An 87560-nucleotide genomic window follows, 5' to 3' on the forward strand; every position below is an offset into this window, starting at 1 on the left:
AGGGTGTTCGTTCTCCATATCGCGTTGCAGGGGTGTCTGCGCGCAATCGATGTCGAATATGGCATCACTGCAGATACCGGTGGTCATATCCGCTATCTGCTGGATCTCGTCACGGCCAGCGGGCGGCATCCGGCGATCGACCGGATGGAGATCGTCACGCGCGCCTTCCATCACGCGGTGTATGCGGAATGCTATGCCGAGCCGGTTGAGCGGATCGATGCGAAGACGCGGATCGTGCGGCTGTCGACCGCATCCGACGCATATCTGGTGAAGGAAGATCTGTGGACTGAGCATGACAGCCTGGTCGATGCGCTGGTCGACCATATCGACGCGCTGGACCGCCGGCCCGACGTGATGCACGCGCATTATGCCGATGCCGGGCTGGTTGCCGCGCGGGTGTCGGCGCGGACCGGGATCCCGTACGTGTTCACCGCGCATTCGCTGGGGCGGGTGAAGCGCGCCGCGTTCGATCGCGACTGTGCGGAGACCGCCGGGCTGGATCGACGCATCGCCATCGAGGAGGAAGCGATCGGCGCGGCGGCAGCGATCATCGCCTCGTCGCGCGACGAGGCCGAGGTGCAATATGCCGATTACGATGCCTATGATCCGGGCCGGATCCGCGTGTTCGCGCCGGGCAGCGACCTGAAGCAATTCGCGAACTGCCCGACCGATCCGAAGGTCGATGCGCTGTTCGACCGCTTCCTGACCGAGCCCGGCAAGCCGGTGATCCTGGCGATCGCACGACCGGTCACGAAGAAGAACCTGGCGGCTCTGGTCCACGCCTATGGCAATTCGCCGGCGTTGCAGGCGGCAGCGAACCTTGTGATCCTGGCGGGGACGCGCGACGATCTGACCGCGCTCGAGCCGGAGATCCGCGACAACCTCGCCGAGTTGCTGCAGCTGATCGACCGGTACGACCTGTACGGGAAGGTGGCGTATCCCAAGCAGCATCATCCCGACGACATCGCTGCGGTCTATGCCCATGCACGCGAGAGGCGGGGGGTGTTCGTCAACCCGGCGCTCAACGAACCGTTCGGGCTGACCCTGCTGGAAGCGGCGGCGAGCGGGTTGCCGGTGGTCGCGACCGACAGCGGCGGGCCGAACGACATCGTCGAGACGTGCGGCAACGGCATCCTGATCGATCCGCGATCGCCAACCGCGATCGCCGACGGGCTGCTTAAGATCCTGTCCGATCCGGCACTGTGGACCCGCTATTCCGCGGCGGGATCAGTAGCGATCCGCGCGTATGACTGGGACCGGCACGTCGCGCTCTACGCCGAACTGTTGGGCGAGGTGATCGGCGCGGCGACACCGGCGGCGACGCGTACGCCGGAACTGCTGTTGGTATCGGACATCGACGGGACGCTGATCGGCTGTGCGGACGGGGTCGGCGATTTTGCGAAATGGCACGGCGCGCAGACCGACGTGGCGTTCGCGATCGCGACCGGGCGCAGCTTCCACAGCGCGATGGCGGTGCTCGGCCAGCATGATGCGCCGAGGCCGGAGATCCTGATCACGTCGGTCGGGTCGGAGATCTACTACCGGACGCTCGGCGGCGCGGTGTACGACCGCGATACCGAATGGGACGGGATCATCGCCGCGGGCTGGGACCGCGAGGCGGTGGCCGACCTGATCGCGCGCCATGCCGCGCTGACGCCGCAAAGTCCGCTCGAGCAACGCCGGTTCAAGCTCAGCTATTTCGCTGACGGCGACATGGCGGCGGCGGAACGCGTCCGCGCGCTGCTGGCGGAGCACGGCCATAGCTGTTCGATCATCCAGAGCCATGGGCGCTATCTCGACATCCTGCCGCATGCCGCGTCGAAGGGCACGGCGGTCGAGCACGTCCGGCGGCGACTGGGGCTCGGCGCCCGGCAGGTGATCGTCGCGGGCGACAGCGGCAACGATATCGAGATGCTGCGATCGTCGCGCCATGCGATCATCGTCGGCAATTATTCGGACGGGCTGGGTTCGCGTGCCGATCTCGCGCACGGCTATGTGTCGGTCGGGCATCATGCGCGCGGGGTGATCGAGGGAGTGTCGTATTTCCGCGGCGTCGGGGCGGGGATCCGGAAGGCGTCGTGAGTGTCAGCGTCCTGACGTTGGTACGGGGCCGGCGCGAGCATCTCGTCAACCTGATCGCCGGGCTGAACGCGTCGACGCGCGCGCCCGACGAGCTGGTGATCGCGTATATGCAGGACGCGCCGCATGACGGCTTGCCGGAAACGCGGTTTCCGATCCGGTCGGTGTTCGTCGCGGGGGACGAGATGCCGCTGGCGGCGGCGCGGAACCGGGCGGCGGAGGCGGCGAGAGGCGAGCAGCTGATCTTCCTCGACGTCGACTGCGTGCCGTCGCCTACCCTGGTCGAATGCTATACAGAGACGTCGGCATGGCCCGGCGGGATACGCTTGGGTGATGTGCTGTATCTGCCTGCGGGGGCACTCGATGACGGGCTCGATTTCGCTATGCTCGATGCAGTCGGTCAGCGCCATCCGGCCAAGCCGCCGATCGCGCTGGACGAGATACGGCCGACACCCGATCACGGCGAATTATGGGGCCTGTCGTTCGCGATCTCGGCCGAGGACTGGGATCGCGCCGGCGGCATGGACGAGCGCTATGTCGGTTACGGCGGCGAGGAGACCGACTTCGCCGCGCGGCTGGAGCGGGCGGACATCGCGATGTGGTGGGTCGGGGGGGCGCGGGCGTATCACCAGCATCATGTCGTCCACACGCCGGCCTATCAGCATTTCGATGCGATCGTGCGCAACGCCCGCCTGTTCCGCGCGACCTGGGGGCGGTGGTGCATGGACTATTGGTTGGGACAGTTCGCCGAGCGCGGGTTGATTGGGTGGGATGCGGACACGATCACGGTGTTGCGCCGGCCCGGGGTGGAAGAGGTTGCGGCGTCGCGGATGCCCGCGGGGGTCTTGTTTAGCTGAGGTTGGGCGCGTTGGCATCAACCCGGATGGGGCGAAGATTGCCGGTCGCTCCCCGCAAGCATTTCTGCAGCCCGCCCGCTCTAAACGCCTCCGCGATGAGCCCGTCACCCCAGCGAAAGCTGGGATCTCATCGTGGGGCGGCCGCCACCTGCCCCGCGGGAGACCCCAGCTTTCGCTGGGGTGACGGGAGGCGGTGTAGGGCGGGCGGCGGGGCGAGGTAATGGGAATGCTGGACCGTCAGAAAGAACGAGTGATCACATTACGCCGGCGCCCATAACGACACCGCCAGCCCTTCCAGATAGTCGGCCGCGACCTTCGCCGCGTCCGCGTCGTACAGGTCCGCCAGCGCGGTCGGGTCGAGCGCCTTCGCCGCATCCAGGATGCCGCGCCACGGCGCCAGCGCGCCGGGCCATGCGGGCAGTGCGACCGCGGCGCCGAGTTCCGCGAGCCGCTCCGCCTTGCGGGTCTGTTCGCCAAAATACCGCCATTCCGGCGCGCATACATAAGGTCGGCCAACGCGTGCGATCTCGTGCACCGTGTTGTCGCCGGCGGACGCGATGACGACGTCGGCGGCGGCGATGTGATCGGTGACGCCGGGGACCCAGCCCCGCTCGACCAGATTGCCGAAATCGGTCTCGTGACCCTCGCGGTGGACCGGGCCCAACACCAGCCACAGCGCGTCTGGCACCGCCCGCGCCGCCATCGTCAGCGGCGCGTACGGCGTGCCCGCGCCGCCGCCGCCGGTGAGGACGACGATGATCTCCTGGTCGGGATCGAGCCCGAGTTTCGCGCGCGCTTCCGCCTTGGTCGGGACGGCGTCGACCGTCGTGCACAGGCCGCCCGCGTAACACGTCTTCGTGCGCACCCAGTCGGGCGTGTCGGCCTGCTCGAGAGGTTCGCCGAACGGTGCGAGCAGGCCGACGCTCGCCTGGTACGCGCCGAGATGGCCGGGATCGAGCCGGTCGCCGTGCATGCGGATACTGATCGCGGGCACGCTGGCGATCCGCGCGAGCAGTGCGATCTCCGCCGAGACGTCGACCACGAACAGCGCCGGGTCGACATCGTCGAGATGGTCGACGATCGTCCGCATCGTCGACCGCGTCTTGGTCACGCCGAGCGGGACGCAGTGCATCACCTCGGGCGTCGCTTGCGCGAACAGCTCCGGGGTCGGCACCGGCGCGCCGATCATGTCGGGCAGCGCGGCGATCGCAATCGATCGCTCGAACCCGTCGAACAGCGACGGCTTGGCAGTCAGGATCGTCACCGCGCGGTCGGCGGGGAGTTCGCGGATGATCGCCATCGCGCGATTGGCGTGGCCGCGGCCCTGATGATGGATGAAGAACGTGATCGGCTTGCTCATGCGCGTCGTTCTATCGGCGGGTTGCCGAAATGCGACTGATATCGATCAAGACTTTCCCGCAATGATCGATTTCGGCAGTAGGCGCGGGGGTTGACCTGCACCGCCCTGATGCCATGAGCGATGCCGTCCGTTGCATAAAACAGAGTGGTTCATGCCCGCCTTTTCGCGTTTCCTGCGCTACTTCGTCGCGGTCGGGCGGCTCGGCTCGATCCGCAAGGCTGCCGACGTGCTCAACGTGTCGGCCTCGGCGATCGACCGGCAGATCCTGAACGTTGAGGCGGACCTGGGGATGCCGCTGTTTGAGCGCCTGCCGACCGGACTGCGGCTAACCGCGGCGGGCGAGATGCTGATGGCGTCCGGGCTGAAATGGCAGAAAGAGCTAGCCGACGTCCGGACCCAGATCGAGGATCTGCGCGGGCTGAAGCGCGGCCATGTCGACATCGCGATCATCGATGCGCTGGCCAAGGGATATATCCCGAGCATCGTCCATGCGATCCAGACCCAGTATCCGGGCATCACGATCGGCATCAAGGTGCTGAACAACGACGCGGTGCGCAGCGCGATTTTGAGCGGCGAGGTGGATTTCGGCATCTTCTTCGAGCCGCAGTCCTTTCGCGGCATCACCGTGCGCGCGTTCGTCGAGGTTGTGCTCGGGCTGTTGACACCGGCCGGGCATCCACTCGGTCAGCAGCGCGAGGCGCGGTTCTCGGCCTGTGCGGGTTCCGCGTTGATCGTGCCCGCCGAGCCGCTCGCGGTGTGCCAGCAGATCGCGGCGCTCGAAGGGCATACCGGCGTCGTGGTCGACAAGACGGTGCGGTCGGACAATATCCAGATGATTACGTCGCTGGTACTGCAGAGCGTCGGGATCGGCATCCTGACCTCGATCGACGTGACGACCGAGGTGCGACGCGGGCTGTTGCAGTTCACCAGGATTTCCGACGCGATCCTGCGGCCGATGATCCTGGCGCTGTGCACCGCGTCGGCGCGGACGCCGTCCTATGCGGCGGGCCTGGTCCTGCGCGAGATCGAGAACGGCTTTGCGCAACTGAGCTATCCGGCGTCGATGGAAGCCGGTCAGGAGGAGTGATCAGCACTGCGGCGGGCGAAACCTTGGGCTCTGTCCCACGCGACTTCGCCGAGCACGTAAGTCCGGTGGATCGCCCGGTCGTCGGCAAGGATCTGTAGCGCGAATAGGCGTTCGGCGAGACTGGCGCCGCGTGTCCGGCGCGCGAGCAGCGGCGTAGCGGTATCGTCGAGGACGGCGAAATCGGCTTCCTGGCCGGGTTCCAGACTGCCGACCCGGTCGTCGATGTGCAGCAGCGCCGCGCTGCCCGCGGTGGCGAGGTAGAGCGCGCGGAACGGGTCGAGCGAAACTTCGCGGGCGAGTGCGGCTTGGTAGGCGAGCCCTGCGGTGTGCAGCATCGAGAAGCTGGTGCCCGCGCCGATATCGGTGCCGAGACCGAGGCGAACGCCGTGCGCGTCGGCCTGGCCGAAATCGAAGAAGCCGGAGCCCAGGAACAGGTTCGAGCTCGGGCACACGGCGATACCGGCGCCGCTCTTTGCGAGGCGATTGCAGGCGCGATCGGACAGATGCACGCCGTGCGCGAACACCGAGCGCGCGCCGACCAAGCCGAACCGGTCGTAGACGTCGAGATAGTCGCGTGCATCGCTGAACCGTGCGGCGACGGCGGCGCATTCGTGGACGTTCTCGGACAGATGCGTGTGCAGCAAGACATCGGGATGCGCGGCTACGAGGTCGCCGGCGACGCGGAGTTGGTCGTCGGAAGAGGTGAGCGCGAACCTTGGCGTGATCGCGTAGCCGAGCCGTCCTTTGCCCTGCCAGCGGCGGATCAAGTCTTCGGTCTCGCTGCGGGCTAGGTCGGGGGAGTCGGCAAGGCCGTCGGGGCCGAGGTCCATGAGCACCTTGCCGGAGATGATGCGCATGTCGCGGCCGAGTGCGGCCCCGAACAGGGCGTCGACCGAATGCGCGTGGACGGTCGGGAAGACGAGCGCGCTGGTCGTGCCGTTGCGGAGCAGTTCGTCGAGGAACGCGCTCGCCACAGCGTCGGCATGCGCGCGCTCTGCGAAGGCGCGTTCGGCGGGGAAGATGTGGCGGTCGAGCCAGTCGAGCAACTGCGCGCCGTGCGAGGCGATGCGGTCCATCTGCGGGTAATGGACGTGCGCGTCGACGAAGCCGGGGACAACGAGGCCCGGCAGCGTCTCGGTCGGGACGTCGGCGAAGCGCTCGGCGAGGTCGGCGTGGTGGCCGCGGGCGACGACGATGCCGTCCTCGATGACGAGGAGGCCGTCGCCTTCGTGGCGGACCGCGTCCGGATCGTCGCGGGGATCATGGGCGACGGACAGGATCTCGCCGCGGAAGGCTTTGCGCATCAGGGGCTCGTGAGTTGCAGGAGTTGGGCTAGGGCGGAGATGGCGATGACGTCGGGTTCCTTGCCGGCCACGCGGGCGATGCCGATCGGGGAGGTCAGGCGCGCTCTAGCCTCGGCGGGGATGCCTTCTCGGTCGAGCCTTGCGTCGAACCGGGCGCGCTTGGTGGCCGATCCGATGAGGCCGACGAACGCGACGGGCGTGCGTTCGAGCGCAGCCTTGGTCAGTTGGTAATCGATGGCGTGGTCGTGGGTGAGGATCAGGATTGCGCTATCGACCGGCGCGTCCGCGATACACGCGGCGATCGAGGCTTCGGGCACTATTGCGATGCCGTCGATCGCTTCGAACACCGGACGGGTGTCGAACCACGCCAAGCGGAACGGCAGGTTGGTGGCGTGGCGGGCGATGGCCTGGCCGACATGGCCGGCGCCGAAGAGATAGACCGGGCGCCGCCGTCGGCCGACGATCTCGGCGAATGTCGTTCCGGCGAGCGGGATGGGTCCTCGGGCGGAAAGCGCGTTAGGGAGGGTGTCGGCACTCACGTGGCGGTCGATTCTGGCGGCAGTGAGCGTCGAGACGAGAACGCGTTCCTCGGCAGTGTCGGCGATCCAGCCGAGCGTGTCGGCGTCGATATGCTCGACCAGCAACCGCACGCGGCCGCCGCAGCATTGGCCTAGCAACGGCCCGAGCGGGTAGTCCTGGATGCGCCAGCTTCCGGCGGGGTGAGCGAGAATGGCGCGCGCTTGCTCGACCGCGCGGTATTCGAGCTGCCCGCCACCGATCGTGCCGTGAAGCGCCCATGGCGTCACCAGCATGCGCGTGCCGGCACCGCGTGGGGCCGAGCCTTCGCTGGCGAGGACGCTGATCATCGCCGTGGGTTCGTGAGGCGCGATGTCGCGGAGCCAGGTCAGCCAGTCGGTCATGCGTGGTGGCCGGCGATCGCGCGGAGGATCGCTTCGGGGGTGGCGGGCGCGTTCAACGGGGGGAGGGTGCGCCTGTCGGGGGCGGTTGCGGCGATGGCCTGGGTCAGCGCGGAGAAGACGGCGATGGCGAGCATGAACGGCGGCTCGCCAACCGCTTTCGACCGGCCGATCGTCGCCTCGACATTCTCGCCGTCCCACAGCGCGATGTTGAGATGGCGCGGACGATCGGACGCAGTCGGGATCTTATAGGTGGCGGGCGAATGCGTGAGCAGCCGGCCTTTGGCGTCGAACACGATTTCCTCGGTGGTCAGCCAGCCCTGGCCCTGGAGGAAGCCGCCTTCGATCTGACCGATGTCGATCGCCGGGTTGAGCGAGCGGCCGACGTCGTGGAGGATGTCGACGGCCAGGACCTTGTGCTCCCCGGTGAGCGTGTCGATCGCGACTTCGGCGAGCGCTGCGCCGTATGCGAAGTAGAAGAACGGACGGCCTTTGTGTGCGGCGCGATCGTACGCGATGCCGGGGGTCGCGTAATAGCCCGTCGCGGACAGCGAGATGCGGCCCATATTCGCTTTTCGGGCGACTTCGCGGAAGGTTAGGGTTTCGGTGCCGGCGGTCACGCCTTCCGGGGTGAACCGCACGTCGGCGCACTCGAAGGTCCGCGCCAGAAAATCGGTCAGGCGGTCGCGGATCGTCATGGCCGCGTTGTAGGCGGCCATGCCGTTGAGGTCCGCGCCGGACGAGGCCGCGGTGGCCGAGGTGTTCGGGACCTTGTCGGTGCGCGTGGCCGTTATGCGGACTTGCGATACCGGCACCGCGAAGACGTCCGCGACGATCTGCGCGATCTTGATGTAGAGGCCCTGGCCCATCTCGGTGCCGCCGTGATTGATCTGGATGCTGCCGTCCGCATAGACGTGCACCAGCGCGCCGGCCTGGTTGAGATGCGTCGTGGTGAAGCTGATCCCGAATTTTACGGGAGTGAGCGCGATGCCCTTCTTGATGATGGGGCTATGTGCATTGAAGGCGTCCACCGCCTGCCGTCTCGCATCGTAGGACGCGTCTTCTCGAAGTTTGGCAATCAGTTGCGGGGCGATATTGTCGGCAACTGTCATGCCGTAGGGCGTGACGTTGCGATCTGGCGCGTAGAGGTTGGCGAGCCTGACCTCCAACGGATCGCGGCCGAGATGCGCGGCGATGTCGTCGATCACCCGCTCGATCGCCAACATGCCCTGCGGCCCGCCGAATCCGCGAAAGGCCGTGGCGGAGACGGTGTTGGTCTTCAGCCGTTCGGACAGGATCTCGACGTCGGGGAGCCAGTAGCAATTGTCGCAGTGGAACATCGCGCGGTCGTTGATCGCGGGGGAGAGGTCGACGGTGGCCCCGCAGCGCGAGGCGAGGTGGAGTCGCAGCGCGAGGATGCGGCCTTCGTCGTCGTAGCCGACGTCGTAAGCAATCTCGAAGTCGTGCCGCTTGCCGGTCATGATCATGTCGTCGTCACGGTCGCAGCGGAATTTGGCGGGGCGGCCGGTCGTGTCGGCGACCAGCGCGGCGGCGGCGGCGAAGGCGGCGGCCTGCGTCTCCTTGCCGCCGAACGCGCCACCCATCCGGCGGACTTCGACGGTGACGTCGGCCGAGTTGCGGTGGAGCAGGTGCCCGACGAGGTGCTGGATCTCGCTCGGATGCTGGGTCGAGCTGAGGATATGGACTTGCCCGTCTTCACCCGGGGTGGCGACCGCGACTTGCCCTTCGAGGTAGAAATGATCCTGTCCGCCCATTGCGAAACCGCCTGCGATTTTGTGAGGGGCGGTGTCGAGTGCGGCGCGCGCATCGCCCCGGGCCATGCGCTGGGTCGGCTCGATCAGCGATCGTGCGTCACGGGCCGCGTCGATCGTCAGGCGGGCGAGGCGCGGTTCATAGTTGATGGTACCGAGCTGGGCGGCGGCGCGGGCGGCGCGCTGGCTGGTCGCGGCGACGAGGAATATGGGCTGGCCTACGTACAGGACTTCGCCGTCGGCGAGCAGGAGGTCGTCCTTGGCGACGGGGCTGACGTTGTTCGCGCCGGGGATGTCGGCCGCGGTGAAGACCGCGACGACCCCAGGCGCGGCGCGGACTGCGGTGAGATCGATCGCGGCGATCCCGGCATGCGCTTCGCTGCTCTGGCCGAATGCGAGGTGGAGCATGTCGCCGGGTTCGGCGACGTCGTCGACGTACAGCGCGGCGCCGCTGACGTGGAGGCGGGCGCTGTCGTGCGGGTTGCTTGGCTTGGGATTGCGGTCAGGCACCGGCGGATTCCAGGTCGAGCACGGAGACGGTTTCGCCCTGCGCCTTGTACCAGAGGCGGAGGAGCAGGTTGGCGGCGGCGTCGATGCGGTAGGCCGCGGACCCGCGGACGTCGGTGAGCGGGGCGTAATCGGTGCGAAGCGCGTCCATGGCGGTCTGGATCGTGGCGAGGGTGAAGGGCTGGCCGGTGAGGGCTGCCTCGCATCCGACGGCGCGCTTCGGGGTTGCGGCCATGCCACCGAAGGCGACGCGGGCGGTGGTGATCTCGCGGTCGCGGACGGTCAGGTTGAACGCGCCGCAGACCGCGGTGATGTCGCTGTCGAAGCGCCGCGCGAGTTTCGAGATGTGGATCACGGCGTCCGCATCGGGGCGAGGGATGTGGAGGCTCTCGACGAACTCGCCGGGGCGGAGATCCTGGTGTCCGTATTCGACGAAATAGCTTTCGAGCGGCATCGTTCGGCGGCCTTCGGCGCTGCGCACCGTGAGCGTCGCGCCGAGTGCGATGAAAGCCGGCGGGCCGTCGCCGATCGGGGAGCCGTTGGCGATGTTGCCGCCGATCGTGCCGGCGTTGCGGACCTGGAGACCGCCGAGGCGTCGGGTCAGTTCGCCGAGGTCGGGGTGGAGACGGGTGAAGGCGTCATGTGCGTCGGCGTAGCGAACGACGGCGCCGATCGTCAGGCCCTGGGGGGTGTCTTCGATCCGGGCCAGTTCGGGGATGTCGCCGACGAAGATCAGCGTGTCGATCGTTCGCAGGCCCTTGGTGACCCAGAGGCCGATATCGGTTGCGCCTGCGACGATGCGTGCGTCGGGGTATTGCGTGAGCAGGTCGGCGAGCACGGTCGCGGTGCGCGGGATGAACCATCGGCGGTCGCCGAGGCGCCCCGCGACGGTGTCCGTTTCGCCGAGCGCCTTCAGTCTGGCGACCAACGGAGCGTCATCGCGGGAATATGGTGCGCCGGTATCGCCCGCCGCGAGGATTGGGCCATAACCGGTGCAGCGGCAGAGGTTGCCGGCGATCACGTCGGCGACCGGGAGCGTGTGGCCGGTCGCGCCGATGCTGCGGCCGTGGAGCGACATGACGAAGCCGGGCGTACAGAAGCCGCATTGCGAGCTCCCGTTTTCCGCCATGCAGGTCTGGAGGGGGTTGAGCGCGCCGTCCTTCGCGAGGCTTTCGACCGTCAGCAGCGCCTTGCCGTGGAGCATCGGCAGGAACAGGATGCAGGCGTTTACCGCGCGCCACGTTACCGTGTCCTGCGATGCGTCGAGGTCGCCGACGAGGACGGTGCAGGCGCCGCAATCGCCCTCCGCGCAGCCTTCCTTGGTGCCGGTCCGGCGCATCCGGTAGCGGAGATGGTCGAGCAGCGTGGCGGTCGGATCGACCTCGCTGAGTTCGACCACCTGATCGTCGAGCAGGAAGCGGACGGTCATGTCAGCTGCCGCGATAGGTCGAGTAGGCGAACGGGGAGACGAGCAGCGGCACGTGGTAATGGCCGGCTTCGTCGGCGATGCCGAAGTCGATCGCGACGATATCGAGGAACGGCGGGTCGGGCAGGGCGACGTCGAGGCTCCGGAAATACTCGGCGACGGAGAATTCGAGGCGGTAGCGGCCGGGCTTGATGGCGGGCAGGCCGGGGCAGCGGCCGTCTGCGTTGGTGACGGCGGAGAACAGCCAGACGCCCGCCGCGGTCGACAGCCGGACGGCGACATGGGCGGCGGGCCGGCCATGTGCGGTGTCGAGGACGTGGGTGGAGAGGGTCGTCATGCTGCGGTGTCCTGAAGACGGGGCCATTCGCCGACGAATTCGGCTTCGTCATAGGCGAGCAGGTCGGCGACGAGCGCTTCGCGGTCGTCGAGGAAGAGCTGGTCGGTGATGCCTTTCGTCACGCGGGGCAGCGCGGTGCGAAGCCCGGACAGCGCCGACGCGGATAGGCCGAGGCTCACCAGTGCCGCGTAATTGAACGCGAACAGTCCGTGCAGCGCAGGAGCGTCGGCGGGGTCGCGGGGGAGCAGTTCGAAGCCGGTGCCGAGATAGGGATGCGCATCGATCAGCGCATTCGCCTGGCCGGCTGCAGGAGTGTAACGGTCGGCCCAGCGCGCGATCTTGCCGGCGACCAGTTTGAGTTCGGCACGCAGACCGGAATCGCTGACGAGACCGGTCGAGAGCACGACGAAATCCAGAATATGCTCGCCTTGCGGGGTAGCCACCCGGACCTTGCCGTCTTCGGCTGCGACCGACAGCCAGGGTGCGCCGAGGTGGAGCGCGAAGCCCGGTTTCGCGGAAGCGCGCGCGAACGTGTCGTTAGTGGGCGGCTGGTTGTGGCCGAGGAACGCCGTTATCACCGCATATTTGTCGGCGTCGGCGAGAGCTGGGTAGCGGCCGGTGAAACCGACGCGCTCCATGTGGCGGATGGGGTTGATACGCGGCAGGACTTTGCGTCGGATGAAGACCTCGCAGGCGCCGATGCCCGCTTCCAGCGCGGCGTTGGCGTTGTCGAATGCGGACGCGCCGCCGCCGAGGATACCGATCCGCTTGCCCGCGAGCGCGGCATAGTCGATCGGTTCGCTGGTGTGGGCGTAGAGCGTGCGGGGTAGCGCGTCGGCGATCATTGCGGGCACGTGCCATTCGCCGCCGCCCTGGATACCGGTGGCGAGGACGACTTTGCGCGCGAGCAGAGGTGCTTGGCCGGCGATGTGGAGGCGGTAGAAATTGTCTTCGAGCGGTTCTATCAGTTCTAGCTTCGCGTCGTTCCGGACCGGGAGGGCGAGCACGCGGCGATACCATCGGAGGTACGCCATCCAGTCGCCGCGGGGGATCTTGTCGAGGGCGTCCCAGCCTTCGGTGCCGTGTTGGGCTTCGAACCATGCGCGGAAGCTGAGCGCGGGGATGCCGAAGTCGATCGGGTTGAGGCCCTTCGGCGTGCGGAGCGTGATCATCCGCGCATAGGTGTCCCACGGGCCTTCATAGCCTGCTGGGTTCTCGTCGATGACGAGGATGTTCGAGACGCGCTCGCGCAGCAGGCCGAACGCCACGGCGAGTCCGCTCTGGCCGCCGCCGACGATGATGACGTCGTGGACATGACCTTCGAGGTACACGCGGCGGCGGGTCCAGTCTGGGCCGCCGTGGCCGATCAGCGCGAGTTGGCGGGCCAGGTCCGTTTCGAGGGCTTGAAGGCCGATCACGGGAGGTCCTCCAGCCGCAGCCGGACGATCTCGCCGATCTGGTCGAGCGCGGTGGCGACCTCGATGTCGCGCGGGTTGCCGAGACGCTGCTTCATCGCGGCGAGGATGCCGGCCTTGTCGGTGAGGCGTACGCAGATGATGAACGGGAAGTCGAACCGGTCTCTATAGGCCGCGTTGAGGGCGTGGAAACGGTCGAACTCGGCGGGCGTCAGGCGGTTGAGGCCGGCGGAGGCTTGTTCGGCGGCGGAGGCCTCCGTGAGGGTCCGGTCGATCGCGGCCTTACCGGCGAGTTCGGGGTGCGCGCGGATCAGGGCGAGCTGTTCCTCGGGGCTTGCAGCGTGGACCGCGGCCGTCAGTCCGGCGTGGACGTCGGTGATGGGCAGCGCCTCGGCGGCGCGCTCGACCACCCACGGCGAATGCTCGAACAGCGCGGCGTGGCGTGCGACGAACGCGTCGTTGTCGGCGCCGGTCAATGCGTCGTCCCTTCGAGGCTGACATGTGCGGAGACCACTTTCCAGCCGTCGGCGAACTTCACCCAGGCTTGCGTCTGGCGGCCGCGACGATCGCTGCCTTCGCGGTGAAACTCGGCTTCCGCGGTGGCGAACGCGTCGCCGTAGACGGTGATCGCGACGCGGCCGAGCGTGCGCTGGGGGGAGCCGCCGCGGCCTTTGCGGAAGTCCCGGATCGCGTCGATGCCGTACAGGACTTCGCCGACGCCGTAGCGGTTGGTGGTGGGCGCGGCGTGGAACAGCGCGTCAAGCGCGGCAATGTCGTCCGCCATCAGCGCGCGCTCATACGCCTCGAACGCGTGAGTCACTTCGGCGAGCAGGGTTGGATCGTCGATCGTCATGCCGGATGCACCTCCATCCAGTGGCGGGCGATATCGATGCGGCGCGCGACCCAGGCTTCGCCGCTGGCGATGACGTGGTCGAGGAACTGGGCGAGCGCGAGTGCGCGGGCGGGGCGGCCGGCGATGCGCGCGTGGAGGCCGACCGACATCATCCGGCCGCCTTCGCTGCGCAATTGCTCGAACGTGTCGCGGAGGTAGCGGAAGAACTGGTCGCCCTCGGTGAAGCCATTTTGCGCCACGAACTTCATGTCGTTGGCGTCGAGCGTGTAGGGGACGATCAGTTGTGCGGCCGTGTGGCGGCGGTCCCAATAGGGCAAATCGTCGGCGTAGCTGTCGGCGTCGTAGGTGAAACCGCCTTCTTCCGCGATCAGCCGCGCAGTGTTGGGCGAGGTGCGGCCCTGGTACCAGCCGAGCGGGCGGGTGCCGGTGAGGCGGGTGTGGAGCGCGATGGCCTCGGCGATGTGCGCGCGTTCGACGGCTTCGGGGACGGTCTGGTAGTCGATCCAGCGCAGGCCGTGGCTGGCGATCTCCCAATCAGCGGCGATCATGGCGTCGACTGCGGCGGGGTTCATTTCGAGCGCGCGGGCGACGCCGAACACCGTGACGGGGAGGGCGCGTTCGGTGAAGAGGCGGTGGAGGCGCCAGAACCCAGCTCGAGCGCCATATTCGTAAAGGCTTTCCATTGCCATCGCGCGGTCGGGGTGGCTCGCGGCGCCGACCATTTCGGAAAGGAACGCCTCCGAGCCGGCATCGCCGTTGAGGACGCTGTTCTCGGCGCCCTCCTCGTAGTTGATGACGAACTGCAGCGCGACGCGGGCATCGCCGGGCCATCGAGGGTCGAGAGGTGAGGCGCCGTAGCCGATCAGGTCTCGCGCGAGCGTCATGCGTGCCATGCCTCAAGCGCGGCCTTAACCGCTTCGCCGTCGGGGAGGAGGTAACCCTCTGCCTTCAGGCACGCCTCGAGCGCGGCGAGGGTGAGCAGCACCTTATGCTTCATGGCGTTGTAGCCCATCGCACCTAGCCGCCAGACCTTGCCCTGGAGCGGACCGAAGGCGGTGCCGATCTCGATCTCGAAATGCTCGCGCATCGCGGTGCGGACGCTCTCGCCGTCGACGCCGGCGGGGATGTGGACGCCGGTGACGTTGGTCATCCGGTACGCGTCGTCGCCGAAGACGCGAAGGCCCATCGCGCGAAAGCCGGCGGTCATCGCGCGGCCTGCCGAGGCGTGGCGTGCGAAGCGGGCTTCGAGGCCTTCGCCGAGTGCCAGCCGCGCGCATTCCCTTGCGGCGTAGAGCATCGAGGTAGCTTCGGTGTGGTGGTTGAGGCGCTTGTCGGACCAGTAGTCCATGATCATCGCGAGGTCGAAATAGTTTGAGCCGATCCGCGGGCCGGCGCCGTCCGAAATATCGTCGCGTCGGATGCCGCGCTCGACATGGCGGCGTGCGGCGATGTGCTCGGCGGCGGTGTCGGAGATTGTGATCGGGGCGGAGCCGGACGGGCCGCCGAGGCATTTCTGGAGGCCGCCGGTGACGACGTCGATGCCCCAGCGATCGGTCGCGATCTCCATGCCGCCGATCGTTGCGGTGGCATCGACATAGCTGAGCGCGCCGGCTGCTCGGCATAGCGCGCCGAGCCCTTCGAGCGGTTGCGCCATCGTCGTGGAGGTGTCGCCGTGGACGGAGGCGACGACCTTGGGGGCAGTGCGTTCGATGGCGTGGGCGATCGCGTCGAGCGCGACGGTCTCGCCCCATGGTGCCTCGACCGTTTCGACGACGGCGCCGATGCGGGCGAGGATCTCCGTCAGCAACAGTCCGAAGCGACCGAAATTGATCACCAGCACCGTGTCGCCGGGCGCGACGAGGCTGACGAGAGCCGCCTCGATCCCTGCTCGCGCGGTGCCGTCGATCAGCATCGTCCAGGGGTTGGCCGTGCCGAAGACCGGGCGGTAGAGTGCCATGACCTGGTTCATGTACGCGGTCATCTCGGGGTCGAACTGGCCGAGCAGGTCGGCCGCCATCGCACGCAGCACGCGCGGGTGCGCGTTGATCGGGCCGGGACCCATCAGCAGGCGCTGCGGCGGATCGATTTCCCCGAACAACAAGGGATCAAGCAGGGTCAAGAGTTGCTCCCAATCTATCGATGAAGCCGGACATGACCCGTCGCGCGATCTCGGCATCGGCAGGGTCGACATGTTCGGCGGGATTGTGGCTGATCCCGCCACGGCAGCGGATGAAGAGCATCGCGGTCGGGCATAGCGCGGCCATCACCATGGCGTCATGGCCTGCGCCGGAGACCAGGCGGCGGACGGGGTGGCCGGCGGCGGTGGTTGCTGCGTCCAGCAGGTCCATGAGGGCTGGGTCGCAGGGGCTGGCTGGGAGGTCGTGGATGAGAGTTATCGTGATGTCGAGGTTGCGGCTTGCTACGCCATTCTCTGCAAAACCCCTGTTCCCTCGCGAAGGAGGGGGGCCAGAAGCCGCGATCGATATCGTTTGTGATCCTGGGCCCTCCCCTTCGCGGGGGAACAAAGAAGTCTGGCATGGCTTCCTGCCTGCGATCGTACGGATGGCTTCGAGGATTTCCGCAGCGGCTTCGCCGCAGCGGACTTCGTCACCCGATCGAACGTCTAGCGTGAAGGTGACGCTACCGGGAATGACGTTGGCCGCACACGGCGAGGCCTCGATGCGGCCGACAGTCGCGACGAGGTCTGAGGCTGCAGCTCGGGCGATCGTTTCCACCGCGAGGATCATCTCCGCAGCGCCGGCGAGCGCGTCGCGGCGGAGCGGCATGGAGGTGGTGCCGGCGTGGCCCGCGGTACCGGTGACGATGATTTCGTAGCGGAGTTGCGCGGCGATGCCGGTCACGGTGCCGACAGCGAGCCCTTCGGCTTCGAGTAGCGGGCCTTGTTCGATGTGCGCTTCGAGATAGGCGAGGGTAGTGCCGGGCGCGCGGGCGGCCGTCAGGTAGGTGGCGACGTCCAGGCCTATTTCCGCGAGCGCGTTGGGAACGGAAATGCCCTGCGCGTCGATCATATCGAGAGCGGCTGCGTCGAGCGTGCCGGCGACCGCGCGGCTGGTCAGCATTGCAGCAGGGAAGCGCGAGCCTTCTTCGTCGCCGAACGCGATGACTTCGATCGCGAACGGAAGGCGGCGACCTTGCAATGCGGCGACGGCTTCGATGCCGAGCATAACGCCGAGCGGGCCGTCGTAACGCCCACCGTCGCGGACGCTGTCGATGTGGCTGCCGATGATCAGCGCTGGGGCATCGGGCGCGGTAGCTTCGTAGCGGCCGATCAGGTTGGCGGCGGGGTCAATGCGGATCTGCATGCCGGCTTCGACCATCCACCTTACGACGCGGTCGATCGCGGCGCGGTGCGCTGGCGTTAGGTAACCACGGTAAAGGCTGTCAGGCAGGTCGCTGTAGGGCGCAACGCCGAGTTCGTCGCAGCGGGCGACCGCGCGGGCACCGCCGGGAGGGAGGGCGTTCACCATGCCGCTACACCGCCGTCGCTCCGAGGGTCGGTTGCGCCCTCCAGCCGGCCATCGACATGGCGGACTATCGCACCGGCGTGGCCCATCATTGCCGTCAGCGGGCCGACGCGCTCGACGTCGTGACCGGCTTCGGCGAGCGCAACGTAGAGCTCCTCCGGCAGGCCGTCCTCGATCTTCAGCGTTGTACTTTGCTCGCCCCAGGTGCGGCCCAGCAACCACCGTGGTGCGCTGATCGCCGCCTGGAGATCGCTGCCATAGCGGGCGTAGCGCGTGAACAGCGCGGCCTGCGTCTGCGGCTGGCCTTCGCCGCCCATCGTGCCGTACGCCATCGTGCGGGCGTCGTTGAAACGGGCGAGTGTGGGGTTGAGCGTGTGGAACGGCTGGCGGCCGGGTTTGAGCGCGTTCCAGCCGGTCTCGGCGAGGCGGAACGAACTGCCGCGGTTCTGCCAGGTGATGCCGGTGCCGGGCAGGACGATCCCGGAGCCGAACTCGAAATAGGTCGACTGGATCGCGCTGACCACGCGGCCCTCGGCATCGGCGGCACCGAACCAGCAGGTGTCGCCCCATTGTGGCGGCTGTGGCCAAGGGAGCGCGCGGGTCGGGTCGATCTTTGCGGCTAGCGCGTCGAGCGCGGCGGAATCGTCGAGCAAGGCCTGCGGTTCGTCGGTCATGAAGCCGGGATCGCCGCAATGCCGATCGCGCCACAGGAACGCCTGCTTGGTCGCCTCGATCAGCCCGTGGACATGGTCGAAGCCATCGCCTTCCTCGGCCGCGAGCCGGTCGAACAGGGCCAGGATCAGCAGGGAGGCGATGCCCTGGGTCGGCGGCGCCGTGTTGAAGAGGCGTGCGCCCTTGATGCGGACGGTCAGCGGCGCAGGTCGGGTTGCGCGGTGCTTGGCGAGATCGCCGAGCGAAACCGGGCTTCCGAGCGCCTCGAGATCTGCGGCGATTCGTTCGGCAAGCTCGCCGCGGTAGAAGTCGTCGAAACCGTTCGAGGCAAGCGTGCGGAGGGTCTGCGCCAGAAGCGGTTGCCGAAGCCGATCGCCGATCCGCAACGGGCGGCCCTCGGGTTCGAAGATCGCGGCATAGGCGCCGGGCTGCCGGCGGAGTTCGTCGCCCTTCGCGGAGGCGATCGCCGCGCCGCCGGCGGTGACGGCGACGCCGGACTCGGCATGGCCGATCGCGTCGCGCATCAGGCGGTCGAGCGGAAGGGCGCCGCCAGTCCGCTCCAGCGCCGCCGCCCAGCCGGAGATCGTCCCCGCGACGGTGTTCGCCGCCAGAGGCCCGCGCGTCGGTACGGCGTCGAGGCCGGCGTAGAGCGCCAGGTCGGCCTTTGCCGCTGCGGCGCCACATCCATGCACCGCGTGGACCTCGCCGTCAGGCTCACAGATCAGCCAGAAACCGTCGCCGCCGATCCCGGTCATGTGCGGATACACCACGGCCAGCGTCGCCGCGACGGCGACCGCCGCCTCGATCGCGTTGCCACCGTCGCGCAGCACGCCGAGACCCGCCTTCGCCGCAAGGTGATGCGGCGCGGTTACCATTCCCTTCGCGCCGGTGACGGTTGCGAGTGTCATCTCAGTTCGGCAACGCTGCGACGAATGCGCGGACGACATCGGCGGAATTCGAGGCGGCCAGCGTCATGAACACCGTCATCTGGTTTGCGCCTGCGTCGCCGCCGGCGAGGTCCGAGAGACTTCGGAAGACGATCACCGGAACGGCGTTGGCATAGGCGACCTGGGCAACGGCGGCGCTCTCCATATCGAGAACGTCCGCCTTGTACGCGGTCGTGAGGTAGGTGCGGAACTCGGCGTTGTCGGCGTAGACGCTGGCGCTGACGCCCATGCCGCCGACGACGATCTTGGGTGTCTCGGCAAGGCAACTCTGCTCGGTCACGCATCGGCGCAGCGTCACGCCGGTGGCGACCGTACGCGCCAGGGCCAGCAAGCTCGCGTCGATGGGGAAGTCGTAGTGGCGCTTGGCGGGCTCCGCGGCATTGCCGACGTTGACGCCGCGTGGAAACATCATCCCGTAACTCGTTGGTGCAGCTGGATCGAGCGGCTCGGGCGGCGTCCAGCCTTCGCCGGCTTTCCGTGCAAACGAGACTTCGAGGTACTGCGCCCAATGCTCGGGCACGACGACGTCGCCGATCGACAAGGCTGGATCGACACCGCCGGCGATGCCCGAGAACACGATCCGCCGCACCGTAAAGCGATCGAGCACGAGCTGCGTATTCATCGCCGCATTCACCATGCTGACGCCGCTCTGCATGAGCAGCACCGGCTTGCCCGCCATAGTGCCGGTCAGGAACGTCAGGCCGTTGATCCTGTACGTCTTCGGCCGCTCGATCGAATGCGCGAGCGACTCCCATTCGGGCGCAAACGCGGTCATCACGACGGTGCGCGGCGTCCGGTCGAGCGGCTGCGCAACCGCGGGCGTGGCGATGATCGCGAGCAGGGCGAGGCAGAGTATCTTCATGCGCCGGCACTCATCCAGACGAAGCGGACTACGAACAGGCCGGCGAGCAGGAACAGGAACCAGTCCTTGCGCTCCGCCTGTCCGCGCAGCAGTTTCAGCGCCGCATGGGCGGTAATCCCGAAGGCGAGGCCGTTGGCGATCGAGAAGGTCAGCGGGATCAGCGCCACGGTCAGGAACGCGGGGATCGCGGCCTGCGGATCCTCCCACTGGACCTCGGTCAGCGGCAACAGCATCAGCCCGCCGACGATGATCAGCGCGGGCGCGGTCGCCGCCAGCGGCACGATCTGCGCATAGGGCGCGACGAACATCGTCAGCAGGAACAGCACGCCCGTGACGATCGCCGTCAGCCCGGTGCGCCCGCCCTCCTGCACGCCTGCCGCGCTCTCGACATAGCTGGTGACGGTGCTGGTGCCCGCGATCGAGCCGACGATCGTCGCTGCGGCATCCGCCATCAGGATGCGGTTCAGGCCGGGGATGCGTCCTGCGGCATCCATGAGTCCGGCGCGCTTGGTGACCGCGACCAGCGTGCCGATATTGTCGAACAGGTCGACGAACAGGAACACGAACAGGATTTCGAGCAGGCCGAGCCCGTGTTTGCCGCTCAGGCCGAACACACCGGGCAGGTCGAGCGCGAACGCGGTGCCGGTCAGGGCGGACAGGCTGTAGGGCGCTGGCGTCACCGTGACCTGACCGAAGACCCAGGCGACCAAGGTCGTCGCGACGATCCCGATCAGCATCGCGCCGCGCACCTTCCAGACGCTGAGCGTCGCGATCAGGAGCAGGCCGAACAGCGCGAGGGCGGCGCCGGGCGCCTTGAGGTCGCCGAGCGCCACGAAGGTGGCAGGGTTGGCGACGACGATACCGGCGTTCTTCAAGCCGATGAAGCCAATGAACAGGCCGATCCCGCCCGCTACAGCTGCGAACAGGTGCATCGGGATCACCGCGACGATCAACTGCCGCACGCCGGTGAGCGTCAGGATCAGGAACGCGACGCCGGAGATGAAGACGCAGCCGAGCGCGACCGGCCACGGTACGCCCATCTGCTGGACGACCGTGAAGCTGAAATACGCGTTCAGTCCCATGCCCGGCGCGAGCGCGAGCGGCGTGTTGGCGACGAAGCCCATCAGGATCGACCCGAACGCGGCGGCAAAGCAGGTCGCGGCGGCAACGGAGGCGATCGGCATCCCGGCCTGGCCGAGGATCGCCGGGTTGACGAGTACGATGTACGCCATCGTCAGGAAGGTGGTGAAGCCCGCGAGCACTTCGGTTCGCGCCGAGGTGCCGCGTTCGGTGAGCGCGAAATATCGGTCGAGCCGGCTTGCCGTCGTCATGTCTCTATCCCCCGATAGTCAGGTGGCGGAGACGTTCCGATCAAACCCTGGTCCTCCAGCATGGCCGCGAATGCGAACAGCGTCGACTCCCCGTTCGGTCGCCCGATCAGTTGAAGCCCGAGTGGCAGGCGGCCGGGCCTCTTCAAGGGCACGGACAGCGAGGGCAGGCCGGTGAAGCTGATCGGCTGCGTATGGATGCCGAGATCCGAGCGTGCGGGCTTGAGCATGCCGTCGATCATGATGCGCGAATCCGCGATCGGTGGCGCTACGCACGGCGTCGCGGGCGCAAGCAGTACGTCATACTCGGCGACAAGATCGATGATCCTGGCCTTGAAATCGTGGCGAAATTCCTGGGCGGCTTCGTAGAGCGCGCGGGGAATCAGGGCGCCGGCGATCAACCGATCGCGCGTTGCCGGATCGAACGTCATCGCGGCCTCGGCCAGCGCGGCGCGGTGCAGCGTGCCGCCTTCGTACGCGGTAATCAGGAACGCTGCGGACCGGGCTCGGGCGATGTCGGGCAGGTCGAGGATAGGCGCATCGGGTGCGATCGTGGCGATGGCCGCAAGCTGATCGGGATCGGCATTTTCCAGAAAGCGACCGCCGAGTTGGGCGACGCGGCATGATCGGTCCTGGCTGTCCTGGGGAACTGCACCGCGCAACACGTGCCAGATGCAGTGCAGGTCCGCGATCGACGTAGCGAACGGGCCGATGTCGTCGAAGCTCTCGGCGAATGGGAAGACGCCGGCCATCGGCAGGGCGTCGTGCGTGGGTTTCAGGCCGTAGATACCGGTCAGGCTGGCGGGTACGCGGATCGAACCGTTGGTATCGGATCCGAGCGCGAACGGCAGCACGCCCGCCGCGACGATCGCTGCCGAGCCGCCCGACGACCCTCCCGCCAGCCGATCCAGGTCATGCGGATTGCGGGTCGTGCCGTGACGCGCGTTGATCGTCGCGAAACCATAGGCGAACTCGTCCATGTTGAGCGGCGCAACGAGAATGGCTCCCGCCTCGCGAAGGCGCCGGATGGCTTCGGCATCGGCCGGCGCGGGCGGCGCATCGGCGTAGATCGTCGAGCCGGCCGTGGTCGACAGGCCGACGATGTCGAACAGATCCTTCACCCCGTATGGCACGCCCGCTAGCGGCCCGGGATCACGTCCTTGCGCAACCACGGCATCGACGAGCCTTGCCTCGAGACGGGCGCGATCGGCCAGGACGCGCGTAACCGCGCACAAGGGTTTGGCGGCATCCAGTGCGATCAGGCAGCGTTCGATGACCTCGGTCGCGGTGACGCGTCCTGATCGAACATCGCCTGCGATCGCCAGCGCCTGGATCACGCGTCGTCTCGCGGCTGTCGGCCGAGCAGGATGTCGGCATGGCCGTCGAGCAGCGCGAGGTTCGCGACGACGCCGGGCATGCAAGCGTCGGGAATGCCGAGCCCGAGCGTGCTAGCGGAAGCAACGATCTCGCCCTCAAGACGCGGAATAGCGGGGGCGGTACGATCGACTGGAGACAGACTCATCGAACCCTCACATTTTCGGAACGTTCGCCGTGGGGTCTGGAAATCATGTCTACCAAGAAATGAGGGCTTCGGCGCGCTACGAACCGGATCATGCCCTGACGTTAGTGACCGATCCAATGCAATGATACGCATCACGCGTTGCAGAAAACTGCACACTCGGGATGCCAACGCTGATCGATATCGAGCAGTTATCGGGCGTCGGGGCTCGAAAATCGCGCCGTTAACTCGACATGCTTCGATCGTATCGCCGGATCGAATGCGGATGGCATCAATATCTGGACCCATATCCGATGATGATCGTTTCGGTCCCGGAGCATCCATGGCGGGTGCGTAATTGGAGTAGGCGCAGTGAACACGACGACATTGAAGGGCGAAGGCCAGGACATCGGTGGAAATCTGAAGGAAGCCGTCGGCAACGTGACCGGCAACACGTCGTTGCAGAGCGAAGGCGTCGCCGACCAGATCGCCGGCAATGCCAAGCAGCTCGCCGGTGCAGCAAAGGACGTCCTGGCCAATCCCGGACCGACGATCGAGAAGGCCAAGGGTTTCGCGCAGGCGCGTCCGTGGGCGACCGCAGCCTTGGCCGGCGTGATCGGTCTCGCGGTGCTCAACACGCTGCGCGGCAAGTAAGCTCTTGCGGTCTGCTCCACCAATCGACTGGTGGAGCAGACCGGCACTGCTTTCAGACGCACGGATTACCGTGGCTGAATGGCGGTAGTAGCGTCGGTAGATGGCTGAACGGTTTTGACGTGTGAGGCACCGACGACCAGCGGCAGCAGCGCGATCAACTGCGCTTCTTCGGCAGTACGCGGTGGGCGACGGTTGGTTGGACCTTCATCGATCGCGGTGTCCGGCCCAGTCAGACCTCCCGTTTCGAACAGATGACTTCCCCAACCATCGGCAAGTGCCATCAGCCGGTTCATGAACGGATAGCCTGCGCTGGCGACGATCGACGGAAACGGCAACCGTGTCGACGGCCCCAACCGGGCGGCGGCAGCAATAGCATCCTGGCCGAACCCGATATTGAGCGGCGACAGAAATGCTGCGCCGCGGATCGATTGGAGATAGCTGCGGGGCGATAGTTGCGCCCACCACGCGACCGCGAGGCATGCCACGCCTTGTGCGACGATGACTGCGGGCTCCCGTCGACGCGCGAAGACAGAATCCAGCTGCAACGCCCAGCGACCGCTTTGGAATTTTGAGAGGTCCAGCGCGACCTGCGGTCCCGTCGGGACGAGCGGCGGATCGCCGTCGACCGTGATGATCACGGCATGCTGCGGGTCGATCGAGGCGTAACCGTCGGTCATGGCAACTCTCCCAGCGTCGATGCGCAGATCGGACAGCCCGGTGGACTGGCCGAATCGATACCGCGGATCGATTGGGACGAGGATATTCCTACTCTCACGATAGGCAATGGGGTTGCGTTCGATCACCGATCGGACGCGGCGAACGGTCTATCGGTCGAACAGCAGCGGCCGGGTGTCCGGCACAGCCGTCGCCAATCCCCGTGCGACCATCGTCGCGAAATAGTCCGCGCCCTTGCGACCCAGATGCGTGCGGTCGAACGCGAGCTTACGATGCGCGAAGGGCTGATCGTCGGTTTCCCTGGATGGTGCGGTCGGGGGCGCGCCGGTCGGGGGCGCGCCTTTCGGCAACTGTGCGAGCGTGTCCGCCTCGACCTCGCCCATCGCCTCGATGGCCGCGCTACTGGTGGCGTTCAGATCGACCAGCGGGACGTTCATCGCCCGTGCCACTCCGCGGATCGATGCTGCCCAGGGTTCGAGATCGCGCACCAGCTTGCCGGCGACGAACATGCGTCGGGTGAGCGGCGTCAGCAGCACGGGAATCGCGCCAGCCGCACGAGCCTCGACGATATAGCGACGCAGGTTGGCGGGAAACTCGGTCGCGAGATCGGTCGACCGCCCCGGCTTTCCCGGCTGGTCGTTATGCCCGAACTGGATCAGCACCCAGGTCCTGACGAACCCGGGCGTCCGCATCTCGGCGAGCGCGAGCGGCCAGGATCCCTCGGCGATGTAGCTGCCCGAACTACGACCGCCGCGGGCCAGGTTCACGCAGGCGACGAACGAGGTGACATGGTCCGCGCAGAACGCGCCGCCCCAACCGCCGGCGACTGCGGTGGTGGAATCGCCGACCAGGACGATCTTCGACGCCTGGATCGGCTTCACCTCGGGCGTGGTCGCGGGTGGGGCTGGGGGCGAAACCGCCTGGAGCGCGACGCCGGCGAGCATTGCGATGGCCGGGTTCATCGTCGCAAGGCCTTGAACTGAAAATCGCGGAAGCGCGCTTCGCCGGTGCCGGCCGAGTACAGGCCGGGACGCAACATCAGGAAACCGCCGCGGACATTGTGGTGATAGCCCGACACCTCCATGCCGCGGTCGAAGCGTTGCCAGGTCTTACCGTCATCGGTGCTGGTGTGGATCGCGACGATATGACGCGTGTTGGTGATCCGGATCCGCATGCGCCGGCCATGAGGATTGGCGGGGCGCCCACGCTCGTTGCCATATTGATGCGTGACGAAGCGCTTCTCGTCGAAGCCCAATCCGCAATAGAGCTTGTCGTCGTAGAACAGCACGATCCCCGCGGTGCCGCCGGCCGTAATCTCGATATCGCACTCGAACCGGTAGGACTGGTCACCCGCGATCAGCATCAGCGGCGAGGAGTCGACGGGTGCCGTGCCGCTCGCCTTCATGATCAACGTGCCGTTCTCGACCCGTACACGGCGGTTTTCGGTCGGGCTCGGCCGGAAGAAATTCCATTTGCTGCCGAGTTGCAGCGTGCGAAAATCGTCCGAGAGCGGTTGGCCATGCGGAAGCTTCGTGCCGCCGCGCGGTTTTGCGAGCGGTTTGGACAGGTCGCCGCCGGTCATTGCGAACCAGCCGTCCGCGGTCCAGCGGATCGGATCGAGCAGCGCCTGGCGACCGAGCGTCCAATAGCCGTTCTCGAAGCCGTGATAGACCGACCACCAGCTGCCGTCGGGTGCTTCAACGAGGCTGGCGTGGCCGCGCGACCACCATTTCTCGTCGGTGCTGACCGTCCTGACCACCGGGTTTGCGGGATCGTTCGTCCAGGGGCCGTGAATCGAGCGCGATCGAGCGACGATCACCATGTGCCCGGTCGGCGGCCCCGCGGTGCCACCGACCGCGGTGATCATGTAGAACCAGCCGCCGTGGCGGACGATCTTGGGCCCCTCCGGGCTGAACCCCTCGACGTCCCAAGTGTCGGGATAGCGCCACGGATCATAGACATGCTCGATCTTGCCCACCGTCGACAGCCCGTCATCGGCAAGCCGGATCCGGTCGCCGCCCGACAGGAACAGCCAGCGCGATCCGTCTTCGCCGATCGCATGGCAGGGATCGATATGATCGGGCAGCTTGAGATCGACCGGGTCGGACCATGGTCCGTCGATATGGTCGGCCCAGATGACGTAGGTGGTGTTCGGGCTGGCCTTGACGGGGATGTAGAGGAAATAGCGGCCTTTGTACTTTTCGAGGCTGACCGCCCAGACCGAGCCGATATTGCGCGTCAGCGCCGCCCTGCGCGGTTGCCAGTTCACGAGATCGCGGCTGTGCCAGATCGTCAGCCCCGGATAGGAATCAAAGCTGGAGAAGGTCATGTAATAGTCCGCGCCGTCCTTCAGGATGGCGGGATCGGGATGGTCGCCGGCGATCAGCGGGTTGAGGAACGTGCCGTCTCCCAGATCGGCCATGCGCTGGCCGTCGAAGCCGGGTTTCCAGTCGTCGGCGAAGGGTTGCACGCAGGAGGCAGGGGCAGGGGCAGGGGCAGGGGCGGCGGCCGCCACCGGCGGTACCAGCGCGGCGGCGCTGCCGACAAGAGCAAACCCGAAGGCGTCGCGACGCGTATAGTCCATACTGGTCCTGCTCCCGATCCGTGGCCTATCGCCATCACTTCAGATTGGTAGCGATACCATTGACACCGGTTACCCTGCAAGTCTCCAGCGCGTTTTGTTTGCCAGTGCCGCGACTATTCAGGTGTTATCGGCGCCTTCCAGCGTGTCGAGCGGTTGCAGCATCGCGCCCAGAATCCGTTCCATCTTGGTAAGTCCGGCGTGCGTGAACTGCACGGCATCCGCACCATCTGCGACCGTCTGGATCAGGCCGCGCTGTTCGAGCACCTTCACCCAGCGCATCGCGGTCGACGCGTTCAGATCCGTCGATTCCGACAGTTGGTCGACGGCAACGATCCGACCCTCGGCTTCGGCGAGGTAGATGTGGATCATGATTTCGCTGACATAATCCGAGCAGATATCGATCCCGAGTTCCAGTTTCCGGATGCCCGCGACATGCTTCACGTGCAGCGCCGCCTGCCACAGGCGACCCGGCGAACATTCGGTTTCGCGGCGCCGGCCCCAGGACAGGGTGCTGATCAGCCGGTTGGCATTCGAGAACAGCGACACGAGCAGATGAACGTGGACAGTTTCCCCATCGGTGCGACGATACCGCTTTTCCAGGCTGATCGGCGGTGCACGATCTTCCAACGCGTTCAACATGGCGACACTTTTCGCAATATCGTCAGGATGCGTGATAGATCGAAACGACTCTCCGACGAGATTGGCCTCATCTATCTGCAATAGCTCGCAAAAGCTCTTGTCGACAGCGATAATGATGCCGTCGGTCGTCGAAACGCAATGGGCCGTCGGCATAGCGCCCCTATCAAATGACTATTACCAGAGAATAATCTATGTTTTGTCTATAATGAAGTCGGTATGAGGTCTATGTCCATCTAATTCGACGAAATCTTATCGCAGGGGGCAAGCACGCCGGGCGAGACGGGACGTCGGGCCAACCGCGCACAGGCGGCGTCTACAGATTTGGCGTCGGGGATAAGAGATGACCATGGCGGGCGGGGCGCGCCTCGGGAGCGATCGGTCGGCCGAACACACGGCGCCCCTCGATGGCTTTGCCCATCCGAACTGCCTTTCGATATCGTCAGACTTTGGCGGTGTTCTCGTCGGCAACGGAGTCGTTGAACAGGTTCGCGACCTGCGTCAGATATTCGGCGAGTTCGGCGCGTGTCGTATCGGTCAGCGCCACGGTGCTACCAGTCTCGCGGATCAGTTTCTCGGACGACAGGTGCATCAGCCAGCGGATGCCGACATTGGCCGGCGCGCCACATTGTTCCACGACCTCCTTGCCCGTCAACGATCGGCCCTGTGCCTCTGCGATGAACAGGATGAGCAACGCGTTCCAGCCATGCTCGTCGAATATATCGCCCCGAAAATACTCCCATCGCAAGGCACGCATCTTCAAAAGACGCTGCGCAGTGTTGGCTTGCTCTTTGAGGTCCACTCTAACGCTCCAGGAAAACGGGTGGTGCCACGACGCCGGGCATCGACCGCAAATGGATCATCAATCTCTCGACAGCGCAAGCAGACGCTGCTCTGCCCAATGCACCGCCAGCGCGATGTGCGCGGCAAGATTATGCTCACCCGCGCCATCGGCCGCCGACAAGGCGACGTGCAACGTATCCAGTATCGCCGTCAGATTTTCCACGTCCGATCGACCGCGAGGAAGATTATGAGTCATGGCCTCAATGTAATTGGTCGATTATCGATGCAATAGTGACATTTCAGTCATTTCGCGCGGCACGTCATGAATTTCTACCAATTTCGCGATCGCTGATCGGAACGCAAGGCGCAAATCTTGACCTCATTCCGAGCCGCTTGGGTGCAATATGCGTCGCAAATCACATATGTGCCGTCAGGGCTTTGAATTGGGGGACACGATAATGCTCGACGATTTCGCCATCGAGGTGGCGCGTGACGGGGATAGCGAGGAGTTGCGGCGTATCTTGCAGGATGCGGCGGATTTGACGGGGATGGGGTTCGTCGCAGTTGCCCGCGTGACCGATACCCGCTGGGTCGCGTGCCAAGTGCTCGACCGGATCGACTTCGGTCTGTCGCCCGGGGACGAACTCGCGATCGCGACGACGATCTGCAACGACATCCGTCAATATGGCGAAGCGGTGGTGGTCGACGACGTTTCTGCGAACCCGGAATGGGTCACGCATCCGGCGCCTATCCTGTACGGCTTCAAGAGTTACGCGTCGTTCCCGATCATTCTCCCGAACGGAGCATTCTACGGTACGTTGTGCGCGATCGATCCGGATCGCCGCGAACTCTCGTCGGCGTCGATCGCCGCCGCGATGCGCGATTTCGCTGCCAAGGCCGCAGTCGTCCTGTCGCGCGAATGAGGCGTGAAAAATTTCTAATGATCTGAACGTACACAGCGCGTCTCTTCGCTTGGCAGACCCCCTAGGTCCTGATTATACCGATCGGTACTGAAATAAGGGTCGCCCGGTTCGTTTCGGCCGCGGGATCAGCAGGAGGTGGCGATGTCGATATTCATCAACGGATCCGCGGTGGCGGTGCCCGGCGATCCCCGTGTCTCGCTGCTCGACCTGTTACGCGAAGGGCTGCACCTGGCGGGCACGAAGAAGGGGTGCAACCAGGGCGCGTGCGGTGCGTGCACGGTTCTGGTCGATGGAGAGCGGATCGTCTCGTGCCTGGCGCTGGCGGTACAATATGACGGGCGGCAGGTCACGACGATCGAGGGGCTGGCGGACGGCGACACGTTGCACCCGCTACAACGCGCGTTCATCGAGCATGACGGGTTCCAGTGCGGCTATTGCACGCCCGGCCAGATCTGCTCCGCGATCGGCATGGCGGCCGAGGCGAAGCGCGGCGTGCCGAGCCATGTCAGCGCCGATCTGACCGCCGACGTCACGTTGACCCGCGAGGAATTGCAGGAGCGGATGAGCGGCAATCTGTGTCGCTGCGGCGCGCATAATGGGATCATCGACGCGATCCGCGAGACCCTGACGGCCGATACGGGCGCGGCGGAGATGGCGGCGTGACCCCCTTTACCTACGCGCGCGCCGAGGACGCGGCCGATGCTCTGAGGCTTGGGCAGGCAAATGCGTCTGCCTATCTCGGTGGCGGGACCAACCTGGTCGACCTGATCCGCGAGACGGTCGCGCAACCGGCGACGCTGATCGATGTCACCGGTTTGGCAACGACGATCGAGGAAACCGAAGGCGGCGGGCTGATGATCGGGGCGGCGGTCCGCAATACAGCGCTCGCCGAGCATCGCGCGGTGCGGGCGCGCTATCCGGTGCTGTCGCGCGCGATCCTGGCTGGGGCATCGGCGCAGATCAGGAACATGGCGACGGTCGGCGGCAACCTGCTCCAGCGGACGCGGTGCACCTATTTCTACGACACCGACGGTTCACGCTGCAACAAGCGCGCGCCGGGGTCGGGCTGCGACGCGATCGACGGCTTCACGCGGGGACACGCCATTCTCGGCGCGTCGGCGTCATGCGTCGCGACGCATCCGTCGGACATGTGCGTGGCGCTCGCCGCGCTGGATGCGACCGTGCATCTGCAGGGCAGGGGTGGCGCGCGGACGCTGCCGTTCGTCGAGCTTCACCGCTTGCCGGGCGATCACCCGGCGTTCGATACCGTGCTGGAGCCGGGCGAACTGATCACCGCGATCGAACTGCCGCCGCTGCCGTTCGCCGCCAATTCGACCTATCGGAAAGTGCGCGACCGGGCGAGCTATGCCTTTGCGCTGGTCTCGGTCGCGGCGGCGCTCGAGATCGAGGGCGGCCGGATCAAGGACGTTCGCATCGCGCTGGGCGGGGTGGCACACAAGCCGTGGCGGGCCTCGAAGGCGGAGGCGGTGTTGCGCGGCGGTCCGGCGACGGCGGCAGCGTTCCTCGACGCCGCGATCGCCGAGATGGCGGACGCCAGGGCGCTCGGCGGCAATGGCTTCAAGATCGAACTGACCAAGCGCACCCTCGTCGCCGTGCTCGGCGACCTTGCCGGAGCAGCAGCATGAGCATCGTCGATACGGTCAAGGAAACTACTCAAGGCCTGGTGCAGGGCGCGATGAGCAAGCTGGTGCCGCTCGCACCCGACAGCTGGATCCCCGGCGGGGTGCCCGATCCGCTGATCCGCCAGCAGCACGGGCTGATCGGCAAGTCGGTGTCGCGGCTCGACGGACCGCTGAAGGTGCGCGGCGCGGCGCAGTTCGCCGCCGAGGTTCCGCTGGAGGGCATGGTGTACGCTGCGCTCGCCTATGCGACGATCCCGCGCGGGCGGATCACGGCGATCGATACCGCGGCGGCCGAGGCTGCACCGGGCGTCGTGCTGGTGATGACCCACCTGAACGCGCCGCGGATGAACACGCCCGCAGTGTTCGGCTCGTCGCCGACCGCGGCAGGCCCGGCGGACCTCCCGGTCATGCAGGACGACCGCGTGCATTGGAACGGCCAGCCGATCGCCGTCGTGCTCGCGGAGACGCAGGAGCAGGCCGATCATGCGACATCGCTGATCGTGCCGAGCTATGCGGCCGAGCCGTCGACCACCTCGCTCGCCGATGCGAAGGCGGCGGGGCCGCAACCGGCGCTGTTCATGGGCCAGCCGCTCCTGAACGAGATCGGCGACGCGGATGCGATGCTGGCGGCGGCACCGCACAAGGTCGACAACGTCTATCGTACGCCACCGCACAACCACAACGCGATCGAGCCGCATGCCGCGACGATCGCGTGGGTCGGCGACCAGCTGATCGTCCACGACGCCAGCCAGCTCGTCACTGCGGAGGCGCAGACGATCGCCGACGTGTTCGACCTGAAGGCGGATCAGGTGCGCGTCACCTCGCCGTTCGTCGGCGGCGGGTTTGGCGGCAAGTGCCTGTGGGATCACCAGATCCTCGGTGCTGCCGCGGCCAGGCTGGTCCAGCGGCCGGTACGGATCACGCTGTCGCGCGAGGGCGTGTACCGGATCGTCGGTGGCCGCTCGCTGACCGAACAGCGGGTCGCGATCGGCGCGGATGCGGATGGGCGGTTCAAGGCGCTGGTGCACACCGGCATCGCCGCGATGACGCCGCACAACAACATGCCCGAGCCGTTCATCCTCGGCACCCGCGCCGGCTATGCCGCGGACAGCTTCAAGCTGTCGGTCGAGACCGTCACGATGAACATGCTCGCCAACACCTTCATGCGCGCGCCAGGCGAGGCGGTCGGCACCTTCGCGCTCGAATCCGCGATCGACGAACTTGCGATCGCGCTAGACATGGACCCGATCGCCCTCCGTATCCGCAACGAGCCGGACAAGGATCCGACCTCGGGCCTGCCATTCTCGTCGCGGCATATCGCCGAGGCGTGGCGCAGCGGTGCGGAACGGTTCGGCTGGAACGAGCGGAGCGCGACGCCGGGCACGCACCGCGAGGGCGAATGGCTGATCGGCATGGGCTGTGCGACCGGGACCTATCCCTATTACCGGATGCCCGGGGCGGCCGCACGGATCACGCTGAGCCGGGACGGGCACGCGGTGGTCGAGGTATCCGCGCAGGAGATGGGCATGGGGACCGCGACGACGACCGCGATGGTCGCTGCCGATCGACTGGGACTGCCGCTCGACCGCGTGTCGGTCGGCTATGGCGACTCGATCATTCCCGGCGCGATCCTGGCGGGCGGATCGCAGCAGACGGCCGCGATCGGTGCCGCGGTGATCGCCGCGCATCATGCGCTGGTCGCCGAACTGCTGAAGCTTGCGGGCAATGATTCGCCGCTTGCCGGTCTTTCGCCGGACGAGGTCGGCAGCGAGGACGGTGGCCTCGCCAAGCTCGACGATCCGACCCGGCGCGAAAGCTATGTCTCGATCCTGGAACGGGCGCAGCGCGAGACGCTGGTGGTCACGGAGGAGGCATCGCAGCCGCTCGAACTGATGCATTGGTCGATGCATTCGCACAGCGCGTTGTTCTGCGAGGTGCGCGTCAATGCGGTCACCGGCGAAACGCGGGTCAGCCGTTTCCTGGGCGCGTTCGACTGCGGTCGGATCCTTAATCCGAAGACAGCGCGCAGCCAGTTCCGCGGGGGGATCGTCATGGGCCTCGGCATGGCGCTGATGGAGGAGACGCAGTTCGACGAGCGCAACGGCCGCATCATGAACCCGAGCCTGGCCGAATATCACGTGCCGGTGCATCTCGACGTGCCCGAGATCGACGTGATCTGGACCGACATCGCCGATCCGCATACGCCGATGGGCGCGCATGGTGTTGGCGAGATCGGTATTACCGGCGTCGCGGCGGCCGTGGCCAACGCGGTCTACAACGCCACGGGGAAGCGGGTGCGGGACCTGCCGATCACGCTCGACAAGCTTTTGATCTGAACGCCTTTGCAATTGACCGGGAGGCGATTGGCACGGAGTATTGGCGGCAGGAGAGGCCGGTCCAATTTGCAGGATGAGCGCCCGATGTCGTTTCGTTTCATGTCCGCGGTGCGTCTTGCCGCGCTGTTCGTGCTTGCCGTACCGGTCGCGGCCTCGGCCAAGGAACGGTCGGCCAAGCGGCTCGTCCTGATCGACGACGACATCATCGGACTGAACGGCGTACCGACGCTGCTGCTTCAGGCGCCCGATGTCGAGGTGCTGGGGATTACGACCACCAGCGGGTCGGTGTGGCGCGATACCGCCACGGCCTATGCGCTGCGCACGGTCGAGATCCTCAAGCGGACCGATGTGCCGGTGGTGCCGGGCGCAACCTATCCGCTGCTCAACAGCCAGGAGGCGACCAAGCGCTGGGAGGGGATGTATGGCCGCCTCGTCTTCAAGGGGCCGTGGACCGATTACTGGCCGGGCGACACCAAACAGTCGCATCCGGGCGCGCCGTCGCCCGCGGTGGTACCGAACCTGCCGATCGGTAATCCGACCACCAAGCCATCGAGCGAGATCGCGGCGGCGTTCCTGGTCCGCATGGTGCGCGCGCATCCGCATCAGATCACGCTATTCGCGACCGGCCCGATGACCAACGTCGCGATCGCGCAGAGCCTCGACCCGAGCTTTGCGGCGAACGTGAAGGAACTCGTCTACATGGGCGGCAGCCTGAACCCGCAGCAGACGCTCGACACCGTGTCCGCAGAGCAGTTCGCACGCGAGTTCGCCAACACGCCGCGGCGCGAGTTCAACATCCGCTGGGATCCAGAGGCGGCGCGGATCATGGCGCATGGGGCTTGGCCGAAGGTGACGATGGTCCCGGTCGATCCGTCGACCGGGACGCAGTGGACGCGAGAGTTTCTCGACAGCCTGAAACCGGCGCATACCGCGCTGACCGACACGCTGCAGACCGGCCTCGAACCGGGCTTTCCGATGTGGGACGAGCTGGCGGCGATGGTCTGGCTGAATCCGGAGATCGTCACGCGCGCCGACACGGTGTATGTCGATTTCGAGACGAGCCAGACGGCGGCCTATGGCGACACGCTGTCCTGGACCGAGGATTATCGCCCGCATCTCGGCGAGCGCGCACAGACCGTCGTCCGCAGCGTCGACCGCACCAAGATGGAGGCGGCGATGCGCGCGCTCTACATGCGGCCGCTCAAGCGCTGAGCTCGACGTTGAACTTCGCAATCCCCCCCCCGCCAGGGGGAGGTGGCTGGCATTTGCCAGACGGAGGGGGAGGTAAGGGAAACCCTTGTTCCGTGTCCGCCCCCTCCGTCGCCTTCGGCGCCACCTCCCCCTGGCGGGGAGGATCGTTGGCGCTGAATGTCGATCCGATCCTAGTGGGGCAAAGATGTCGCGGTCCGTTGCAAAAGCGCAGCGCCGCGCCGTCCGGCTATTGCCGCGTGTTACGGGCGTGTTACCGTCCTGCTACGGATCCGGGTCACACGGATCGACGCTGGAGGGATGTTTGAAACCTTAGGGGGGAACATCCATGACTCGACCGACTGCGTCTACCATCGCCCGATTGCTCGCCGCGAGCGCGCCTCTGCTCCTCTTCGCCGTACCCGCCGCCGCGCAGGACCAGGCGCAGCCGACCGCATCCAACGACCAGGGTGTCGGCGAGATCGTCGTCACCGCGACCCGCCGCCAGGAATCGGCGAAGGATGTGCCGTTGGCGGTCACCGCGATCAGCGGCGAGAAGCTCGACGTGCTGAACTCGAGCGGCCTCGACATCCGCTTCCTCGCCGGCCGTACGCCGAGCCTCCAGGTCGAATCCTCCTTCGGTCGCACCTTCCCGCGCTTCTACATCCGCGGTCTCGGCAACACCGATTTCGATCCCAACGCCGCGCAGCCGGTGTCGGTCGTATATGACGACGTAGCGCTCGAGAGCCCGCTGCTTAAGTCGTTCCCGGTCTTCGATCTGCAGAGCGTCGAGGTTCTGCGCGGCCCGCAGGGCACGCTGTTCGGTCGCAACACGCCCGCCGGCGTCGTCAAGATCGATTCCGCCAAGCCCAACGCCGACAAGGCGTCTGGCTATGCGACCGGGTCCTGGGCGACCTACAACACGATCAACGCCGAGGCCGCGATCAACCTGCCGATCGGCAACGGCTTTGCCTTCCGCGCATCGGGCATCATCCAGTCGCGCGACGATTGGGTGACCAACGACTCCGCCACGGGCAATGCCGACCGCAAGCTTGAGGGCTATCGCGACGTCGCCGGCCGCTTCCAGCTCGGTTACACGAGCAGCGATTTCAACGCGTTGCTGAACGTCCATGTCCGCGATCTCGACGGTACCCCGCGCATCTTCCGCGCCGGTCTGTTCAAGCCGGGCACCAATGATTTCAACGCCGGGTTCGACCCGAAGCACGTCGCGCTCGACGGCTATACAAGCCAAAGCCTGACGCAATGGGGCACCAATTTGCGGCTCGACTATCATCTCGACGGGATCGGCACCTTCTATTCGGTGACCGCCTACGAGCAGGCGAAGGTCGAGAGCACCGGCGATATCGATGGCGGCAACAACTATACGTTCCTCGGCGGCACGCTGGGCGCACCCAGTGTCGGGCTGTTTCCGTCGAACACCGGCGGCGTCACCCGACCCAAGGAGTTCAGCCAGGAACTCCGTTACGCCAGCGAGGACATGAACGGCATCCGCCTGCAGGGCGGGCTGTATTACTTCCACCAGAAGCTGCAGTACCACGCCTACGACTATGCGTTCGGCGGCACGGGATCGCGCGCGACCGATCTCGACCAGGACATCTTCCACGACAACCGCAACGAGAATTACGGGGCGTTCGCGTCCATCGAGGCGAAGGCGACCGACAAGCTCACGCTGCGCGCGGGCGTCCGCTATTCGCATGATTACCGCAACGACCTGATCACCGCGCCGATCCCCGGCAGCGGCATCACCGACACGCTGCCCGCCCGCGCAGTGGTCCGCGCGTCGAACGTGACATGGGACGCCAGCGCGACCTATGAACTGACGCCGGCGATCAACGTCTATTCGCGGATCGCGACCGGCTATCAGGGGCCGGCGATCCAGGACCGCGTGACCTTCGGCAGCGTCCAGAGCACCGCGCCCAAGCAGACCACGATCTCGGGCGAGAGCGGCTTCAAGGGTACGCTGCTCGACCGGAAGGTGAACTTCTCGCTCGACGCCTATTGGTACAGCACGAAGGATCTGCAGATTACCGCGGTCGGCGGCAGCAGCAATTCGGCGCGGCTGATCAGCGCGGACAAGGCGATCGGCTACGGCGTCGAGGGCGAGTTCGAGGCGCGGCCGCTGCCCGAACTGTCGCTGACCGCGAGCGGCAGCTACAACTTCACCGAGATCCGCGATCGCAGCATCGGCGTCGGGATTTGCGCGACGTGCACCGTGCTGGATCCGATCGTCGGCGGGTTCGCGATGATCGATGGTAACGACCTGCCCCAGGCACCGCGCTGGATCGCCAACTGGACCGCACGCTACGGCATTCCGCTCGCCAATGGCGGCGAGATCTATGCCTATACCGACTGGGTCTACCGGAGCAGCATCAACTTCTTCCTGTACGACTCGGTCGAGTTCACCGGCAAGTCGTCGCTCGAAGGCGGCCTGAAGGCGGCGTACAAGTCACCGCAGGGCTATGAGATCGGCGCGTTCGTCCGCAACATCACCAACCAGTATCGCAGCATCAGCGCGATCGATTTCAACAACCTGACCGGCATGGTCAACGAACCGCGGATCATCGGCGGCCAGTTCAAGGTCGCGTTCTGATCGACCGCGGTACCGCTCGCCATAAGGCTGGCGAGCGGTACCGCGACGAGGCTATTTGCGGCAGGCGCCGGCGACGTGCGCCGCGGATTGATCGATGGTGATCGCCAGCGGTCCCTTGGGCGCCTGTCCTGCCATCTTCAGCCGTCCGACAAATCCGGTGGCGGAATAGGTGCCGGACCGCGTGACCTGCATCGGCCCGCCCTTCTTCTGCGGGCATGTAAGGGTCTGCGCATAGCGACCTCCGCCGATCTGCTGGCTGTCGATACGGCATTGCGCCTTGGGATCGGGCACCAGCAACGCCGCAATCCCGGTCTGCGCCGAGGCGGGCGCGACGCACTTGTATTCGGTCTTCGATCGTCCCTTCATCATCCGCAACAGGAAGCCCGGTGCCCCCGGTACGACCAAGTCGACCGCGGTGGAGACGATGTCCCACCGACCGGGCTGGATCGCCTGTGCAGCGGCGCCACCAGGGACGAGGATAACAAGGAAGAGGAGATACCTGCGCATCGCACTCCAGTGGAGCAGGGGGCAGCGGCCTGCAACCCGGTATGGACGAGACACTACCAACCCGAGAACAGGGCGAGAAGCTATCGAAGCGACGGGAGAATGGACAGGCAATCCGCTGTCGCGGCTGCAGCGCCGACCGCTGGAAAATGGCTCCCTGAGTAGGATTCGAACCTACGGCCACTCGATTAACAGTCGAGAGCTCTACCGCTGAGCTATCAGGGAACGTTGCCGGAGGCGGCTCTATAAACGGCCGGTCGGACGATGCAAGCAGGTTTCCGCGGAAAAACGAAAACTCTGCGATAAACCGCGTTCAGGCGACGAACTGTTCCATCGTGATGCGGTCGTCGAGCGCGTGCTCGGGATCGAACAACAGCGTGAGTTCGCGCGCGCGGTCCATGCAGATATCGACCTGCGCGACGTCACGGATCTCGCGCTGGTCGGCAACCGCGGAGACGGGGCGCTTGGACGGATCGAGCACGCGAATGCCGATCCGTGCCTTGTCGGGCAGGATCGCGCCGCGCCAGCGCCGTGGCCGGAACGGGCTGATCGGGGTCAGCGCGATCATGCCCGACCCGAGCGGCAGGATCGGACCGTGCGCGGACAAATTATACGCGGTGGAGCCGGCCGGCGTCGCGACAAGGATACCATCGCAGGCGAGTTCGGGCAGGACGATGCGGTCGTTCACCGTCACTTCGAGGTTCGCGGTCTGGCGGGTCTCGCGCAGGAACGACACCTCGTTGATCGCGGGCAGAGTGTGGGTGCGGCCATCGACGCCGAGCGCGGTCATGCTGAGCGGGATCACCTTGAACGGCTTCGCGCGCTCCAGGCGGTCGCTGAGGCCGTGGTGGCGCCATTCGTTCATCAGGAAGCCGACCGTGCCCAGGTTCATTCCGAACACCGGCACCGGCGGCTTGCGACGCTCCAGCATGGCGTGAAGCGTCTGGAGCATGAAACCATCGCCGCCGAGCGCGATGATCACGTCGGCATCCTCGACCGAGACCCACTCGCCCATGTCGGCGAGTTCGGCCTCGGCGGCACGAGCAGGCGGGGTATTGGACGCGACCAGCGCCCGCCGCTCGTACCGACTCATCCGCCGGTAACGCTCATGTGACGGGCTACGGCAGGGCCTTCTCCGGCGCCGATGCGGAAGTCATGCGCCTTCGGCTTCGCGTAGAGGCCGGCGTCGATCGCCTCGTCGAGCCCGGCGGTGCCGCCTTCGCGAAGAGCAGCCTTCAGGTCGACCTGATCGTCATGGCCGAGACACATATAGAGCTTGCCCTCGGTGGTGAGGCGGACGCGGTTGCAGCCGTCGCAGAAATTGGCGGTCAGCGGCGAGATTAGCCCGAGCCGGGTGCGCGTGCCGTCGACGTTCCAGTAGCGCGCAGGGCCGCCGGTCTTGTGCGCGTCACGCGCCAAAGTGAACTGCTCGCTGAGTTCGTCGAACACCTTGGTGAGCGGCAGGAAGCGGTCGGTGCGGTCCTCGTCGATCGCGCCCAGCGGCATCGTCTCGATCAGCGACAGGTCGAAGCCTTCGTCACGGCACCAGGCGAGCATCGGCGCGATCTCGTCCTCGTTGAAGCCCTTCAGTGCGACCATGTTGATCTTGATCGCGAGCCCGGCATCGCGCGCGGCGTAGATCCCGCCGATCACCTGCGACACGTCGCCGTGACGGGTGATGTAGCGAAAGCGCTCCGGATCGCGGCTGTCCATGCTGACGTTGACGCGGCGGATCCCGGCATCGACCATCGCCTCAGCATGCTGCGCGAGGCGCGTGCCGTTGGTGGTCATCGTCAGCTCTTCCAGGCCCGACCCGATGTTGTGGCCCAGACGCTGGACGAGCTCGGCAACATCGCGGCGCACGAGCGGCTCGCCACCCGAAAGGCGGATCTTCGTCACGCCGCGCGCAATGAAGCGTTCGGCGATGATCGCGATCTCTTCAAGGCTCAGCAGCTTGCTGCGCGGCAGGAACGTCATCTTTTCGGACATGCAGTAGCGGCAGCGCAGGTCGCAGCGGTCCGTCACCGAAATCCGCAGATACTTGATCGTACGACCATGCGTATCCTGGAGCGGTTTCTGCGTAAGGGCGGGCGCGACCATCATCGTATCCGAGCTAGGACGTGGGTGTCCCAGTAACAAGGCCGGATCGGCTGGTAGTGGATTGGCGCGAGGCGATACGCCAGCTAGGCTCGCACCGATGGGCTGGGGTGCGACGGATATGGAAGACATGCAGACGGCAACGACGCTGTTCGCGGTATCGTTCCGTCAACACGGTGAAATCGCAGAGATTTTGGCGTGTGCGGGCGCCGGGGCGGGCTGGCATGCGGCGGTGTTCAAGGATGCCGACGCGGTCGAGAGCCGGTTCCTGGCGAGTGGTGCAGCGGTGGCGATGATCGACGCGCGCGGGGCGCTCGACGAGGGGCTGGCGGCAACGCGCGCGCTGGGCGGGCTGGTCGCGACCAATGGCGCTGCGCTGCTGGTGCTGGTGTCGCGCGGCGACGTCGAGGCGATCGGCGAATTCTTCGATGCCGGCGCGACGCAGTTCCTCACCAGCCCGGCGAGCGAGAGCGAACTGGTGCAGGCGTTGCGCTTTGCCGGACGCCATGCCGCGCGCGCATCGGGCGGCGCGATCGATCGGCGCGGCATACCGGGGGCGTCGCTGTACGACCGCGAGACCGGCGACGCGCGCCGCTGGATCGTCGGACGGATCGCCGAGGATCGGCCGGTCGCGGTGGTGGTGGTCGCGTTGTCGCGGCTCGACATCGTCAATGCGGCGCATGGCCGGCCGGCGGTCGACGGGCTGATCGAAGCGGCCGTCCGCCGTGCGGAGACGGTGGCACGCGAGGCGATCGGCGTCGAGGCGATGGTTGCGCGGCTTGGCGGATCCGAGTTCGTACTGGTCGTCGAGGCGTCGGGCGCGGCGGTGACCGCGGCGATCACCGCGCTGGACGCGGCGCTGGCGCGGCCGTTCGCGGTGGCGGATACGCGCGCGGTGCTCGGCTGCCGGTTCGGCGTGGCACAGCGCCAGCCGGGTGACGATGCCGCCGCCTTGCTGCGCCGCGCGAGCGAGGCGCTGGCGGAGGCCAAGGCGAGCGATGGATCGGTGCTGCACGTCGCGCTGCCCGACGGCGTCGCGCCGATCGATGCGCTGGCGATCGACCTGCACCATGCGATCGAACGCGACGAGATCGATCTGCGCTGGCAGCCGCAGGTCGAGATCGCGAGTGGCAAGATCACGGGCGTCGAGGCGCTAGCGCGGTGGAGTCACCGGACGCTGGGGCCGCTCGGCGCGGATACGCTGTTCGACGCCGCCGACCGCGCCGACCTGGGCATCGCGCTGTCGGATCATATCCAGAGGCTGGTGCTGGCGCGCGCGGTGGCGTGGCCGGAGGCGCTGGGGACGTTGCGGGTGTCGTTGAACCTGACCGCGGCGGACATCACGCGGCCGGGGTTCGGAGCATTGTTCCTCGCCCGGATCGACGAGAGCGGGTTTCCGCGCGGGCGGCTGACCGTGGAAATTACCGAGACCGGGCTGATCGAGGATCTCTCAGCGGCGGCGGCGTTGCTCGCGGAGCTGCGCGGGGCGGGGTGTCGCGTGGCGATCGACGATTTCGGGACGGGCTATTCGAGCCTCGCCTATCTGAAGTCTCTGCCGCTGGATTACGTGAAGATCGACAAGTCGCTGGTGCGCGACATCGACGGGAGCGCGCGCGACCGGGTGGTGGTGGCGGGGGCGATCACGATGGCGCGGTCGCTCGGGCTTGCGGTGATTGCCGAGGGGGTCGAGACGCCATCGCAGCTCGAATTGCTCGCCGCGGGCGGGTGTGGCCTGTACCAGGGGTTCCTGTTTTCGGAGCCGGTCGACGAGGCGGCGCTCCTCGAACTGATGGGACGAGAATGATGCGCAACCTGATGCTGCCGCTGGCTCTGGTGACGATCGCTGCCGCTGCGCCCGCCCAGGCGCCGGCTCGTACGCCGGCCGAGATCGCGATCCGACAGGCGATGGAAACAAGTGCCGCCGGGTGGAACGCGGGGGATCTGCCGCGGTTCATGGCCGTGTACGCCGACGACGCGGTGTTCGTGACGCCGAAGGGGCTGTTGCGCGGCAAGGCGGCGATCTCCGCCAAATACCAGCCGAGCTTCCGCGGCATCGGCAATGCGCGGGGCACGCTGTCGTTCGCATTCCTCGAAATGCGCGGGATCGACCCGGCGCACGCGATGCTGTTCGCGCGTTGGACGCTGACCGGGCCGTCGACCACCGAAAGCGGCATGACGACGTTGGTCTTCGAACGGCGCGGCACCGCGTGGAAGATCATCGCCGATCACAGCAGCTAGCTCACAGATAGCGCATCCAGGCCTGGTCACTGGTGCGCTTCAGCCGCGCGAACCAGCGGCAGGCGAACCATGCCGGTACCGCCATCGCCGCGGCGATCGCCCAGAGCCAAGCGACGCCGGGGACGCCGACCAAACCGTCCGCGCCGATCGCGAGGCCGACCAGTCGGTTGACGGCATGCAGCGCGTAGAGATGGACGAGGTAGAAGAACAACGGCGCGCCGCCGAAGATGGCAAGCAACGCGGCAGGGCGGTCGATCCGCTCGAACGCTGCCAGCAGCAGCGCGCCGATGCCGAGCGTCAGCAGCAGGAAGTCGGCGGACGGCGGGTATTTGGTGACGTTGAGGAATGCCATCACGGTGTGCAGCGTGTCCGTGCTTGGCTGCCACGGGGTGTCGCCGTAAATGTTGAGGCTGCGCAGTGCGACGAAGCCGGCGAGCATCGCCAGGCCTGCGATCGACAGGCGGCGCAGGCGTGTTGCCGCAGGAAGGTCGCGAGCGAACCACGGGCCGATGCCGTAGCCGAGCGCGATCGTGCCGATCCACGGCAACAGTGGGTAGGAGGTACGCGCGCGTCCCCAGGGAAGCTCGATAAAGCCGCGGTCGTGCAGCACCGCCCATAGGGCGTGGCCGGGTTCACCCGCTGAGAACGCGATCGGATCGAGCAGATTGTGCCCGAGGATTATGATCGCACCGACCGCGATCAGTCCGGGACGAGGCAGATGGATCAGCCCCGCCAGCGCGATCATCGACAGGCCGATCACCCAGATAACTTGCAAAAATATGGTCTCTGGCGCGAACGAGAAATTCCAGGCGAAATTGACCAGCGTGAGTTCGAGCAGGATCAGGAACACGCCGCGCTTGAGCAGGAACATAGATGTCTCCGCCCGCGTCCGCCTGGCACCGTAGAGATACGCCGACAGACCGGTCAACGCGACGAACACGGGCGCGCACAGATGCGCTGACAGCCGGGAGAAGAACAACGCAGGCGCGGTCGTCGCGACGTTCATCGGATCGCTGACCTGCGCGTCGATGTAGAAGAACTCGCGCGTGTGATCGACCAGCATCAGCAGCATGACGAAGCCGCGGAGCGCATCGATGCTGGTGAGGCGGGCGGTCTTGGCGACCGGCTTGGGCGCCGGTTCGATAGTGGTGGCCGGCGTTCGTGCGCCGAGCGTGACGGATGTTGACAAGTGATCGCTCCTCCGCGACGAGCAATGTTACATCATTACATCAAGGTCAATATGCTTCGATCCCTCGGCATCGCGCTGCTCCTGCCTTTCGTACCTGCCGCCGCGTTCGCGCAAGAGGCGCGTGACCCATCGACTACCGACGGCGAGGAGATCGTCGTGCTCGGCCGTGAAGGGCGGCGCGGCGACCGCGTCGCGTCGTCGGACCTGGCGACGCAGCGCATGTCGCAGTCGAGCCGGTCGATCGAGCGCGACATGCTGGATGCCTATGGCACGCGCCGGCTTGGCGATGCGCTGGAACTGGTCAGCGGGATCAGCCAGCAGAATAATCTGGGCGGCCTGCGCGACAATTTCGCGGTGCGCGGGTTTCTCGGCTCGCCCGATACGGGAGCCGAATATTATGTCGACGGCTTCCTCGCCAATCGCGGGTTCGGACCGCCGCGCGACCCTGCCAATGTCGAGCGGATCGAGGTGCTGAAGGGGCCGGGCGGGGCGCTGTTCGGCGAGATCGATCCGGGTGGGCGCGTCAACATCGTCACCAAGACGCCGCGGTTCGAGACTGCGACCAACGCCGCGCTGATGGTCGGATCGTTCGGCACGGTGCGCGGCGAGATCGACGTCACCGGGCCGCTGAGTTCGACGATCGCCGCGCGGATCGTGGTTGCTGCCGAGAATAGCGACGGATTCCGCGACACCGTCGACCTGCGCCGCCGCCTGGTCGCGCCGTCGATCCGCTGGACGCCCGCACCGGGCACGACGCTGACCTACGCCGCCGAATTCCTGCAGGTCGCGACGCCGTTCGACCGCGGTATCCCCGCGGTTGCCGGCGACACGAAGGCGATCCCGCGCGAACGTTTCTACGGCGAGCCGGCTGATGGCCGGGTACGCTCGCGCAACGTGCGGCATCAGCTGACGGGGGAGCAGGCCCTCGGCACCGGCTGGGCGCTGAACGGCGGCGTGGCTTGGCGCAGGGCGGCGCTGAACGGATTTTCCAGCGAACAATCGCGGCTGGTCGGCGATCGAACCTTGTGGCGGCAGCGGCGCTACCGCGATTTCGACGTCGACGACCTGTCCGCGCGCGTCGAACTGGCGGGAACGGTCGGCGCGCACCGGCCGAGCGTCGGCGTCAAATACTACCATCTCGACTTCACCGAGCGGCAGGTGCGGCGCAGTCCGTCGGCGGCTTTGCCCTATGCGATCGACCTGTATGCGCCGGTCTACGGCACGACGACCGCCGCTCTGCTGCCGTTCACCGACCAGCGCGAAACGCGCGACAGCCTGACGCTGTATGCGCAGGATTTGTGGGAGGTGACCGATCGACTGTCGCTCGTCGGCGGCGTGCGGTTCGATCGGCTCGACCAGATGCTCGAGAACCGGCGGACGACGCGGACCGCGGACAGCAAGCGTTCGCCGCTCGATTTCCGCGTCGGTGGCCGCTTCAAGCTGGACGAACACATCGCGCTGCATGCCAATTACGGCGAATCGTTCCGCGCGAATTCCAGCACCGGACGGACCGGGGAAGGGTTCGCGCCCGAACGCGGGCACGGCTATGAATTGGGGGCGCGCGGCGCGTGGTCGGGGATCGATGCTGCAGCGACGTGGTTCGACATCGCCAAGTCGAACATCCTGACGACCGATCCCGCCGACGCCAATTTCCTCGCGACCGTCGGCGAAGTGCGCAGCCGCGGGATCGAGGTCGATGCGTCGGCGCGGATCGGGGGCGGGTGGCAACTCGTCGGCAATTACGCCTGGACGCACGCGCGGGCGGACGATCCAGCGTTTCCCGGCAGCGACGTGCTGAACGTGCCGGAGCACAGCGGCACGCTGCTTGCGGTCGGGCGTTTCCCCGATCGGCGCGGCGCGGGTGTCGAGGTCAGCGCAGGCGCGATCTATGTCGGCAACCGTGCGGCGGCGCTCGACGGTGGCAATGTCCGGCTGCCGTCGTTCGTCAAGGCGAAGGCGGCGCTCGGCTATGCAGTCACCCCGAGCTGGTCGGTCCGCGCCGAGGTCGATAACCTGTTCGAGGCGACCTATGCGCAGAGTTCGTACAGCGCGCTGTGGATCATGCCCGGCGCCCCGCGGACATTGTTGGTCACGCTGCGCTACGCGGGCGGATCATGACTGGCGGATCGCGCCGGCGGCGCGGACGTCGGCGATAGTCGGATAGCCATTGACCGCCATCAGCAGGTCCGCCTCCGCGAGCAGGCATTTCAGCACATGCGCCGCGCCGTCCGCATCGCCGAGCGCGAGCCCGTAGGTGTAGGGACGGCCGACCCCCACCGCCGTAGCGCCGAGCGCGAGTGCCTTGACGATGTCGGTGCCCGATCGGACGCCGGAATCGAACAGCACCGGCGTCGTGCCCGAGGCGGCGACCACGTCCGGCAGCATGTCGATCGCGGCGATCCCGCCATTCGCCTGCCGGCCGCCATGGTTCGAGCAGTAGATCGCGTCGGCACCGGCATCGATCGCGCGCCGTGCGTCGTCGGGGTGGCAGATGCCCTTCAGCACCAGCGGCAGCTTGGTCAGCGAGCGCAGCCACGGCATGTCGGCCCAGGTCAGCACCTTGCCGAACACGCCCGCCCATTGCCGCACCGCCGCCGCGCCGTCCTCCTCGGGCGGCCGGTCGAGCAGGCCGCGGAACACCGGGTCGCTGAAATAATTGGCGAGGACGTGGCCGCGTAGCTGCGGAAAGTTCGCGGCGTTCAGGTCGCGTGGGCGCCAGCCGGTCACCCAGGTGTCGAGCGTGACGACGATCGCCTTGTACCCGGCGGCCTCGGCGCGGCGGACGAGGCTTTCGGTCAGCGCATCGTTCTTGGGCGTATAGAGCTGGAAGAAGCCGGGGGTATTGCCGAACTGCGCGGCGACGTCCTCCAGCGGATCGTTCGACAACGTCGACTGGCACAACGGCACGCCGGTGATCGCCGCCGCCTTTGCCGCTGCGAGATCGCCGTGGCCGTCCTGGGTGCAGATGCCATTGATGCCGACGGGACTCATGAACAAGGGCGTCGGCAGCGTCATCCCGAACAGTTCGATCGACAGGTCGCGGCGCGTACAGTCGACCATCATCCGCGGCGTCATCCCCCAATGCGCGAAGGCATCGGCATTGTGGCGCTGGGTATGCTCGTCGCCGCAGCCGCCCTGCAGATAGGCGAGCGTCGCGGGCGGTAATGCGGCCGAGGCACGCGCCTCCAGCGTCGCGAAATCGACCGGCACGCTCGGCAGCACGCCGTTCAACCCCGCGAAGTAGATCGCGTTCTGGTAATCGCCGAAATGCGACGCGTTCTTAGGGGCCACGGCCATCATCCTCTCCCACGTTTTGCGGGCCTTATACGGCGCGACCGGTGACGAAGTCATTCCTTGTGCCTAAGGATGAGCGACCGATCACAGAAAGCCCGACGATGTCCCTTCGCCTGCCTCTTCTCGCTCTCCTTGCGCTGTCGACGAGCGCGATCGCCCAGACGCCCGCGGCCGATCCGCCCGCCGACCCGAACGCGTATCTCGAGGATATCCACGGCGCCCGCGCGCTCGATACGGTCGGCAAATGGAACACGCGATCGCTGGCGACGCTCGAGGCGAAGCCGGGGTACGCCGCGTATCGCCAGCGTGCGCTCGACCTGTTGCAGGCCGACCGGCAGATCGCGACGCCCGATCAGATCATTGGCGATCAGGTGCTGAACCTCTGGCAGGACAGGACGAACGTGCGCGGGCTATGGCGGGTTGCCTCGCTGGCGTCGTTCACCAGCGGCAAGCCGGTGTGGCGGACGCTGATCGACGTCGATGCGCTGGGCAAGGCGGAGGGCAAGAGCTGGGTGTGGAAGGGGGCGACCTGTCGCTCGCCGTCCTATGATCGCTGCATGGTCGCCTTGTCGAACGGCGGCGGCGATGCCGTCGAGGAGCGCGAGTTCGACATCGCGTCGGGCAAGTTCGTGACCGACGGTTTCGTCGTGCCGAGCTTCAAGACCGGGCTGAACTGGGCGGGGCCGAACGCGCTGTACGTCGCGACCGATTTTGGCCCGGACAGCCTGACCAAGTCGGGCTATCCGCGGACCGTGAAGCGGTGGGAGCGCGGCACGCCGCTTGCCTCGGCCACCATCGTCACCAGCGCGACGCAGGATGATGTCGGGATCGAGACCAATGTCTTCACGAAGGGTGATCGACGGTATGCGCTCGTGTCGCGCAACGTCGATTTCTTCCATTCGAAGCGCAGCCACATCGCTGATGACGGCCGGCTGGTGCCGACGCCGCTACCTGACGACGCGGAGATCGATACGGTGCTCGACGGGCGGCTGATCGCGACGCTGGCGTCCGATTGGCGCGGGATCCCGAGTGGATCGGTGATCGCATATTCGATTGCCGACGTACTGGCAGGCCGCGCGCCGACGATCGAGCGCGTGCTGGTACCGACCGCGACCCAGGCGGTGGAGCAGGTCGATTCGAGCAAGTCGGTGCTGTGGGTGAAGATGCTCGACGACGTCTCGGGCCGGCTCGTGTCGCTGACGCGCGGCGCGGACGGCGTCTGGGCGCAGTCGGTCGCGGCGCTGCCGACCGCCTCGACGATCCACCTCGATGCGACCGCGGGCAAGGATGACGTCGCATTTGCGATGGTCGAGAGTTTCCTCAGCCCACCGGCGCTGTATGCGGTGCGGCCGAAGGCGCAGCCGGTGACGGTCGACACGCTGCCCGCACGCTTCGATGCCTCGGCGATGCAGGTCGAGCAGCGGTTCGCGACGTCCAAGGACGGCACGAAGATCCCGTATTTCCTGGTGCGCAAGAAGGGCATCACGGGCCCGGTGCCCGCGCTGGTCCACGCGTATGGCGGTTTCCGCAACGCGCAGACGCCGACCTACCTCGTCGACCAGCCCTATCGTTCGGGACCTGCCGGGCTGTTCTGGGTCGAGGAAGGCAATGCGTTCGTGCTCGCCAACATCCGCGGCGGCGGCGAATACGGGCCGCGGTGGCATCAGGCCACGCTGCGCGAGAACCGGCAGAAGGCGTATGACGATCTGCATGCGGTCGGCGACGATCTGGTCCGGACCGGCGTCAGCGCCAAGCGCAAGATCGCGGTGTCGGGCCGCTCGAACGGCGGCCTGCTGGTCGGCGTCGCGATGGAGCAGCGTCCTGATCTGTACGGTGCAATCGTGATGGGATCGCCGTTGCTCGACATGCAGCGCTATTCGCATCTGTCAGCGGGCGCATCGTGGATCGGTGAATATGGCGATCCGGACAGGCCGGCGGACTGGGCGTTCATCTCGCAATATTCGCCGTACCAGAACCTGAAGCGCGGCGTGAAATACCCGACGCCGTTCATCTACACCTCGACTGAGGACGACCGCGTCCATCCCGGCCATGCGCGCAAGTTCGCCGCAAGGCTGGAGGCGTATGGCGACCCGTTCTTCTATTACGAGAACCCGGAAGGCGGTCACGCGGCCGGCGCCGACAAGATCGAGGACGCCAAGCGCGCCGCGCTCGTCACGGTCTATCTCAACACTCAACTCGGCACCGCTTCGCAGCGCTGATCGTCAGGAATTAGACCCATGCGTAACTTCCGTCTGTTGCTCGGCGCCGCAATCCTGGCGCTGCCCGTCGCTTCCATTCCTGCGCCCGTGCTGGCGGCGCAGGCCGCGGAGAACCCGGCGTTTACGTCGCTGTCGAAGCGCTATGTCGACGGCCTGGCGCGGCTGAACCCGTCATCGGCAACCGGCCTCGGCGATCATCGGTTCGATGCGCAGGTTACGGATATGTCCGCGGCTGGCCGCGCCAAGCGCGAGGCGTTCTCGAAGGCGATGCTCGTCGATCTCCAGCGGATCGATCGGAAAGCCCTGTCGCGCGAGGAGCAGGTGGATGCGGCATTGCTCGACAATGCGCTGCGTTACGACATCTGGGATGCCGAGACGCTCGGTGGGTGGGCCTGGGATCCGCAGGTCTATAACGATATCGCCGGCAGTTCGCTCTATTCGCTCGCGGCCCGCGATTTCGCGCAGTGGCCGCAGCGGCTGAAGGCGGCGACCGCGCGGATGGAGGCGCTTCCCGCGTTGCTGGCGCAGGCGCGGGCGAACATCGTGGTTGCGCGCGTGCCGTCGATCTACGCGACGACCGTGGCGAAGCAGAACAGCGGCATCGTCGACATCGCGGAGAGCATGCTCGCACCGCACAAGAGCGAATTGTCGGCGGCGGACGCCAAGCGGTTCGATGCCGCGCTCGTGAAGCTGAAGGCGGCGGTCGCCGAGCATCAGGTCTGGCTCGACAAGACGCTTGTTCCCGGCGCGAAGGGCGACTTCCGCCTCGGCGCGGCGCTGTACGACAAGAAGCTCGGTTTTGCGTTGCAGTCCGATCTGACGCGCGCCGAAATCAAGCGTCGCGCACAGGCCGCGATCGTCGACACGCGCGCGCAGATGTACGCCATCGCCCGACAGATATTCGGTGCCAAGAAGGATGCGCTGTTGCTTCCCGACACGCCGTCCGATGCGCAGCAACAGGCCGCAATCCAGGCTGCGCTCGAGCTCACCTATGCCAAGCGTCCGCCGCGCGACGGCATGATCGACGCCTCGACCAAGGCCTTGGCGCAGGCGACCGCGTTCGTTCGCGACAAGGGACTGGTCGGGATGCCGGATGGTCCGGTGAAGATCATCACCATGCCCAAGTTCCAGCAGGGTGTCGCGGTCGCCTATTGCGATTCGCCGGGGCCGCTGGAGAAGAACCTCGGTACGTTCTTCGCCGTGTCGCCGATCCCCGACGACTGGACCGAGGCACAGGCGACGTCGTTCCTGAGCGAATATAACGACTATATGATCCACGACCTGGCGGTGCACGAGGCGATGCCGGGGCATTATCTCCAGCTCGCGCACGCCAATGCGACGCAGTCGACGCTGCGCGCGGTGCTCGGCTCGGGGCCGTTCATCGAGGGCTGGGCGGTCTATGCCGAGGGCATGATGGCGGACGAGGGCTATCTGAACGGCGATCCGCTGTTCAAGCTGACCGTGCTGAAAATGCGGCTGCGCTCGATCTCGAACTCGCTGCTCGATATCGGCATCCACACCGAAGGCATGACCCGCGAGCAGGCGATGCAGCTGATGACGCACACCGCGTTCCAGCAGGAGCGCGAGGCGGCGGGCAAATGGGTCCGCGCCTCGCTCGGCTCGACGCAGTTGCTGAGCTATTTCACCGGCTATTCGGAGCATATGGCGCTGCGGGCCGAAACCAAGGCGCGTCAGGGCGCGGCGTTCGATCTGAAGCGGTACAACGACGCACTGCTCGCGCATGGCTCGCCGCCGGTCCGCTACGTTCGCGAACTGCTGCTCGACCTGCCGATTGGTTGAGCATTGCTCTGCCCGGGGCGTTCGCGTTCCGGGCAGCGATCAGAATAGCAGGGTTGGTGGGCCCGGCAGGAATCGAACCCGCAACCTAGCCGTTATGAGCGGCCAGCTCTAACCGTTGAGCTACAGGCCCCACCGGCGCCTGCGTTAGCGCAAGCGATCATCGGGCAAAAGGGCGCAAAGCAAATGCGCAAAGAAAAAGGGCGCTCCCGAAGGAACGCCCTTTCCGACACTAAATCCTATCGAGCGTAGAAACGCCCGACAGATTTTAGTTCATGTTGTCGGTCTTCTCGTCGGCAGCGTCACGGACGTTGTCGGCAGCTGCGTTCATGTTGTCAGCAGCGTTCTCGAGCACGTCGGTAGCGACTGCGTTCGAGGTGTTGTCCGCCATGGCGTCCATGTTGTCAGCCTGCATTTCCATGTTGTCAGCCAGCATGTCCGCGTTGTTCTCAACGGCGGCGGCTTCTGGCGACTTGCTGCAGGCTGCGACGGACATCAGGCCGGCGGCAGCAGCGATCAGAACGATCTTCTTCATTCGAATGCTCCCAAGCATAGTTTCACTCGCGGCCGACCCGATTGCCGTCGCGAAGTCACGTCAAATAGCGGCCCCCGGCGGGCGGTCAATCCGCTAAATTCATCTGTCCGCAAGGTTTGCGGCAGAACGATGACAGATTGGTTCATGCAATTCGTCACTTCTGGGGCACAATTGACCCGATTTCCTCGGGTGCATTGGCCACCGTCGCGATCACCGTGGTCCAGGCCGCGACGTTCTGGCGGAGCTGTTCGGGGTCGATCAGATCCAGCGTGTCCTCGGGCGTATGGTGGTAGTCAAAGTAGCGCAGGCCCGACTGGTTGAGGTCGATTCCAGCGACCCCCGTGGCGATCACCGGGCCAACATCGGTGCCGCCATGCGGGGCATCGGCACCGCGAATGATCCCGAGCGGCGCGAGCGCGACCGCCAGGCGATCCTCGATGGGCTTGGCAGCGTCGGGCAGGCTGCTCTCGAACCGCCAGACGCGATCGGCACCGAAATCCGATTCGGCGGCAGTCGCGTGACGTTCGCCCGCATGCGCCTTGGCGTAGGCGGCTCCGCCGAAGCCGCCGCTTTCCTCGTCGCCGAACCAGACGACGCGGATCGTGCGACGCGGGCGCTGGCCGCCGTCCATGACGATCTTGGCGGCAGCCGCGGTAATCGCGATGCCCGCCCCGTCATCGATTGCGCCGGTGCCGAGGTCCCAGCTGTCGAGATGGCCGCCGACGAGGACGATGCCCGCCTTAGGGTCGGTGCCCGGAACCTCGGCGACGACGTTGCCCGATTCCTGCATGCCGGCCTGCTTGTCTTCGAGCACCAGCCTCAGCGTCACCGGCTTGCCGAGCTTTACCAGCCGCTCGACATGCTCGGCGTCCGCGACCGACAATGCCGCCGCGGGAATCGGCGTCACGCCCGCTTCGAAATTGGTGTTGCCCGCGTGCGGCCCGCGGCCGTGATCGGTGCCGATCGATCGGATCACTATCGCCGCCGCACCCTTCTTGGCGGCGACATTCGGTCCGACGAAGCGCGCGGTGCCTTGCGAGCCATAGCTCGACCCGTCCTGGGTCGGCTGCATCGCGTTCGACACGAAGGCGATCTTGCCCTTCAGGCTGCCGTCCGGAGCGAGCGCCAGATCGTTGTAGGTCGGGAAATACACGATCGGCAGGGTCAGCCCGCCCGGCGGCGTCGCGCCCGAATTGCCGAGGCCGACCAGATGCAGCTTCTGCGCATAGGGAGCGACCAACTCCCCGCTCTCCAGCCCACGCGACCAGACCGGCAGCTGGTACGTCTCGATCCGCACGTTCTTGAACCCGAGCGCCTTCAGCTTGGCGACCGACCAGGCGCGCGCGCGCGGTGCCGCTTCGGTGCCGGTCATCCGCGGGCCGACCTCGGTCGTGATCCCCTCGACGATCTGCCAGGCGGTGTCGTCGGTCAGCGCCTTGTCGCGCAACGCCGCGACCTTCGCGTCGCCGGCAGTCGCCGGGGCGGCGGTACGCTGCGCCGCGACGGGAACGGCGGTGATGACGGCACAGGCCGCCAGAAATGGTGCGATACGCGTCATCGGCTATTCCCCTTAATGTCGGCCCACCGTTAGGTCCGAGCGCGCGCGTTGCCAACCTTCGCGCATGCCCTTACATGCGCAGATCAATCCCGCCCTCACGAACACCCGAACGGAGACCCCCGTGGCCGGCCAATACGCCTATGTCATGAAGGACATGACGAAGACCTTCCCCGGCGCGCCCAAGCCGGTGCTGTCGAACATCAATCTGCAATTCTATCATGGCGCCAAGATCGGCATCGTAGGCCCCAACGGCGCGGGCAAGTCGACGCTGATCAAGATCATGGCCGGCATCGACAAGGATTATATCGGCGAGGCATGGCCGGGCGAGAACGTCACGGTCGGCTATCTGGAGCAGGAGCCGCAGCTCGACGCCTCGAAGACCGTGCTGGAGAACGTCAAGGACGGCGCACGCAGCGTTGCGGACATGGTCGACCGTTTCAACGCGATCTCCGCCGAGATGGGCGATCCGCAGGACGACACCGACTTCGACGCGCTGCTCGAAGAGATGGGCACGCTCCAGGAGAAGATCGACGCGGTCGACGGCTGGACGCTGGACAACCAGCTCGAGGTCGCGATGGAAGCGCTGCGCTGCCCGCCGGGCGACTGGCCGGTCGATAAGCTGTCGGGTGGTGAGAAGCGCCGCGTCGCGCTGACCCGCCTGCTGATCCAGAAGCCCGGAATCCTGCTGCTCGATGAGCCTACCAACCACCTCGACGCCGAAAGCGTCCAGTGGCTGGAGAACCACCTCAAGGATTATGCAGGCGCGGTGCTGATGATCACCCATGACCGCTATTTCCTCGACAACGTCGTCGGCTGGGTGCTCGAACTCGATCGCGGCAAGTATTTCCCGTACGAGGGCAACTACTCGACCTATCTCGAGAAGAAGGCCAAGCGCCTCGAGCAGGAGGATCGCGAGGAATCCGGTCGTCAGACCGCGATCAAGAACGAGCTCGAATGGATTCGCCAGGGTGCCAAGGCACGCCAGACCAAGTCCAAGGCGCGTATCGCCAACTTCGAACGCCTCGTCGCGCAGCAGGAGAACCGCAGCCCCGGCAAGGCGCAGATCGTCATCCAGGTGCCCGAGCGTCTCGGCGGCAAGGTCATCGAACTCGAGAACGTCTCCAAGGCGTACGGCGACAAGCTCCTGTTCGAGAACCTCTCGTTCACGCTGCCCGCGGGCGGCATCGTCGGCGTCATCGGTCCCAACGGCGCCGGCAAGTCGACTTTGTTCAAGCTGATCACCGGGCAGGAAACCCCGGACAGCGGCACGATCGACAAGGGGTCCACCGTGCGGCTGGGTTATGTCGACCAGAGCCGCGATCATCTCGATGACAAGAAGAACGTCTGGGAGGAGATTTCCGACGGTCTCGATTCGATGAAGGTCAACGGGTTCGACCAGTCGACGCGCGCCTATGTCGGGGCGTTCAACTTCAAGGGCCAGGACCAGCAGAAGAACGTCGGCAAGCTGTCGGGCGGCGAGCGCAACCGCGTCAACATCGCCAAGATGCTGAAGCGCGGCGGCAACGTGCTGCTACTCGACGAACCGACCAACGATCTCGATGTCGAGACGCTGGGCGCGCTCGAGGAGGCGATCGAGAACTTCGCCGGGTGCGCGGTGGTCATCAGCCACGACCGCTTCTTCCTGGATCGTCTCGCCACGCACATCCTGGCGTTCGAGGGCAACAGCCATGTCGAATGGTTCGAGGGCAATTTCGAATCGTACGAAGAGGACAAGCGCCGCCGTCTGGGCGATGCGGCGGATCGTCCGACCGCGCTGTCCTACAAGAAGCTGACTCGCTGATTAGGCGGTTCTGAGAGGCCTCGACGAGGAACTGGCGGCTCACAAATACTCGCATGTCGAGCATGAGTGGCGGTTCCTTGTCGATCCTCTGAAGCGGCCATCGCTGGATGGCTGCCGGTCGATCCTGATCGAGGATCTCTACATCACGGATACGCGGTGTCGGCTGCGGCGGATGACCGACAGCGTCGGCGGGCGCGTGGTGCTCAAGCTGTAGAAGAAATACGATGTCCCCGATCCCCTCGCGCGGCCGTTGGTGACGACGTATCTGACGGCTGAGGAATACGCGCTATTCGCGGCGTTGCCGGGCCACTGGCTCCGCAGCGGCGGCATGGGGTTTCAAGCGCGTCGGGCGAGTTCGGCATCGATTTGTTCGAAGGGGTGCTGGCCGGGCTCGATCTAGCCGAGATAGAGCAGCCTGACGATGCGTCGCTAGCGGCCGTGCAGCCACCCGAATGGGCTCGGTCCGAGGTTACGTATGATCCGGACTTTCAGGGCGGCACATTGGCGTTGCTCGATCGATCAAGCGCACAGATATTCGTCCACCAAGCGATGAGCTGATTAAAGCGTCACGGTGTCGACTGTCAGGTCCGGGATGGTCGTCGACTCTATGCCCGCGTCAAAGGGCGCGTCGCGTGATTGGGTGAAGCGATCGCCTACCGGTGCCCACATCTGATGGATCACTCTGGCGCGGACGTTGACGACCCAATATTCCGCGATGCCCTCACGCGCATAGATCTTGCGCTTGCGGCCAAGGTCGTTGCGCAGTGTCGTGTCGGCAACCTCGATCACTAGTGCTAGCGATGCGAGCGGGATCAGGCCTTCGCCCTCCGGCTCCGCGGTTACGGCGATATCCGGCTCTGGGACGTTGTACGGCGGCATCGAAACCGACCCCTCGACGAGCGCCTCCAGACTCCCACCCAGGTCGCGCAACGCTGCCGCGACAAGGAAGTATAGCCGTGACTTGATCCGCGCGTGCGGCCGGTGCTGCGAATTCATGTAGACGATTTCCCCGTCTAGCAGCTCGGTCTTGCCATACGCCTCGAACGCGCCGGCGGCGTCGAGCATCAGATAGTCCTCGACCCGAAGCTTTACGGGGAGCGGCACGGTGGTAAGAGGCACCATCTCGTTCATGGGGGCAATCTACCATGATCTGCGAGAGTCCCCAAGGCGTTCCGATCACGCCGCCGGACGCGTACAGTATAACGGAGTTCAGCGTGGCTATCGTCGAAACCTCTCCCGGTGGGGATGGTCTTCCGGGTGCGGGGGAGCTTCAGTATCGGCTTCGCCAGCAATCGATCCTAGCCGATTTCGGGATCGAAGCCTTGCGCGCGCGGGACCTGGAGCCGATGCTGCAGCGTGCCACCGAGCTCTGCGGCGAGGGGATGCGGTCGCAATATTGCAAGTTCCTCGAATATCGGCCCGAACAGAATACGCTGCTGGTACGCGCGGGGATCGGCTGGGCGCCGGGTGTCGTCGGGTCGACCGAGATGCGCACCGATCTCGGCTCGCCCGCAGGTTTCGCGCTGGAGACGGGCGAGGCGGTGATCTCGAATCATCTGGAGAACGAGCAGCGCTTCCGCACGCCCGAATTCATGGCGCGGCATAAGATCCGCCGCGCGATCAACGTGCTGGTCGAGACGTCGGGCAAGCGGTTCGGCGTGCTCGAGGTCGACAGCTCGGACGAAGGCAAGTTCGAGCCGGCCGACCTGTCGTTCATGCAGGGGTTCGCCAACCTGATCGGGGTCGCGATCGAGCGGCAACAGGCTGAGCAACGCCTGAGCGAGGCGATGGAACATCAGGAGCTGCTCACGCGCGAGGCTAGCCACCGCGTCAAGAACAGCCTCGCGCTGGTGTCGGCGATGCTCAATCTGCAGATGCAGGAGGATGACGATCCGCGGATCACCCGGTTGCTCGGCGATGCGCAGGCGCGGATCACCGCGATCGCGCAGACTCACGACCAGCTCTGGCGCGGGGAACAGGTCGGCATCGTTGCACTGAACGATCTGGTCTGCGGGATCGCCACGGGGCTGGCCGAGCAGGCACCCAACCACCGCATCGAGTGCGACATCGATGCGATCCTGATCAGTGCGGATACGGCCATTCCGGTGGGTCTGCTGGTCACCGAGCTCGTCACCAACGCGATCAAATACGCGTATGACGATGCCGGCGGCGCGATCGCGGTCACGATCCGTAGCCGGGACGGGCGGATCGTCCTGACCGTTTCCGACGAGGGTGCCGGGTTGCCCGCGGATTTCGATCTGAAGACGGCCTCGCGCAAGAGCCTGGGTATGCGGATGATCGGTAGCCTGGCGCGGCAGTTGCGCGGAACGATCGTTATCGAGAACGCGGCGGTCGGTACGTGTGCGACGCTCGATGTACCCGATCCGCGGGTTGATGGGGCTGTCGCTTAGAGGCACTTAGCACTCTGCTCGGCCAACTTTATATCGCTCCGGCGAAGGCGGGGTAGTGCAGAGATACCGACGTAGGATCCGAAGACGTGTTTCCGCGCGAACGGGAGTGACGCCAACCGCCGGCGCCCGCTTCAAGCCGGCGCCATTACCCGGATGATCCCCGCCGCGACCTTCGCGGTAACCGGCGTCTTCGCCAGCACCTCGCCGTCGATCGAGATCGGCAAGGGCGGGATGGTGTTGATCTTCATGCTCTTGCCGCGGAAGTCGCGCACCTTCTCGTGCCGCGATTCCAACCGGAACACGCTGGCGAACCAGTTCTGCACGAGCCGTCGTTTTACGTGGCCCATCACCGCCTGCACGACGATCTCGCCCGAATCGACCGCCGCGGCATCCACCAGCTCGGTGCCGCCATGATACGGCCCGTTCGAAATCCGCACCTCGACGACGCGGATCTTCACCGCCGTCGGTCCTTCGCCGACGATCAGCGTGAAGGGGCGGAAGCGGAGATATTGATATGCCGCCCAGCTGAGATAGCCGACCTTGCCGAGCACTTTCTTGAGACCGTGCGGCACGGTCGCGGCGATCTTCGGGCTGATGCCCATCGCCGCGCAGTTCGCGAAATAATCGCCGTCGATCATGCCGAGGTCGATCCGGCGCGGCTTACCGGTGCGGATCACCTCGACCGCGCCTTCGATGCTCAAGGGGATTCCGAGCGTGCGCGCGAAACTGTTGGCGGTGCCGAGCGGCAGGACGCCGAGGATCACGTCGTGGCCGACCATCAGGTCGACGAGCCCGCTGACCGTCCCGTCGCCGCCGCCGAGGATGAGCAAGTCCGGCTTCTTCGCCAGGGCCCGCAACACCGTCGCCTCCAAATCCTTCGGATCCTCGACCGCGTGCGCGTCGACCTCATAGGGGAGCCCCGACATCGCCGCGCAGGCGCGCTTGAACAGCTTCTGGCCCTTGCGCGACTTGGCGTTGACGACGAGCGCGGCGGAGGTGATCGTATCGTTCGACATGGGGCCCTCAACGCATGGGATGCGGTTTCGCACCCGTAACGCTTTTGGGTAAAGCTTGATCCGTCCGCGTCCATCCCGCAAAGCCGCGGCATGACCGCAAGCTATCCCGCGCTTCGCCTCCGTCGCACCCGCGCTTCCGCCTGGAGCCGCCGCCTTCACGCCGAGACCGTGCTGACGCCTGCCGACCTGATCTGGCCGCTGTTTGTCGCCGAAGGAGAGGGTGTCGAGCAACCGATCGCCAGCCTGCCGGGCGTATCGCGCTGGTCGGTCGACGGGATCGTCGCACGCGGCCGCGAGGCGCGCGATCTCGGCATCCCGTGCATCGCGCTGTTCCCGTACACGCAGGTCGAACGGCGGACCGAGGATGGCCGCGAGGCGCTCAATCCCGACAATCTGATGTGCCAGGCGATCCGCGCGCTCAAGGACGCCGTGCCCGAGGTCGGCGTGCTGACCGACGTCGCGCTCGATCCGTATACGAGCCACGGCCATGACGGGCTGGTCGATGACGCCGGCTATGTCGTCAACGACACCACCGCCGAGATGCTCGTCGCGCAGGCGCTCAACCAGGCGAAGGCGGGCGCGGACATCATCGCGCCGTCGGACATGATGGACGGCCGCATCGGCATGATCCGCAGTGCGCTCGAGGCGGAGTCGCATCACAACGTCCAGATCATGTCGTACGCCGCAAAATATGCGAGCGCGTTCTACGGCCCGTTCCGCGATGCGGTCGGCTCGCGCGGCCTGCTGAAGGGCGACAAGAAGACCTACCAGATGGACAATGCCAACGCCGAGGAGGCGCTGCGCGAGGTCGCGATGGATCTGGCGGAGGGCGCCGACACGGTGATGGTCAAGCCCGGCCTGCCGTATCTCGACATCATCGTCCGCGTCCGCCAGGCGTTCGAGGTGCCGGTGTTCGCATACCAGGTGTCGGGTGAGTACGCGATGATCGAACACGCGGTCGCGGCGGGTGCCGCAGAGCGTGACGTTATGGTGCTGGAGACGTTGATGGCGTTCAAGCGGGCCGGCTGCTCGGGCGTGTTGACGTATCACGCCGCGCATGCGGCCAAATTGCTCGGGTGATGATCGAGACGGCGCAATTGACCTTGCGCGGCTGGCGTGGCGACGATGCCGATGGGCATCATGCGATGTGCAGTGATCCGGCGGTCATGGCGTATCTAGGCGCGTCGCCGTCGCGTGCCGAATCCGCTGCAACCGTTGCGCGCCAGCAGAAGATCTTGGCCGAATATGGTTCCTGCTTCTGCGCAATCGAACGACGCGATACCGGGGCGTTCATCGGCTGGTGCGGGATCAAGCCCGGCCCCGTGGGGACGCCGATCGAAGGCCAGCCCGAGATCGGTTGGAGCCTCGTCCAGACGGAATGGCGGCGAGGGTATGCGCGCGAAGCCGCTGAGGCCGCACTCGCGTGGGGTTGGCGAAAGCTGAGCGTCCCGACGATCTGGGCGATGACCGTGCCCGCCAACCAGCCGAGCCGCGCGCTCATGGAACGGCTGGGCATGATCCGCGTGATCGACGGCGATTTCGATCACCCTAAGCTCGCCGAAGACGACCGTCTTCGCCGCCACATCCTCTACCGGATCGACCGTCCCGCCTATGTCTGAGACCCATTCGGTGGAACGTGCGCCATTGATGGCGCGCTGGTGCCGGGCGATGTTCGTGGCCACGATCCTGACGGGGTCGTTCCTGCTGTTCCTCGTCCAGCCGATGGTGGCGCGGATGGCGTTACCGAGGCTCGGGGGCGCGCCGGCGGTGTGGAACTCGGCCATGCTGGTGTACCAGGCGTTGCTGCTCGCCGGCTATGCCTATGCACATTGGCTCGGGAGGGTACGGCCGCGCGCGCAGGCGGCGATCCATCTCGGCGTGCTGATCGTCGCGGCGCTGTGGTTGCCGATCGGGCTGGTCGCGATGGCGCCGTCGGCCGACGCGCTGCCGGCGCTCTGGGTGCCGTGGCTGCTCGGGCTGTCGATCGGGCCGTTGTTCTTCGCTGTCTCCGCGCAGGCGCCGCTGATCCAGCGCTGGTTCAGCGCGGCGAGCGGCGGCGGCGATCCCTATGCGCTGTATGCCGCGTCCAATCTCGGCAGTTTCGCGGGGCTGATCGCCTACCCGCTGCTGGTCGAGCCGTTGATGGCGGTCCGCGGCCAGAGCTTGCTGTGGAGCGGCGGGTATCTGCTGCTGATCCTGCTCGTCCTCGCGTGCGCGACGCGCCTGCCGAAGACCGCTGCTATGGACCACGTCGCCGCGACCAGCGCGGCCCCGGGCATGAAGCGGATCGCGCACTGGATCGCGCTGGCGCTCGTGCCCTCGGGGATGATGCTGGCGACCTCGACCTATATCACCACCGATATCGTCGCGATGCCGCTGCTATGGGTGATTCCGCTCGGGCTGTACCTGCTGAGCTTCAGCGTGGCGTTCGCGAACGATCGCTGGCTTGCCGACGTGCTGACCCGGATCGCGCCGATCACGATTTTGCTGTTCGGCGGGATCATCATGGGCGGGGTCAACGAGCGGCCGTTCTTCAGCGCCGGGATCGCGCTGGTGCTGCTGTTCATGATCTCGGTCGCGCTGCACACTGCGTTGTATCGGAAGCGACCCGCGCCCGATCGGCTGACCGGCTTCTACCTTGCAATGTCGGCAGGCGGCGCGCTCGGTGGCGTGTTCGCCGCGCTGGTGGCGCCGGTCGTGTTCGACTGGACCTATGAATATCCGCTGCTGATACTGGCAGCGGGCGCGCTGGTGCCGCAAATGTACCTGATCGGGCAGTTCCGGAATATCTGGACGGCTAAAGGGCGGACCAAGTCGATCGCGCTCGCAGCGATCGTCGTAGCCATTGCAGTCATCGCCGGCCTGCGGATCACCGACCCGAGCGGCGTGTTCGGCGAGAGCCGCCAAGGCCTCGATTTCCTCGTCATCGCGACCCTGGGATTTGCTGCGATCGGTGCGCGATTGCCGTATATGATCGTCCTCGCCGGGGCGCTGGTGCTGTTCGGCGGGTATCGATCGATCGAGTTGTCGATCGATCCGGGTGCCCGCGTCCGCAGCTATTTCGGCGTCTATACCGTGCGGAACCTGCCCGGACCGAATGGCGGCGTGCGCGAGCTCGACCATGGCACGACCGTACACGGCATCCAGTTGCGCGGCTCCCCCGAGCGCGAGCGGACGCCTACCACCTATTACGCGGCCGGCTCAGGCGTCGGGCAGGCGATGCAGGCTGCTCCTGCGCTGTACGGCCCAGCCGCACGGATCGGCGTCGTCGGACTCGGGACGGGGACGCTGTCGTGTTACGCGCGCCCCGGCCAGCGCTGGCGGTTCTACGAGATCGACCCGGCGGTCGTCCGCATCGCGCGCGATACCGGCCAGTTCACCTATCTGTCGCGCTGCCTGCCGAACCCGGAGATCCGGATGGGTGACGCCCGCGTGGCGCTCGCGCACGATGCGTCGAACAGCCTCGACTTGCTCGCGCTCGATGCATTCTCGTCGGATTCGGTGCCGATGCACCTGATGACGCGCGAGGCGTTCGCGACCTATGGCCGCGTACTCTCGCGAGACGGGCTGTTGCTGGTGCATATCTCGAACCGTTTCATCGACCTGGAACCGGTGATCGCGGCGGCGGCGCGGGAGGGTGGTTGGATCGCGGTCGAGATGAAATACCGCCCGTCGAGCCTGCTCGTCGATCGCGCATCGGCGTCCGACTGGGTGGCGCTGTCGCGTGATCCGCGTGCGATCACGGCGTTGCGGGCGACCGATCTCGACTGGACCCCGCTGACCGCGGGCAACGGCTTTACCGCGTGGACCGATGACTATTCAACGATCCTGCCTTTGTTGAAGGGGTTCTAGGGGGGCGTTCAATCCTCCCCCGCCCGGGGGGCACCGAAGGTGACGGAGGGGGAGGACACGGAACAGAGTTCATCCCTTTCCTCCCCCTCCGTCTGGCAAGCGCCGGCCATCTTCCCCTGGCGGGGGAGGATCGAAGCTTAGCGTCAGGCGGCTGGCAGGGTCGCCTGGATGCGTCCGATCGCGGCACTCTCTCGGTCTGTTTCAGCCTGCGCCTTGTCCCGCGCGGCTGCCAACGCGGGATAAGCCGGCTGCAGCTTGGCGGCGCGGTCGGTGGCGCGCTGCTCGATATCGGTCACCAGCGCCGAGGATTGCGCGCGCCAATCATCCAGGCCGGCGAGCGCAGTCTGGGCCGCGATCCACGCTTCGCTGCCTGCTGCTGCGCCGCGCGCCGCCTTTGCCGACGTCTCGGCCTTGGCCGCATCGCGATCGAAGCCGGTGACGATCGCGTCAAGCGTTTTCAGGATTCGCACGATGTCGACATCCAGCGCCGGATCGGGCGATGCCTCTACCGTCTTCACCGCAGGCTCCGCAAACCCGAGCTTTTCGACCGGGCGCACGCCCAGTGACGGGTAGCTGCCCGTGTCCTGGCTGCAGGCGCCGGTCGCAAGGACGGCGGCGAGGAGGGGCGCGAGCGACGCGACGCGAAGCGAAGAGGCGTGTTTCATGCCGGTCGCTCTATGCCGCCCGGCGCTTGTGCACAACTTTATCGCGCTACGCCCTTGCGCGGCCGAAAATGCCTGCTATCAGCGCCCCTCCAGTGCACCCATAGCTCAGCTGGATAGAGCATCAGACTACGAATCTGAGGGTCGGGCGTTCGAATCGCTCTGGGTGCACCAGGATCTTCCGCTTCACGGCGGGCTTGTCGAACCGGTCACGGTACGGCGATGCACCCATAGCTCAGCTGGATAGAGCATCAGACTACGAATCTGAGGGTCGGGCGTTCGAATCGCTCTGGGTGCACCATTTTTCCTATCATCGGGCGTCGAGCCAGCGGGCGATGCGATCAAGCAGCCGGTCGGTCGCGTCCAGTCTGCCACCCATTTGCAGGAACGCGTGGATCATGCCGTCGAACCGGTCGTGGTCGACGGTGACGCCCGCGCCGCGCAGGCGCTGGCCATAGGCTTCGCCCTCGTCGCGTAGCGGGTCGTTCTCGCAGGTTACCAGCAGCGTCGGGGGCAGGGCAGCGAGGTCACCTGCCAAGATGGGAGACGCGCGCGGGTCGTTTCGGTCTGCGTCCGAGGCTAGGTACAGGTCGATCTGCCGTTCCAGCGACTTCGCATCGATGATGTTGCCGTCTTCGCTTTGGCGCGACGGGTAGGCGGTATCGCGGCGCAGATCGGTGTTCGGGTAGAGCAGGATCTGGCCTTGTGGGGCTGGTCCGCCTTCGGACGCTGCGCGGGAGGCGAGCGCCGTTGCGAGCGTAGCGCCTATACTGTCTCCGGAGACGACGATCCGAGACAGGTCGATATCCAGAGCGTCGGCTTTTGCGACGAGGCCGAGCAGCACCGTCCAGCTATCGTCGAGTTGCGCGGGGAAGCGGTGCTCGGGTGCGAGGCGGTAGGCGGGCGCGGCGACCAGCCACCCGGTCCGGTTCGCCAGCGCGCGCAAGGCGGGATCGTGACCGTCGATCGACCCGGCGATCGCGCCGCCGCCGTGGATGTGGAGCAGGAGCGGCAGCGGGCCGGGCTTCGGGCGATAGAGCCTTACGGGGAGCGGTCCGGACTTGGACGGCAGTAGGATGTGGGTGATCGCGTGGACCGGTTCCGGATCGCCGGAGAAGGTCTTCAACAGCGCGGTCTGATAGCGGAAGTCGGCGAGCCACCGCGCGTCGTCGGCATGCGGATCGGCGTCCGGGGCGAGTGTCTTTATCGTGTCGAGTATCGTTCGAGCCTGTGGATCCACCGGCGCATCTCCTTCGCGGACCGGACGTTCGGTGGCTGTAACGGGTTCCATGGCGCGGGCGCTGCGACTTTGGACATGGCCGGGCGTTCAGCGCATTAAGGATTTGAAGGAGATAGTGATGAAGCGGACGGGCAAGGGATTGATCGGCGGGGCGCTGCTGGCGGCGGTATCGGGGATCGGGCTGTCGCTCTATTCGAGCCGTGTCGCGCGCAAGGCCGAGGAACTGGTACCCGCGGAGGGCCGCTTTCTCGACGTCGCGGGCGCTCGACTGCACTATATCGATGTCGGCAGCGGGCCGACGATCGTCATGGTGCATGGGCTCGGGGGGCAGTTGCGCAATTTCAGCTATGCGCTCGTCGACCTTCTGAAGGATCAGTATCGCGTGATCGTCGTCGATCGGCCGGGGTCGGGCTATTCGACCGCGACGGGGGCGATGCCAGGGATCATCGGGCAGGGCGCGATCATCGCCGACTTTATCCAGAAGCTGGGGCTCGATCGGCCTTTGCTGGTCGGGCATTCACTGGGCGGTGCGCTCAGCCTTGCGGTCGGGCTCGACCATCCGCATCTGGTCCGCGCGCTGGCGTTGATTGCGCCGTTGACGCAGCCGTTGGAGCAAGTGCCGGAGAGTTTCCGCGGGTTTGCGCGAATTCCGTCGGGTGCGCGTCTGGCGTTCGCGCAGGTGCTGGGGACGCCGCTGAGCCGGTTGACGGCGAAGAAGACGCTGGAAGGCGTGTTCGCGCCCGAAGCTGTGCCGGAGGATTTCATAACGCGGGGCGGCGGCGCGCTGTCTGCGCGGCCGATCGCGATCGCGGCGGCGGCGGCTGATCTTGCCGGGGCGAACGACGACGTGACGGCGATGGTCGGGCGGTATGCGGAGATCGGTTTGCCGGTTCGAATCTTATTCGGGCGGCAGGATGCGATTCTCGATCCGGCGTGGAATGGGCACCGGACTGCGGCGGTTATTCCGGGGGCTAAGATCGACACGATCGAGGGTGGGCACATGATCCCGATTACCGCGCCTGAGGCTTGTGCGCGGTTTGTGAGGGCTGCGTTTGCGGCTGGGTGAGGCGTATCCCGGTAGTTTGTCCACCCCGGCGAAGGCCGGGGTCCAGTTGGAAAGGTCGATGTAACTGAGGACAGCGCTCCGTTAGCGAGGTTTCCCAACTGGGCCCCGGCCTTCGCCGGGTGGTGCAGCATGGTCGGAACCGATCTGCCATAATCGAGCGGCAACTCCCGCTCCTTGTTCTCCCGCCTTCGCGGGAGAACAAGTTTTAGGTTGGGGTCAGCCGGCGACGGGGAGCTTTACCTTGCCGGCTTCGTCGCGTTCCAACGGGCCGTAGGACAGCACGACCTCCAGCAACAGCGGGCCGCCATAGATGTGTGGGAACAGCTGTCCCCCACGCGACTCTTCCCACTTCACGTCGTCGCCGAGAGCTTCGAGATCGATCGCCGCGACGTGGAGGTCCGACTGACCGGCGAAGTGCTTGTCCACCGTCTCCGTCAGCTGCTCCGCGGTCGACAGGTGGATATAGCCATCGGCCAGATCCACAGGCGCGCCTTCAAAGCTTCCGCACTCCAGCGTCGCCAACTGCTCCCCCGTCAGCACCTTGTAGGCGATCGGATCGCGGATCATTCGCCGTCCTCCGGGCCTGCTGCGTCGTCCTCGCCGATCGTCGCGCCGGTATCCGGAGCGACCTCGGGCACGGCGTCCGCCAGGTTGATCTCGGCGTCTTCCTCTGTTTCCTCGATCCGTGCGGCGGAGACGACGTGCTCGCCCTTCGCCACGTCGAACAGCTTCACGCCGGCCGAATTGCGGCTGATGACGCGGAGCGACGCGAGCGTCGTGCGGATCAGTTTCGCCTGGTTGGTCACCAGCATCAGCTGATGGCCCTTGGCGGCAGCGAAGCTCGCCACGACGGGCCCGTTGCGCGCGATGTTGTCGATGTTGGTGATGCCCTGGCCACCGCGCCCCGTGCGGCGGTAGTCATAGGCGCTCGACAGCTTGCCATAGCCGTTCTCGCAGACCGTCAGGATGAACTGCTCGCGGTCCTTGAGATCGTTGTAGCGCTCGAGTCCAAGATCATGATCGCCCTCGCGTTCGCCCTTCCATGGTGCGAACTTGAGGTAGGTCTCGCGCTCCTCAGGGGTCGCGCCGACGCGGTGGAGGACCGACAGCGAGATGACCTCGTCGTCGCCCTTCAGCGTGACACCGCGGACGCCGGTCGAGGTCCGGCTCTGGAACTCGCGGACGTCGTCGCCGGCAAAGCGGATCGCCTTGCCGAGCTTGGTCGCGAGCAGCACGTCGTCATGCTCGCTGAGCAGCGCGACCCCGATCAGCTTGTCCTCCGAACCTTCTTCGAAGCGCATCGCGATCTTGCCGTTCGACGGCACGTTGGTGAACGCATCCATCGCGTTGCGGCGGACGAGCCCGCGCTGCGTCGCGAACATCACGTGCAGGCGGCTCCACTCGCTCAGATCCTCGGGCAGCGGGAGCACGGTCGAGATCGTCTCGCCCGGCGCCAGCGGCAGCAGGTTGATCATCGGCCGTCCACGCGTGGCGGGACCGCCCTCGGGCAGGCGCCAGACCTTGTAGCGATAGACCTTGCCGAGGTTCGAGAAGAACAGCACCGGGGTGTGCGTCGAGGTGACGAACAGCTCGGTGACGACGTCCTCGTCCTTCGTCGACATGCCCGCGCGACCCTTGCCGCCGCGGGCCTGTGCGCGGAACGTGTCGAGGCTGGTGCGCTTGATGTAGCCCTGCATGGTCACGGTGACGACCATGTCCTCGCGCTCGATCAGGTCCTCGTCGTCGATACCGTTGGCGGCGGCGGCGATCTCGGAACGGCGCGGGGTGGCGAATTCGTCGCGGATCGCGATCAGCTCGCCGCGCATCACTTCGTACAGCTTCGCGCGGTCGCCGAGGATGTGGAGCAGCTCGCCGATCGTCGCGGCGAGCGCCTTCAGCTCGTCGCCGATCTCGTCGCGGCCGAGCAATGTCAGGCGGTGCAGGCGGAGATCGAGGATCGCGCGGACCTGCGGCTCGGACAGCTTGTAGATGCCGTCGGCCTGCTTGTCCTCGACCGCCTCGACCAGCGCGATGTACGGCGCGATCTCCTCGACCGGCCATTCGCGGGTGAGCAGCTTGCCGCGCGCTTCGGCCGGGCTCGACGACCCGCGGATGATCTTGACGACTTCGTCGAGGTTGGTGACCGCGATGACGAGGCCGAGCAACAGATGCGCGCGCTCACGGGCCTTGGCGAGTTCGAACTTCGAGCGGCGGGTGATGACCTGCTCGCGGAAGGTGATGAACGCGCCGATGATGTCGCGCAGGTTCAGCAGTTCGGGCCGACCGCCGCGGATCGCGAGCATGTTGGCGGGGAAGCTCGACTGCGCGGGCGTGTGTCGCCAGAGCTGGTTGAGCACCACGTCGACGGTCGCGTCGCGCTTCAGGTCGATGACGATGCGGACGCCCATCCGGCTCGATTCGTCGCGGATGTCGCTGACGCCTTCGATCCGCTTGTCCTTGGCGGCTTCGGCGATCTTCTCGACCAGGCCGTTCTTGCCGGTCTGGAACGGGATTTCGGTGAGGACGATCGAGCGACGGTCGCCCTTGCCCTCCTCGACGATGTGGCGCGAGCGGACGATGATCGAGCCGCGGCCGGTCTCGTAGGCGGACTTGGCGCCCGCACGTCCGAGGATGATCGCGCCGGTCGGGAAATCGGGACCGGGGACGATCTCGAACAGTTCCTCGGTCGTGATCGCGCCATTGTCCATGTAGGCGAGGCACGCGGCGATGACTTCGCCGAGATTGTGCGGCGGGATGTTGGTCGCCATGCCGACCGCGATGCCGCCCGCGCCGTTGACCAGCAGGTTCGGGAAGCGCGCCGGCAGCACCGATGGCTCGCGCTCCGAGCCGTCATAGTTGGGCGTGAAGTCGACCGTATCCTTGTCGAGATCGCCGAGCAGCGCGTTCGCCACCTTGCCGAGACGCGCCTCGGTGTAACGCATCGCCGCGGGCGGATCGGGATCCATCGAGCCGAAGTTGCCCTGGCCGTCGATCAGCGGCACGCGCATTGACCAGTCCTGCGTCATGCGAGCCAAGGCGTCGTAAATCGAGCTGTCGCCGTGCGGATGGTATTTACCCATCACGTCGCCGACGATGCGCGCGGACTTGCGGTAGGGCTTGCCGGCGACGAAGCCGCTTTCGTGCGCGCCGTACAGGATGCGGCGGTGGACGGGCTTCAGGCCGTCGCGGACGTCGGGCAGCGCGCGCGCGACGATGACGCTCATCGCATAGTCGAGATAGCTCGACTTCATCTCGTCGACGATCGAGATCGTGGCGATGCCGGCGGGCTCGCCGCCCTGGGGTTCGGCGAGTATGGTCTCGTCGGTCAAATCTGAACGCTTTCGGCTTGTTGCGGTATGATGACATACCTTAGCCGAGGGGGTGGCGCCTTACTACCCCCGCGCACGCGTACGCACGCGAGGGAAGGAGGTTTCATCGTTAATTCGGGGCTTATTTGCAGGCGGTCTTGGTCTTGTTACCGGCGAGCGAGCAATCATAGGTGACGGTCTTGCCGTTCGCGAGCTTGGCGCTGACCATGCGGCCTTTCTTGACCGTGGTGGTGCGCTTGGCGACCTTGGTGTTGCCCATCGGCGTGGTCGTCTTGGTCGTGGTGGTGTGCGTGGCGACGGTCTTCGGCTTGACGCTGGTCTGCGCCTGGGTCGCGGCGACTGCTGCGGTGCCGGACAGCAGCGTAGCGGCGGCGAGGATCGCGAGGGGGAGGGACTTCTTCATGGGGTATCCTCTCGTTTCGGCCTTGGTGGACGATGCGGCGAGACTGCGCCGGAGGACCTGAACGGAGTGTGGCAGCGAGGTGAAATCGGCGTCATGCGCCGGAGAGGGGCGGTGGGGACGAGCCCCACCCGCTCCGTCATGCCGGGCTCGTTCCGGCATCCACGGTTCCGCACATTCGACGGAATTGGATATGCGGAACAGTGGACCCCGGAACAGGTCCGGGGTGACGGATGTGGGGGCGAAAGGGCAGCGATCCTCCCCCGCCAGGGGGGGGTGGCGCCGAAGGCGACGAAGGGGAGGACACGGAACAGACGTTGCGCTTGCCTCCCCCTCCGTCTGGCAAGGGCCAGCCACCTCCCCCTTGCGGGGGAGGATTGCAGGTTTCTACGGCGTGACCTCGACGCCATCCCACGCGAACAGCTTGCCGCTGTCCGGTGCGCGCAGGCCATCGATCACGTCGAGCAACTGCACCGCGGCGCGGTCGGCCTTGAACAGGTTGCCGGGGGTGACGTTGCCCTGGAATGGCTTCGACAGGCCGGTGTCGACAGTGCCGGGATGCAGGCCGACGACAATCCCGCTGGAGTTCCGGCGCTTGTCCTCGATCGAGATCGTCTTCACCAGCTGGTTCAGCGCCGCCTTCGACGCGCGGTAGCCATACCAGCCGCCAAGCTTGTTATCGCCGATGCTCCCCACGCGCGCCGAGAGCACAGCAAATACGATCCGCCCCGCCTTCGGCATCGTCGGCAGAAAGTGCTTCGCCACGAGCGCGGGCCCGATTGCATTGATCGCGAAGTTGCGCGCCATCCATACCGGATCGAGCTCGCGCATCGCCTTCTCGGGACCCTTGTCGCCGTCGTGCAGCAACCCGGTTGCAACGAGCACCAGCGTTGGGGACCCGACCCGCAAGGCCGCCGCCGCAATGCTGGCCTCGTCCTCTAGGTCGAGATGTCGATCGCCGCTCTCCGACCGCGAGAACCCGTAGACCGTATCGAACGCACCCTCGTCGATCAGCGCCTCCTCAAGCGCCTTCCCGATGCCACCCGACACACCGATGACGACCGCGCTGCTCACTTGCGTACGAACCGGAACTGCGTGTCGCTGCTGCCCGCCGCGTCATACGCATAGCCGTCGCTGTCGAACCCCTTGATCCCCTCGATGTCGTCGACGCGGTGTTCGACCAGCCACCGCGCGACCATCCCGCGCGCCTTCTTGGCGTGGAAGCTGACGAACTTCTGCGCCTCGCCTTCGCGGAAATCGATCGCGACGACGCGTATGGAGGACGGCAATTTGCCATCCGCCGCCGCCCAATATTCCTGGCTGGCGAGGTTCAGGATCGTCCCCGATCCCTCCGCCTCGACGTCGTCGGCGAGCAGCTTGGCGATCCGGTCCCCCCACCAGTCGGTTAGCTTCGTCTTCCGCGGTGCCCAGCGCGTGCCCATCTCGAGCCGGTAGGGCCGCATCAGGTCGAGCGGGCGGAGCAACCCGTACAGCCCCGACAGCATCCGCACGTGATCCTGCGCATAATCGACCGCCGCCTCGTCGAGCGTCTTGGCCTCCAGCCCGGTATAGACGTCGCCAGCGAACGCGAACATCGCCGGCCGCTCGGGTAGTGTGTCGAAATCGCGGAACCGGTCCGCGTTCAGCTTCGCCAGCGCGGGCGAGATATGCATCAGTTCCGACAGCTTCTTCTGCGTCAGATGCGCCGCCGCATGCGCCAGCGTCGTCGCCTCGTCGGCGAACCGTGGCATGGTCGGATCGAGCTTGGGCAACGCGGTCTCGTAGTCGAGCGTCTTGGCGGGGGAGAGGACAGCGATCATTGCCGCGATCTAGCTGTGGCAGGGGCTGCGTTCAATCGACGTTCACCCGCTATTTTCCACAGCGGGGATCCAAGCCGCTTGCTTGAACGTATGCACGGCGGACCATATAGCGTCGCAGCGCGCCATTCGTACGGGGCCGACGCAAAGGGAGAGTTTCCGCATGAAGACCATTTCCAAGCTTGCTCTGGTTGCGGCATTCGCCACCGGTGTAAGCAGCATGGCGCTCACCACGCCCGCCTTCGCCAAGGACAAGAAGGCCGATCCCGCCGCGGCACCAGCGATGAAGCTGAGCCCCGAAGTCCAGAAGCCCGGCATCGCCGCGCAGACCGCGCTGGCCGCCAAGGATTATCCGACAGCGCAGACCGCGATCGACCAGATCGATGCCGCCGCCAAGACCGATTACGAGAAGTATATCGGTGCAGCGCTCCGCTATCAGCTCGAGTCCGAGAAAATCGCGGCGGGCCAGACCGCGAACCCGAACGCACCGATCAACGAGACCACGCTCGCGACCCCGCTCGATGCGCTGATCGCCAACCCGGCGACGCCCGCCGCGGATCGCGGCCGTTATGCGTATCGTCGCGGTGCACTCGCCTTCAACGGCAAGCAGTACCCGATCGCGCTCCAGTATTTCGCCAAGGCGAAGGAACTCGGGTATAACGACGCGAACCTGTCGCTTCAGATCATCAAGGCGAAGATGGACAGCGGCGACGTCGCTGGTGCCACCACCGATCTCGACACGACGATCACGCAGATGACCGCTGCGGGCCAGAAGGCGCCGGAAGAATATTATCGCTATGCGGTTGCCAAGTCGTATGCGGCCAAGCGCAAGCCCGAGACGATGGCGTGGCTGAAGAAGTGGATCACGGCGTATCCGACGGCGAAGAACTGGCGCGACGTGTTGATTCTGTCCGGCATCCAGAAGGACGCGCTGATCACGCTCGACGAGCCGCAGAAGGTCGACATCTTCCGCCTGATGCGTGCGACCAACTCGCTCGCCGACCAGACCGACTATCTGCAATATGCGGATAGCGTGAACCGCCGAGGCTTGCCGAGCGAAGCGCAGGCGGTGATCAAGGAAGGCCTTGCCTCGGGCAAGATCCCGGCCTCGAACACGATGGCCAAGGGCCTGCTGGCCGATGCGACCAAGAACATCGCAGCCGATGGTCCGCTGTCGGGTCTCGAAAAGCGCGCTGCCACCGCGCCGAACGGCAAGCTCGCCGCGGGTACGGCTGACGCCTATCTCGGCCAGAACAACTATGCCAAATCGGTCGAACTGTACCGTCTTGCGCTCACCAAGGGTGGCATCGATGCGGACGACGTAAACCTGCATCTCGGCATCGCGCTCGCTCGCTCGGGCGACAAGGCCGGCGCGGCGACCGCATTCTCCGCGGTCAAGGCGTCGCCCAAGGCGGACATCGCAGGTCTGTGGACGACGTGGCTCGGCGCACCGGCCGTCTAAGCGACCGGGTTTCGATATGAGGAAACGGGGCGGCAGGAATGCCGCCCCGTTTTCGTTTGTGTCGGGCGTTAAATCTATCCTCCCCTGCTAGGGGGAGGGGGCGCCGAAGGTGACGGAGGGGGAGGATGGGCAGCTGAGGTCAGCCTTACCTCCCCCTCCGTCAGGCTGTGCCTGCCACCTCCCCCTGGCGGGGGAGGATTGTGGTAGATCAGTCCACCACGACCGGGATGCCCGACAGCGCCTTCGCCGTCCGGATCGTCAGCGACGTCTTCACACTCGCCACGTTCGGCGCGGGCGTCAGGTGGGTCGTCAGGATTTCCTGGAAGCTCTTCAAATCCGCCGCGACGATCTTCAGGATGAAGTCGATCTCGCCGTTGAGCATGTGGCACTCGCGGATCTCGGGGATATCGGCAATGTGATGCTCGAACGCGGCGAGGTCGTGCTCGGCCTGGCTGCGCAGCGACACCATCGCGAACACGGTGATCGGGAACCCGAGACGGCTCGCGTCGAGATCGGCGTGGTAGCCACGGATCGCACCGGCCTCTTCGAGCGCGCGGACGCGGCGCAGGCACGGCGGTGCGGTGAGCCCCACCTGGTCGGCCAGGTCGACATTGGTCATCCGACCGTCGGCCTGCAACAGCGACAGGATCTGACGATCGATCCGGTCAAAACTCATTTCACGCAACTCCTAATAGGCATCGCAAACCAAGCGATTCATTCCTCATAGCGATAAGATTGTTGCGGCGAAACGCAATTGTCCCACATTGCGACGAACACGATCTAGCGTGAAAATGCGCTGTTCCTTCACGGAGTCGTCGGCGTTAAGGAATCGGTACGGGGAGCGTGATAGGCCCGCTTCAGCCGGGAGACGATGTGCGGTTCGACGATAGCCTAAAGACGATCCTCTCCGCCGACATGGCCACCGGTTTCGGTGCGCAGTCCGCGTGGCGGCAGCTCGTCGACCTGATGGGCCGCGGGCGGATGCCGGTCGACGAGCCGGCGATCGCGCGTCTTCGTATGCTGCGCCAAGCGGTGCCGGTCGACGTCCGTGCCGCCAGCGCCCGCGCGCTTGCCTTCGCCAAGCCCGACGCGCGGCTGGTCGGGTTCTTTGCCGAGGATGCGCTGGCAATCGCCGCACCGGTACTGCGCACCGCGACGCTGGAGCCCGACGAATGGCTCGAAATCCTGCCGCGACTGATGCCGGCGAGCCGCTCGGTCCTGCGGCATCGCCGCGATCTGCCGGCGTCGGTCCAGCGCGGCCTTCAGAGCTTCGGCCCGATCGACTTCGTGCTGCCTCAGCCGGATGCGCCGGCGGAGGAGATCGTTGCGCAGCCGGTCCCTGTCGCTGACGTCCCGGCCGAACCGCCTCGGGCCCGCGATCCGATCGCTGTCAATCCGGCCGAGCTTGAGCCAGCCCGGATCGAGCCGGTCGCTTCGTCACCTATGCCTCCGCGCAATTCGCCGCTCAGCGAAACGCCGTTCATGGCGCTGGGGGCGGTCGCGCGTGGCCTGCCGGTGGTCGCCGAGGCGTTGCGGCATGCCAAACTGGCCGAAACCGCACCCGCACCGATACCCGAACCATCGACCGTTGCATCGGCGGACCGGTTCGAGATTTCGGACCTGGTCGCGCGGATCGAAGCGTTCAATCGCGATCGCACCGTCGAGGACGCGATCCCGGCAGCGACGCCGACCGAAGCCGAGACGTTCCGCTTCGAAACCGACGCGCAAGGCATCATCCGCATGATCGATGGCGTGTCGCGCTCAGCGCTGGTCGGCGTGTCGCTCGGCTATGCGGCGCAGCAGGGCGAGGCGCATCTCGACGGCGTCGCGGCAGGCGCATTCCGCCGCCGGTCGCGGTTCAGCGACGCGCGGCTGGAGGTCGGCGGCCTGTCGGACGCGTTCGGCTCGTGGCGCGTGTCGGGCGTCCCTGCCTTCGATCACGCATCGGGCCGGTTTATCGGCTTTCGCGGTACGGCACGCCGACCGCGCCGCGACGAGACCGCGGAACCGGTCCGCGCTGCCTCGCCCGTCTCCGATTCGCTCCGCCAGCTCGTCCACGAACTGCGCACGCCGACCAATGCGATCGCCGGGTTCGCCGAGCTGATCGAGACGCAGTTGCTCGGTCCCGTCTCGCCGACCTACCGCGACCGCGCGACCGCGATCCGCACGCAGGCGGGCGACCTGCTCGCCGCGATCGACGATCTCGACACCGCGGCGCGGATCGAGGGGCATGCGCTCGATCTGCGCCCGACCACGGTGCCGGTCCGTCCGCTGCTCGACCGCGTGACGCAGGACCTGCAACCGCTCGTCACGTTGCGCGGTGCCAGTCTGAGCGTGGCGATGCCCGCGGGCGATTGCGATGTTCTCGGCGACGATCGCGCGGTCGAGCGGCTGATCGGCCGATTGCTGGCAGCGCTGGTCTCGGCGGCGCGGCAGGGCGAGCAGCTCGCGATCGTCGTCCGCCCGGTCGCGAATACCGTGACGATCGCCTTCGATCGCCCGGCCGCGCTGGCGGCGCACGCGACCGACATTTTGCTCAGCATCGATACCGAGCAGGATGATCGCGGTGACGGCGCGCCGCTGCTCGGCACCGGCTTCGCGTTGCGGCTTGCGCAGAACCTTGCGGTCGAACTGGGCGGCGCGCTGACCATCGGTCTCGATCGCCTGACGCTGCAACTTCCCGCCGCCGATGTCGCCGAAGCGGAGCGCGCCGCCGACGAGCAGCGGTGACGTACCGACCGCCGCGGCCGAGCGATGCGCAGCGGATCGTCTGGCCCGAGGATTTCGGCACGCGCTTCACCGTCTTCGTCGATGTCGAGGAGGAGTTCGACTGGCGTGCGCCGCTCGACCCCTGCAACCGCGCGACGACGGCGATGGCGGCATTTCCCGACGCGCATCGGCGGTTCGCCGACCGCGGCGTCGCGCTCAACTGCATGATCGATCACCCCATCGCCACCGACCCGGCGTCGGTCGCGATCCTGGCGCGCGCGATCGAGGATGGGCGGTCGGAAATCGGCACGCAGCTCCACGCCTGGGTCAATCCGCCGTTCGAGGAGGCGGCGACATCGGCGGCCAGCTATGCCGGCAACCTGCCGCGCGCGCTGGAGGCGGCCAAGCTCGAAACGCTGACGATCGCGATCACGACGGCATTCGGGACGCCACCGCGCGCGTACCGCGCGGGTCGCTATGGCATCGGTCCGTACAGTTTCGAACTGCTGGCAGGGCTCGGCTACCGGATCGATAGTTCGATCCGCCCCGGCTACGACTATAGCGACGATGGTGGTCCTGACTTCTCGATGGCGGATGCCGGTGCCTATCGCGCAGGTGGTATCGTCGAGCTGCCGCTGACGACCGTTTTTACCGGCCACGTGCGATGGGGCGGCGGCAGGCTGTATAACGCACTAGGCCGCCTACCGAAGGGCAGGGGGGTATTCGCGCGCGCGCGCCTCTTGTCGCGCGTCGCGCTGACCCCAGAAGACATGCCGATCGCCGCCGCGCTCGAAGCTGTCGCGGTTGCGGCAGGCGAAGGGCTCGGGCTGCTCAACCTGTCGTTCCACTCGCCGTCCTTGGCACCGGGCAACACACCCTATGTCCGTGATGCTGCGGACTTGAAGCAGTTCCACGCGTGGTGGACGACGATGCTCGACGAATTCGACCGTCGCGGTATCCACAACGCCTCGCTCGCCGAGATTATCGCCGCGCTGGGATGAGCTGGGCGTATCGGAACGATCCTCCCCCGCCAGGGGGAGGTGGCACCGCAGGTGACGGAGGGGGAGGACACGGAACAGCGGTTTTCCTTACCGCCCCCTCCGTCTGGCAAGAGCCAGCCACCTCCCCCTAGCGGGGGAGGATCGCCGCAGACGCCGCTTTCTACCTCGGGCTCCTGTGCGCGGAAGAACGATGTCGTCCTGCACCAGGCCCTAAAACCAGAAAGGGCGGCCCGTTGCCGGACCGCCCTTCTGATACGCAGATACTGAAAGCGAGTTTAGCGCTTCGAGAACTGGAAGCTGCGACGGGCCTTCGCCTTGCCGTACTTCTTGCGCTCGACGACGCGGCTGTCGCGGGTCAGGAAGCCTGCGGTCTTCACCGTTGCGCGCAGCACCGGCTCGAAGCGGGTCAGGGCCTGGCTGATGCCGTGCTTAACCGCGCCGGCCTGGCCCGAAAGACCACCACCCTTGACGGTGCAGACGACGTCGTACTGACCTTCGCGCTCGGTGATCCCGAACACCTGGTTGATGACGAGACGCAGCGTCGGACGTGCGAAATACACTTCCTGGTCACGACCGTTGATCGTGATCTTGCCGGTGCCGGGCTTGACCCAGACGCGTGCGACGGCGTCCTTACGACGGCCGGTCGCGTAGGCGCGGCCCTGCTTGTCGAGGATCTGCTCGCGCAGCGGCATCGGCTCGCGGACGGGCTCGTTCGAGACCGGCGCTGCGAGATCGCCTTCGCTGGTCGGCAGAGCCTGCTCGGCGGGGGCAGCCGGCGCGGGCTGGTTGGTCAGGCTCGCGAGATCGGCGAGCGACTGGCGGTTGTCGGACATTATGCGCCCACCTTGTTCTTGCGGTTCATGCTGCCGATGTCGAGCACGGCAGGGTTCTGTGCCTCGTGCGGATGCTCGGTGCCCTTGAAGATACGCAGGTTGCGCATCTGCTCACGACCCAGCGGGCCGCGCGGGATCATGCGCTCGACAGCCTTTTCGAGAACGCGCTCCGGGAAGCGGCCGTCGAGGACCTTGGCGGCAGTGATGCCCTTGATGCCGCCGGCGTAACCGGTGTGCTTGTAATAGATCTTCTTCGCGGCCTTGTTGCCGGTGAAGCGGATCTTGTCGGCGTTGATCACGACGACGTTGTCACCGCAATCGACATGCGGGGTGAACGACACCTTGTGCTTGCCGCGCAGGACGTTGGCGATGATCGATGCGGCACGACCGACGACGAGACCTTCCGCGTCGACGATATGCCACTGCTTGTCCACCTCTGCCGGCTTCGCCGACTTGGTGGTCTTCATGAGCGCCTTCATGGGCGTTAGACCTTCCAGATTGAATGCAAGCGCACCAAGGGAATGATCCCGCAGCGCGAATGCCGGCCTAATGCTGAAAGGGGGGCTTCAAGTCAAGCTTTCCGCCGGTTTCCTGACGGGTATTATTATACCCGCTGCTTTGAGCGGGGTGCGGTGCTGACCACATGCGCGGCGAACATCGCGGCAATCAGCAGGAGTGCAGCGTTGCCCTGGTGTGCGACCGCGACGTCGATCTGCACGCCGGTCATCAGCGTTGCGATGCCGAGCATGATCTGGAGTGTGACCAGCCCGACGACGAAGAAGCCGGCGCTGCTCCCGGTCTTGGTCGCCTTGATAGCCAGCCAGATCAGCCCGGCGGCGGCGGCGAACGCGAACCAACGGTGGATGAACTGGACGACGATCGGGTTGTCGACGGCGTTGCTCCAGGCGGGGTTTACCATCGGCACGTCGGCTGGAAACAGCCCGTCGCCCATCAGCGGCCAGCTCGCAAAGGCATAGCCAGCGTCGAGCCCCGCGGTGAACGCGCCATAGACGAGTTGCACGAACAGCAGCGCGAGCGCGAGGATCGCTACGGGCGCGAGGCGGGCAGGGGCGGCGAGCGGATTGCGGTGCAGCGCCATCAGGTCGAGCGCGGTCCACACGATCCCTGCAAGAATCGTCAGTGCGGTCAGCAGGTGGACGGCGAGCCGGATGTGGCTGACATCGGTTCGCACCGACAGGCCGGAGGCGACCATCCACCAGCCGATCGCGCCCTGGAACGCGCCAAGCGCTAGCAGCGCCGACAGCCGCCAGCCATAGCCGACCGGGATGCGCTTGCGCACCGCGAACCAGATCAGCGGCACCGCGAACACCAGACCGATGACGCGGCCCCATAGCCGGTGTAGATATTCCCAGAAGAAGATCGCCTTGAACCCGCCGACCGTCATGTCGGCGTTGAACGCGGCATATTCGGGGATGCGCTTGTAGGCGTCGAACTCGGCCTGCCACTGTGCGTCGTTGAGCGGCGGGATGATCCCGCTGATCGGCTTCCACTGCGTGATCGACAGCCCCGACTCGGTCAGCCGCGTGATCCCGCCGATGACGACCATCGCGACGATCAGGCCGGCGACCGTGAACAGCCACAGGGCGACGGAACGAGGACGGGCTTTGGTGAGAAAGGCGGCGCTGGGTTGAAGCATGGTGAGGAGATAGTGGTTTGCGCGGCGGGGCGCCATCGGTTCGTGGTGCGCCGTTGCTTCATGTTGCTGGGGGCGGTTCGGTAAAAGCCGGACTCGCTACCGTCGCACGCTACTTCCTTGTTCTCCCGCGAAGGCGGGAGCCCAGACTGGGCTCCCGCCTTCGCGGGAGAACAAGGAGGAGGGAGTGCCAGCCTCAAACCCTCCATCGCGCTGCCAAAAATCCGCAATGTAATGTTGTATCCTTTCAGTCGACCGTCTATATCCGACGAACGATGACGCCCTCGGCCACGCATACCCACCGCTTCGCCGGTCTCGATCGTTACGCGATCGGACTGTCGGGCCTGTGCATGGTGCATTGCCTGGCGACCTCGGTGCTGGTCGCGCTGATGTCGACCGCGGGCGGTTTCCTGCTCGACCCGATCTTTCACGAAGTTGGCCTGACGATCGCGATCGGCCTGGGCGCGCTCGCGCTCGGCCGCGGCGTGCTCAACCACGGCTATATGATGCCTGCCGCGATGGGTGCGCTCGGGCTCGGCATCATGGCGGGCGCGATGACGCTGCCGCACGACAGCGGTGGCGGCGAGACATTGTGGACGATCGTCGGCGTCGGGCTGCTCGCATTCGGCCACGATCTCAACCGTCGCGCGGAAAGCTGAGCGGGTTGCTGGAACCCTTCCGGCATCCTACTTCACCCAGCATGGCGCACGCTCACAACCACACCGAACCGCAGGGCGCCGATCTCACCGTCGCAGCACAGACGACGCTCGAAAAGGCCGGCGAGCAATGGACGACGATGCGCGCCAGCGTGTTCGCAGCCCTCGCCAGCTTCGAGAAGCCGGCATCGGCGTACGACATCGCGGAGGCCGTCTCGAAAGCCGAAGGTCGCCGGGTCGCGGCGAACAGCGTGTACCGCATCCTCGACCTTTTCGTCGGCGCGAACCTCGCGCGGCGAGTCGAGAGCGCGAACGCCTATGTCGCCAATGCGCACCCGGATTGCCTGCACGACTGCATCTTCCTGGTCTGCGACTCGTGCGGGCAGACCACGCATCTCGACAACGACACGATCACCAAGGGCGTCCGCAGCGCGGCGGAGGCGGCCGGCTTCTCCCCGGTCCGCCCGGTGATCGAAGTCCGCGGGCGATGTGCGGACTGCGAGGCGAAGTAGCCTCGCGCCCTCTACGTCATGCCGGGCTTGTTCCGGCATCCACCGTTCCGCACACTCGATAGACGTAATTTTGCGGCACCGTGGACCCCGGAACTAGTCCGGGGTGACGGGACGTGTGGGGCTAGGTTCTACACCAGATCCTTCCCCATCCGGATCATCGGCACCGGGACCTCGCCCGGCGTCTCTATCCGCTCGATCGGCAGATACCCGCAGGCGTGGTACAGCGGCTCCCCGGCCAGTGTCGCCATCATCTCCGCCCGCGCAAACCCGGCCTTGCGCGCTGCAGCCTCGCAAACCGACAACACCAGCCGCCCGACACCCCGCCGCGTAAAATCCGGATCGGTATACATCGCGCGGATCCGTGCCGCGTCGCGCATCGGATGGAGCAGCGCCGCATCTCGCAACGCCGTACTGTGATCGCCACCATACAGCGTCGCCCGCCGACTCCACCCGCCACATCCGGCCAGCCGACCGTCCGCCTCGACCAGCAGATACGTCCCGTCCGCGATCAACTGCGTATCGAGCCCCACCACCGCGCGGCTCGCCTCGACCTGTGCCGGCGTGAGGAAGTCCCCCTGCAACGCGCCGATCGAACGGGCCATCAGCGCGGATATCGCCGGAATATCCGCGGCGACGGCGACACGGTGCGTAAAGTTCATATTTGTGCACTTCCCGAGCGATTCCAGCGCGAATGCTAGCTCAGGACACGGTAACAATCGACACGATACGCGCGCTGCATTAAGCCCGTCCGATGGCCGACCTTCCCTCGACACCGCTGCTCGACACCGTTTCGACGCCCGACGACCTCCGCAAGCTGCGCCCGGACCAGCTCCGCCAACTCGCCGACGAACTGCGTACCGAGACGATTTCCGCGGTCGGCACCACCGGCGGGCATCTCGGCTCGGGCCTCGGCGTGGTCGAGCTGACCACTGCGATCCACTATGTCTTCGACACCCCGCGCGACCGGCTGGTGTGGGACGTTGGTCACCAATGCTATCCGCACAAGATCCTTACCGGGCGCCGCGATCGGATCCGCACGCTCCGCCAGGGCGGGGGGCTCAGCGGCTTCACCAAGCGAAGCGAGAGCGAATACGATCCGTTCGGCGCGGCGCATTCTTCGACCTCGATCTCGGCCGCGCTCGGCTTTGCGATCGCCAACAAGATTGCGGGCACGCCCGGCAAGGGCATCGCCGTGATCGGCGACGGCGCGATGTCCGCGGGCATGGCGTACGAGGCGATGAACAACGCCGCACAGGCGGGCAACCGGCTGGTCGTGATCCTCAACGACAACGACATGTCGATCGCGCCACCGGTCGGTGGATTGTCGGCATATCTCAGCCGGATCGTGTCGAGTCGCGAGTTCCTCGGCTTTCGCGATCTGGCCCGGAAGCTCGCCAAGCGGCTGCCACGGCCGATCGCCAGCGGCATGCGCAAGACCGACGAGTTCGCGCGCGGCATGACGATGGGCGGCACGTTGTTCGAGGAACTGGGCTTCTATTATGTCGGCCCGATCGACGGCCATAACCTCGAACACCTGATCCCGGTGCTAGAGAATGTCCGCGATGCCGAAGAGGGCCCGATCCTCGTCCACGTCGTCACCAAGAAGGGCAAGGGCTACGGCCCCGCCGAGGCGGCCGCGGACAAGTATCACGGCGTCCAGAAGTTCGACGTGATCTCCGGCGTGCAGACCAAGGCACCGCCGGGGCCGCCGCAATACCAGAACGTGTTCGGCGCGCAGCTCGTCGCCGAGGCCGCGAACGATCCGCGGATCTGCGCGATCACCGCGGCGATGCCGTCGGGCACCGGGCTCGACGCGTTCGCCAAGGCGTATCCCGACCGGTTCTTCGATGTCGGCATTGCCGAGCAGCACGGCGTCACCTTTGCGGCCGGCCTCGCCGCGCAGGGGATGCGCCCGTTCTGCGCGATCTACTCGACGTTCCTCCAGCGCGCGTATGACCAGGTGGTGCACGACGTCGCGATCCAGAACCTGCCGGTCCGTTTCGCGATCGACCGTGCGGGGTTGGTCGGTGCGGACGGCGCGACACATGCCGGCTCGTTCGACGTCACCTACCTCGCGACGCTGCCGAACTTCGTCGTGATGGCGGCGGCGGACGAGGCCGAACTCGTCCACATGACGCACACTGCGGCGCAGTACGACACCGGCCCGATCGCGCTCCGCTATCCGCGTGGCAACGGCACCGGCGTCGCATTGCCTGAGACCCCGCAACTGCTGGAGGTCGGCAAGGGTCGTGTCGTGCGCGAGGGCAAGACCGTCGCGATCCTGTCGCTCGGCACGCGTCTCGAGGAGGCTCTCAAGGCCGCTGAAATCCTCGAAGCCAAGGGCCTCAGCACCACGGTCGCCGATCTCCGCTTCGCCAAGCCGCTCGATACCGACCTGATTCGCAAGTTGCTCACCACGCACGAGGTCGCGGTGACGATCGAGGAAAACTCGGTTGGTGGCTTCGGCGCGCACGTCCTGACGATGGCGTCGGACGAGGGGCTGATCGACGGCGGTCTGAAGCTCCGCACGCTGCGTCTGCCGGACGTGTACCAGGATCAGGACAAGCCGGAAGTCCAATACGCCGAAGCCGGCCTGGATGCGACCGCGCTGGTGGACACCGTGCTGAAGGCGCTCCGCCACAATTCGCGCGGGGTTGCCGAAGCGCGCGCATGACCGGGCCGACCAAGGGCCTCGTGATCATCGCGCTAGCGGTGATCGTGATGGTGTCGCTGAACATTGCGATGTGGCGGCGGATGCGGGGTGGACTGGCGGCGGCGAAGGCTGAGCAGGCGGCGAACCCCGAACTGTTCGACGAGAACGGTACGCGGATTTCGTAAGCCGACTTTGGTAGCAGCCACCACCCCGGCGGAGGCCGGGGCCCAATTGGGAGACGTTGGTAACGGAGCGCGGTGCTTCGTTACTGTGACCTCACCAATTGGGCCCCGGCCTTCGCCGGGGTGGTGTCCTCGTCAGGTAGGTGAGGTTACCCGCCCAAGTAATGCGTCTGCGCGGCGTCTGTAGCGCTCACCGCAAGGATCGACCGCGCTTTACTTGGCGGCAAAGCCTGCCCCCGCCCATCGCCACTCGCCGCGATGACCCGGTCGAGCAAGTCCTGCCCTTCGCGCCACCAGCCGATCCCGCTCGCGGCATTCAAATGCCCTTGCGGTCCCGCATCGACGAAGTGGCTGCCCCAGTCCGCCGCCATGCTGTGCGCGCGTTCCGGCGTCACCCATGGGTCGTCGCTGCTCGCCACCACGATCGACGGGAATGGCAGCGGCGTGCGCGGCGTCGGCGAGAAGCCCTTCAGTTCGGCCTGCGCGCCGCCGCGATCGACGTCCGCCGGCGCCACGAGAAGCGCGCCCGCTACCGGCCAGCCATAAGGCTGCGGGCTGAGTTCCGCCCACCACGCCACCGCGAGGCACCCGAGGCTGTGCGCGGCGAGGATCACCGGTGCCTGAGCTTGGCGGATTGCCTCATCCAGCCGCGTCACCCAGGCGTTGCGATGCGGCGTGTTCCACATGCCGAGTTCGACGCGGACCGTGTCGGGCCGCGCGTCCTCCCATAACGTTTGCCAATGCGAAGGTCCGGAGCCACCAAGGCCGGGCACGGTCAGGATCGTCGGCTGGACGGAATCATACGGTGCGAAAGAACCCACAGCGCTTCTCCTTCTCCAAAACCTCGTTCTTCGAGGCCGGGAGCGTGGCCGAAGGACGCTCTAGGGCACGCCATCCGGTCACGATCCCATGCCTTTAACGTAATCCTACTCGTTCGGTAGGCAATAGCATTGCGGCGAAAGGAAGGCAGCTTGCGGCAATCGGATCGGGCGGCAATAGCGGGCCATGGCAAAGATACGCGCGGACCAGATGCTGGTCGACAGAGGCCTCGTCGAGTCGCGGACGCGCGCGCAGGCGCTGATCATGGCGGGCCTCGTGTTCGCGGGGACGAAGAAGGTTGACAAGCCGGGGCAGACGCTCGCGGACGACGTGCAACTCGACGTGCGCGGTCGCGATCACCCCTGGGTTTCGCGCGGCGGGATCAAGCTGGCGCACGGCCTCGCGCATTATGGCTGGGACGTGACCGGGGCGGTAGCAATCGACGTGGGCTCGTCGACCGGCGGCTTTACCGACGTCATGCTGAAGAACGGCGCGGCGAAGGTATACGCGGTCGACAGCGGCACGAACCAACTCGCCTGGTCGCTCCGTCAGGACGAGCGCGTCATCGTCCACGAACAGACCAGCGCCCGCATTCTCACGCCCGCGCATATTCCCGAACCCATCGACCTGATCGTCTGCGATGCGAGCTTCATCGGTCTGGCAAAGGTGCTCGAACGCCCAATGAGTTTCGCCAAACCCGACGCAAGGCTGATGGCGCTGGTGAAGCCGCAGTTCGAGGCAGGGCGCGGCGAAGTGGGGAAGGGCGGTGTCGTCCGCGATCCCGCAATCCACCAGCGCGTCTGCGACGAGGTCGCGGCGTGGCTGACCGGGCAGGGCTGGCACGTCGCGGGCGTCGTCGAAAGCCCGATCACCGGCCCCGAAGGCAATGTCGAATTCCTGATCGCTGCCCTGCATGGCGGCGATCGGGCGTCCCCCACCGTACCGGAATGAACCACTAGCGGAACGATTCTCCAACACGCACGGTTTACGGATCGCCAAACCCGCGGCAGGACGAGCCCGCGTAGAGACGGAAGGACGTGTGTGGGCGGTATCGCTTCGAAGGGCCAGTTGAGGATGTCGTTCCTCCGCTGGGCGGTCGTGACCGTGCCCCTGATCCTGTTGCTTGGCTTCGTGTCCGGCCGGTCCGTGAGCGTCGGCAGCGACAATGCTTGGTACATGGCGCTCGCCAAGCCCGCGCTGAACCCGCCGGGCTGGGTCTTCCCCGTCGTATGGACGACGCTCTATATCCTGATCGGGCTCGCGCTGGCGATGATCCTCAACGCACGCGGTGCGCGATTGCGGGGACTAGCCGTCGCGCTGTTCGTCGGGCAGTTCGCGCTCAACCTCGCCTGGACGCCGATGTTCTTCGGCGCACACAAGATCGGCCTGTCGGTCCTCGTGATCGTCGCGATGCTGGCGCTGTCGATTGCAGCCACGGTCGTGTTCGCGCGCATCCGTCCTGCCGCGGCCTGGCTGATGCTGCCCTATATGGTGTGGATCAGCTTTGCCGGCGTGCTCGCGTTCAGCATCGGGCAGTTGAACCCCAATGCTGAAACCCTTGCACCCGCTAGCCATACGTCCCAAATGCTGTGACGAACTGATCTTACGGGAATTTGAAGCAATGCAGTCCGAAAACCGCGTGTTCGACGATATCGTTAAGGTCTTGAACGGTGCGGCCGGTACGCTTGCGGGCGTCGGTCGCGAAGCCGGGTCTGGCGCGCGGGAACGCGCCCGCGAATGGCTCGGCGGGCTCGATTTCGTCAGTCGCGAAGAGTTCGACGCGGTCAAGGCGATGGCTGCCGCCGCGCGCGACGAGAACGACGTGCTCAAGGCCCGCCTCGACGCTCTTGAAGCGAAAACCACAGTAAATGCGCCGTCCGGGGCGTCGGTCGACTGACTTTTCCACAGTTTTCCGCAGAAACGGGTTCGATGGGGTTGCCGTGGCGTTTTTGCCTCGGCACCCTTTGTCGTGCGATAAGGACCGCCAGGACCCTATGATGCTCGACCAAGTAGATCACGACCACGAAGACGCCGCCCCGATCGACATGCTCGAAAGCTACTATGCCGCGCACGGCTGGGAGCACGAGCGTCACGAGGATGAGATCGTCGCGACCGTCAAAGGAAGCTGGACGACGTACGAGTTGCGCGCGCTGTGGCGTGAGGACGACAGCGTGCTGCAGTTCCTGGCGTTCCCCGACATCAAGGTGCCCGACGAACGACGCCAGGCGGTGTACGAGACGATGGGGCTGGTCAACGAACAGCTCTGGATCGGCCATTTCGAACTCTGGTCGTCGAGTGGCATCCTGTTGTTCCGGCATGCGGCGATGGTCGATGGCGGAGACGATGGGACGATGTCGCTGGAGGCGGCAGAATTGCTCGTCGAATCCGCGATCGAGGAGTGCGAGCGCTTCTATCCGGTGTTCCAGTTCGTGTTGTGGGGCGGCAAGAGCCCAAAGGATGCACTAGCCGCGGCACTGATCGAAACGCACGGCGAGGCGTGAGGATGGGTATGAGCCTTCCCGTCGGGCCGCTTTGGCTGATCGGGTGCGGCAATATGGGCGGCGCCATGCTCAATCGCTGGATCGCGGCCGGTCTCGATCCGAAGAGCGTGACGGTGATCACGCGGAGCGGGCAGGGCGCACCCGATGGTGTGCGCTCGCTGACGGCGTTACCGGATGAGCACGCCCCCGCCACGTTGATGCTGGCGCTCAAGCCGCAACAGATCGACGCGGCGCAGGCGCTGTTGGCACCGCTGCAGGGCGCTCCGAAGCTGTTGCTGTCGATCCTCGCAGGCGTCGATCACGCCGCGCTTGCCGCACGGTTTACGGCCGACGCGATTGTCCGTGCGATGCCCAATCTTCCGGTCGCGATCGGCAAGGGCGTGACGTCGCTCTACACGGCCGGTGCATCGGACGAGGCGATCGCAGCGGCCGAGGCCTTCGCGGCCCCGCTCGGCCACTACGAATGGATCGCCGACGAGGCGCATTTCGATGCCGTCACGGCACTCGCCGGATGCGGCCCGGGTTTTGTGTTCCGGTTCGCCGACGCGCTAGCCAAGGCGGGCGCCGCCCTGGGCCTCCCCGAGGACCAGGCTGCCCGTCTCGCAATCGCCACGCTCGAGGGCTCCGCGATCATGGCGGCTGACGCAGAGGTGTCGCCCGCCGTGCTCGCCGACCGCGTCGCCAGTCCCGGTGGGTCGACGCGCGAAGGTATGAACGTCCTCGACCGCAACGATGCGCTCGTGAAGCTGCTGACCCAAACCCTGGCCGCGTCCGAACGCCGCAACGCCGAAATGGCCGCTGCCGCACGCTGAGGAAGCCAGGGTAGTTCCTTCTTCCGGTTATTTCACGCGGGCGAGTCGAATCTGACGGTCCCCCTTAACCGCGCAAGCCGATAACCTGCGACCGCTCGCTCTCTGGGACGAGCCCCTCCAGCACGGCCCAGAACCCGGATACCGCGCTTTGCCCAGCATTCGCATAGGCCGCCGCCATCCGTATCCGCGCGGCCTCGAACAGCTCGCGCTCCATGATCGAGCCTTCCTCCGTCAACCGCAGCAACCGTTGGCGTCGATCGCGTTCCCCGGGCCGGGTCTCGACCAGTTTGCGCGCCGTGAGTTCGTTCAGCACCCGTCCCAGCGACTGTTTCGTGATCGCCAGCAGCGACAGCAGATCGCTCACCGTCATGTCCGGCCTGCGCGCGATGAAATACAGTGCGCGGTGATGCGCGCGTCCCAGGCCCTCCTCGGCAAGGCCCTGGTCGATCGACCGCGTCAGGTGGCTGTAGCCGAAATACAGCAACTCCATGCCGCGGCGGAGTTCGGGTTCGCGAAGGAACAGGGGTGAAGCGGACGAAGCTGTGGCAGGCATGTTGACCGGTTTAGACATCGCCCGTAGTCGTCGGCAACCCGCCACGAGAGAGAATTCGATGTCCGCTCCAGCTTTTGCGTCGACCTGTGCTTTCCTGCACGAACAGAATGCGACCCCGGTCGAAGCGAACGAGCGCGCGAAACGGCTGATCGACCCGGGCTTTGGCCGCGTCTTCACCGATCACATGGCGATGATCCGCTACAGCGATACCGAAGGCTGGCACGACGCCCGGATCACCGCACGCGCGCCGCTGACGATCGATCCGGCCTCGTCGGTGCTGCATTACGCACAGGAGATTTTCGAGGGGATGAAGGCGTACCGGCTTGCGGACGGCGGCACTGCGCTGTTCCGTCCCGAGGCGAACGCTCGTCGCTTCCAGGATTCGGCGCGACGGCTGGCGATGCCCGAACTGCCCGAGGACCTGTTCCTCGAATCGGTCGAGCGACTCGTCAAGACCGATGCGAACTGGATTCCGGAGAGCGACGGCGGCGCGCTATACCTTCGCCCGTTCATGTTCGCCTCGGAAGTGTTCCTCGGCGTGAAGCCGTCGGCGGAGTATCTCTACATGGTGCTCGCCTCGTCGGTCGGCGCCTATTTCAAGGGCGGCGCGCCGACCGTGTCGATCTGGGTGAGCCAGCAGTATACGCGAGCGGCGCAGGGCGGTACCGGCGCGGCCAAGTGCGGCGGCAACTATGCGGCCAGCCTGCTCGCGCAGTCCGAAGCGATCCGCAACGGCTGCGACCAGGTCGTCTTCCTCGATGCGGCCGAGCGTCGCTGGGTCGAGGAACTCGGCGGCATGAACATCTTCTTCGTATTCGACGACGGCAGCATGGCGACGCCGGCGCTGACCGGCACGATCCTGCCCGGCATTACGAGAGACTCGATCCTGACGCTCGCACGCGCGCAGGGCATCGAGGTCCGCGAGGAAGGCTACACGATCGACCAGTGGCGTGCCGATGCAGCGAGCGGCCGGCTGGTCGAGGCGTTTGCGTGTGGCACCGCGGCAGTGGTGACGCCGATCGGCACCGTGGCGAGCCCTGAGGGCCGTTTCACGATCGGCAGCGGCGGTCCCGGCCAAATGACGATGCGGATGCGCGACGCGCTCGTCTCGATCCAGCGCGGCACCTCGCCCGACGACAACAACTGGCTGCACCATCTCGCCGATTGAGACGCGGAAGGGCTTTTCACACGCCGCGGCCCCGCTATAAGGCCGCCTCTGTTGGGGCGTCGCCAAGTGGTAAGGCAGCGGCTTTTGATGCCGCCATGCGCAGGTTCGAACCCTGCCGCCCCAGCCAATTTTTCAGCTCAGTAATTGATCGGGTTGGCGAAGCCATCCGATCACCTCGGTACGCGCCGTCGACTGCACCGATGAGGTTTCCGTGAAGGCCGTTTCCCTGGGTCCGCTCCAATAGATCTACAGGCGCAGCCACAAAAGCGGCGGCAAATGGC

The 87560-nt window shown here is 66.3% G+C and carries 80 protein-coding genes and 5 tRNA genes; 37 read left to right on the plus strand and 48 right to left on the minus strand.

All coding sequences use genetic code 11. The features are described 5' to 3' along the window. Nucleotides 1–3 precede the first annotated feature (3 nt). Nucleotides 4–2082 (plus strand): HAD-IIB family hydrolase, encoded by a 2079-nt coding sequence (locus AC3D24_RS00585; RefSeq protein WP_489027273.1) that lies wholly within the window; start codon nt 4–6, stop codon nt 2080–2082. After that, nucleotides 2079–2936, plus strand: coding sequence for a glycosyltransferase family 2 protein (locus tag AC3D24_RS00590; protein WP_489027274.1), 858 nt, complete (start codon nt 2079–2081; stop codon nt 2934–2936). Before AC3D24_RS00585 ends, AC3D24_RS00590 begins: the two co-directional genes overlap by 4 nt. A 259-nt stretch (nt 2937–3195) precedes the next feature. On the opposite strand, the gene AC3D24_RS00595 is transcribed toward AC3D24_RS00590, so the two are convergent. After that, a complete protein-coding gene (locus AC3D24_RS00595) occupies nt 3196–4296 on the minus strand; it encodes a glycosyltransferase (protein ID WP_489027276.1) in 1101 nt (366 codons plus the stop codon). A 151-nt stretch (nt 4297–4447) separates the two neighbouring features. Here AC3D24_RS00595 and AC3D24_RS00600 point away from each other — a divergent pair, with 151 nt between their 5' ends. Next, the gene (locus AC3D24_RS00600; protein WP_489027278.1) at nt 4448–5383 is read left to right on the plus strand and encodes a LysR family transcriptional regulator; all 936 of its coding nucleotides are present in this window, start codon (nt 4448–4450) and stop codon (nt 5381–5383) included. On the opposite strand, the gene guaD is transcribed toward AC3D24_RS00600, so the two are convergent. The 16 genes from guaD to AC3D24_RS00680 are packed head-to-tail and all read right to left on the minus strand — an operon-like array spanning nt 5371 to nt 22730. Continuing rightward, on the minus strand, nt 5371–6687 hold the full coding sequence (gene guaD, locus AC3D24_RS00605) for a guanine deaminase (protein ID WP_489027280.1): 1317 nt from the start codon (nt 6685–6687) through the stop codon (nt 5371–5373). The genes AC3D24_RS00600 and guaD overlap by 13 nt on opposite strands. Continuing rightward, complete coding sequence (gene xdhC, locus AC3D24_RS00610) at nt 6687–7607, minus strand: xanthine dehydrogenase accessory protein XdhC (RefSeq protein ID WP_489027282.1); 921 nt, start codon at nt 7605–7607, stop codon at nt 6687–6689. Before xdhC ends, guaD begins: the two co-directional genes overlap by 1 nt. Then, entirely contained in the window at nt 7604–9886 is a 2283-nt protein-coding gene (xdhB, locus tag AC3D24_RS00615) for a xanthine dehydrogenase molybdopterin binding subunit (protein ID WP_489027283.1), read from the minus strand. The genes xdhC and xdhB overlap by 4 nt, the downstream gene beginning before the upstream one ends. Beyond that, on the minus strand, nt 9879–11312 hold the full coding sequence (gene xdhA / locus AC3D24_RS00620; protein ID WP_489027285.1) for a xanthine dehydrogenase small subunit: 1434 nt from the start codon (nt 11310–11312) through the stop codon (nt 9879–9881). Before xdhA ends, xdhB begins: the two co-directional genes overlap by 8 nt. 1 nt (nt 11313) lies before the next feature. Continuing rightward, nucleotides 11314–11646 carry a hydroxyisourate hydrolase gene (gene uraH, locus AC3D24_RS00625; protein WP_489027287.1) on the minus strand — a complete coding sequence of 111 codons (333 nt, stop codon included), beginning with the start codon at nt 11644–11646 and terminating at the stop codon, nt 11314–11316. Next, a complete protein-coding gene (locus AC3D24_RS00630) occupies nt 11643–13061 on the minus strand; it encodes an FAD/NAD(P)-binding protein (protein ID WP_489032991.1) in 1419 nt (472 codons plus the stop codon). The genes uraH and AC3D24_RS00630 overlap by 4 nt, the downstream gene beginning before the upstream one ends. Continuing rightward, on the minus strand, nt 13061–13537 hold the full coding sequence (gene uraD, locus AC3D24_RS00635) for a 2-oxo-4-hydroxy-4-carboxy-5-ureidoimidazoline decarboxylase (protein WP_489027289.1): 477 nt from the start codon (nt 13535–13537) through the stop codon (nt 13061–13063). The genes AC3D24_RS00630 and uraD overlap by 1 nt, the downstream gene beginning before the upstream one ends. After that, the gene (gene hpxZ / locus AC3D24_RS00640) at nt 13534–13914 is read right to left on the minus strand and encodes an oxalurate catabolism protein HpxZ (protein ID WP_489027291.1); all 381 of its coding nucleotides are present in this window, start codon (nt 13912–13914) and stop codon (nt 13534–13536) included. The genes uraD and hpxZ overlap by 4 nt, the downstream gene beginning before the upstream one ends. Further along, nucleotides 13911–14798, minus strand: coding sequence for an allantoinase PuuE (gene puuE / locus AC3D24_RS00645; RefSeq protein WP_489032993.1), 888 nt, complete (start codon nt 14796–14798; stop codon nt 13911–13913). The genes hpxZ and puuE overlap by 4 nt, the downstream gene beginning before the upstream one ends. Then, nucleotides 14795–15976, minus strand: coding sequence for a pyridoxal-phosphate-dependent aminotransferase family protein (locus AC3D24_RS00650; protein WP_489032995.1), 1182 nt, complete (start codon nt 15974–15976; stop codon nt 14795–14797). Before AC3D24_RS00650 ends, puuE begins: the two co-directional genes overlap by 4 nt. 43 nt (nt 15977–16019) lie before the next feature. Further along, entirely contained in the window at nt 16020–17402 is a 1383-nt protein-coding gene (locus AC3D24_RS00655; protein WP_489027293.1) for a Zn-dependent hydrolase, read from the minus strand. Next, a complete protein-coding gene (locus AC3D24_RS00660) occupies nt 17396–18979 on the minus strand; it encodes a gamma-glutamyltransferase family protein (protein ID WP_489027295.1) in 1584 nt (527 codons plus the stop codon). The genes AC3D24_RS00655 and AC3D24_RS00660 overlap by 7 nt, the downstream gene beginning before the upstream one ends. A gap of 1 nt (nt 18980) precedes the next feature. Beyond that, nucleotides 18981–19880 (minus strand): 5'-methylthioadenosine/S-adenosylhomocysteine nucleosidase, encoded by a 900-nt coding sequence (locus AC3D24_RS00665; RefSeq protein ID WP_489027297.1) that lies wholly within the window; start codon nt 19878–19880, stop codon nt 18981–18983. Continuing rightward, a complete protein-coding gene (locus tag AC3D24_RS00670) occupies nt 19877–21211 on the minus strand; it encodes an NCS2 family permease (protein WP_489027299.1) in 1335 nt (444 codons plus the stop codon). Before AC3D24_RS00670 ends, AC3D24_RS00665 begins: the two co-directional genes overlap by 4 nt. Then, entirely contained in the window at nt 21208–22545 is a 1338-nt protein-coding gene (locus AC3D24_RS00675) for an AtzE family amidohydrolase (RefSeq protein ID WP_489027301.1), read from the minus strand. The genes AC3D24_RS00670 and AC3D24_RS00675 overlap by 4 nt, the downstream gene beginning before the upstream one ends. Continuing rightward, entirely contained in the window at nt 22542–22730 is a 189-nt protein-coding gene (locus AC3D24_RS00680; RefSeq protein ID WP_489027303.1) for a hypothetical protein, read from the minus strand. The genes AC3D24_RS00675 and AC3D24_RS00680 overlap by 4 nt, the downstream gene beginning before the upstream one ends. A gap of 348 nt (nt 22731–23078) precedes the next feature. Here AC3D24_RS00680 and AC3D24_RS00685 point away from each other — a divergent pair, with 348 nt between their 5' ends. Continuing rightward, a complete protein-coding gene (locus AC3D24_RS00685; protein ID WP_489027305.1) occupies nt 23079–23360 on the plus strand; it encodes a CsbD family protein in 282 nt (93 codons plus the stop codon). A 65-nt stretch (nt 23361–23425) separates the two neighbouring features. Here AC3D24_RS00685 and AC3D24_RS00690 read toward each other — a convergent pair whose 3' ends face one another. The 6 genes from AC3D24_RS00690 to AC3D24_RS00715 form a co-directional block, all read right to left on the minus strand. Continuing rightward, entirely contained in the window at nt 23426–24163 is a 738-nt protein-coding gene (locus AC3D24_RS00690; RefSeq protein ID WP_489027307.1) for an alpha/beta hydrolase, read from the minus strand. A 21-nt stretch (nt 24164–24184) separates the two neighbouring features. Continuing rightward, nucleotides 24185–24997, minus strand: a complete 813-nt coding sequence (locus tag AC3D24_RS00695; protein ID WP_489027309.1) for a rhamnogalacturonan acetylesterase — start codon at nt 24995–24997, stop codon at nt 24185–24187. Beyond that, nucleotides 24994–26619 carry a family 43 glycosylhydrolase gene (locus AC3D24_RS00700; protein WP_489027311.1) on the minus strand — a complete coding sequence of 542 codons (1626 nt, stop codon included), beginning with the start codon at nt 26617–26619 and terminating at the stop codon, nt 24994–24996. Before AC3D24_RS00700 ends, AC3D24_RS00695 begins: the two co-directional genes overlap by 4 nt. Before the next feature lie 117 nt (nt 26620–26736). Next, complete coding sequence (locus AC3D24_RS00705; RefSeq protein ID WP_489027312.1) at nt 26737–27411, minus strand: PAS domain S-box protein; 675 nt, start codon at nt 27409–27411, stop codon at nt 26737–26739. 286 nt (nt 27412–27697) lie between these two features. After that, the gene (locus tag AC3D24_RS00710) at nt 27698–28057 is read right to left on the minus strand and encodes a hypothetical protein (RefSeq protein ID WP_489027314.1); all 360 of its coding nucleotides are present in this window, start codon (nt 28055–28057) and stop codon (nt 27698–27700) included. A 60-nt stretch (nt 28058–28117) separates the two neighbouring features. After that, nucleotides 28118–28261, minus strand: coding sequence for a hypothetical protein (locus AC3D24_RS00715; RefSeq protein ID WP_489027315.1), 144 nt, complete (start codon nt 28259–28261; stop codon nt 28118–28120). 235 nt (nt 28262–28496) lie between these two features. Between AC3D24_RS00715 and AC3D24_RS00720 the strand changes: the two genes are divergently transcribed. The 6 genes from AC3D24_RS00720 to AC3D24_RS00745 all read left to right on the plus strand — a co-directional run bounded on the left by AC3D24_RS00720 (nt 28497) and on the right by AC3D24_RS00745 (nt 36739). Then, nucleotides 28497–28961 carry a GAF domain-containing protein gene (locus tag AC3D24_RS00720; protein WP_489027317.1) on the plus strand — a complete coding sequence of 155 codons (465 nt, stop codon included), beginning with the start codon at nt 28497–28499 and terminating at the stop codon, nt 28959–28961. Between the two features lie 141 nt (nt 28962–29102). Further along, nucleotides 29103–29624: a 2Fe-2S iron-sulfur cluster-binding protein gene (locus AC3D24_RS00725; RefSeq protein WP_489027319.1), complete on the plus strand. Its 522-nt coding sequence runs from the start codon at nt 29103–29105 to the stop codon at nt 29622–29624. Next, nucleotides 29621–30607, plus strand: coding sequence for an FAD binding domain-containing protein (locus AC3D24_RS00730; protein ID WP_489027321.1), 987 nt, complete (start codon nt 29621–29623; stop codon nt 30605–30607). Before AC3D24_RS00725 ends, AC3D24_RS00730 begins: the two co-directional genes overlap by 4 nt. Next, a complete protein-coding gene (locus AC3D24_RS00735) occupies nt 30604–32940 on the plus strand; it encodes a xanthine dehydrogenase family protein molybdopterin-binding subunit (protein ID WP_489027322.1) in 2337 nt (778 codons plus the stop codon). The genes AC3D24_RS00730 and AC3D24_RS00735 overlap by 4 nt, the downstream gene beginning before the upstream one ends. A gap of 84 nt (nt 32941–33024) precedes the next feature. Then, a complete protein-coding gene (locus tag AC3D24_RS00740) occupies nt 33025–34152 on the plus strand; it encodes a nucleoside hydrolase (RefSeq protein WP_489027323.1) in 1128 nt (375 codons plus the stop codon). A 325-nt stretch (nt 34153–34477) separates the two neighbouring features. Continuing rightward, nucleotides 34478–36739: a TonB-dependent receptor gene (locus tag AC3D24_RS00745; RefSeq protein ID WP_489027325.1), complete on the plus strand. Its 2262-nt coding sequence runs from the start codon at nt 34478–34480 to the stop codon at nt 36737–36739. Nucleotides 36740–36790: 51 nt separating this feature from the next. Here the strand turns inward: AC3D24_RS00745 and AC3D24_RS00750 are convergent, their stop codons facing one another. The 4 genes from AC3D24_RS00750 to moaA all read right to left on the minus strand — a co-directional run bounded on the left by AC3D24_RS00750 (nt 36791) and on the right by moaA (nt 39346). Beyond that, complete coding sequence (locus tag AC3D24_RS00750) at nt 36791–37246, minus strand: DUF3617 domain-containing protein (RefSeq protein ID WP_489027327.1); 456 nt, start codon at nt 37244–37246, stop codon at nt 36791–36793. A gap of 147 nt (nt 37247–37393) precedes the next feature. Further along, nucleotides 37394–37468, minus strand: a tRNA-Asn gene (locus AC3D24_RS00755). Between the two features lie 88 nt (nt 37469–37556). Continuing rightward, entirely contained in the window at nt 37557–38336 is a 780-nt protein-coding gene (locus AC3D24_RS00760) for an NAD kinase (protein WP_489027329.1), read from the minus strand. Next, nucleotides 38333–39346 (minus strand): GTP 3',8-cyclase MoaA, encoded by a 1014-nt coding sequence (gene moaA / locus AC3D24_RS00765; protein WP_489027331.1) that lies wholly within the window; start codon nt 39344–39346, stop codon nt 38333–38335. The genes AC3D24_RS00760 and moaA overlap by 4 nt, the downstream gene beginning before the upstream one ends. Before the next feature lie 124 nt (nt 39347–39470). Between moaA and AC3D24_RS00770 the strand changes: the two genes are divergently transcribed. Together AC3D24_RS00770 and AC3D24_RS00775 are read left to right on the plus strand one after the other, a co-directional pair. After that, nucleotides 39471–41144 (plus strand): EAL domain-containing protein, encoded by a 1674-nt coding sequence (locus tag AC3D24_RS00770; protein ID WP_489027333.1) that lies wholly within the window; start codon nt 39471–39473, stop codon nt 41142–41144. Continuing rightward, a complete protein-coding gene (locus AC3D24_RS00775; RefSeq protein WP_489027335.1) occupies nt 41144–41578 on the plus strand; it encodes a YybH family protein in 435 nt (144 codons plus the stop codon). The genes AC3D24_RS00770 and AC3D24_RS00775 overlap by 1 nt, the downstream gene beginning before the upstream one ends. A 1-nt stretch (nt 41579) precedes the next feature. Here the strand turns inward: AC3D24_RS00775 and AC3D24_RS00780 are convergent, their stop codons facing one another. Beyond that, nucleotides 41580–42767 (minus strand): acetyltransferase domain-containing protein, encoded by a 1188-nt coding sequence (locus AC3D24_RS00780; RefSeq protein WP_489027337.1) that lies wholly within the window; start codon nt 42765–42767, stop codon nt 41580–41582. A gap of 51 nt (nt 42768–42818) precedes the next feature. Here AC3D24_RS00780 and AC3D24_RS00785 point away from each other — a divergent pair, with 51 nt between their 5' ends. Then, entirely contained in the window at nt 42819–44885 is a 2067-nt protein-coding gene (locus AC3D24_RS00785; RefSeq protein ID WP_489027339.1) for a TonB-dependent siderophore receptor, read from the plus strand. On the opposite strand, the gene AC3D24_RS00790 is transcribed toward AC3D24_RS00785, so the two are convergent. Further along, nucleotides 44880–46064 (minus strand): alpha-hydroxy-acid oxidizing protein, encoded by a 1185-nt coding sequence (locus AC3D24_RS00790; protein WP_489027341.1) that lies wholly within the window; start codon nt 46062–46064, stop codon nt 44880–44882. The genes AC3D24_RS00785 and AC3D24_RS00790 overlap by 6 nt on opposite strands. A gap of 98 nt (nt 46065–46162) precedes the next feature. Here AC3D24_RS00790 and AC3D24_RS00795 point away from each other — a divergent pair, with 98 nt between their 5' ends. Both AC3D24_RS00795 and AC3D24_RS00800 read left to right on the plus strand, forming a co-directional pair. Further along, complete coding sequence (locus AC3D24_RS00795; protein ID WP_489027342.1) at nt 46163–48280, plus strand: prolyl oligopeptidase family serine peptidase; 2118 nt, start codon at nt 46163–46165, stop codon at nt 48278–48280. Nucleotides 48281–48298: 18 nt separating this feature from the next. Continuing rightward, entirely contained in the window at nt 48299–50080 is a 1782-nt protein-coding gene (locus AC3D24_RS00800; RefSeq protein WP_489027343.1) for a DUF885 domain-containing protein, read from the plus strand. Nucleotides 50081–50134: 54 nt separating this feature from the next. On the opposite strand, the gene AC3D24_RS00805 is transcribed toward AC3D24_RS00800, so the two are convergent. The 3 genes from AC3D24_RS00805 to AC3D24_RS00815 form a co-directional block, all read right to left on the minus strand. After that, a tRNA-Ile gene (locus AC3D24_RS00805) sits at nt 50135–50210 on the minus strand. A 135-nt stretch (nt 50211–50345) separates the two neighbouring features. Beyond that, nucleotides 50346–50612: a hypothetical protein gene (locus AC3D24_RS00810; RefSeq protein WP_031393308.1), complete on the minus strand. Its 267-nt coding sequence runs from the start codon at nt 50610–50612 to the stop codon at nt 50346–50348. Nucleotides 50613–50766: 154 nt separating this feature from the next. Continuing rightward, on the minus strand, nt 50767–52170 hold the full coding sequence (locus tag AC3D24_RS00815) for a M20/M25/M40 family metallo-hydrolase (protein WP_489027346.1): 1404 nt from the start codon (nt 52168–52170) through the stop codon (nt 50767–50769). 121 nt (nt 52171–52291) lie between these two features. Between AC3D24_RS00815 and ettA the strand changes: the two genes are divergently transcribed. Continuing rightward, nucleotides 52292–53971, plus strand: a complete 1680-nt coding sequence (gene ettA / locus AC3D24_RS00820) for an energy-dependent translational throttle protein EttA (protein WP_489027348.1) — start codon at nt 52292–52294, stop codon at nt 53969–53971. Nucleotides 53972–54529: 558 nt separating this feature from the next. Here ettA and AC3D24_RS00825 read toward each other — a convergent pair. Beyond that, on the minus strand, nt 54530–55102 hold the full coding sequence (locus AC3D24_RS00825) for a Uma2 family endonuclease (protein ID WP_489027349.1): 573 nt from the start codon (nt 55100–55102) through the stop codon (nt 54530–54532). 83 nt (nt 55103–55185) lie between these two features. Between AC3D24_RS00825 and AC3D24_RS00830 the strand changes: the two genes are divergently transcribed. Further along, entirely contained in the window at nt 55186–56382 is a 1197-nt protein-coding gene (locus tag AC3D24_RS00830; protein WP_489027351.1) for a sensor histidine kinase, read from the plus strand. A 131-nt stretch (nt 56383–56513) separates the two neighbouring features. Here the strand turns inward: AC3D24_RS00830 and AC3D24_RS00835 are convergent, their stop codons facing one another. Beyond that, complete coding sequence (locus AC3D24_RS00835) at nt 56514–57398, minus strand: diacylglycerol/lipid kinase family protein (RefSeq protein ID WP_489027353.1); 885 nt, start codon at nt 57396–57398, stop codon at nt 56514–56516. A gap of 90 nt (nt 57399–57488) precedes the next feature. Between AC3D24_RS00835 and hemB the strand changes: the two genes are divergently transcribed. From hemB to AC3D24_RS00850, 3 genes are read left to right on the plus strand one after another with little or no spacing between them, the layout of a single operon-like run. Next, nucleotides 57489–58478 carry a porphobilinogen synthase gene (hemB, locus tag AC3D24_RS00840; RefSeq protein WP_489027355.1) on the plus strand — a complete coding sequence of 330 codons (990 nt, stop codon included), beginning with the start codon at nt 57489–57491 and terminating at the stop codon, nt 58476–58478. Next, entirely contained in the window at nt 58478–59017 is a 540-nt protein-coding gene (locus AC3D24_RS00845; RefSeq protein WP_489027356.1) for a GNAT family N-acetyltransferase, read from the plus strand. The genes hemB and AC3D24_RS00845 overlap by 1 nt, the downstream gene beginning before the upstream one ends. Continuing rightward, nucleotides 59010–61250, plus strand: a complete 2241-nt coding sequence (locus AC3D24_RS00850; protein WP_489027358.1) for a spermidine synthase — start codon at nt 59010–59012, stop codon at nt 61248–61250. Before AC3D24_RS00845 ends, AC3D24_RS00850 begins: the two co-directional genes overlap by 8 nt. A gap of 143 nt (nt 61251–61393) precedes the next feature. Here the strand turns inward: AC3D24_RS00850 and AC3D24_RS00855 are convergent, their stop codons facing one another. After that, complete coding sequence (locus AC3D24_RS00855) at nt 61394–61915, minus strand: hypothetical protein (protein WP_489027360.1); 522 nt, start codon at nt 61913–61915, stop codon at nt 61394–61396. 94 nt (nt 61916–62009) lie between these two features. Here AC3D24_RS00855 and AC3D24_RS00860 point away from each other — a divergent pair. Then, nucleotides 62010–62086, plus strand: a tRNA-Arg gene (locus AC3D24_RS00860). 50 nt (nt 62087–62136) lie between these two features. Next, nucleotides 62137–62213: transfer RNA gene (locus AC3D24_RS00865), tRNA-Arg, on the plus strand. Between the two features lie 9 nt (nt 62214–62222). Here AC3D24_RS00865 and AC3D24_RS00870 read toward each other — a convergent pair. Beyond that, the gene (locus AC3D24_RS00870) at nt 62223–63203 is read right to left on the minus strand and encodes an alpha/beta hydrolase (protein WP_489027362.1); all 981 of its coding nucleotides are present in this window, start codon (nt 63201–63203) and stop codon (nt 62223–62225) included. A gap of 67 nt (nt 63204–63270) precedes the next feature. Here AC3D24_RS00870 and AC3D24_RS00875 point away from each other — a divergent pair, with 67 nt between their 5' ends. Beyond that, a complete protein-coding gene (locus AC3D24_RS00875; protein WP_489027364.1) occupies nt 63271–64218 on the plus strand; it encodes an alpha/beta fold hydrolase in 948 nt (315 codons plus the stop codon). Between the two features lie 216 nt (nt 64219–64434). Here AC3D24_RS00875 and AC3D24_RS00880 read toward each other — a convergent pair whose 3' ends face one another. From AC3D24_RS00880 to yaaA, 5 genes are all read right to left on the minus strand, one after another. Next, nucleotides 64435–64785 carry a DUF952 domain-containing protein gene (locus AC3D24_RS00880; protein ID WP_489027365.1) on the minus strand — a complete coding sequence of 117 codons (351 nt, stop codon included), beginning with the start codon at nt 64783–64785 and terminating at the stop codon, nt 64435–64437. Further along, complete coding sequence (gene gyrA, locus AC3D24_RS00885) at nt 64782–67547, minus strand: DNA gyrase subunit A (RefSeq protein ID WP_489027367.1); 2766 nt, start codon at nt 67545–67547, stop codon at nt 64782–64784. The genes AC3D24_RS00880 and gyrA overlap by 4 nt, the downstream gene beginning before the upstream one ends. 121 nt (nt 67548–67668) lie before the next feature. Continuing rightward, nucleotides 67669–67950 (minus strand): hypothetical protein, encoded by a 282-nt coding sequence (locus tag AC3D24_RS00890; RefSeq protein ID WP_489027369.1) that lies wholly within the window; start codon nt 67948–67950, stop codon nt 67669–67671. Between the two features lie 384 nt (nt 67951–68334). Further along, nucleotides 68335–69021 carry an SDR family NAD(P)-dependent oxidoreductase gene (locus tag AC3D24_RS00895; RefSeq protein ID WP_489027371.1) on the minus strand — a complete coding sequence of 229 codons (687 nt, stop codon included), beginning with the start codon at nt 69019–69021 and terminating at the stop codon, nt 68335–68337. Next, complete coding sequence (yaaA, locus tag AC3D24_RS00900; protein ID WP_489027373.1) at nt 69018–69767, minus strand: peroxide stress protein YaaA; 750 nt, start codon at nt 69765–69767, stop codon at nt 69018–69020. Before yaaA ends, AC3D24_RS00895 begins: the two co-directional genes overlap by 4 nt. A 160-nt stretch (nt 69768–69927) precedes the next feature. Here yaaA and AC3D24_RS00905 point away from each other — a divergent pair, with 160 nt between their 5' ends. Continuing rightward, nucleotides 69928–71226 (plus strand): hypothetical protein, encoded by a 1299-nt coding sequence (locus AC3D24_RS00905; RefSeq protein ID WP_489027375.1) that lies wholly within the window; start codon nt 69928–69930, stop codon nt 71224–71226. A gap of 208 nt (nt 71227–71434) precedes the next feature. On the opposite strand, the gene AC3D24_RS00910 is transcribed toward AC3D24_RS00905, so the two are convergent. Next, nucleotides 71435–71902: an Lrp/AsnC family transcriptional regulator gene (locus AC3D24_RS00910; RefSeq protein ID WP_055880606.1), complete on the minus strand. Its 468-nt coding sequence runs from the start codon at nt 71900–71902 to the stop codon at nt 71435–71437. A 197-nt stretch (nt 71903–72099) separates the two neighbouring features. Here AC3D24_RS00910 and AC3D24_RS00915 point away from each other — a divergent pair, with 197 nt between their 5' ends. Together AC3D24_RS00915 and AC3D24_RS00920 are read left to right on the plus strand one after the other, a co-directional pair. Next, nucleotides 72100–73956, plus strand: a complete 1857-nt coding sequence (locus AC3D24_RS00915) for a sensor histidine kinase (RefSeq protein ID WP_489027378.1) — start codon at nt 72100–72102, stop codon at nt 73954–73956. Beyond that, entirely contained in the window at nt 73953–74936 is a 984-nt protein-coding gene (locus AC3D24_RS00920) for a polysaccharide deacetylase family protein (RefSeq protein WP_489027380.1), read from the plus strand. Before AC3D24_RS00915 ends, AC3D24_RS00920 begins: the two co-directional genes overlap by 4 nt. Nucleotides 74937–75211: 275 nt before the next feature. Here the strand turns inward: AC3D24_RS00920 and rpsI are convergent, their stop codons facing one another. The 3 genes from rpsI to AC3D24_RS00935 form a co-directional block, all read right to left on the minus strand. Beyond that, complete coding sequence (rpsI, locus tag AC3D24_RS00925; protein ID WP_489027382.1) at nt 75212–75769, minus strand: 30S ribosomal protein S9; 558 nt, start codon at nt 75767–75769, stop codon at nt 75212–75214. Continuing rightward, nucleotides 75769–76248: a 50S ribosomal protein L13 gene (gene rplM / locus AC3D24_RS00930; RefSeq protein WP_082441436.1), complete on the minus strand. Its 480-nt coding sequence runs from the start codon at nt 76246–76248 to the stop codon at nt 75769–75771. Before rplM ends, rpsI begins: the two co-directional genes overlap by 1 nt. A gap of 125 nt (nt 76249–76373) precedes the next feature. Then, nucleotides 76374–77426 (minus strand): COX15/CtaA family protein, encoded by a 1053-nt coding sequence (locus AC3D24_RS00935; RefSeq protein WP_489027384.1) that lies wholly within the window; start codon nt 77424–77426, stop codon nt 76374–76376. Between the two features lie 272 nt (nt 77427–77698). Between AC3D24_RS00935 and AC3D24_RS00940 the strand changes: the two genes are divergently transcribed. Both AC3D24_RS00940 and AC3D24_RS00945 read left to right on the plus strand, forming a co-directional pair. Beyond that, entirely contained in the window at nt 77699–78082 is a 384-nt protein-coding gene (locus AC3D24_RS00940; protein WP_056047781.1) for a MerC domain-containing protein, read from the plus strand. A 41-nt stretch (nt 78083–78123) separates the two neighbouring features. Then, on the plus strand, nt 78124–78591 hold the full coding sequence (locus AC3D24_RS00945; RefSeq protein WP_121885948.1) for a Fur family transcriptional regulator: 468 nt from the start codon (nt 78124–78126) through the stop codon (nt 78589–78591). Between the two features lie 128 nt (nt 78592–78719). On the opposite strand, the gene AC3D24_RS00950 is transcribed toward AC3D24_RS00945, so the two are convergent. After that, nucleotides 78720–79250: a GNAT family N-acetyltransferase gene (locus tag AC3D24_RS00950; protein WP_489027387.1), complete on the minus strand. Its 531-nt coding sequence runs from the start codon at nt 79248–79250 to the stop codon at nt 78720–78722. 92 nt (nt 79251–79342) lie between these two features. Between AC3D24_RS00950 and dxs the strand changes: the two genes are divergently transcribed. Next, nucleotides 79343–81265: a 1-deoxy-D-xylulose-5-phosphate synthase gene (dxs, locus tag AC3D24_RS00955; RefSeq protein WP_489027389.1), complete on the plus strand. Its 1923-nt coding sequence runs from the start codon at nt 79343–79345 to the stop codon at nt 81263–81265. After that, complete coding sequence (locus AC3D24_RS00960) at nt 81262–81429, plus strand: hypothetical protein (protein ID WP_480963850.1); 168 nt, start codon at nt 81262–81264, stop codon at nt 81427–81429. Before dxs ends, AC3D24_RS00960 begins: the two co-directional genes overlap by 4 nt. A 146-nt stretch (nt 81430–81575) precedes the next feature. On the opposite strand, the gene AC3D24_RS00965 is transcribed toward AC3D24_RS00960, so the two are convergent. Next, the gene (locus AC3D24_RS00965; protein WP_489027391.1) at nt 81576–82247 is read right to left on the minus strand and encodes an RBBP9/YdeN family alpha/beta hydrolase; all 672 of its coding nucleotides are present in this window, start codon (nt 82245–82247) and stop codon (nt 81576–81578) included. A 184-nt stretch (nt 82248–82431) separates the two neighbouring features. Between AC3D24_RS00965 and AC3D24_RS00970 the strand changes: the two genes are divergently transcribed. The 5 genes from AC3D24_RS00970 (at nt 82432) to AC3D24_RS00990 (ending at nt 85558) form a co-directional block, all read left to right on the plus strand. Further along, the gene (locus tag AC3D24_RS00970; protein ID WP_489027393.1) at nt 82432–83196 is read left to right on the plus strand and encodes a TlyA family RNA methyltransferase; all 765 of its coding nucleotides are present in this window, start codon (nt 82432–82434) and stop codon (nt 83194–83196) included. 123 nt (nt 83197–83319) lie between these two features. After that, the gene (locus tag AC3D24_RS00975; protein ID WP_489032997.1) at nt 83320–83838 is read left to right on the plus strand and encodes a TspO/MBR family protein; all 519 of its coding nucleotides are present in this window, start codon (nt 83320–83322) and stop codon (nt 83836–83838) included. A gap of 28 nt (nt 83839–83866) precedes the next feature. Next, a complete protein-coding gene (locus tag AC3D24_RS00980) occupies nt 83867–84142 on the plus strand; it encodes an accessory factor UbiK family protein (RefSeq protein ID WP_489027395.1) in 276 nt (91 codons plus the stop codon). A gap of 97 nt (nt 84143–84239) precedes the next feature. Then, complete coding sequence (locus AC3D24_RS00985) at nt 84240–84746, plus strand: type III secretion system chaperone family protein (RefSeq protein ID WP_489027397.1); 507 nt, start codon at nt 84240–84242, stop codon at nt 84744–84746. Nucleotides 84747–84754: 8 nt separating this feature from the next. Then, entirely contained in the window at nt 84755–85558 is an 804-nt protein-coding gene (locus AC3D24_RS00990; RefSeq protein WP_489027399.1) for a pyrroline-5-carboxylate reductase family protein, read from the plus strand. Nucleotides 85559–85622: 64 nt separating this feature from the next. On the opposite strand, the gene AC3D24_RS00995 is transcribed toward AC3D24_RS00990, so the two are convergent. Continuing rightward, nucleotides 85623–86129, minus strand: a complete 507-nt coding sequence (locus AC3D24_RS00995; RefSeq protein ID WP_489027401.1) for a MarR family transcriptional regulator — start codon at nt 86127–86129, stop codon at nt 85623–85625. A 40-nt stretch (nt 86130–86169) separates the two neighbouring features. Here AC3D24_RS00995 and AC3D24_RS01000 point away from each other — a divergent pair, with 40 nt between their 5' ends. Together AC3D24_RS01000 and AC3D24_RS01005 are read left to right on the plus strand one after the other, a co-directional pair. Then, complete coding sequence (locus AC3D24_RS01000; RefSeq protein ID WP_489027403.1) at nt 86170–87279, plus strand: branched-chain amino acid aminotransferase; 1110 nt, start codon at nt 86170–86172, stop codon at nt 87277–87279. 52 nt (nt 87280–87331) lie between these two features. Then, a tRNA-Gln gene (locus AC3D24_RS01005) sits at nt 87332–87406 on the plus strand. The last annotated feature ends 154 nt before the right edge of the window (nt 87407–87560 follow it).

It is taken from the genome of Sphingomonas sp. SL1004, assembly GCF_057815015.1.

Coding starts and splice junctions, on each gene's coding strand:
- AC3D24_RS00595 (WP_489027276.1), bottom strand. CDS start 4,296: ATGAGCAAGCCGATCACGTTCTTCATCCATCATCAGGGCCGCGGCCAC.
- AC3D24_RS00600 (WP_489027278.1), top strand. CDS start 4,448: ATGCCCGCCTTTTCGCGTTTCCTGCGCTACTTCGTCGCGGTCGGGCGG.
- guaD (WP_489027280.1), bottom strand. CDS start 6,687: ATGCGCAAAGCCTTCCGCGGCGAGATCCTGTCCGTCGCCCATGATCCC.
- xdhC (WP_489027282.1), bottom strand. CDS start 7,607: ATGACCGACTGGCTGACCTGGCTCCGCGACATCGCGCCTCACGAACCC.
- xdhA (WP_489027285.1), bottom strand. CDS start 11,312: ATGACCGTCCGCTTCCTGCTCGACGATCAGGTGGTCGAACTCAGCGAG.
- uraH (WP_489027287.1), bottom strand. CDS start 11,646: ATGACGACCCTCTCCACCCACGTCCTCGACACCGCACATGGCCGGCCC.
- hpxZ (WP_489027291.1), bottom strand. CDS start 13,914: ATGACGATCGACGATCCAACCCTGCTCGCCGAAGTGACTCACGCGTTC.
- puuE (WP_489032993.1), bottom strand. CDS start 14,798: ATGACGCTCGCGCGAGACCTGATCGGCTACGGCGCCTCACCTCTCGAC.
- AC3D24_RS00650 (WP_489032995.1), bottom strand. CDS start 15,976: ATGGGTCCCGGCCCGATCAACGCGCACCCGCGCGTGCTGCGTGCGATG.
- AC3D24_RS00655 (WP_489027293.1), bottom strand. CDS start 17,402: ATGGTGAACGCCCTCCCTCCCGGCGGTGCCCGCGCGGTCGCCCGCTGC.
- AC3D24_RS00660 (WP_489027295.1), bottom strand. CDS start 18,979: ATGACACTCGCAACCGTCACCGGCGCGAAGGGAATGGTAACCGCGCCG.
- AC3D24_RS00665 (WP_489027297.1), bottom strand. CDS start 19,880: ATGAAGATACTCTGCCTCGCCCTGCTCGCGATCATCGCCACGCCCGCG.
- AC3D24_RS00670 (WP_489027299.1), bottom strand. CDS start 21,211: ATGACGACGGCAAGCCGGCTCGACCGATATTTCGCGCTCACCGAACGC.
- AC3D24_RS00680 (WP_489027303.1), bottom strand. CDS start 22,730: ATGAGTCTGTCTCCAGTCGATCGTACCGCCCCCGCTATTCCGCGTCTT.
- AC3D24_RS00695 (WP_489027309.1), bottom strand. CDS start 24,997: ATGAACCCGGCCATCGCAATGCTCGCCGGCGTCGCGCTCCAGGCGGTT.
- AC3D24_RS00700 (WP_489027311.1), bottom strand. CDS start 26,619: ATGGACTATACGCGTCGCGACGCCTTCGGGTTTGCTCTTGTCGGCAGC.
- AC3D24_RS00705 (WP_489027312.1), bottom strand. CDS start 27,411: ATGCCGACGGCCCATTGCGTTTCGACGACCGACGGCATCATTATCGCT.
- AC3D24_RS00720 (WP_489027317.1), top strand. CDS start 28,497: ATGCTCGACGATTTCGCCATCGAGGTGGCGCGTGACGGGGATAGCGAG.
- AC3D24_RS00725 (WP_489027319.1), top strand. CDS start 29,103: ATGTCGATATTCATCAACGGATCCGCGGTGGCGGTGCCCGGCGATCCC.
- AC3D24_RS00735 (WP_489027322.1), top strand. CDS start 30,604: ATGAGCATCGTCGATACGGTCAAGGAAACTACTCAAGGCCTGGTGCAG.
- AC3D24_RS00740 (WP_489027323.1), top strand. CDS start 33,025: ATGTCGTTTCGTTTCATGTCCGCGGTGCGTCTTGCCGCGCTGTTCGTG.
- AC3D24_RS00745 (WP_489027325.1), top strand. CDS start 34,478: ATGACTCGACCGACTGCGTCTACCATCGCCCGATTGCTCGCCGCGAGC.
- AC3D24_RS00750 (WP_489027327.1), bottom strand. CDS start 37,246: ATGCGCAGGTATCTCCTCTTCCTTGTTATCCTCGTCCCTGGTGGCGCC.
- AC3D24_RS00760 (WP_489027329.1), bottom strand. CDS start 38,336: ATGAGTCGGTACGAGCGGCGGGCGCTGGTCGCGTCCAATACCCCGCCT.
- moaA (WP_489027331.1), bottom strand. CDS start 39,346: ATGATGGTCGCGCCCGCCCTTACGCAGAAACCGCTCCAGGATACGCAT.
- AC3D24_RS00770 (WP_489027333.1), top strand. CDS start 39,471: ATGCAGACGGCAACGACGCTGTTCGCGGTATCGTTCCGTCAACACGGT.
- AC3D24_RS00775 (WP_489027335.1), top strand. CDS start 41,144: ATGCGCAACCTGATGCTGCCGCTGGCTCTGGTGACGATCGCTGCCGCT.
- AC3D24_RS00785 (WP_489027339.1), top strand. CDS start 42,819: ATGCTTCGATCCCTCGGCATCGCGCTGCTCCTGCCTTTCGTACCTGCC.
- AC3D24_RS00790 (WP_489027341.1), bottom strand. CDS start 46,064: ATGGCCGTGGCCCCTAAGAACGCGTCGCATTTCGGCGATTACCAGAAC.
- AC3D24_RS00795 (WP_489027342.1), top strand. CDS start 46,163: ATGTCCCTTCGCCTGCCTCTTCTCGCTCTCCTTGCGCTGTCGACGAGC.
- AC3D24_RS00800 (WP_489027343.1), top strand. CDS start 48,299: ATGCGTAACTTCCGTCTGTTGCTCGGCGCCGCAATCCTGGCGCTGCCC.
- AC3D24_RS00810 (WP_031393308.1), bottom strand. CDS start 50,612: ATGAAGAAGATCGTTCTGATCGCTGCTGCCGCCGGCCTGATGTCCGTC.
- AC3D24_RS00815 (WP_489027346.1), bottom strand. CDS start 52,170: ATGACGCGTATCGCACCATTTCTGGCGGCCTGTGCCGTCATCACCGCC.
- AC3D24_RS00825 (WP_489027349.1), bottom strand. CDS start 55,102: ATGAACGAGATGGTGCCTCTTACCACCGTGCCGCTCCCCGTAAAGCTT.
- AC3D24_RS00835 (WP_489027353.1), bottom strand. CDS start 57,398: ATGTCGAACGATACGATCACCTCCGCCGCGCTCGTCGTCAACGCCAAG.
- hemB (WP_489027355.1), top strand. CDS start 57,489: ATGACCGCAAGCTATCCCGCGCTTCGCCTCCGTCGCACCCGCGCTTCC.
- AC3D24_RS00845 (WP_489027356.1), top strand. CDS start 58,478: ATGATCGAGACGGCGCAATTGACCTTGCGCGGCTGGCGTGGCGACGAT.
- AC3D24_RS00850 (WP_489027358.1), top strand. CDS start 59,010: ATGTCTGAGACCCATTCGGTGGAACGTGCGCCATTGATGGCGCGCTGG.
- AC3D24_RS00855 (WP_489027360.1), bottom strand. CDS start 61,915: ATGAAACACGCCTCTTCGCTTCGCGTCGCGTCGCTCGCGCCCCTCCTC.
- AC3D24_RS00870 (WP_489027362.1), bottom strand. CDS start 63,203: ATGGAACCCGTTACAGCCACCGAACGTCCGGTCCGCGAAGGAGATGCG.
- AC3D24_RS00875 (WP_489027364.1), top strand. CDS start 63,271: ATGAAGCGGACGGGCAAGGGATTGATCGGCGGGGCGCTGCTGGCGGCG.
- AC3D24_RS00880 (WP_489027365.1), bottom strand. CDS start 64,785: ATGATCCGCGATCCGATCGCCTACAAGGTGCTGACGGGGGAGCAGTTG.
- AC3D24_RS00890 (WP_489027369.1), bottom strand. CDS start 67,950: ATGAAGAAGTCCCTCCCCCTCGCGATCCTCGCCGCCGCTACGCTGCTG.
- yaaA (WP_489027373.1), bottom strand. CDS start 69,767: ATGATCGCTGTCCTCTCCCCCGCCAAGACGCTCGACTACGAGACCGCG.
- AC3D24_RS00905 (WP_489027375.1), top strand. CDS start 69,928: ATGAAGACCATTTCCAAGCTTGCTCTGGTTGCGGCATTCGCCACCGGT.
- AC3D24_RS00910 (WP_055880606.1), bottom strand. CDS start 71,902: ATGAGTTTTGACCGGATCGATCGTCAGATCCTGTCGCTGTTGCAGGCC.
- rpsI (WP_489027382.1), bottom strand. CDS start 75,769: ATGTCCGACAACCGCCAGTCGCTCGCCGATCTCGCGAGCCTGACCAAC.
- rplM (WP_082441436.1), bottom strand. CDS start 76,248: ATGAAGGCGCTCATGAAGACCACCAAGTCGGCGAAGCCGGCAGAGGTG.
- AC3D24_RS00935 (WP_489027384.1), bottom strand. CDS start 77,426: ATGCTTCAACCCAGCGCCGCCTTTCTCACCAAAGCCCGTCCTCGTTCC.
- AC3D24_RS00940 (WP_056047781.1), top strand. CDS start 77,699: ATGACGCCCTCGGCCACGCATACCCACCGCTTCGCCGGTCTCGATCGT.
- AC3D24_RS00945 (WP_121885948.1), top strand. CDS start 78,124: ATGGCGCACGCTCACAACCACACCGAACCGCAGGGCGCCGATCTCACC.
- AC3D24_RS00950 (WP_489027387.1), bottom strand. CDS start 79,250: ATGAACTTTACGCACCGTGTCGCCGTCGCCGCGGATATTCCGGCGATA.
- dxs (WP_489027389.1), top strand. CDS start 79,343: ATGGCCGACCTTCCCTCGACACCGCTGCTCGACACCGTTTCGACGCCC.
- AC3D24_RS00960 (WP_480963850.1), top strand. CDS start 81,262: ATGACCGGGCCGACCAAGGGCCTCGTGATCATCGCGCTAGCGGTGATC.
- AC3D24_RS00970 (WP_489027393.1), top strand. CDS start 82,432: ATGGCAAAGATACGCGCGGACCAGATGCTGGTCGACAGAGGCCTCGTC.
- AC3D24_RS00975 (WP_489032997.1), top strand. CDS start 83,320: ATGTCGTTCCTCCGCTGGGCGGTCGTGACCGTGCCCCTGATCCTGTTG.
- AC3D24_RS00980 (WP_489027395.1), top strand. CDS start 83,867: ATGCAGTCCGAAAACCGCGTGTTCGACGATATCGTTAAGGTCTTGAAC.
- AC3D24_RS00985 (WP_489027397.1), top strand. CDS start 84,240: ATGATGCTCGACCAAGTAGATCACGACCACGAAGACGCCGCCCCGATC.
- AC3D24_RS00990 (WP_489027399.1), top strand. CDS start 84,755: ATGAGCCTTCCCGTCGGGCCGCTTTGGCTGATCGGGTGCGGCAATATG.
- AC3D24_RS00995 (WP_489027401.1), bottom strand. CDS start 86,129: ATGTCTAAACCGGTCAACATGCCTGCCACAGCTTCGTCCGCTTCACCC.
- AC3D24_RS01000 (WP_489027403.1), top strand. CDS start 86,170: ATGTCCGCTCCAGCTTTTGCGTCGACCTGTGCTTTCCTGCACGAACAG.